This is a genomic window from Roseateles subflavus (assembly GCF_030285365.1).
Lineage (GTDB): Bacteria > Pseudomonadota > Gammaproteobacteria > Burkholderiales > Burkholderiaceae_C > Roseateles_B > Roseateles_B subflavus.
The window spans coordinates 1-113,245 of sequence record NZ_JASVDS010000001.1 but is presented as its reverse complement, the minus strand read 5'-3'; the positions used below and the strand labels follow the sequence as shown (position 1 = coordinate 113,245).

Below are 113,245 nucleotides of genomic sequence, written 5' to 3'. Positions count from 1 at the left end.
CGCTCTGCGTGCCGAAGCGGTAGCCGGAGGCCACGGCCTGGCCGGCGCACAGGGCGAGGCCGGCGAGCGCCAGCAGGCGCAGGGCGTGACGGGGGGAACGATGGGCGTGCGCGTGCGCGCCGGCCTGCGGGAAGCGGTGCATGGATGTCTCCTCTTGTCGTCGTGCGGGCGAGCCTCTTGTCTCTTCCCGGGATCACTTGGGAGACCGATTCTGCGAAGGCTTTGTTGCATCACACCGAGGGAAAGTGCCGGGACTGTCGCCCGGGGCCGACGAATCCATGCCGATTAGAGACTTGTCTCCAGAACGACAATTGTGGTGCGGCGGGGTGCGGCGGCGCGCCGGCGGCCGGGGCCCGGGCTAACCCCGGCGGCGCAGCGTCGGGGGCGCCGCCAGAATGCCGGCCATGCGATCCAATTTCCTGCTGCCCCTGCTCATCCTGGTGTCCGCCGCCATCGCCATCGCCTCGCTCGGCGGGCTGGGTCTGAGCCCGGACCTCGGCTTCGCGGCCAAGCCGCTCACCACGGTCCTCATCCTCCTGTGGGCCTGGCCCCGCGGCGCGGACAGCCCCAAGGCGGCACGCTGGCTGCGCTGGGGGCTGGTGTTCTCGCTGGGGGGGGACGTCGCCCTGCTGTGGCCGGAGGCGGGCTTCCTGCCGGGGCTGGTGAGCTTCCTGATCGCCCACCTCTGCTACATCGTCGGCTACTGCCAGCGCTCGCGCTTCGGCCGGCCCTGGTGGCCCTTCCTGCTCTATGCGCTGGTCGCGGCGGCCGTGCTGCACAAGCTGTGGCCGGGCATTCCGGGCGATCTGCGGATCCCGGTGCTGGTCTACGTGGGCTGCCTGGCCAGCATGGCCTCGCAGGCCTGGGCCTGGTGGCGCAGCAGCCTGGGCGGGCCGGACGAGGCCCTGGCGCGGCGAGCGGCCTGGGGTGGCACGCTGTTCCTCTTCTCGGACGCGATGATCGCGATCAACAAGTTCGCCTTCCTGGGGCAGCTGCCCCACGCGACGCTGCTGATCCTCAGCACCTACTGGCTGGCGCAGTGCTGCTTCGTGGCCAGCCTGCGCCCGGCGGCACCCGAGGGCACCGCCACGGCGCCCTGATCACATGCCCTTGAAGAGGTGGGTGTAGCTGCGGCTCACCTCGAGCTTCTCGGTCAGGCCCTTCACGGCCACCAGCTGGCGGCCGCGGAAGTCCCGGCTGATGCCGGCGATGGCCTTCACGTTGACCAGCGTCGAGCGGTGGATCTGCCAGAACAGCTGGGGGTCCAGCTCATCGACCAGCTCCTTGATGGGCTTGCGGATCAGCGCCTCGATCGTGGCCGTCTGCACCCGCGTGTACTTCTCGTCGGAGATGAAGAAGAGCACGTCCTCGACCGGGATCATCTGGATGCTCTGGCCCACGGTGGCCTGGATCCACTGCAGGTACTTGGGCACGCCGCCGGGGCTCACCTGCGCGGAGAGCTTGTGCAGCAGCTGCTGCATGGACGCACCGGCGGGGGCCTCGACCGCATCGGCCGCCTCCTCGACCGTGCCCTCGCGGCGCTGGGCCAGACGCTTCTTCACGCGCGCCACCGTGATGGCCAGGCGCTCGCGTTCGGCGGGCTTGAGCACGTAGTCGGCCACGCCCTGCTCGAAGGCCTCGACGGCGTACTGGTCGTAGGCCGTGATGAAGACGATCTCGGGCACCAGCCAGCTGTCGTCCTCGGGGAGCTGGACGATCTGGCGGGCCGCGTCCACGCCGGTCAGGCCGGGCATGCGGATGTCCAGGAAGACGAGGTCCGGGCGGTGCTCGCGGCACAGCTCGACGGCCTCGAGGCCGTTCTTGGCCTCGGCCACGATCTCCAGCTCGGGCCAGGCTTCCTGGAGGCGGCTGCGCAGCTGCTCGCGCATCAGGCGTTCGTCGTCGGCCAGCACGGCGCGGATGGGGCCGGGGGCGAGGTCGTGGGTGGTGTCGTTCATGGGCGGCATGCTAAGGGCGGCACGGGGGCGGCCGGACTACGGGTTGACCCGAGGTTCGCAGCGCCCCCCGGGCCTCCAGGGCATCACGGGCGCGGCTGAGGGCGCGGGGCCGGGGCCCGCGCCTTCGGGCGGCGCACCAGCAGCCACAGCACCAGGACCATCAGGAAGACCGGGGACACCGCCATCGCGCCGAGGCCGCAGAACAGCAGCACCAGGAAGCCGATCACGCCGCCCACGATCAGCAGCGGCAGGCCCACGGCGAAGAGCAGCACGAGCGGCAGGACGATGAAGAGCACCACGCCCGTCACCCCCAGGCCGATGATGGCGCCGAGGAAGTCGCCGAGGTCCGGATCGGTCCATTCATCGCCGCTGATGGTGATGTTCACGCCCGGATCGCTGAAGATGTGGTGCGCGAGGCTGACGCCGCCGAGGATGCTGAGCAGCACCGCGCCGAGGGCGAGGATCAGGAAGGCCTTGAAGAGGGTTCTCATGCGGAAGCTCCTTGGTCGTCAGTGCGGCTGCGATAGGGCACGGTGATGGTCACCACGGTGCCGGAAGGCTGGTTGGCGGCGATGGTCACGCTGGCGCGGCCGCCGTAGAGCAGGGAGAGTCGTTCGCGGATGTTGGCCAGGCCCACGCCGGTGCCGGCGGTGGCGGCGCGGCCGAAGCCCAGGCCCGTGTCGGCCACCGTGATGGCCAGCTTGCCGTGCAGGACCTCGGCGCGGACCTTGAGGCTGCCGCCCTCGGCCTTGGGTTCCAGGCCATGCTTGATGGCGTTCTCCACCAGGCTCTGGATCATCATGGGCGGGAACTCGGCGGAGAGCAGGCCGTCCGGCACGTCGATCTCGGTCTGCAGCCGGTCCTCCATGCGCACCTTGAGGATCTCGAGGTAGGGGCGGATCACCGCCAGCTCGCGGCCCAGGTCCCGCACGCCCGCGGCATTGGCCTCGCGCATCGTCGGCATGGAGGCCCGCAGCAGGGCGATGAGGTTGCGCTGCATCTGTGAGGCGCGCGGCGGGTCGGTCTCGATCAGGTGGTCGATGGACGCCAGGGTGTTGAAGAGGAAGTGCGGCTCCACCTGGGCCTGCATGGCGGCCATGCGGGCCTCGACGACCTGGCGCTTCAGCGACTCGGCCTCGGCCGTCTCGGTGGCCTGCGCGGCCTTCACCTCGGCCTGGATGCGGCCCTTGTAGGTGGCCTTGATGAGGGCGGAGGCCATCACGAAGAGCACCGAGAAGTCGATCAGGAACTCGCCCCAGTGGATCACCCGCACGCGGGAGTGCCAGCCGGGGGCCGCCTCCTCCTGGATCTTCTCCAGCTCGGCCTGGGTCCGTTCCAGCTCCGCCTGCACCTGGCGGCGGGCGTCCTCGGCCTCGTCGCGGGCGGCGCGGGCCTCCTCGAGCCGGCTTTGCGCTTCCTCGTGCGACTCGCGCAGGGCCTCCTCGACCTTGCTGCGCAGCTCGTCCTCGCTGATCTCCAGCTTGCCGGCCTTCTCGGCCTTGTCCGACTTGTCAGCCTTGTCCGCGGGGACGCGCACCACCAGGTTGGGCAGGTTGATGTGCACGCCGTCCTCCACGGCCTTGCCGGCGTCGGCCGGCGCACTGGCTCCCGCGGCGGGCTTGGGGCGCTGCTCGATGCGGATGCCGTGCTTGTCGATGGCGACGTCCAGGTGCACGCCGTCCTCGCCCTTGCCGAGCTTCTCGGCGACCTTGCGGGCGGCCTCCTCGATCGAGGCCTCGTCCTTCGACGACTTCGACTCGGCCGCCTTGGGGGCGGGCCGCGACTTGGGCAGGCTCTTGAGCGGCGGCGGGCCCTCGTACTGCTCCGTGATGCGCCAGGTGAAGGGCGGCATGTTGCTGAGGACGTTCGCCCCCACGATCAGCAGCACCGACAGCACGATGAAACGCCGCCAGCTGATGCTCACCAGCCAGCTGGCGTACACATGGAAGCTGCGCACGCTGGCGGCGGAAAAGCGCTGCCAGCGTTCGTACCAGGTGGGAATCGGGTGGGCGTTCATGGAGGACCTGTCTTGCTATGGGTCCGGACTGTACGCAAGCCGCACCGGGGGCCCCAGGGGCAGGCGACAGGCTGCACGGGGCAGGGCCTCATCTGCACGGCATCGGGATGGGCGTGGCGCGTCCGTCGGGCCTGGCGGGCGGCCTCGCGCGCGGGCCGCCCGCCCGTTCGTGATGCTTGTCACGGGCGCCCGGGGCCGCCGGCCGCCCGTCATCGACCCATCACACGGTCTGCCTACCGTGCCGCCACGGATCGCCGCGAGCGCGGTCCTTCACGGACGGGATGGATGCGATGAAGTACTGGCAAAGCCTGAGGACGCGCCTGGCGGTGGCGGCTCTGCTGTGTCTGGCGCTGGGGGCGCTGCCCCTGGTGCGGGGGGAGCGCGACGCGGCTGCCGCGCTGGCGCGAGCGGAGCTGCAGGCGCAGGCCCTGCGGCTCGACAAGGGGTGGTGGGCGGTGATGGAGCTGGCACAGCAGCGGCGCGCGGCCGCCCTGCAGCCGGACGCCACGGACGCCACGGCCGGCGCGGCAACGGACGCGGCGCTGCAGGAGGCCCTGCAGCGCCAGCAGGCGGCGCTCGCGGCCGTGCCGGGTCTCGAGGCGCTGGCGCCGGCGGCGGCGGCACTCGAGCGCCAGTGGGGCGCGCAGGGCCCGGCCGCCTCGTCGCCCACGCCGCAGGCCCGGCTGCAGGCCTTCGATCAATGGCTGCAGGCCCTGCAGCAGGAGGTGGACCGCCTCCATCTGGCCTCCGGTCTCTGGCAGGAGGCGGCGCCTGAGGTCCACTTCGGCGCCCAGGCCGCCATGCGCGAGGCGCCCCGCGCCGCCGAGGCGCTGAGCCAGCTGCGTGACTTCGCCCGTGCGGCCCTGGTGGACGATGTGGCGGCCATGGCGGCCGCGCAGACGCGCTATGGCGAGCACGGCCAGGCCATGGAGTCCCTGTTGCAGCGCCTGCCGCAGGGGGCCGATCTGGCCGAAGCCCTGCACGGGCAGCGGCTTGCCCTGCAGTCCACGCTGCAGCAGGCGGCGGCCGATCCGTCCTTCCCGCTGGATCAGCTCGTGAGCCAGCTGGAGGCCGCGCGTGCCCAGCAGCTGGCGCTCAGCCAGCGCCTGCGGGACCAGGTGCAGGCCTCGCTGCAGGCCCAGGAATCGGCCCGGCGCGTGGCGCGCTGGCAGCAGCTCGCGCTCATGCTGGGCCTGCTCGCCGCTGCAGTGGCCCTGATGGCCTGGACCCTGCGCAGCGTGCTGCAGGGCCTGCGCGAGGCGGAGGCGGTGGCGCGGCGCATTGCCGAGGGCGACCTCTCGGTGCAGGTGCCACTCGACCGCCCGCTGGAGCTGGCGCGCCTGCTCGTTGGCATCGAAGCCATGCGCCAGCGCCTGCAGGGCATGGTCCAGGACATGGGCGAGGTGGCGGCCGGCATCCAGGCCGCCGCCAGCGAGATCGCGCAGGGCAATGAGGACCTGGGGGAGCGCACCGAGCAGGCCTCGTCGAGCCTGCAGCAGACGCGTGCGTCCATGGAGACACTGTCCACGGCGGTGCAGGGCACGGCGGGTCTGGCCGAGCAGGCCTCGCAGGTGGCCCGGGCCGCCAGCGCCGTGGCGGCGCAGGGCGACCAGGCCGTCCAGGAGGTGATCCGCAACATGCAGGCCTTGCACCAGGCCTCCGGGCAGATCGGCAGCATCAGCGAGCTGATCGGCGGCATCGCCTTCCAGACCAATCTGCTGGCGCTGAATGCCGCCGTGGAGGCGGCGCGGGCGGGCGAGCAGGGGCGGGGCTTCTCGGTCGTCGCGGCCGAGGTTCGCGGCCTGGCCCAACGCTGCTCGGGCGCGGCGGCGGAAATTCAGCAGCTCACGCGCAACTCGGTCGAACGCATGGGCCAGGGCGCCGAGCTGGCGCACGGTGCGGGCGGCATGATGCAGCAGATGCTGGCCAGCGCCCGCGAGGTCTGCAGCGTGGTCGCGCAGATCGAGGGACGGTCCGCACACCAGCGGCGGGACATCGGCGAGCTGACGCAGGCGGTGCAGGGCGTGGATCTGCTGACCCAGCAGAACGCGATGCTGGTGGAGCAGTCGCGCGCCGCCGCGACCGGGCTGCGCGAGCAATCCGACAGGCTCGCCGGCCAGATCGCTCGTTTTCTCCTGGCGTGAACCGGCTGCCGTCGTCGATCCTGCAGCGTCCGGTCACCCTCTTCCGATCGACGCGCTCGACGCGCTCGATGGCCTGTCCGGCCGCCAAGCGTGCCGTCTCGAACCTGTTCTCCCTTGGCGGGCCGCCAGGCGCGCCGGACAGCAGCCAGGGAATGACGGGGATTCTCGGCATGCGAAGGCCATCGAGCGGAGGGACGCCGTCGGCATGCCGAGTGGCCAGCCCCCGGCCCGCCGATGCGGCCCCAGGGGCTGGCTGTGGGTGCGGTGAGCGCCCTGGGCTTACTGGCGCACGGCCTCGACCTGGATGATCAGCTTGACTTCCTTGGGGAAGCCCCAGGCCAGGCCGTAGTCGATGCCCCACTGGGTGCGGTCGATGGTGGTCTCGAAGTCGCCGCCGCAGACTTCACGCTTGAGCATCGGGCTCTGGTAGCAGTTGAAGTGCTTGGCGCTCAGGGTGACGGGCGCGGTCTTGTCCTTCAGGGTCAGCTGGCCGGCCACCGCGGTGACCTTGTCGCCGTCGAAGGTGAACTTGTCACCCACGAACTTGGCCTGGGGCCACTTGGCGGCGTTGAAGAAGTCCTCGCCCAGGAGGTGCTTGTTCATGCCGTCCACGCCGGTGTTCACCGAGCCGATGTCGAAGGTGATCTGCACCTTGCCGGACTTGGCGGCACGGTCCAGCTCCACGGTGCCTTCCTTCTTGTCGAAGCGACCACGGTTGGTGGAGGTGCCGAAGTGCTGGATCTCGTAGGTCACGAAGGTGTGCGTGGGCTCGATCTGGTACTTGGCGGTCTCGGCGTGGGCCAGCACGCTGGCGGCCAGCAGGGCGGAGGCGATCAGGGTCTTCTTCATGGCATTCCTGTGGTTGGAGGGGTGAGGGGGTTGAGGGAGAGGACGGGGCGCTCGATCAGAGCGGCGCCACGCCGGAGAACACGAGCTTGAGCTTGACGGTGACTTCGTTGGCGACCATGGAGGTGTCGCTCCACTCGCCGTCGCCGATCTTGAAGTCCAGGCGCTTGAGCACGAAGCTGCCGGAGGCGGTGGTCAGGCCCTTGTCCTGCGCCAGGGTGATGGGCACGGTGATGTCACGCTGCAGGCCCTTGAGCGAGAGCTTGCCGGCCACCTCGAAGCGGTTGCCGCCCAGCGGCTTGATGGCGCTGCTGACGAAGCTGGCCTGGCCGAGCTTCTTGCTGTCGAACCAGGCCGGCTTGGCCAGCTCGGCATCGAGCATGGGGTCGCCCAGCGTCACGCTGGCGAGGTCGATGGTGAACTGCACCTTGCCGGCCTCGGCCTTCTTCGGGTCGAAGCCCAGCTGTGCTTCAAAGCGCTTGAACTTGCCGTCCACCGGCACGCCCATCTGCTTGCTGACGAAGCTCAGGTCGCTCTGGGCGGCCACCAGTGCGGGGGCCGCGGCGGCCGCAGCCGCCGGCGCAGCGGGCGCCGCCTTGGGCTTCTGCGCCAGGGCCGGTGCGGAGATCAGGCCGAGGCTCAGCAGCAGCGCGGCGGTCAGGGAGGTCTTCATGGCGTCGTTCTCCAGGAGGTTTCGGGGTCAGCGGCGGGCCGGCATCATGCGCAGCAGCAGGCCGTCCTTGTCGATCAGGTGATGCTTCAGCGCGGCACCGATGTGGGCCAGCACCAGCAGGGCGAGGCCCCAGGCCAGCATCTCGTGCAGCTCCTTCAGCTGGTGGGCGAGGGGCTTGTCCACCGGCACGAAGTCCGGCAGCGGCAGCACGCCGAACCACACGATGGGGAAGCCGGCCGCCGAGCTGTAGGCCCAGCCGCTCAGCGGCACCGCGAAGAAGGCCACATACAGCAGCAGGTGCACGGCGTGCGCGGCGCGGGCCTGCCAGGCGGGCATGGGCAGGTCGGCCGGCGGGCGGTGGCCCAGGCGCCACAGCAGACGCAGGGCCGACAGCGCGAGGATCGTCACGCCTGCCCACTTGTGCCAGTTGTAGAGCTTCAGCCGCGTGGGCGACAGCGGCAGGTCCGACATGTACAGGCCGACGCCGAAGGCGCCGACGATGGCGACGGCCAGCAGCCAGTGCAAGGCGATGGCGGTGGCGGTGTAGCGCGGTGTCTGGGGGCTCATGGCGGCTCCTGTCTGGTGGCCCGGCGGGACCGGGTCTTGGCGGGGAATTCCCGGGGAATGGACGAGAGTGTGGCGGCCGAGGGGGGCCGCCGGTTTCATCTTGCTTGAGGTCAAGGTTCAGTGCATTTGAATGGAGGCCTCCCCGGCCCTGACGAAGGTCATGGGCCTGACACGTGAACCCCCGAGACTGACGGGCGCCGGGCGAGCTTCGCCTGTCGACCCCACAAGGAGAGCCCAGATGGACCTGATCGCCCGCATCGAGGCCCTGTTCCTGCGCCGTGGCCGGGCCGAGTACGAGAGCGACGTGGCCCAGCCGGTGCCGGTGCTCGCGCATGCCCTGCAGTGCGCGCAGCTGGCGGAATGGGCCCATGCCGACCACGAGCTGGTGGCGGCGTCGCTGCTGCATGACCTCGGCCAGCTGATCGACGCCGAGGCCGGCGCGCCGCTGCGCATCGAGTCCCACGAGACCGCGGCCCTGTCCCTCCTCGCGCAGGGGTTCGGCCCCGGCGTGCTGGAGCCCATCCGGCTGCACGTGCAGGCCAAGCGCTATCTGGTGGCCACGGAGGCAGGCTACGAGGCCGGCCTGAGCCCGTCCTCCCGCCTGAGCCTCGAGCGCCAGGGCGGCCGCATGAACGCCGAGGAGCGCCTCCTCTTCCTCGCCCAGCCCTACGCGCGCGAGGCCCTGCAGCTGCGTCGCTGGGACGATCTGGCCCGCCAACCCGGCAAGCGCACGCCGCCGCTGGCCTATTACCTGGACCTGCTTGCCGATCTGATGCGCGACATGCGCACACCTCCGCGCCTGCTGATCGCCTGAGCGCGGAAATTCCCACTTGAGGGGGATAGGTGCGCACAGGGGCGCCCCAGATACTGCATTCCGGATCACGCGCTGCCTGGACCTCAGCGCCGTGATCGAGGGGAGGAGTGCTATGCCGGCTCACCAAAGCCCATCAGGGCGGCGGTGGTCGGCATAGTCATTTGGGGCGATGGCGTGCTGCCTGGCGCGAGGGGCCGCCGCCGCGCTGCCCGGCCGGACCCGGCGGTCATCGCGTGCGCGCCACGATCGGGCAGCACACCCGGCGGTATAGTCGGCGCACTCCGCGCCCAGGTCCGTCCCATGACATCTCGCTCCCCGTTGTTGCGCTTGCCGGCTGCCGTGGCCGGAGGCTTTGCCGCGGCGCTGCGGATCCTCCGGCGCGAAGGCGACGCAGCCCGGTGCGAGGCTCGCCCATGAGCCTCCTGGCCGGGCTGGCCGTGTGGACGGGCTGGCGACCCTCGCCGCAGCCCGAAGCGCGCGATGAGCCGCGGATCCTCATCCAGCAGGAGCTGCTGCGGCTGCTGGCCGAGCAGAGCCGGCGCATGCCCTATCCCGTCGGGCTCAGTGCCTTCTTCATGGCGCTGATGGCCGCGCTGCCGACCCGTTCGCCCTGGCCCGTGCTGTGGATGGTCGCGGTCCTCTCGACCCTGCTGCTGCGCCGCCACGTGCTGGGCCGCCTGCCGCAGCTGGAGCACTATCCCGTCTCGCAGCGCATGCGCTGGGCGGTGATGCTGAGCCTGCTCAATGGCCTGGTGTTCTCGGTGGCGCTGGTGTTCGCGGCGAATCTCTCGGACTACGAGCGCATGGTGCAGACCATCATGCTGCTGGGGCTGTGCGCCGGCGCCGTCGCGAGCACGGCCGGCCATCTGCCCGTGTTCATGGCCTTCTCGGCCCCGGTGACGCTGGCCAATGGCCTGGCCTGGCTGACCGGCGGTGCGGGCGCCCATGCCACCGTCTGGCAGGACGCCGTGATGGGCGTGCTGATCCTGCTGTTCGGCTTCATGCTGCGCAATCTCGCACGCGACAACTACCGCGTGTTCTGCGACTCCGTCCTCATCCGCCAGCAGCAGGTCAAGAGCAACCAGCAGCTGCGTGCGGCGCTGCACCAGGCCGAGCAGGCGATGCAGGCCAAGACGCGCTTCCTCGCGTCGGCCAGCCACGACCTGCGCCAGCCCATGCACACGCTGACGCTGTTCGGCTCGGCGCTGCTGCGCCGCCGCCTGGACGACGACAGCCTGGGCGTCGTGCGCAACATGAATCTCGCCATCGACGCGCTCTCGGGCCAGATGGACGCGCTGCTGGACATCTCCAAGCTCGATGCCGAGGTGGTGCCGGTGCACGCCAAGGTCTTCAACCTCGGCCACTGGCTGGGCCGGCTGCAGCAGGAGTTCCTGCCCAGCGCGCAGCGCAAGCGCCTGGAGCTGACGCTGATCTGCCCGATGAACGCCTACGTGGACTCGGACCCGCTGCTGCTGGAGCGCGTGGTGCGCAACCTGATCGACAACGCGATCAAGTACACGCAGGCGGGCCAGATCAGCATCGTGGCCGAGCGCCGGGGCGAGCTGTGGCAGGTGTCGGTACGCGACACCGGCTGCGGCATCGCCGAGCAGGAGCAGCAGAAGGTCTTCGACGAGTTCTACCAGATCGGCAACAAGGAGCGCGACCGCGCCAAGGGCCTGGGCCTCGGCCTGTCCATCGTCAGCCGCCTCGTCGACCTGCTGGACCTGCACCTGAAGCTCGAGTCGACGCCGGGCGTCGGGTCCTGCTTCACGCTGAGCATCGAGGCCTCCGATGACGGTCCGGACAGCCAGCTCGACGCCCCGACGGACGCCCGCTCGCTGCGCGGGCTCAAGGTGCTGGTCGTCGATGACGAGGAGCTGGTTCGCAAGGCCATGTGCACGCTGCTGATCGAGATGGGCTGCCTGGCCCGCTGCGCCGCGACGACCCGCGAGGCCGTGCTGCTGTGCATGCAGCAGGCGCCGGATCTCCTGCTCATCGACTACCGTCTGCGCGGCAGCGACGACGGCCTCTCCGCCGTGCGCTCGCTGCGCAACCTCGTGCCGGCCCTGCCGGCCCTGCTGATCAGCGGAGACACCGCCCCGCAGCGCCTGCGCGACGCGCAGGCCGCGGGCCTGGACCTCCTGCACAAGCCCGTGCGCGCCGACCAACTCATGACCGCCATTCAGAGGGTCTTGGCCGACGCACCGCACGCCCCCAGCCCGGCCAGGGAGGCTGAAGATGCAAGAGGGACCCTCGCCTGAGTCACGCCGCCTGCACTGGCTGTCCCGCCCGCTGAGCGACTGGCTGCTGGCGCATCCGCGTGGCCGCGATGCCGGGGCGCAGGCCCTCGATGCCGACGTCCTCATCGTCGGCAGCGGCTATGGCGCGGCGGCGGCGGCGGAGCACTTCTCGCGGTGCGCAGGCGAGGACGGCCGGCCGCTGCGTGTGCTGATGCTGGAGCGCGGCCTCGAGTACCTGCCCGGCCGCTTCCCGGCGCGCATGGCCGAGCTGCCGGGGCATGTGCGCGTCGCCGCGGCCACCGAGGCCGGCACGGCGGGCGCCGGCCGGGTGAAGGGCTACCGCGAGGCGCTCTTCGACCTGCGCCTGGGGCCGGACCTGTGCGTCGTGCTGGCCAACGGCCTGGGCGGCGGCTCGCTGATCAATGCGGGCGTGATGCTGCCGGCCGAGTCCACCGTGTTCCGCGGCCCGCGCTGGCCGGCGCGCCTGCGCTGCGACCCCGGCTGCATGGAGGACTGGTACGCCCGTGCGGCTCGACTGCTGGGGGCCGCGCACGGCGATGAGCCCAACACCATCCGGCACCTCGACGGCCATCCGCCCCGCCGGGCCGACTACCTGCGCGGCCTGGCCACGGCGGAGCTGCCGGCGAGCGAGGTGCCCGTGACCATCGCCCTGCGGCCGCAGCCGCAGTCGGCCGCCGGCCTGCCGCTGGCGCGCTGCGTGGCCTGCGGCGACTGCGCCACCGGCTGCAACCAGGGGGCGAAGGAATCGCTCGACACCAACCTGCTGTGGCTCGCGCGCCGCCGCGGCGTGGAGATGCTGACCGGCGCGACCGTGCTGCATCTCGAGCCCGAGGGCCTGGACGCGAACACCGGCGCCGTCGACGCCTGGCAGGTCGCCGTTCTGCCCACGGACGAGCACCAGGCCCGCCAGGAGGCGCAGCCCTTCGTGCTGCGGGCCCGCCACGTGGTGCTGGCGGCCGGCGCGCTGGGCTCGACCGAGATCCTGCTGCGCTCGCGCCGCCGGGGGCTGGCCCTGTCCGGGCGGCTGGGCGAGGGCGTCAGCGGCAACGGCGACGTGCTGGCCGCCGTGCGCGACACGCCGGTGCTCGACGCCCTGGCCGATGAGGCGCAGGACCCGGCCTCGCGACAGGCCGGCCCGACGATCACCGCCATGCTCGATGCCCGCACGCTGCGCGACCCCGATCCCGAGCGCCCGCCGCTCGGTGCCGGGCAGGCGCAAGGGCTGGGCTGCGTGGTGCAGGACCTCGCCATCCCCGGCCCCATGCGCTGGGCCTTCGAGCAGCTCTTCGCGCTGGGCGAGACGCTGGACGGCCTGTCCCGCCCGGACCGCAGCGTGCACGGCGCGGGCTTCGACAGTCCCGACCCCTACGCCATCACACGCGTCGCCAGCGCCCGCACCTTGGCCGTTGCCGTCATCGGCACGGATGCGGCGCAGGGGCGCCTGCTGCTGGGCGAGCACGAGCCCGATCCCGGCAGCCTGCAGGTCCACTGGCCCGGGCTCAAGAGCGACCCGCAGGTGCAGTCCCGCCACCGCTGGCTGCGCGAGCACCTGCGGGCGCGGGGGCAGCGCCTGATCGCCAATCCGCTGTGGGAGATCCTGCCGGAGGCCATGGGCTTCCTGGTCGAGGATCGCAAGGGCCCGATGCTGACGGTGCACCCGCTGGGCGGTTGCGCGATGGCTGACCGCATCGAGGACGGTGTGGTCAACGAATGGGGTCAGGTCTTGCGCCCCGCGTCGGCGCGGGACGGCGAGGCGTCGGCGTTGCCGGCGGACCGCGTCTACCAGGGGCTGGCGGTGCTCGATGGCGCCATCGTCCCTGCGGCGCTGGGCATCAACCCGGCGCTGAGCATCACCGCGCTCGTGCTGCGGGCGCTGCCGGAGCTCGGCCGCCGGTGGCAGGTCCGGCTCGTCGACACGCCGGCATCCGAGGCCCCGTTCTGGCTGACACGCCCGCTGTACCGCGACCGCCGCGGCCCGCCCCCGCCCGAGCGGCCGACGCTCCTCGAAGTGCGCGAGCAGCTCGTGGGCCTCGTGCGCGTGCCGGGGGCACTGGGGGGGGAGGTCAAGCAGCTGGAGCTGAGCTTCGAGTTCGAGCCGACCCCGGTGCGGCGCCTCGTCGAGCCGGGCGAGGACCGCCTGCTGCAGGGCACGCCGGCCTGCCGGCTGCGCCTCTTCGACACCCGGCGCGACCCGCACCTGCCGTCACAGCGCATGGTCGTCAGTGCGCAGGGGCCGGATGCGGGGCACAAGCTGTGGAAGCACGCCGAGCATCCCGATGCGGCGGCGCGCTGGATCGCGCCCCTGGAAGGCGTGAGCCTGCGCGTGTTCCACCGCGCGCCGAGCCGCTATCGCCAGCGCCTGGCCCGCGGCCTGTGGGCCTGGTGGCGCAACCGCGGTTGGCGCGATGCCACGCAGGCGCTGCAGGAGCGCCTGGCGCAGGCCCAGGCGCCGCGCGTGCGGCCGCAGAGCGCCCTGGGCGCGCTGCGCGAGCGCTGGGCCAACGCCAAGGCCCTCGCCAGCCATGGGGGCCAGGAACGGCTGATGCGCTACGAGCTGCGCATCCCGGCCCAGCTGCCCGACGCGCCCGACTGGGCCCGGCCGCTGCTGGGCCAGACCATCGTGCTGCACAAGCGCCTGCGGTACACGCGCCGCGGCAACCCCTGGACGCAGCTCACCCAGGCCCGCCAGGACGCCGGCCCCTTCCGCGCCCCGGACGGGCCGGGCATGCCGGTGCTCTCGCTCGACCTCTACGAGCTCGCCCGCCAGCGCCAGCCGCTGCTGCGCCTTGTCCAGGCCGAGGATCTCAGCAGCGCGCTGCGCGACGTCGGCAGCCTGCTGGGCTACATGAGCCGCCTGGTGCTGGGCGTGCATGCCTGGACCTTCCGAAAGCCCGACACCGCACCGCCGCGGGAGATCCACCGCCTGCCTGGCGCGGTGCCGGGCCTGCCGCTGCCCGAGATCCAGGAGATCGTCGTGGGCCGCTGCGAGGACGCCGGCCGCTCGCGGGGCCCGTCGCGCCAGGCTCATCACGCCCGCGGGCCCGTGATGATCCGCCTCACCCGCTACCGGCGGGACGGCGGCCGGCCGCTGCTGATGATCCATGGCTACAGCGCCAGCGGCACTACCTTCGCGCACCACTCGGTGCAGCCCGGGCCGGCCCAGCTCATGCACGAGGCCGGCTGGGACGTGTGGATTCTCGACATGCGCACCAGCGCGGGCATGCCCAGCGCCCGCCTGCCGTGGACCTTCGAGGAGTGCGCGCTCAACGACATCCCCGTGGCCATCGACACCGTGCGCCGCGTGACCGGCGTCGAGCAGATCGACGTGCTGGCCCACTGCATGGGCTCGGTGATGCTGCACATGGCCCTGCTGCAGCCGCAGCGCCAGCCCGAGGAGCATTTCTTCCCGCTGCGCCAGGCCCTGATGGAGGGCCACTGGATCCGCCGGCTCGTGATCTCGCAGGTGACCCCGCGCATGGTGTTCTCGCCGGCCAACGCGGCCCGCTCGCTGCTGATGCAGCATCTGCGCCCCTACCTGCCGATGCAGGACTTCAGTTTCCGCCCCGAGCATCCCGGCCTGATGGACGAGCTCATCGACCGCCTGCTGGCCAGCCTGCCCTACCCGGACGAGGAGTTCGACCTCGAGAATCCGCCGTTCCCCAGCCTGCGCCGCACGCCCTGGACCCGCACGCGGCATCGCATGGACCTGCTCTACGGCCGGGACTTCGCCCTCGCCAACGTGGCCCCGGCCGTCTTCGACTTCATCGACGACCACTTCGGCCCGCTCAACATGGACACCGTCGCGCAGGCCATCCACTTCTCGCGCAGCCGGGAGCTGACGGACTGGCGCGGCGCGAGCCTCTACCTCGACGACCTGCGCAAGACCTTCCGGCAGCTCGAGAAGTTCCCCGTGCTGTCGGTGCACGGCGAGCTCAACGGCCTGTGCGAGCCCGAGAGCGGCGAGATGCTGCACGACCTCTACGCCCAGGGCGCGCCGGGGCGCCACGAGTTCCGCATCATCGCCGGCCATGGCCACCAGGACTGCCTGATCGGCCATGACATCGAGGACCGGGTCTTCCGCCACATCATCGAATTCCTGCGCCGGGAGATGGCATGAGCCGACGCACCGATCTTCACCCGCCCGTCGAGCCCCGCTGCGCCTGGCCGCCGCTGCACCGCGTGGAGCGGCGCCAGGAGGGCGACGCGCTGGCCCTGCTGACGGCGCTGCGGCCCGAGCTGGGCTGGCCGCGCGAGTGGGCCTGGCTGCCGGTGCGCGAGACGGCATCGGGCTACGAGGCCCTCGATCCGGCGCTGCCGCTGCACCGGCAGGTCCGCCGCCGGGACTTCGAGCTGGCGGGGCAGGCCCATCCGGGTGAGGCCCTGCGCTGCCGCCTGCCGCTGGACGAGCTGCCCGACGCGCCGGGCACCGGCCTGCTGTGCCTGCTGCTGTATGCGGACGTGCGGGGGCAGTGGGTCGAGTCCGCCCGCCACGCCGCGACGGCGGAGGACGAGCTGGAGGCGGCGCTGCAGGCCGCGCTGGCGATGGGCGCGACGTCGCTGCGCCACGCCTTCGTGACGCGTCCCGAGCCGGACGAGGCGGCGGCGCGCGAGGAGGGGCTGAGCTTCATCCTGGCCGCCTGCCAGTACCCGCCGGGCCTGCTGGATGCACGCCAGGGCGCCGAGCAGGACCCGCGGCGCGCCGGTCCCGTCGATGCCGCGCTGGCCCGCATGGTGGACTTCACACGGCACACCGCGGAGGGCCGCGCCTGCTCGCTGCTGCTGATCGCCGGCGACGAGATCTATGCCGATGCCAGCGGCGGCCTGGCGGACGCGCACAACTCCGTCGAGCGCTACACGCGGGCCTACCAGCAGTTCAAGGCGGGCCTCGTGCGGCACCTGCCGCCCACGCTGGAGCGCATCGTCCATGCGCCGGACGACCACGAGATCGAGGACAACTGGGGGCCGGTGCAGCGCCGTGACGGCCGCGAGGACGGCGGTCCCTGGATTGACGCGGCCCGCGCCGCGGCCTGGGCCGCGCGCTGGGAGCCCGGCGAGCGCGAGGGCCTGCACCGGCACTTCTGGCATCGCTTCGACTGGCGCGGCGTGCGCTTCTTCGTCGCCGATGCGCGCCTGGAGCGCGAGCCCCGGCCGCAGTCGCGCCTGATGTCCGCCCGCATCATGGGGGAGGCGCAGTGGCGCGCGCTGCAGGACTGGCTGGCGCAGCCGGACGAGCGCCCGCGCGTGGTGCTCAGCGGCTCGCTGCTGCTGCCGCGCCGCCGCAGCGTGGCGGAATACCCCGGCGCGGCCGCGGCCAGCGACGCCTTCGACGGCTTCCCCGCCAGCCAGCACGACCTGCTGCGCGCGCTGTGGACGCAGGGGACGAACGACGTCGTGTTCCTGTCCGGCGACGAGCACCGCAGCGGCTACGCCACCGCCTGGGTCGGCGTGGACGATGGCCACGGCGGCCTGCGCACCGACCAGCCCCGCGTGCGCCTGCTGAGCCTGCACAGCTCGGCCCTGCATGCGCCCTGGCCCTTCTCGGTGACGGAGCAGGAGGCCTTCCAGGTGCCCGACTCCTTCGCCCTGATGCCCGAGCGCGGCGATGAGCCCGCGCCGGCGGGACCGCCGCTGCGCTGCCTCGTCACGGACTGGGCGGACCACCCGGGCGACGGCTTCGCGGTGATCCGGATGCGGGCGGGGCGCATCGAGGTGGCCTTCGACCGCACGGACGCGCCCCCTCGCTTCGCGGCGTGGGAGACCGCTTCCCGCTGAGCGCGCCCTGGGCGGACCGCCTGTCTGCCGGACTGCACGGGGCTCGCGGCAGCACCGTTGGATCGCCGCCTCATCTGCACGGGCATGTCCGCGGTCATGGCGCTGGAAAGTCGCTACGCTCGGGCCTCCGCACTTCTAGGACCCGCATGTTCCAACGTTCGATCGCTCTCCTGGCCCTGGCCCTGCCGCTTCACGTCGGTGCCGCTCCCGCGCCCGCTGCAGCGGCCCTGCCCGCCGCCACGCCGGCCTGCGCCACCCCCGCGCAGAAGGTCGATGAGCAGGGCTTCGTGACGATCGGCGGCATCGAGCAGTGGGTCACGGTGAAGGGCGATCGCTGCGGCAATCCCATCGTGCTCTTCGTCCATGGCGGCCCGGGCAATCCCCTGAGCCCCTACGGCGACGCCATGTTCGGCGCCTGGGCGCGGGACTTCACCCTCGTGCACTGGGACCAGCGCGGCGCCGGCAGGACCTTCGGCCGCAATCCGACGGGTGACGACGTGCCGCTGACCGTGTCCCAGCTCGTCAGCGACGGCATTGAAGTGACGGCCTACGTGGCGCAGCGCTTCGGCCAGCAGAAGGTCATCCTGTGGGGCAGCTCCTGGGGCTCGGCGCTGGCCGTCCACATGGTGCAGGCGCGTCCGGCGCTGTTTCACGCCTATCTGGGCACCTCGCAGATCGTCGACGAGGGCGAGAACGGGGTGCAGAGCTATGCCCAGCTGCTTCAGCGGGTGCAGGCGGCGCAGGACAAGGAGGCGCTGACCGTGCTGCAGGCCGTGGGGTCGCCGCCCTGGACGGACCCGCGCAGCTTCGGCAAGGTGCGCCGCGTGATCCGGCGCTATGAAGCCCAGCGCACGGTTCCCGCGCCCAAGGCCTGGTGGCAGCCGCCCGCGCTCTACACCACGCCCCAGGCGCAGGCGGACTACGAAGCGGGCGAGGACTACTCCTTCCTGCAGTTCGTGGGGCTCAAGGGCGATGGCATGGCCTCGACGATCAACCTGCGCAAGCTGGGCACCGAGTTCCAGGTGCCGCTGTTCTTCGTGCAGGGCGCGGAGGACCTGCTCACCACGCCCGACGTGACCCAGCGCTATGTGGACAGCCTGAAGGCGCCGGTGAAGGCGCTGGTCCTGCTGCCGCAGGTCGGGCACGACCCCAACCCGCCCATGCTGGACGCCCAGTACCGGCTGCTGCGCGAGCGCATCGCGCCGCTGATCCGGTAGGGCCTGCGCGGTTCAGCGCAGCTCCAGCCCCTGCGCCCCGAGGCGCATCCGCTCCACGCCCACGCCCAGCGCCGTTTCGAGGTTGGCCTTGGCCGTGTGCCGGAAGTTGACCTCCTCGGCCGGGTTCGGCCGGGTCTTGAGCTGCTCGCGGTAGATGACCATGAAGGTGCCCACCATCGCCAGCTGCTCGTACATCGAGCGGCGCTGGGCCGCGCTGGCCTGCTGGATGCCGGGGTTCTGGCCGAGCAGGCCCTGCATCTGCCGGACCAGCGTCTTGAACTGCTCGTCCGGCACCTCCTGCTGCATGAAGACGGCGTAGTTGCCGGCAATGAAGGCGGCCAGCCCGGCGGCGAGGTCGTCGGGGGCGAGGCCCAGTTGCCCCTCCAGCTTCCGCCAGAAGGCGAAGGACTCCTCGAAGGCCCGCGTCATGGCGCTGCGTTGCGCCGCCGGAAAACGCTGGGCCAGCTCGGTGGCGGACTGACGCAGCTGCGGCGGGCCCTCGGCGACGACGGGTCCCGCGGCGGATGGCAGCGCCGCAGCGGCACGGGCGGGGGCCGCGGTCGCCGGCAGGGCCACCGCGGAGGTCGGTGCGGAGGGCGTGGCCGTGGCGCTTGTGGCCGTGGTGTTCGCGAGGACGGGGCGGCCCAGCATGGCGCGCATCTGCTCGGCCAGGCTGGGGACGGCCTGTGCCTGGGCGTTGCCGGCCGCCGTCAGGGCGAGGGCCGTGGCCAGGAGGGCGGCGAGGACCGCGGCAGGCACCCGGCCGAGTGATGCCGACAGCCGCGAGACCCTCGAGGGCAGGGCGTGGCGCGCGGGGTGCGAGGTCGGGGTGGGGGTCTCGATGCGGGGTCGGGTCATGGGTGTCTCCGGAGGGCGGCGAAGGCCGGGGTGTCGGGGGGCATCACTTGTCGAGCGTGTAGCTGGCGTCGCCGAGGAAGACCGAGCCGTCGCGCACCGGGAAGCTCAGCAGGCGCTCCTCGTGGCCGTCGTCGTAGCGCAGGACGGCCACGTAGCCGCTCAAGGTGTAGCTGCCGCGGCGGCTCGCCCCATCGTCCTTGCGGTGGGGCGCGGTGGTGGTGGTCACGCTGCCGAGGCCGGTGCCCACCGTGCCGCCGGCCACGCTCTGGCTGCCCTTGCCATCCCCCGAGGCTGAACCGTAGATGGCCGTGCCCTGGACGGCGGCGAGGCTGCCGGACCCCGACAGCGAATGGAAGCTGCGCTCGAAGCGGCCGTCTTTCTGGAAGCGGATGCTGCGCGTGGACGAGGTGCCGCCGGTGAACAGGCTGCCGTAGAAGGCACTGCGGCTGAAGTAGCCGTCCAGGCGGCTGCCCGCGGCCCAGGGGCGCATCAGGCGGTGCTGGCCGGCCTCCCACGTGCCCTCCGGCGCGCCCTGGTCGTTCTGCGCCTGGAACTCGTAGCGATCGCCCGCGGCCCGCCAGCGCAGCCAGAGCTGGGGCTCCAGCCGGCGCGAGCGGGCGGCATCGAGCTGGTCCGGGGGCATCTCGGTGCGGCTGTAGGCACTGCCGTCGCGCAGCAGATAGCGCACGTCCTCGCGCCATTGCGAGCCGTTGCTGTAATCCGCATAGCCATGCAGCACCACGCCCGCGAAGTCCTTCTCGGGCAGACCCTGGCCGGGTTTCGCGAGCACGCGCTGCAGCGGCACCCCCTTGCGGCGCAGCGCCTGGGCCGGTTGGGAGGAGGCCTGCAGGCCGGTGGGGTCGCTGACCCACACGGCGTCGTCCAGTTCCAGGACGTAGTCGCGCGGGTCCTTCAGCGTGGCCCGCAGGACGACCTCGCGGCCGAGCAGCGGCTCGGCGTCGAAGCGCAGCTTGAGGGGCCGCTGTGCCTGGAAGGCCCCCTCGTCCTGCACGAGCTGGAAGCTCACGCGGTCGTCCAGCCAGCGCCGCACGCGGCCCTTGACCAGCACCGGGATGCCGGCCCGCGGGGCGCCGGCGCGCTGCAGGGGCTCGATCAGGCCCAGCAGCTGGGCGACGCTCAAGACCTGACCCCCACCGGGCAGCGCCCCGACCGTGGGCACCGGCGAGGGGGCGTGGGCGACCTGGGCCTGGATCAGCGCCCGCGCCGTGGGCTCGGCGGCGGGGTACAGGGCGGTGGCGTCCATGGTGGGGGAGGCCCAGTCCCGCATCAGGGCCTCGCAGGGCGCTTCGGGCCGGGCCTCGCCGAGCACCCGATCGCGCATGGCGGTGCTGACGTCCTTCCAGGGCAGGTCCCGGTGCTGCCGCGCGGCCAGGCTCATCACCACGGAGCGGCTCAGGGCCAGGCGATGGCGGGTGCGCCAATCGGCATAGGCGGTCTCCAGGGCGGCACCGTTCGGCGCGCCCATCTCCAGGCAGGCCCTGGTGGAGGCCTCGGCCATGGCATCGAGGCTGGCGGCCTCGACGAGCTGCCCGATGGCGGCGGCGTCGGGGGCCGGCGCGGGCGCCGGTCCGGCGGTGGCAATGGCCGCCAGCACGTCGCCCAGCACGGCGGCCATCGCGATGGCCCATTTCCTGGCGGGCACGCCCTTCCTCGGCCGCCACGCACCCGCTTTCCCGGCGCTGCGACCCGCACCTGCTTCCATGCAATCCCTCCCTGCGCGGCGCATCGCTGGTGCCGCAGCGCCACGATGCCCGATCCGGTGCCGGCGCGGGACTGCAGATGTATCGGTGCGTTAACGCCGGCCGGGGGCATCCCTAAGCCAAGGGATGCAGGGCCGGGGTCGCTCGCCGATCTCGGCCGCCGTTCAGCCGCGCCGGGCGGCCTCGATCGCGGCGATGTCGATCTTCACCATGTTCATCATGGCCAGGAACACCCGCTTCGCCACGGCCGGGTCCGGGTCGCTGATGCCCTCGCTCAGCACGCGCGGCGTGATCTGCCAGTGCAGGCCCCAGCGGTCCTGGCACCACCCGCAGGCGCTGGGCTGGCCGCCGTTCTCGAGGATGGCGTTCCAGTAGCGGTCGGTCTCGGCCTGGTCCTCGGTGGCGACCTGGAAGGAGAAGGCCTGCGTCGGCGGAAAGCCGGGACCGCCGTTGAGTCCGAGGCAGGGAATGCCCAGGACGCGGAACTGCACGGTCAGCACGTCGCCGGCCCGGCCACTGGGGTAGTCGGCGGGGGCGCGGGTGACCGCGGTGACGCGGCTGTCTGGGAAGACGCGGGCGTAGAACTCGGCGGCCTCGAGGGCATTGCCGTCGAACCACAGGCAAACGGTGTTCTTGTCGGACATGGGGGCTCCAGGCGGGATGGGTCAGGCGGCTGCAGCGCCGCCGGCAGGCGCACAGGCTAGCCGATGAGCGGCCGGCCTGCGTGCCGGCCCTGTCCCGGCAAGGGGGGATCGCGGCCGGCGCCGGGCACGGGACCTGCCGGGCGACGCGCCACAATGCGGGCCGGACCCCCACGCCTCGCCCGCCCATGCCCCGCATCGTCCTGCGCAGCCCGACCCCGGCCGACGCCCCCGCCTTCGTCACGGCCGTGAAGGCCAGCCGCCGCCTGCATGGCCGCTGGGTGGCGCCACCGTCCGAGGCCGAGGCCTTCACGGCCTACCTCGAGCGCATGCGCGCGCCCGGGCACCAGGCCTTCCTCATCGTCCGGGCGGACGACGACAGCCTGGTGGGCGTGGTCAACCTGAGCCACATCGTGATGGGCGCGCTGCGCAGCGCCTATCTCGGCTACTACGCCTTCGCTCCGAACGCCGGCCAGGGGCTGATGACGCTGGGGCTGAAGGCGGTGTGCCGCGAGGCGTTCCAGGGGCTGAGGCTGCACCGGCTCGAGGCCAACATCCAGCCGGGCAATGCCGCCTCGCTGGCCCTGGCGCGCCGCTGCGGCTTCCGGCAGGAGGGCTTCTCGCCCCGCTATCTGAAGATCAACGGCCGCTGGCGCGACCACGAGCGCTGGGCGCTGCTGGCGGATTGAGCGGGGGCGCGGGTGTCGTGCCGGGGGCCCCGGCCTCTCGGGCAGGTCCGCTCACGAGGGCGGTCAGCGCGGGCAGCACGACGGCCTGCACCTGCACGCTGTGCTCGGCGACGGGACGGCGGTCGACGACCGGGCGCGGGTGGAAGAACTGGAACATCGAACGCCAGATGGGTGCGGCGCGCCGCCTTTCAAGCCCGTGCCGGCCCCTTGGGCTCGGACGCCCGGCGGACGCGTCGGTCAGTCCCCGGCCCGGGCCAGCGCTGCAGGACGGGGATCCGGACGCTCCGCGCGCTGCCGGTACAGCGCCAGCAGGGCCTGGACGAAGTCCTCGCCCAGCAGCGCCGCCACCGGCACGGCATAGAGGTTCACGCTGGAGCTGACGCGGTAGTGCGCCTCGATCGAGAGCCGCGTGCGGCCGCCGTCCAGGGGTGTCAGCAGAAAGCGCGTCTCGCCCAGGTCGAAGTAGCGGCCGCCGATGACGACGTGATCGTCCATCGTGCCGGCAGGGAAGGAATCCGGCGCGAACTCGTAGCGCCAGGCGATCTCCCGCTGCTCCGTGCGTGCCGTCACACGGCCGAGAAAGTGCACGCCGCGCTCCCAGCGGGACTCGCGCACCTCGCCATCCGCTCGCTGACGATGGAGGCCTTCCACCGGGCGAGGCACGCCGATCAGGTGGATGAAGGTGTGCGGCATTTCCTCGGGCCGGATGCCACGCGCGTCGAGGATCTCCTGCCAGACACGCGCCGGTGGGGCCTCCACCACCACAGTCTGGCGGATCGACTGCCAGGCATCGGCCTGCGCCATCGGGCCCTCGACCAGCAGGGCCAGCAAGGGCAGCACGGCCACGGCGCCGACGAAGCGGCCGCGCAGGTCCCACAGCGTCTGCAGCAGCTTCATCAGCAGGCCGCCGAGACTGGAGAGCCCAAGGAACAGGGGCGCCATCATCACGACGCAGATGGCGCCTTCGAGCAGCGTCACCATGCTGCCGAGCAGCATCATGAAGGTGGCGATCCAGGGACCGAAGCACGCGAAGAGCCAGCTGCAGCCCTCACGGCGACGCGCATGGATGGTGAGCATGCCCATGACCACCGGCGTCAGCACCAGAAAGCCGCCGCTCATCACGCCCGCCACCTCGTGCGTGTAGCCGTGGCTGCGGAGCCAGGGCCCGAACCAGGCGGCCCCCAGGCGGATCAGCAGCCCGTAGATCGCGCCGAGAGCCGGTGCAATCCACAGCAGGCGCGAATCCATGGGGGTGGCGGCCCGCGGCGCGGGGGCGCCGTCGCCCGCCGTGGCGTCCGTGGGGGGCGCTTCGGCGGACGCTGGGGCGGGGGATGGGGTCAGGTCTTGCGCCATGGCGGGGCTCCTCGTGGGCCGCGATTCTGCCAAAGCAGGCACACGGCTTTCCCCGGGGTCCGTCGGCGCTCAGGCCTTCGCCCGCCCCTTGTCGGCGTTGTGCGCCGCCGCCGCCCGGATCAGCGCCTGCAGGGCCGGCCCGTCGATCGTGGCGCCTTCGGGGAAGTCGATGGCGCGCCGCACGCGGCCCTCGAGGCTGCTGTTGAAGAGCCCGGCGGGATCGGGCAGCGACGCGCCGTGAGGGAAGGTGAGCTTCACGTGGCGCTGGTAGGTCTCGCCGGTGCACAGGAGGCCGGCGTGCGTCCAGCAGGGGCCGCTCCATTTCCAGTCCTCCTCGATGCCGGCCTGGGCGCCGAGGATCAGGGCCCGCAACTCGGCCAGCATCGCGCCGCGCCAGTCCCCGAGGGTGGCGATGCGTTCGTCGATCAGGGCGGAGGGGGGCGGGCCGGCGGGGGTGGGCTTGCGGCTGGGCATGCGGTGTCTCCGGGTGGGGTCAGGCGCGGATCTGGATCAGCTTCCAGCCATTGCCGGACGGGTCGCGGAAGCCGGCGTCCACGCTGCCGAAGCGCTCCACCGGGTCCTGGGTGATCTCCACGCCGGCGGCGCGGAAGGCGGCACAGCTGGCGTGGCAGTCCTTCACCCGCATCACCAGCGGCGGCATGGCGCCCTTGGCGACCAGCGCCTGCAGGGCCTCGGCCGTGGCCGCGTCCTGCATGGGCGGGCCGGGCTTGAAGAGGCCCAGCTGAACGTCCGGCTGCTCGGGGTGCTGCACCGTCAACCAGCGGAAGCTGCCGTTGCGCACATCGGTGCTCACCTGGAAGCCCAGCCGCTCCACGTAGAAGGCCAGGGCTTCGTCCTGGTCGTGCACGTAGAGGCCCATCACGTCGATGCCTGCATTCATGTCAGCTCCTTGTCGCTGTGTGTGTCCGAGGTCGCAGTTGTAGCGGCTGCGGCCTGGCGGCGCTTCTCCGAAACTGCGCTGCGCAGATCGGGGCGATGCGCGGCCATCAGATGGCACAGCGGCATGCCGGCCAGGGCCTGGACGGGGGTCTCCCGGCGCAGCTGCTCGCGCACGGCGGCCGGGTGGCTGCCGGTGATGTCGCGGAAGGTGCGGCCGAAGGTGCCCAGGCTGTCCCAGCCCGTCTGCAGGGCGATCTCGGTGACGCTCAGGTCCGTGTCGCGCAGCAGGGCGCAGGCACGCTCGATGCGGCGGCTCAGCAGGTAGCGGTGGGGTGGCAGGCCGAAGGCCGCCTTGAAGGCCCGGGCGAAATAGGCTTCGGTGAGCCCGCACAGATCGGCCAGGCGCTGCACGGGCCAGGCCTCGTCGGAGGCGGCATCCATGCGGTCCTTGGCGCGCAGCAGGCGGCGCAGGAGGGCCGGGCTGGGGGTGGGCCGGGAGGCCGGGCGGGCAGCGGACATGCCTGGGAAGGGGCGCGTCCGCCCGGTGTTGCCGATGGCGCCGATGATAGGGCGGCTGTCCGGCCCCCGGGCAGGGCAGGGGCTCAGGGACCGGGCGGGCGGCCCCAGCGCGCCAGCAGCCGCTCGCGCCGCGAAGGCTGCAGGTTCGCCAGATGCACGTCGCCGCCGTAGTGCGCCACCACGCGCGGGTCCATCACGCGGAACCACAGCGGCGGCAGGTAGGCCAGCAGCAGCATGCCCGCGTAGCCCGACGGCAGCTGCGGGCTTTCGTCGAAATGGCGCAGCACCTGGTAGCGGCGGCCGGGATGGGCGTGGTGGTCGCTGTGCCGCTGCAGCTGGTAGAGAAAGAGGTTGGAGACACGGTGGTCCGAGTTCCATGAGTGCGTGGGATCGCAGGGCGCGAGCCGGCCCTGGGCATCGCGCGGGCGCAGGAGGCCGTAGTGCTCGAGGTAGTTGACGACCTCCAGCAGGCTGATGCCGTAGGCGGCCTGCGCGGCGAGGAACAGCAGCACCGGCCAGCCCAGCCACAGCGCCAGCGCGCCGTAGAGCAGCGCCGTCATGCTCCAGGCCTGCAGGCATTCGTTGCGCCAGTGCCAGGCGGAGCGCCCCTGGCGGGCCAGGCGGCTGGCCTCGAGCGTCCAGGCGGAGCGCAGGCTGCCCCCCACGGTGCGCGGCAGGAAGGCCCAGTAGCTTTCACCCATGCGGCTGCTGGCCGGGTCTTCCGGCGTGGCGACCCGCAGGTGGTGGCCGCGGTTGTGCTCGACGTAGAAGTGCCCGTAGGCGACGGGCGCCAGTGCGATGCGCGAGAGCCAGCGCTCCCAGCGCGGCCGCTTGTGGCCCAGCTCATGGGCGGTGTTGATGCCCACGCCGTTGATGCCGCCCACGCTCAGCACCAGGCCGATCCAGCCCCAGGCGCTCAGCGGCTGCGTGGCCGCGACCCAGGCGCCGGCCACCGTCAGGACGTACTGGAAGGGCACGAAGAGCACCAGCAGCGCGCGGTACCAGGGGTCGGCCTCCAGGGCCTGGCGCTGTGCCTCGGGCGGGTTGCTGCGGTCCTGGCCGAGCAGGGTGTCCAGCAGCGGAATGCCCAGGTAGACGATGAGGGTGCTGGTCCAGAGCCACAGCTCTGCGCCCGTGTGCAGGTAGCGCAGCACATTGAGGCTGACGAGGACGGGGAAGGCGGGCGACATCAGCCACCACCAGCGCTTGGGATCGCGCCAGCGGGTGGCCGGAGGCAGAGGAGAGCTGACGGTGCTCATGGGCCCTTTCCGCCGCGCCATCGGGCCGCGGCGGGGCCATGCTGCCCCCCCGGGGCCGCGGTCGTCAATCCCGCGGTTCCGGCCGGGCGGCGGTGTCAGCTCACCACTTCATCTCGCCCTTGTTGACCTTGGCGCCGATGTCCAGGGCGATGCCCAGGCCGGCCTGCGGGTAGGCGCTCTTCATCGTGCCGATCAGGGCGGCGGCGTCAGCGGCCCGGGGCAGCTCCTGCTCGAAGCGCAGCAGGTAGTCGCGGGTGCCGGCAATGGCACTGGCGTCCTGCGGCGCACCCGCCAGCATGTGGCCTGGCACCACGAAGGCGGGCTTCAGCGCGGCCATGGCGTCGAGCTTGGCAACCCAGGCGGCGCGTTCGGCCGGGGTCGGGGTGTCGGCCGTCCAGACGTGCAACTGGCCGAAGACGTTGACGCCGCCGACGATGGCGCGGATCGACGGGATCCACACATAGCTGCGGTGCGGCAGGGCGTCCTCCAGGCCGCGAACCTCCAGGCTGCGGCCCTCGAGCTGCAGCGTCGTGCCCTCGAGCACGTCCGGCAGCACCGGCTGGCGCGGCGCGTTGCCGCCCAGGCGCGGGCCCCAGACCTGCAGCTTGGTGGGCAGCAGCGCCTGGATCTTCTTGAGCGTCGGGGCGGCGGCCACGATGCGGGCCTGCGGGAACTCCTGGCGCAGGACCTCGAGGCCGAAGTAGTAGTCCGGATCGGCCGCGCTGACGTAGATGGTGCGGAGCGTGCGGCCGCTGTCGAGCACCGCAGCGGCCACGCGCAGGGCGTCGGCGCGGGTGAAGCCGGCGTCCAGCAGGATCGCGTCCCGGGCGCCCTTCACGAGCACCGAGTTGACGTGGAAGCTGCCGGCGCCGTGGTTGATGACCTGCAGTTCCAGCGGCGCCGGGGGGGCACTCGCGGGGGCCTCGGCGGCGAAGGCGGGGGTGCCGAGGCTCAGGGCCAGCAGCAGCGGCTGCAGCAGGCCTTGCACGGTGCGGGGCAGGGAGGCGGTGTTCATCAGGGGCCTTTCGGGGCGGGGTTGCGATGAACGGAACTTTATTTTTTTCGAATCATTTGATAAACATCGCTCCAATTTACTGTTTGTTGCATGAATCGAGCAAATTGAGGGCCCCCCCATGGATCGACTGACCGCACTGCAGGTCTTCGTGGAAACCGCCGAGCGCGGCAGCCTGACGGCCGCCGCCGCCGCGCTGGACATGTCCCGCGCCATGGCCAGCCGCCATCTGGAGGCCGCCGAGCAGTGGCTGGGCGCCCGGCTCCTGCAGCGCAGCACGCGGCGCCTGAGCCTCACGGAGGCCGGCCAGGAAGCGCTGGCCCGCTGCCGGCAGCTCGTCGATCTGGCCCAGGAGGCGCGGGAGGTCGCCGGCCAGCACACGCTGCAGGTGCGGGGGCGGCTGCGCCTGACGGCGTCCACGTCCTTCGCGCAGCAGCATCTGGCGGCCGCGGTGGCGGACTTCGTGCTCGCCCATCCGCAGGCGCAGATCGAGCTGCTGGCGCAGGAGCACGCGGTGAACCTGGTGGAGGAGCGCGTGGATCTGGCGGTGCGCATCAGCAACGAGCTGGATCCGGCCCTGGTGGCGCGGCGGCTGAGCGTGTGCCGGTCCGTGCTCTGCGCGTCGCCCGCCTACTTGCAGCGGCGGGGCGAGCCCGTGGACGCCGCGGACCTGGCCCGGCATGACGGCCTGGTCCACAGCCGCTTCGGGCGGGATGCCTGGCGGCTGAGCCGGCTGAGCGGGGCCGGTGCGGCCCCTGAGCTGGCCGAGGCCCGCCCCCAGGTGCGTCTGCAGGCCAACGAGACGGTGGTGCTGATGCAGGCGGCGCTGGCCGGTGCCGGCATCGCGCAGCTGCCGACCTACCTCGCCGGGCCGGCCCTGCGCGAGGGGCGGCTGCGGCGTGTGCTGCCCGGCTGGGAGCCGCAGTGCCTGGGCATCCACGCGGTCTACACGAGCCGGCGCTACCAGCCGCTCATCCTGCGCAGCTTTCTCGACTTCCTCGCCGCGCGCTTCGACCCGCAGCAGCCTTACTGGGACGTGGCGGCCGAGGCCGGCAGCGTGTAGACCAGCTCGTAGTGGTGCGTGCCCGCCTCGATGCGCAGCCTCAGTTCGCCTGAGATGCCCTGCAGCGCACCCGTGCCGGAGCCGGGGACGATCACGATGCGCAGGTCCTGCGTGCCGGCGTGCATGATGCCCAGGTGGGCCAGCGCGAAGCCGCCGGCGCGGCCCTGCAGCGTGCCGCTGAAAGACTCGAGCGCCACATAGGCCGCCTCGCCCTGCTGCGGCTGGCCGGCGGCCAGCATGTCGCCCAGCGAGCGGCCCTGCAGATCGCCCTCGAACTGCTTTTCCAGCGCTCGCCGGGCCTGGGCCGGGCCGCCTTCGGGGCTGCTCATCGCTTGTGGCGCCTGGATCTGGACCTTGAAGGTGCCCGCGGCGCGCAGCGGCGTGGCCGGCGCGGGGATCTTGGGGGAGGCAGGCGTCGGGCTGTGTGCCATGGCGAGGGGGCTCCAGAACAGGGCGGCCGCGGCGACAGCGGCCAGGCCGCGGCGGCGCGCGGACATGAAAAAGGGGGCAGTCATGCCCCCGATCTTCGCAGGCCGTCGCGGGCCTGTGGGCCTGGCGGGATCCGGCCCGTGCAAGGGCCGGATCCGCACCGGCGCGCTTACTTGAAGTCGCCCGCGAACACGAGCTGGAAGGCCTCCAGCTTGAAGTGCTTGCGCAGGGCCTCGTTGACCTGCTCCAGGCTCTGCTTCTGGAGGGCGTCGTTCAGCTGCTGCTCGCGCGCGAAGGTGCGGCCCAGGCGCTGCTGGCCGCTGAGCATGCCCGCCACCGCGCCGTCCTGGGCGAGGCTCAGGCGGCGCTGGTTCAGCAGGGCCTGCTTGGCCTCGTCCAGCTCCTTGGCGCTGAAGCCGTCCTTCAGGGCGCGGGCGACTTCCTCGCGCAGGGCGGTCTCGACCTTCTCGCGGTTCTGCGGCGCGAAGATGGCATAGACGAACCAGGCGCCCGACGGATCCTCGGAGCCCAGGTTCACGCCGGTGCCGGTGCCGTAGGAGAGGCCTTCCTTCTCGCGGATGCGCGTCCAGAGGCGGGAATTGCCGCCGCCGCCGAGGATGTGGTTGGCCAGCTGCAGGGCGGCGAAGTCCGGCGTGCTGTCATTCAGCGGCAGGGACTGGATGCCCAGCATCATGGCGTTCTGCTTGTCCGGCGTGCGCAGCAGCTGCACCTGGCCGGGCTTGTCCACATGCAGGCGCGGGATGCGCTGGTAGGCCGTCTTCGCGGACCAGCCGCCGAGATCCGCCGTGATCGCGGCCTTGGCGGCGGCGGCGTCGAAGTCACCGACCAGGGCCAGCTGCGCCTGGCTCGCGCCGTAGAAGGCGGCATGGAAGGCCTTGACCTGCTCCAGCGTCACGGCCTTCACGTCGGCCTCCTCCTCGTCGAAGCTGCGCACATGGCGCACGTCGCCGCGGGGCTCGGTGTTCAGTGCGATGCCGGCGGCCTTCTGGGCGATGCCTTCCGGGTTGTCCTTCTGGGCCTGGATGCCGGTCAGCGCCTGGGCGCGCAGCTCCTCGAGCGCGGGGGCGTCGAGGCGCGGGCTCTTGAGCATCTCGGCGACCAGCGCCAGCGCCTGCGTGGCGAACTCCTTCTTGGTGCTCCAGCTCACCGTCAGGCGGTCGGCCGAGGGATTGCCGATCTGCAGCTCCACCTTGGCGGCGTCCAGCGCGTCGCGCAGCTGCTCGCGGGTCTTGCTGACGGTGCCCATCTTGAGCATGGCGGCGGTGAGGTCCGCAACGCTCTGCTGGCCGAAGAGGCTTTTCGCATCGCCCAGCTGCAGGCTCAGCGTGCCGCGCACGGCCTCGCCGCGCGTGGGCTTGGGCAGCAGGGCCAGCTTCAGGCCGTTGGGCAGCTGGCTGCGCTGCGCGCTGCGGTCCAGGTTGGCGGGGCTTGCGTCGAAGGCCGCCACCACGCCGGCGGCGGCCTGCGGCTTGAAGGTCTTGAGCTCGGCCGCGACGTCCGCGAAGACCGGGGCCGGTGCGCGCACCGGCTTGTCCGTGGGCAGGTACTGCGACAGCGTGCGGTTGGCCGGCAGGAAGCGCTCGGTGGCCACGCGCTGCACGTCCGCCACGGTCAGCGCCTTGATGCGGTCGCGCAGCAGGAAGAACAGGCGCCAGTCACCCTGGGCGATCGTCTCGGACAGCGTGATGCCGACCTGCTCGGGGCTCGTGAAGAGCTTCTCCCAGCGGTTCAGCCAGCGGGTCTGGGCGCGCTTGAGCTCCTCCTCGGTCACGGGGCGCTCGGCGAAGCCCTCCGTCACGGCGATCAGCTCGCGGTTGAGCTCGTCCTGCGAGGCCTTGGGCGCCAGCTCCGCAATCATCATCGTGAAGCCCGGCTCGGCCAGGGCGAGGCCGAAGTTGCCCACGCTGGCGGCCAGCTTGGTCTCCTCGACCAGGCGCTTGTGCAGGCGGCCACCCGGGGCCTCGGTCAGGATGAGGTTGAGCACCTCGATGGCGGCGTAGTCGGGGTGGGCGCCGGGGGTGACGTGGTAGGCCGCGAGGCTCATCGGCGTGCCGCCCTGGCGGCGCACGGTGACGGCGTGCTCGCCGTCCTGCACCGGGTCGATCGTGTAGAGCTTGGTCAGCTGGCGCTTGGGGCGGGGCAGCTTGCCGAAGCTCTGCTCGACCCAGTCCAGCACCTGGTTGGCGTCGAACTTGCCGGCCACGATCAGCGTGGCGTTGTCCGGCTGGTAGTAGTTCCGGTAGAAGGCCTGCAGACGGCCGATGTCCACGTTCTCGACGTCCGCGCGCGCGCCGATGGTGTCCTTGCCGTAGTTGTGCCACTGGTACATCGAGGCCAGGGTGCGCTGCGTGGTGACGCCGCCCGGGTCGTTCTCGCCCATCTCCATCTCGTTGCGCACGACGGTCATCTCGGTGTCGAGGTGGCGGCGGGCGATGTAGCTGTTGACCATCGCGTCGGCCTGCCACTCGAGGTACCACTTCAGGTTGGCGTCATTGGCGGCGAAGGCGGCGAAGTAGTTGGTGCGGTCGAACCACGTCGAGCCGTTGGCGGCGAAGCCCCGCTTGGTGAAGTCGGACCACGGGTCCTGGTGCTTGGGGCTGCCCTTGAAGATCAGGTGCTCCAGCAGGTGGGCCATGCCCGTCTCGCCGTAGTTCTCGTGCTTGGAACCCACGCGGTAGGTCACGTTGACCGTGGTCGTGGGCTTGGAGGCGTCGGGCGCCAGCAGCACCTGCAGGCCGTTGGGCAGGCGGTACTCCGTGATGCCCTCCACGCTGTTGACGGGCTTGAGGGAGTGCGCCTGCGCGCCGAAGGCAAAGGCCAGGCCGACGGCCAGACTCAGGGGATGGAGCTTGCGGATCATGGTGTGGGAGAGGTGATCAATGGCGGCGAGTGTGCATCCGCGCGGGTGGAATGATGAAAGTCAGCCAAGGCCGTGCACGCGGGTGCTCTGCTGCAGCATCTCGTGGACGTCATGGCTCATGAGCGCCAGGAAGGCGGCCAGCACGACGTAGTACGTGCCGTACTCCCACTTCACGGCCGCCGGCACGGCGTAGTAGGTCTGGCCCTCGGGGCTGTCGCTGCGGTACTTCCAGGCCTTCCACAGCTGCGGCCAGGCCAGCACGGCGATCAGCAGCAGCATGGGGCTCGGGCGCCACAGGAACAGGCCGACGAGCAGCGGCACCCCCAGCAGCCAGATGCGCGGCGAGAGCACCGCCGTGATGCGGCCGCCGTCCAGGGGCGAGATGGGGATGAGGTTGAAGAGGTTCAGGAAGAAGCCGCTGTAGGCCACGGCCAGCAGCCAGTCCGCATTCCAGCTGCGGGCGAGCAGGTAGCAGACCGTGGCGCCCACCGTCCCCAGCAGCGGGCCGCCGAGGCCCACGAAGGCCTCGGTCTGGGCGTCGTGGGGCAGGTCCTTGAGCTCGATCCAGGCGCCCACGAAGGGGATGAAGGTGGGCAGCCCCACGTTCAGGCCCTTGTGGCGGGCGGCCAGGTAGTGGCCCATCTCGTGCACGAAGAGCAGGGCGATGAAGCCGGCGGCATAGCGCCAGCCGTACAGCATCGCGTACACGCCGAGCGCCAGCAGCATGCTGCCGGCGGACAGCAGGATCTTCCCCAGCTTGAGGCCGGAGAAGAGCAGCAGCAGGAGCTTGATCATTCGCGCGGGGCGTCGGCGGCCGGGGCGGCGGCCGGGGTCGTGGCCTCGGCCTTGGGCTTGCGCCTGAAGAAGTTCAGCACCGCGCCGCCGAAGGCCAGCACGCCGATGATCGCCAGCTTCGCGAACTTGGCCAGGAAGGCGAAGATCACCGCGAAGAAGCCCAGCTTCTTGGCGCCCACGCCCAGCACCAGCGCGGCGAGGCCGTACTCGGCGACCTTGTCGGTGCTGCTGTTGAAGTCGGCGTAGCGCTTGCCGTCATTGAACTGCAGGGCGCCGAGCAGCGCCTGGGCATCGACCTTGTGGGCCGCCAGGTCCTTCAGGTCCGTGACCAGGTTGAGGCTCAGGTAGCCCTCGCGGCCGAGGGCATAGGTGTTGTAGTTGACGCCCTGCGGCTCGTCGGCCGGCGCCCCCTTGCCTCGCGAGCTCATCGCCCAGACCAGGCGGTGGGTGTCCGCGGCATAGGCGGGCTTCTCGGCCCAGCCCACGATCTCCAGCTCGGGCACGCCGATCTTGGCGCGCTCCTTGTTGCTGGCCTCGGTGCCCTCGCGGTAGGACTTCAGCAGCTCGTCGGCGTTCCACTCCTTGGCGTCGTCGTCCTTGATGTAGCCGGCGCCCTCGAAGCGCAGCACGGCAAACCAGCCCTCGCCGCCCGCGGGGAAGACCAGGCCCAGCAGGTCGCTGTAGTCGCCCGGATTGCCCATGGCGCGCATCACCTTGGCGGCGTGGGGTTGCGGGATGAAGACCTTGCCCTCCGGCAGGTGCAGCACGGCCTGGCCGGCCAGGGTCACGTCGTTCGGGCCGGCGGTGGCGGCCTGGCGCGCCTCGGCGAAGACCTGCGCGGCGGCAGCGGCGGCTGGATCGGCGGCGGCATCGGGGGTGTCGGCCGCGTGCGCGGGCAGGCTGCCCAGGGCCAGCAGGCCGCTCAGGCAGAGGGCCGCCAGGCGGCGCCAGATCGGGGTGTGCATGAAGGTCCTCCCTGCAGCTGAGGGCCGCAGTCTGTTCTTGGTGGTTGGGAAAGAAAGTCTAGCAAGCGCCCCACTGCGCGTCGGGCGGCCTGCGGGCGTCAGGGCGGCACGCGCTCGTAGCGGTAGGGGAGGCTGGTGTAGGCCTGGTCCGGCGTGGCCATGGAATAGCCGCCCTCGACCACCATGGCACCGGATTTGTCGCTGCCCAGGCCCCACCACTGCAGGGTGAAGTCGCTGGCCTCGTTGCCCAGGCGCACGCGCACGCTGCCGTCGGCGTCCAGCGTCCAGCTGCCCTGGTAGCGGTCGTGGTGGGCCAGCAGGCTGGCGCTGCCGTCGGCGCGCAGCTGCAGCGTGCGCACGAGCCGGTCGATGCGCCAGTCCCCGATGAGGTCGCTGCGCTGCCAGCTGAGCGCCGGGTCCTGCATGTAGGCCTCGCCCAGGCTCGCGCCCTGTCCCTGCGGTCCGTCATACAGCACGTGCATCACGAACTGCCGTGCGGCGCTGCGCTGCATCAGCTGCAGGCGCCAGCGCTGGACGCTGCCGTTCTCCACGACGAGCTCGCCGCCGTCCAGCCTCCAGCGCCAGCTGCGGCCGGCGATGCGGCCGTCGGCCTGCAGATCCAGCGGTGTGCGCAGCAGCGGACCCGCGGCCTGGTGGCTGCGCAGCTCCTGCGTCTCGCCGATGGGCAGGAACCAGCGGCCGGGCACTTCCGCGGCCTGCAGCGCCAGTGGCGCGTCCGTGAGGCCAAGGCTCAGCGGCGTGGAGACCGTGGCGCTGCCGTCGTCCGGGCCGCAATCGAACTGGCTGACGCAGCTGCCGAGCTGCAGCACGTCCCCGAAGGCGAAGCGGCTGAGGCGCCGCACGGTCTGGACGTACTCGTGATACGGGAAGTCGAAGATGTCGGTGCCGGAGGCCACCTCCGTGCCGCTGCCGCTCAGGAGCAGGATGCCCTTGCCGCTGAGGTCCCATTCCAGCGCCGCATGCGCCGCCGGGAAGCTCTGGCGGGGCCGCAGCGTGCCCTTGCCGTCGGCCGCGAGCGTCAGCGTGCTGCTGGTCTTGGCGGTGCCGAAGACGGGCGCCTGTTCCAGGGCCGAGACCGGCCCGAGGATGTAGCGCGCCGGCACGGTGTCGGCGGTGAAGGGGCTGCGGATGTGCAGCGCGGCGAGCACGTCCTGCTGCATCTGCGTCAGGGCGTCACCGAGGGCGGCCTGCGCGGCGGCGCGGAACTGCCGCAGGCCGGAGTCGTCCGCCAGCATCTGGGCCACCGTGCCGAAGCCGGCGGGGAGGGCGACCTGCTTCAGGCGGGCGGCTTTCACGAGGGCGGCGCGATCGGCCAGGGCCTCCAGCGCGTAGCCCGACAGCGCGCGGCGCAGGCCGGCCTCGTCAGGGATCGCCGTCTGCTGGGTGAGGCTGCGGTACTGGCCCAGCAGCAGCGCCGACTCGCCGATGGCCGTGTCGTCGATCTGCAGGGCCGAGAGGCGGGTGGCGTCCAGGCGGCGCGCGCTGCCTGCGATCGCCAGGAGCGTGCCGCCGCCCGCGAGGTAGAGCTCGGCGCGGTCATGCGGCCGGGTGCCGTCCTCCTTCAGGCGCAGTCGCAGCAGCTGGTCAACCTGGCGGGCGTCCGTGAACCACAGCTGGACGCGGTAGGCGCCCTGCGCATCGGTCTGGGCGCTGCCGAGGGGCTGCTCGTCGGCCAGCACGTCGACGCTGCGCCGGGCCTGCGCCTGTCCATCCAGCAAGACCTGACCCTCCAGCGTCAGCCCGCGGCGCAGCGTCAGCGAGAGGGTGGCCTGCTGGGTGACGCCCTGGGCGTCGCGCACCTGGTAGGTGAAGCGGTCCTGCCCGAGCGCGCCGGCCCGCGGTGTGTAGCGGATGCGGCCGTTCTCGATGGCTGCGCTGCCGAGGCCGGGCGTCTGCACGCCCGTGAGCACCAGGCCCTCGCCCAGGTCGTTGGCCAGCACGTCCAGGAGCAGCGCCGCGCCGTCGTCCACCGTGGCGCTGTCGTCGCGGGCCTGCAGGGCGGGGCCGAACGAGGCGTCACCCGAGCCGCAGCCGGCGAGCGACAGCAGGCTGGCCAGGGCCAGGGAAACGGGCAGCGTCGGCCATCGGCCGGTCAGCAGATTCATCGAAGCATCTCCTCCGTGGGGCCCTGATACGGGCCGGGCGGGCGCCCTCCCCAGGGGCCCGGTCCTGCGCCGCCTAGCTCCGGGCCGGGCGTCGTCTGGGCGCAGATCGCGCAAGTGCCAGGGAGCGTAGCGCCAGAGATCCCCGGCATTTGTTGCTGCAGATTGCTGATCAGGGGCATCCCCCTTAGCGGAAACCCGTGGCTTTCACGCACGCGCCGGCATCCCGTGGCGTCCGGCGGTGTTCCCGTCGCGCAAAATGGCGGCCGGCGCCAGGGGGGCGGCCGTCTCGTCTGCGTGCGGCCTGGCCGGCGCCAGGCGGTGGACGCCGCGACCCCGGCGGAACGAATCGGGGGCCTGGCGAACGCCCCGCCCACAGCAGGAGGATGGATGAATAGAACAGGATGGACAGGGACCGCGCTGGTCGCGGCGTTGAGCCTCGGCGGCTTGCTGAGCGGCTGCGGCGGCGGTGCTGCCAATTCGGGCACGCCCGTGTTCGGCCAGCTGCCGGCGGACCCCACGCCGGTCCCGCCCGCGGACACCGGCCCGCTGCAGCCCAGCGCGAGCTACGCGCAGCAGTGCGCCCCCGAGAACGCGCTGGCGTCGCCGGGCAGCCGCACCGGCAGCCTCACCACCGAGAAGCGCTGGATGCGCTCCTACTTCGACGAGGCCTACCTGTGGCGCGAGGCCGTGCCGAACGTCAACGCGAACGAGGCGATGTTCAGCAACGTCGGGGACGTTCAGGGCTCGCTGGAGGCCTACTTCGACGCCCTGCGCAGCCCGGTGCGGACGGCCAGCGGCGCGCGCCAGGACCGCTTCAGCTTCATGATCTCGACCGCCAAGTGGCAGCAGATGACGCAGGCCGGCGTGGACGCGGGCTTCGGCATCGAATGGACCTTCGGCTCGCCCACGCCGCCGCGCGGCATCCGCGTCGCCTACGTGATGCCGGGCAGCCCGGCGCAATCGGCGGGCCTGAAGCGCGGGGACACGCTCGTCACGGTCAACGGCGTGTCGGCCGACACCAATGACAGCGCCGGCATCGATGCGCTCAACGACATGCTGAGCCCTGACCGGCTCGGCAAGCGCTACGACTTCGTCTTCAGCCGCGCCGGCGCCCCGAACGTGCAGGTCAGCCTGGCCAGCGCCGAGGTCGAGAACCAGCCGGTCACGCTGGACGAGATCATCACCGCCAGCGACGGCCGCAAGGTCGGCCACATGGTCTTCAACACGCACATCGCCAAGGGGGAGATCCAGCTCATCCAGGCCATGACGCGCTTCCAGCAGGCCCGCGTCTCGGACCTGGTGGTGGACCTGCGCTACAACGGCGGCGGCCTGCTCTTCATGGCCTCGCAGCTGGCCTACATGGTGGCCGGCGCGCAGCAGACGAACGGCAAGGACTTCGAGCGCAGCCGCTACAACAGCCTGCGCCAGGCCACGGAGGGCGACGCCACGCCCTTCTACAACACGTCCTGCATCCTCGACGCCAACTTCCGCTGCACCAACGAGCAGCCGCTGCCGGCGCTGAACCTCAAGCGCGTCTACGTGCTGGCGCAGAGCGGCACCTGCTCCGCGAGCGAGGCCTTCATCAACGGCCTGCGCGGCGTGGATGTCGAGGTGGTGCTGATCGGCGGCAAGACCTGCGGCAAGCCCTATGGTTTCACGGCCAAGGACAACTGCGGCAATTCGTACTTCCCGATCGAGTTCGGTGGCGTCAACCACAAGGGCTTCGGTGACTACGCCGACGGTTTCGTGCCGGCGGGCCAGGGCCCGACGGGCGTGGCCGGCTGCGTGGTGAACGACGACCTCTCCCGCGAGCTCGCCAACCCCGGCGAGGCCATGCTGGCGGCGGCCCTGCAGCACCGCATCACCGGCACCTGCCCGGCACAGCCCGTTGGCATGCGCCCGGCGAGCGTGAAGCCCCGTCCGGGCGACAAGGCGCTGGAGTTCAAGCGCTCGCCGCTGCGCAGCAACGCCTTCCGACTGCCGCGCTGAGTCCTCGGCGCACGGGCCGGCCGCCCGCACGGCGCCGGTCCCGCCAAAGACAAAGCCCGCAGGCCTTTCGGCTTGCGGGCTTTTTTCATGGTGCCGGATCAGGGACGGGTCAGGCCGCCTGCCACTGCTTCATCAGGCCGTCCCACTTGGCGCGGGCCGCGTGGACGTGGCGCTCCTTCACGTGGCCATAGCCGCGGATCTCCTCGGGGATGCGCGCGATGTCGGTCGCCAGGGCCAGGCGCTCGGCGGTCAGGCCCTTGGCCAGCAGCTGCTCGATGCTGGCGCGGTAGTCCTGGATCAGCTGGCGTTCCATCTTGCGCTCGGCGGTGTAGCCGAAGAGGTCCAGCGCCGTGCCGCGCAGGCCCTTGAGCTTGGCGAGGATGCCGAAGGCCGGACGGATCCAGCCGCCCATCTGCTGCTTCACCAGCTCGCCCTTCTCGTTCTTCTTGGCGAACAGCGGCGGGGCCAGGTGATGGACGATCTTGTAGTCGCCCTCGAACTGCGACGCGATCTTCTCGGCGAACTTCTTGTCGCTGTGCAGGCGGGCGACTTCGTACTCGTCCTTGTAGGCCATCACCTTGAACAGGTAGCGGGCCACGGCCTCGGCGAGGCGCGTGCTGTTCAGCGGCTGCTCGGCGGCCCGGACCTTCTCGACAAAGGCCTGGTACTGCGCGGCATAGGCGGCGTTCTGGTAGTCCGTCAGGAAGGCGACGCGCTTGGTGATCATCTCGTCCAGGCTGTCGCGCTTGACGATGTTGATGACCTGCTGCGCGGCGAACAGCGATTGCACGCCGGCCAGGTCGTTGGCGCAGCGGCGGCCCCATTCGAAGGCGGCCTTGTTGTTGTCGATCTGCACGCCGTTGAGCTCGATGGCGCGCATCAGCGCGGCGTAGCTCAGGGGCACGCGACCCTGCTGCCAGGCGTAGCCCAGCATCAGCGGGTTGGTGTAGAGCGAGTCGCCCAGCAGCTTGACGGCCACGTCTTCCGCGTCGAAGGCGCGGAAGTGATCGGCGCCCACGGCCTTGGCCACGGCCGCCTCGCAGGAGGCGCCGGGGAAGGACCAGTCGGCGTTGTTCACCAGCGTCGCGGTGGGCGAGCCGTGCGTGTTCAGCGCGACGAAGGTGCGGCCCTCGCGCATGACGGCCAGCGTGGTCTTGTTGGCGGCCACGATGGAATCGCAGGCGATCACCAGCTGCGCCTCGGCCGTGCCGACCTTGGTGCAGTGGATGTCTTCCGCCTTGTTGGCGATCTGGATGTGGCTCCAGGTCGCGCCGCCCTTCTGGGCCAGGCCCGCGGCGTCCTGCGTGATGACGCCCTTGCCTTCCAGGTGGGCGGCCATGCCCAGCAGCTGGCCGATGGTGATCACGCCCGTGCCGCCGACGCCGGCCACGACGATGCCCCAGGCCTCGGTGGCGTTGGGGATGACGGGGTCGGGCAGGGCGCCGAGCTTGGCGTCAAACGGCGAGATGCGCTTGTCCTTCTTCGGCTTCTTCAGCTCGCCGCCTTCGATGGTGACGAAGCTCGGGCAGAAGCCCTTCACGCAGCTGAAGTCCTTGTTGCAGGTGTTCTGGTTGATCTGGCGCTTGCGGCCGAAGTCGGTTTCCAGCGGTTCGATGGAGAGGCAGTTGGACTGGATCGAGCAGTCGCCGCAGCCCTCGCAGACCAGCTCGTTGATGACGGTGCGCTTGGCCGGGTCGACCAGCTTGCCCCGCTTGCGGCGGCGGCGCTTCTCGGTGGCGCAGGTCTGGTCGTAGATGATGGCCGTGGTGCCGGCGATCTCGCGGAACTGACGCTGGAGGGCGTCCAGCTCGTCGCGGTGGTGCACGGTGACGCCAGCGATCAGCGCCACGCCGTTGTACTTCTCCGGCTCGTCCGTGACGATCACCAGCTTCTTCACGCCTTCGGAGATCAGGCTCTGCATGATCTGCAGCACCGTGTGGCCTTCGGCGCGCTCGCCGACCTGCTGGCCGCCCGTCATGGCGACGGCGTCGTTGTAGAGGATCTTGTAGGTGATGTTCACGCCCGAGGCGATGCTCTGGCGGATGGCCAGGATGCCCGAGTGGAAGTAGGTGCCGTCACCGAGGTTCGAGAAGATGTGCTTCTCGTTCGTGAACCACTGCTGGCCGGTCCAGGGCACGCCCTCGCCGCCCATCTGCGTGAAGGTCGCGGTGTTGCGGCCCGGCATCCAGGTGACCATGTAGTGGCAGCCGATGCCGCCCACGGCGCGCGAGCCTTCGGGCACGCGGGTGGAGGTGTTGTGCGGGCAGCCGGAGCAGAACCAGGGCGTGCGGTCGGCGCCGCCGGCGGCCTTCTCCTCGGCCTTCAGCGCGCTCTCCTTGGCGTCGATCACGGCCACGCGCGCATCCAGGCGGGCGGCGATGTCGGCATCCACGCCCAGCTTCTTCAGACGCTTGGCGATGGCGCGGGCGATGATGGCCGGGGTCAGGTCGGCCTGCGGGCGCAGCAGCCAGTTGCCGCTCGGGTTGGGCAGGCCCCACTCGCCACCGGACTGGCCGTCGTCGTCGAACTTGCCCAGCACGTGCGGGCGCACGTCCGAGCGCCAGTTGTAGAGCTGCTCCTTGATCTGGTATTCGATGACCTGGCGCTTCTCCTCGATCACGAGGATCTCCTGCAGGCCGGTCGCGAAGTCGCGGGTGATGTTGGCCTCCAGCGGCCACACCACATTGACCTTGTGCAGGCGGATGCCCAGACGGCGGCAGGTGTCGTCATCGAGGCCCAGGTCGTGCAGCGCCTGGCGGGTGTCGTTCCAGGCCTTGCCCGAGGCGATCAGGCCCAGGCGGTCGTTCGGCGTGGCGATGACGTTGTAGTTGAGCTTGTTGGCGCGCACATAGGCCAGGGCGGCGTACCACTTGTGGTCCATCATCCGCGCTTCCTGGTCCAGGGGCGGATCCGGCCAGCGGATGTGCAGGCCGCCGGCCGGCATGGGGAAGTCGTCCGGCGTGATGATGTTGACGCGGTCCGGGTCCACGCTGACGCTGGCGCCCGACTCCACGATCTCCTGGATGGTCTTCATGCCGGACCACAGGCCCGAGAAGCGGCTCATGGCGATCGCATGCAGGCCCATGTCCAGGATGTCCTGCACGCTGGACGGGAAGAACACCGGGAAGCCCGCGGCCTTGAAGACGTGGTCGCTCTGGTGGGCGGCGGTGGAGCTCTTGGAAATGTGGTCGTCACCCGCGATGGCGATCACGCCGCCGTGCTTGGACGTGCCGGCCATGTTGGCGTGCTTGAAGACGTCGATGCAGCGGTCCACGCCCGGGCCCTTGCCGTACCAGAGGCCGAAGACGCCGTCGAACTTCGCCTTCTCCTTGAACAGGTCCAGCTGCTGCGTGCCCCACACGGCGGTGGCGCCCAGCTCCTCGTTGACGCCCGGCTGGAACACGATGTTCTGCTTGGCCAGGTGCTTCTTGGCGGCCATCAGGGCCTGGTCGTAGCCGCCCAGCGGCGAACCGCGGTAGCCCGAGACGAAGCCGGCGGTGTTCAGGCCGTTCATCGCGTCGCGCGTGCGCTGCAGCATGGGCAGGCGCACCAGGGCCTGGACCCCGCTCATGAAGGCGCGACCGCGGTCGAGCGCGTACTTGTCGTCGAGGGTGACCTTTTCCAGCGCGCGCAGGATGTGTTCGGGCAGCGGTGCGTTCATGCGAGGGGGACTCCGAGAGGGGGTGCCGAAGAGGGGACGGACCAGATCCGGCAGCACCTCGCATCAGGAGGCGCTTGCGCGTGCGGCTTGTGGCCGCCGGACCTTCCGGGGGATGGCTGCAGTATGGGCCGGGGAGGGAGTGTAGGGAAAGAGGGGGTGTCTGTCTTTTCTAACTTTGCGCTGATGGCGTTATGCACGGAACGTTCATTTCCAAAATTGCCACTTTCGCGAATTGTTGTGATCGGCAACTTGCGTTGATGGGGAAATCCCGTGTCTCGTGGCCGGCAGACACCCGCGGCCAGGCGGCCCCCCGGGGAGCGGTGCGCGGTGTCTTGGGCTAGCATCCGGCGCCACATCCATGACGTCCTGGATCAGTGGAGGAGCTGGCGATGACGCAAGAGACAACGAGGGTGCAGGCGCTGGAGAGCCAGAACCGCCTGCTCAAGCTGGGGCTGCTGCTGGCGACGGCCCTGCTGGCCCTGGCGGCCGCCCCGGCCAAGGTGCACTTCCAGGAGATCGACGTGGAGCGCATCAACCTGGTGACGGCCGACGGGCAGCGGGAGCTGGTCATCGCCAACAGGCATCGGTTGCCGGGTGTCGTGGCGGAAGGGCAGGAGGCGCCGGACCACCGCCACACGGCGGGGATCATCTTCTACAACAGCGTGGGCGACGAAAGCGGCGGCATGCTCTGGTCGGGGCGCCCGGGCGTCCAGGGGGCGTCGGGCGTCCAGGGTCCGCCCGAGCAGGGCATGCATTTCTCCATGGACCGCTTTGGAGGCGACCAGCAGATGGCGCTGGGCTACTACGAGCGGGAAGGCCATCTCTACACCGGCCTGCGGGTGTTTGACCGCGGTCTCGCCAAGGACTATGAGCCGCACTGGAAGGCCATGCAGGCCACGCCGCCCGGCCCGGCCCGGGACGCCCTCAAGCAGCAGTGGGAGGCCGCTGGCGGTGCCCAGACGGACCGGCTCTTCCTGGGCAAGACGGCGGGCAGGTCGTCGGCGCTCATCCTGTCGGATGGCAAGGGGCGCCCGCGGCTCATGATCTACGTGACGGAAGCCGGCAAGACGGTCTTCGACTTCCTCGACGAGCGCGGCGAGGTCATCAAGAGCCTGGCTCCGGCCGAAGCGACGGCACCCGCCCAATCGCAGGGCAGCCACGGCTAATTCAAGGGCCAAACCTTTGGCAACCTGCAAGATCTGTCAGGTGTCTGTCCCGGGAAGATGGGATAACGTGCCGGGACTCGAACAAGAGGGACCGCCCGACACAGGGAGGCCCTCACGGCTGAAGAGAAAGCAACGAGGATCGCGCGGTGCGTCTGGCACTGCTCGGGGAGAAGTGAAGAAGGCCCGGCCCATGATGGGCCGGGTCTTTTTTTTCGTCGGTGGCATAGTGCGGGCCGTCTGCCCGCGACCTGCGAGGCCGGCGCGATATCCACAAGAACGATCCAGAGGAGGAAAGCCATGATTGGTGCCATCAGACACATGACCGTCGTGCAGGTGCTCGGCCTGCTGGCGGTGCTCGCCGCCGGCAAGTTCGCCTGGGACCGCTTCCAGCCGGGCGGGCCGGCGGTCATCAAGGACCCGGTCTACGCCGAAATGCACGTCGACATGGTGATCCAGGGCCGCACCCTCGAGCAGGTGGTCTTCGTCAAGACGGCCAGCTACGGGGAATGCGAGAAGGACCGGAACCAGCTGCAGCAGCTCTTCGGCAAGGTCTCCGTGCCGATGACCGTCAAGTCCGCCGACTGCACCCGCCAGCTCACGCCCCGTCAGCTGGCGCTGTTCGATGACCTGCCGACGAACGTCACCTACCTCAGCATGAGCCGCGGCGCGCGCGTCGAGCGCGAGATCCGGATGATCGTCTGGGGCGTCTCCGTGGCGGAAAGCAACCTGCTGTGCGACGGCATGGTGCGCTCCTACGAGGGCAAGCACCAGGGCAAGGTGGCCTGCATCCGGGCGCTGGAGAGCTGAGGGCTCATGAGCTTCGCCGCGACCGGCCGCGCAGGGCCCCGGGTATTCCGGATGCCCCACCGCGCCTTTGGGCCAGACAATCTCAGCGCCCGCGCGTGGCCAAGGCCGGCTCCCGGCCCCTGGCACGCGCGGTCCTCCACAGCAAGGCCATCGCACCGTGCGTGACACCCTATTCCGACCCGAAGTGATGCAGGCCCGGTCCGTCCAGTGGCTGGGCGGCATCCGCATCGGACGTCCTCCCAGCTTCGCCTGGATGACCGGCATTGCCCTCGTCCTGCTGGCCGGGCTGGTGGCCTTCGCCCTGCTCGGCCAGGTGAGCCGCAAGGCCCGCGTGTCGGGCGTGCTGCTGCCCACGGGCGGGCTGATCGGCATCACCGCGCCGCAGGCCGGCTCCGTGGCCGAGCTGCTGGTGAAGGAGGGCGAGGAGGTCCGCGCCGGCCAGCCGCTGCTGAAGATCCGCACCGAGCGCCGCCTGGCCCAGGGGGACGTCGCCCTGCTCAATGCCCAGGCCCTGGCGCAGCGCCGCCAGAGCCTCGACACCGAACGCCTCCTGCAGCAGCAGCAGGCCCGCCAGCGCACCGATGCCCTGAACGACCGCCTGCGCAGCCTGCAGGCCGAGGAGCGTCAGGCGCAGGGCGAGCTCGACTCCAGCCACCAGCGCGCCCAGCTCGCGCAGAAGAGTCTCGACCGCTTCAACGAGCTCGCGCGCAGCGGCTATGTCTCCACGGCCCAGGTCCAGCAGAAGCAGGAAGAGCTGCTGGACCTGCAGATGCGCGAGCGCAGCGCCGAGCGCAATCTCCAGGCCCTGCAGCGCGATGCCCAGGCGGTGCGCGCCGACCTCGCCGCGAACGAGACCAGTCTGCGCACGGCGCTGGCGCTGCTTGATCGCAATGTCGCGAGCCTGGCCCAGGAATCCAACGAGAACGAGGCGCGCGGGGCCGTGCTGGTGCAGGCGCCCCAGGATGGGCGCGTGGCCACGCTGTCCCTGCATGCGGGGCAGTCGGTGCTGGAGGGGCAGGCGCTGCTGAGCCTCGTACCCCGGTCCGCCGCCGGCGCGCCGGACGACGCTCTGGAGGCGCAGCTCTTCGCGCCCAGCCGCACCAGCGGCTTCGTGCAACCCGGCCAGCAGGTGTGGCTGCGCTATGCCGCCTACCCCTACCAGAAGTTCGGCATGGCGCGCGGCCGCGTCGTGGCCGTCAGCCAGGCGCCGCTGTCCGCCCAGGAGCTGCCCACCGGGCAGAGCCAGTCCCTGCAGGCCGCGGCGCAGGCCAGCGAGCCGCTGTATCGGATCCGCGTCGCGCTGGACCGCCAGGACATGCAGGCCTACGGGGCCAGCCTGCCGCTCAAGCCCGGCATGAGCCTGGACGCTGACGTCCTCCAGCAGCGCCAGAAGGTCTGGGAGTGGGTGATGGAGCCCATCCTGGCCGTGTCCGGCCTCGCTCCCCTTGTGAACACGCCGGATGACGGCAGCTCCCCGCCTGCGAAAGCCGGGGCCGCGCGATGAAACTCTTCCTGCAATCCGAAGCGGCCGAATGCGGCCTCGCCTGCCTGGCCATGGTGGCCAGCCATCACGGCCAGGGCCAGGACCTCGGGGACCTGCGCCGCCGCTTCCCCGTCTCGCTCAAGGGCGCCAAGCTGGCTAGCATGATCAGCCACGCCGGCTCGATGGGCTTCTCCGCCCGGCCGCTGAAGCTGGAGCTGGACCACCTCGGGCAGCTCACCCTCCCGGCCATCCTGCATTGGGACCTCAACCATTTCGTGGTGCTCAAGAAGGTCGGCGCCCGGCATTTCACCGTGCTGGACCCGGCCATCGGCGAGCGCCGCCTGAGCCTGGCCGAGATGTCGGCGCACTTCACCGGCGTGGCCCTGGAGCTGACGCCCAACGCCGACTTCAAGCCCGAGCAGCAGGCGCCGCGGCTGTCGCTCGGCTCCCTGACGGGCAAGGTCACCGGCCTCAAGCGCTCGCTGCTGCAGATCCTGGCCGTGGCCGTCGTGCTGGAGGTGTTCGCCGTCATCGCGCCACTGTTCAACCAGCTCGTGGTGGACGAGGTGCTCAGCAGCGGCGACGCCGAGCTGCTGGGCGTGCTGGTGCTCGGCTTCGGGCTGCTGCTGCTGATCCAGTCCGCCCTGTCCCTCGGCCGCTCCTGGATGGTGGTGCTGCTGAGCCAGACGCTGGCGCTGCAGTGGCAGTCCAACGTCTTCGCGCACCTGGTCCGCCTGCCGACCAGCTTCTTCGAGAAGCGGCACCTGGGGGACATCACCTCCCGCTTCAGCGCGGTCAACGCCATCCAGCGCAGCCTCACCACCGCCGCGATTGAGGCGGTGCTCGACGGCCTCATGGCGCTCATCGCGCTGGTCATGATGCTGCTCTATTCCGTGCCGCTGGCGGCGGTGGTGGTGGTCGCCGTGCTGGCCTATGGTGCCCTGCGCTGGGTGTCCTACCGCCCATTTCGGGACGCGGCGGCCGAGCGCCTCGTGATCGCGGCCAAGGAGAGCACGCACTTCCTCGAGACGCTGCGCGCCATCACGCCGCTGAAGCTCTATGCCCGTGAGGACGAGCGCCGCTCCCGCTGGCAGAACCTGATCGTGGACGTGCAGAACCGCGACGTGCGCACCGCCAAGATGAGCATGGCCTTCCAGACGGCCAACACGCTGATCTTCGGCCTGGAGAACCTGGCCGTGCTGTGGCTGGGGGCCCGCACCATCCTGCAGGGCCAGCAGAGCCACGCCGTCTCGCTGACCGTGGGCATGCTGTTCGCCTTCGTCAGCTACAAGACGCAGTTCACGGGCCGGGTGGCCAAGCTGATCGACTATGCCGTCGAGCTGAAGATGCTCTCGCTGCACGGCGAGCGCCTGGCCGACATCGTCCTCGAACCTCCCGAGCAGGACGACGTGCCGCACAGCGAGCTGGACCACCTGCCGCCGTCGCTGGAGTTGCGCAACGTCTCCTTCCGCTATGCCGAGGGCGAGCCCTGGATCCTCCGGGGCGCCAGCTTCCGGATCGAGGCGGGCGAGAACGTGGCCGTCACCGGGCCGAGCGGCGCGGGCAAGACCACCCTGCTCAAGATCATGCTGGGCCTGCTGCCCCCGACGGAGGGTGAGGTGCTCTACGGCGGCGTGCCGGTGCGCCACCTGGGCGTGCGGAACTACCGCCGCCAGATCGGCACGGTGATGCAGGAGGACGCCCTGCTGACCGGCAGCCTGGCCGACAACATCAGCTTCTTCGACAGCCATCCGGACATGGAGCGCATCCAGCAGTGCGCGGCCCTGGCCCAGCTGCACGACGACATCTGCCGCATGCCCATGGGCTACCAGACCCTGGTGGGGGACCTCGGTTCGGGTCTGTCCGGCGGGCAGAAGCAGCGCCTGCTGCTGGCCCGCGCGATCTACAAGCAGCCCCGCGTGCTGGCCCTGGACGAGGCCACGAGCCACCTGGACCTGGCCAACGAGCGAGCCGTCACGGCGGCGCTGAGCCAGATGAAGCTCACCCGCCTGGTCATTGCCCACCGCCCCGAGACCATCGCCGGCGCCCAGCGGGTGGTCCAGGTGCGCGACGGCCAGGTGCTGGAGCTCGCCCGCCAGGTGCCCAGCGGCATCCCGGACGGCACCGCCGCGCTCTGAGGGAGGCGCCGGCTCCAGTAGGATGGGGCATCCGTCGTCAGCCCCTGTCCGCGCCATGACCAAGACCAACGCCTCCCTCGCCGCCCGTGGCCGCCTGCCTGCGCAGGAGCTCGAGGATCCGCAGGGCGACCGCCTGGACCGCTGGCATGTGGCCATCCTGGCGGAGCTGCAGCGGGACGCCCGCCTGTCCAATGCCGAGTTGGCCAGCCGGATCGGGCTGTCCACCGCGCCCACCTGGCGCCGGGTGAAGTGGCTGGAGGAACAGGGCTACATCACCGGCTATCGCGCCGAGCTCGACCGCCGCCGCCTGGGCCTGGGCGTGCTGGCCTTCGTGCGCCTGGACGCCGACCGCAACAACGCCTCCGCGACCAAGGTGCTGGAGGAGGCCATCCGGCAACTGCCCGAGGTCACCTCGTGCCACTACATCTCGGGCGCGGGCACCTTCGAGCTGCAGGTCCTCGCGACGGACCTCGACGCCTTCAGCCGCTTCACCATCGACACCCTGCTCAACCTGCCCAACGTCAAGGATGTGCACACCAGCTTCTCGCTGGGCGAGGTGAAGGCCGGCGGCGGGGTGCCGCTGGGGCATCTGAAGCCCTGAGACAGGGATCCCGCCCTGTGCCGCGCGGCGGCACACCATGACCTTCCGCATGCGGTGAAACGCCAACTGGCGCTCGGGAAGGCGATGTGCAGAATGGTCGTCGCACCAGCTACCCGGTTAGGTGTGTAGTTCGACGGGCAGTCGATTTCTGCCAACTTCTGGAGAACTCAATGACCATCAAGAACGAGATGAAGCAAGAGGAGTCCACCCGCATCCTGGCCTATGTGGCCTCGCGTGTGCTGACCGAGACGGAGATGGAGCAAGTGGCGGGCGGCCTGCGCAAGGCCCCGGGCGTGACCTACCCGGGCGTCTACGGCCAGGGTGGTGGTGACGGCACCGACTACGACGATTGATCCGGTGGCCTGATCCGCAGACAGGGCCCGGCCAGGCGCCGGGCCCTGCCGCTTCTGAACTTCGCATCCGAACTGCTCCTGTCAGGACACACCATGTCATTGCTGATTCTGGGTTCCCGTGGCGATGTGCACGTCCAGGCCGTCCAGTGGGCCCTGCAGGGCCAGGGCGCCACGGTGCAGGTGTTCGATCCGGCCGGCTTCCCCTCGCGGCGCGCCTTGACGCTGGCGCTGGGCGGGGCCGGGGAGTCCCTGCTGGACGAACTCCTGCCGGGCGAAGGCCTGGACCTGCGCTCGGTGCGCGCCGTCTGGGCGCGCCGGCCCTTCCCGGCGGCGGATCTCTCCGCCGTCCACCCCGAGGACGCGAGCATCGTGCGGCATGAGGCCGACGAGGTGCTCACCGGCCTCTACAACCTGCTGGACGTCGCGCTGCCGGAGTCGGCCGTCTGGATGAATCCGCTCCCGAGCCGCCTGCGCGCCCGCTCCAAGCCGGCCCAGCTCCTCCTGGCGCAGCGCTGCGGCCTGACCGTGCCAGGCACGCTCATCAGCAACGACCCCGAGCGCATCCGCCGCTTTGCACAGGCGCAGGCCGGCGGGCTCATCTTCAAGGCCTTCCGACCGCTGGACTGGGCGGTGGACGCCGGCCGCCGCAGCCTGCCGACCACGGTGCTGACGCCCGAGCTGCTGGCCCAGACGCAGGCCATGTCGCTGTGCCCGGCGATCTACCAGCCGGCGTTGCGCAAGCAGTTCGAGCTGCGCGTGCTCGTCGCGGGCGATCACGTGCGCTGCGTGCGGATCGACTCCCAGGCGGACCGGCTGACCGCCACGGACTGGCGCCTGTACGCACTCGGCGCCTCGGTGCCGGCCCAGGCCCATGCGCTCGCCCCCGAGGACCTGGCCCGCATCCGCCGCTTCATGCAGGCGCTCGGGCTGCGCTTCGGCTGCCTGGACTTCATCGTCGATGCGCAGGGACAGCTGGTCTTCCTCGAGGTCAACCAGCAGGGCCAGTTCCTGTTCATGGACTATCTGTGCCCGGGCATCGGCGCACTGGAGGCGGTCTGCCAGGCCTTCGCGCAGCTGCTGGGCGTGACGCCGCCGCCGCACTGGCCCGGCATCCAGGACTACCTCGACGCGGTCGGGGATCGCTCGGCCGTGGCCGCCGCCGAACCGGCCTGAGGTCGCGGTCTCAGGCGCCCCTCAGGGCTGCGCGGCACCGGCGGCCGACTGCGGCGTGCGCTGGAAGGCGCTGCGGTCGAAACCGAGCGCCGCGGCGCGGTCCAGCAGGGCGTTGAGCCGGGCCTCCGGCAACTGGGGCTCGCGCGCCAGGACCCAGGCGTAGCGCCGGTTGGGGGCGCCCACCAGCACCTCGGTGTAGCCCTCATCGAGCGCGAGGATCCAGTAGTCGCCGTAGAAGGGCCAGAAGAACGTGACGCGCAGCCGGGCGTTGCCCGAGTCCGGGACCACCTTGGCATGGCCGCGGATGTCGTCCATGCGCCCATCTGCCATGCGGCAGCGATTGATGACCTCGATGCGCTCGCCCGTTAGGCGGTAGTTCGCCTGCGTGTCCGCCACGCACTGGCGCTGGAAGCGGTTGGGCAGCAGCGCGATCTCGTACCAGCGCCCGGTGTAGCGCGTCAGGTCCACCTGCGCCACGGTGGGCAGCGGCGCATCCTCGGCGTGGGCGACGGACGTCGGCCCCAGGCCCAGGACCGGCAGGAACAACAGAGCGGCGATCAGCGAACGCATGAGGACCTCCATCAGCACAGGGTGCGGATGCTAGGGCAGGTCGGATGCCCGTGCCGGCACTCGGGCATCCGCCGCTCAGGAATGGGTCTCCCACGACCCCGCGAGCCCCTGGAGATGGTGCAGGAAGGCCTGGGCCAGGGGGCTCAGCCGCTGGCCCGGCAGCCACATCACGGACCAGGCCGAACGGACCGGGAAGTGGTCGGCTCGCAGCACGGCCAGGCCCTCGCTGGCCGGGTCCGCCGCGAGGGCATGGCGCGAGACCAGGCCCAACCCCATGCCCGCCGCCACAGACTGCTTCACGGCCTCGTTGCTGCCGAGCTCCAGCCGCACGCGCGGGTTCAGGCCCAGCTGCTCGAAGTGCGCGTCCCCGGCGAGCCGCGTGCCCGAACCCGCCTCGCGCAGGATGAAGGGCTCGTCCTGCAGCCGCGGGGGCCGGATGCGCGCGCGGCCGGCCAGCGGGTGCTGCAGCGGGGCGATCAACACCAGCGGGTTGTCCAGCAGGTGGGCCCGCTCATGGGGCACGCCCCGGGGCGGGATGGACAGGACGTACAGATCGTCCTGGTGCGCGCGCATGCGCTGCAGCACGCCGTCGCGGTTGAGCACCTGCAGGGCGATGTCCACCTGCGGGTGCTGTGCGCAGAAGGTGCCGAGCATGCGCGGCACGAAATACTTGGCGGTGCTTGCCAGCGCGATGCGCAGTCGCCCGTGCTGCAGGCCGCGCAGTCCGGCCAGGCGCTGCTCCAGGGCCTCCCACTCGGCCTGCAGCGCGCGGGCGGTGACGAGCACCGCCTCGCCCGCCTCCGTCAGCTGGAGGCGCTTGCCGAACTGCTCGTAGAGCGGCATCCCGGCGGCGTCGGCCAGTTCCTTGAGCTGCATGGAGACCGTGGGCTGCGTCACGTGGCAGGCGCGCGCCGCACCGGTGATGGAGCCGGTCTCGGCCAGGGCCAGCAGCAGCTTCAGCTGGCGAAAGGTGGCATGCATCGACATACCTCGATGGAAATCATCAGGACAATTGATTTTCCATGATTGACCGGAATCTCTAGCATTCCGGACTCATGAATGCCCTGCTTGATCCCGCCCTGCTGTTCTTCGTCCTCGGCCTGCTCGCCGGGGTGCTGCGATCCAACCTGGAGGTGCCGGCGCCGCTGTCGCGCTTCCTCTCGCTCTACCTGCTGATGGCCCTCGGGCTCAAGGGAGGCTTCGCCCTGCACCAGACGGGCCTGAGCACCACCGTGGTGGCCGGTCTCGGCTGCGCCATGCTGCTGGCGGTGCTGGTGCCGCTGCTGGACCTGCCTCTGCTGCGGCGCTGGCTGCCGCCCTTCGATGCCCTGGCCGTGGCCGCCACCTACGGCAGCGTCAGCGCCGTCACCTTCGTCACGGCCAACCACCTGCTCGAGGTGCAGGGCACGCCCGCCGGCGGGCACATGGCGGCGGCCATGGCGCTGATGGAATCGCCGGCCATCATCCTGGCGCTGATGCTGAGCCAGCGGGCCCGCGGCGCCACCGCGGGCGGGGCGGTGAGCGTCGGTGGCGGCACGCTGGCCCTGGGCGGCCAGGCGCCGTCGGCCCCGGGCGGCGGGCACTGGCGCGAGGCACTGACCGAGGGCGGCACGCTGCTGCTGCTCGGCGCCCTGGCCATCGGCTGGATCACGGGGCCCGCCGGCGCTGCCGCCATGAAGCCCTTCACCGGCGAGATCTTCAAGGGCCTGCTCGCCTTCTTCCTGCTGGACATGGGCCTGCTGACGGCCCGGCAGCTGCCCGCCCTGCGTGGCCTGCCGGCCTCGCTGTTCGCCTATGCCCTGGGCATGCCGCTGCTGCACGCGGCCCTGGCGCTGCTGCTGGCGAGCCTCACCGAGCTGCCCGTCGCCGACGCCACGCTGCTGGCCGTGCTGGCGGCGAGCGCGTCCTACATCGCCGTGCCGGCCGTGCTGCGCCATGCGGTGCCGGAAGCGCGTCCGGCCGTCTACATCGGCCTCTCGCTGGGCGTGACATTCCCGTTCAATCTGCTGCTGGGCATTCCGCTGTACCAGGCGGCCGCGAAGGCCTGGCTGGGCTGAGGCGGCGGGCGGCCGGCGGCCGGGCCGCGGGTCATGGCCGCGTCACGGGGCGCTGCTAGCCTGCCCGCATGCCCGATCCTGCCGCCGCCCATCCATCCCCCATGCCGTCGCCGCCGGAACCGGGGCCGGGCGCTCCCTACGGCGCCAATGCCCATGGTGTGATCTGCGCCTACCGCTTCGATGCGACGGGCGTGGCGCAGGCCCTGGGGGACGAGCGCCTGCCACCGGTGCCGGGCGAGGGGGCCGGCTTCGTCTGGCTGCACATCAACCTGAGCCATGCCGGTTCGCTCGAGACGCTGCGCCGGGCCGGCGCCCTCGACGAGGACCTGCTCGGCGCTATGCAGCAGGGCTCGCGCGCCACCCGCATCGAGCGACTGGGCGAGTCCCTGTTCGCGGTGGTCAACGACGTCACCTTCGACTTCAGCTTCGACCCCGACGACATCGCCACCTTGTGGGTCCATGTGCGCCCGGGCTGCGTGCTGACGGCCCGCCGGCAGCCGCTGCGTTCCATCGACCGCCTGCGCATGGCCGTGAAGCGCGGGGAGCGCCTCGGCTCGCCCGTGGCGCTGCTGGACCACCTGCTGCAGGACCAGGCCGACGAGCTGCAGGTCATCGTGCGTCGCACGGCCGACCGCATCGACGACATCGAGGACGAGCTGCTCAAGGGCCGCCATGCGCGCCATGCGGCCGAGGTCGCGCACCTGCGCCGGGTGCTGGTGCGCCTGCAGCGCCTGCTCGCGCCCGAGCCCGGCGCGCTGGCTCGCATGCTGAGCCACCCGCCGGGCTGGGTGACCGACGACGACCGCGCCCAGCTGCAGCGCGCCAGCGAGGAGTTCTCCCTCGTGCTGCGCGACGCCGCCGCGCTGCAGGAGCGCATCAAGCTCATGCAGGACGAGACCGCTGCGCGCCAGGCGGAGGAGAACAACCGCAGCCTCTTCACGCTGACGGTCGTCACGGTGCTGGCCCTGCCCATCAACCTCGTCTCGGGTCTGCTGGGCATGAACGTGGGCGGCATCCCGCTGGCGGACCATGGCCACGGCTTCTGGATCATGCTGGCGCTGATCACCGTGCTGACCCTGCTGGCGGCGATGCTGGTGCTGCGGCAGGTGCGCGGGCCTCGGGACTGAACGGCGCACGCCCCCCTGTGACGCCCGCGTGACGGGCGCCATGCCCCGGGCGGCGCTGCCAGCTCTTGCAGGTCCCGGCCGGTGGTCAAGGCATCGTCACATGCAATGGCGAGCATGCGGGCTTTCCACTTCCGCCTCCCCATGCCCATGAAAGCCACCCTGATCCTCGTCGGTGCCCTGACCCTGGCCAGCGGCGCCCAGGCCTTCAACCAGGAGACGCACAAGCGCATCGCCATCGATGCGGTGCGCTACATGCAGCGCCATGCCGGCACCACCAACTTTGCGAAGCTGCAGGCCGGGCTGGCCCGCGCAGGCTACACGCTGGAGCAGTTCGCCGAGCAGCTGGGCCAGGGCGCCTATGACGTCGACGACTTCGCCGACACCTACCTCTGCGGCGCCATCACCGGCGACTGCCAGCTGGCGCCCGTGTGGGGCCTGGGCAAGGGCCTCGTCAACTACACGTCGTACTGGCACTTCCAGAACCACACGCAGGGTCCGGACGTGCACGGCAACCCCTATGGCGGCTACAACTACAGCAAGCTCACTGTGTCCGGCGACATCGACAAGCTCGCCGCGGCCTGGCTCGTCGGCGACCACCTGGACGACGGCAAGGGCGGCATGAAGGGCCTGTTCAGCGACGGCAGCAAGTACGACAGCTACGGCCTCACCGAGCGCAACTACCGCCAGGGCGGCAGCTCCAGCCCCTCGCAGTACGCCGACTTCGAGAAGATCCCCTTCCAGCCCATCGACAACCTCGGCCAGTACTGGTGGAGCCAGTTCCTGGCGCGTCCGAGCGTGCAGACGCTGGGCTTCGTGATGCACACGACGGACCTGCTGCAGCCGCATCACACCTGGACCACCTCGGCGCTCAACCACACCGGCTGGGAGACCTGGGTGAAGGACTACTACGACCGCGAGGCGCTCAACGACGACGCGCTCGTGGGCGCCGCGCTGGCCAGCTTCACGCCGCTCGCGCCGACCGCCACCGACATCCGCCCCCTGCTGCGCCAGGGCGGCGCGCTTTCGTATGCCCGCGGCGGCGTGGTGCTGTCCAGCACGGACCACAACGACCGGCGCACGGTCGGCCGCATCGTGGTGCCGCATGCCATCGCGATGGTCGTGCACCTGCTCAACCGGGCGGCGGAGCGGCTGTGATCGAGAAGTGCGTCGAGAAGTGCCTCGTGAAGTCCTGGCGGGCACTCCTGCTGGCCGGCGCGGCGCTGCTGGCGTCGCTGTCCGGCGGGGCGCTCGCCTCGACAGCGACCACCGCGGCCTTGCGGGTCGATGGCCAGCCCATTCCCCGCCGACTGGCCGAGGACCTGCTGCTGCTCGCCCGCCGTGAACGGCCGGACGTGGCGCTGCCGGACCTGCTGCAGCGCCTGGCGCTGGAGTGGCTGCTGGGCGAGGACGCGCGCCGGCGCGTGGGCGACGAGCGACTCTTCGCGTCCCGCCGCGTCGCCTTCGACCCCGCGGCGATGGTGGAGCGCCAGTGGCAGTCGATGGCCTGGCAGCGCTGGCCGGAGGCCTTGGCGCAGGACTGGGCGCGCTGGCAGCAGCAGGCCCGCGTGACGGCGCCCGCGTCGGCCACCGCCTGGCAGCGCGTCCTGCCGCGGGCGGCGGGCGCCCGGCTGCTGCCGGCTCCGCAGGCCTTGGCGGGGCCGCCGGGCGCCGCACAGGTCGTGCTCCTGCGCTGGTGCGACACCGCGGCGTGCCGCACGCCGGCCGAGGTGACGCTGGCCCAGGTCTGGCCGTCCCTCAATGTCCAGGGGCGCACGCAGATCCTCGGGGGCGATCGCGACTTCGCCCGGCTGCAGGCGCGTCGCTGGCTGCAGGACCGCTTCACACGGGCCTGGGCGGCCCAGCCCGGCCGCTGGGAGGCGGACGGCGTCCAGGCGCTGCAGGAGCTCCTGTGGGCCCGCGTGCGCTGGCAGGCACTGCTGCGGTGGGAGGGGCTGGACGGGGACGCCCACGGGGCGGCGGCAGGCGCGGAGGCCGATGCGGCCAGCCGCCTGAGCATCCCGGCCCTCACCGAGGCGGACCTGGAGCGCTACTGGCGCGAGCACCCTGAGGAGTTCCGGCGCCTCAGCCACCTCCAGGGCTGGCGGGCGCGTTGTGCCGACGCCGCCTGCCGGGACGCCGTCGAGCCGCTGCTGCGGCAGCGGGCCGAGCTCGCGCCCCTGCAGGCCTTGCGCGTGCCCGGGCTGAGCGTGCGCGCGGTGCAGTGGTCCGACGAGGAAGCGCCGGTGGCCACGCCTGAATCAGGCGATCGGGCACTCGACGACTGGTCCCTGGCGCTGATGGCCGCGACGCCGGTCGGCGCGCCGAGCCCGGCCCTGCGTCATCCGGGCGTGCAGGCCCAGGGCTGGGAGTGGGTGCAGGTGCAGCGCCGCGAGGAGCGCCTGCAGCCGCTCGCCAGCGAGACGGTGCGCTACGGCGCGACGCAGGCCCTGATGCAGCAGCGCCGACAGGCCGCCTGGCGCGAGCGTCAGGAGCGGCTGCTGGCCGGCGCGCAGCTGCAGTGGGCGCCGGATCTGGCGGCGCCTTCGCTGAGCCCGCTGCTGGGGCTGGAGGCCGCCGGGGGAGGGCACACCCATGACTGAGACCGTCACCGCCCGCCGGCTCTGGGTCTGGCCGCTGCTGTCCCTTCTGGCGGTGCTGTTGCTGGGCCTGGGCGCGGCCTGGCTGGCCGGCTGGCCCTCGCCGGACCCGGCGGTCGCGCGTCCGCTGGCCCAGGAAACGCCCGCGCGGGCTGCGCCGAGCCCGTCCGCGTCGGCCCGCGAGCCGCAAGCCCTGGCCGCGGCACCTGCCGCGGACCTCGGGCCTGCCGTCGGAGCCGCCTCGGCGCCGGTCCCGGAGCCGGCGCACTGGCATCTGGCGGACACCCGCGTGATGGGCGACGAGCGGGCGCCGCCTCTCGTGCGCGCGCCCCAGGCACCGATCGTCCCGCGCTGGCAGCTGGATGACCCCACGGCCTACCTGGCGCGGGAGGCGCAGGAGCACCGGGCCGTGCAACAGGCCTTCGTCGAGGCCGCCGACCGCGAGCTGCCCGCGCTGCGCCGCCTGCTGGACCAGGCGCGCGAGCAAGGGCTGTCACCCGACGGCATCGCCAAGGGCGAGGAGAAGCTGCGTCGCATCGCCGAGCAGCGCGACGCCATGCGGGCCGCGCTCGCCGCCGACCCGCCGCCCTGAGGCCATGGGGCCATGGGGCCGGGAGGCCTTGAGCCCCGCCCGGGACCTCAGCCGCCCGGCACCAGCATCCCGCGCTCCTCGATGAAGCGCACGATGTCCGCCACGCCCGCCAGCGTCTTGAGGTTGCTCATCACGAAGGGGCGGGTGGGGCGCATGCGGCGGGTGTCCGCTTCCATCACGGCGAGGTCGGCGCCCACGTGCGGCGCGAGGTCGGTCTTGTTGATCACGAAGAGGTCGCTCTTGGTGATGCCCGGGCCGCCCTTGCGCGGGATCTTCTCGCCGGCCGCCACGTCGATCACGTAGATGGTGAGGTCCGAGAGCTCGGGGCTGAAGGTGGCGGCCAGGTTGTCGCCGCCGGACTCGATGAACACGACGTCCGCCTCCGGGAACTGCGCGAGCATGCGGTCGATGGCCTCGAGGTTGATCGACGCGTCCTCGCGGATCGCCGTGTGCGGGCAGCCGCCGGTCTCGACGCCGAGGATGCGCTCGGGCGGCAGCGCGCCGCTGAGCGTCAGCAGGCGCTGGTCTTCCTTGGTGTAGATGTCGTTGGTGATGGCGATGAGGTCCCAGCGCTCGCGCATGGCCTTGCACAGCATTTCCAGCAGGGTCGTCTTGCCGGAACCGACAGGGCCGCCGATGCCCACGCGCAGCGGGGGCAGGGACTTGCGACGACCGGGGATGTGGTGGAGGGCTCGGCTCATGATCGGAAGAGGCGGGAGTATTGGTGTTCGTGGCGGGCCGACAGCACGGCCAGCATCGGGGTGAAGACGGTCGGTGGCGTCGGGGCGTCGGCGCGGGCGAGCAGTTCGTCGATGGTGTCCGCGAGGGCGTCGCACAGGGCCTGAAGCAGTCGCTGGCCGGCCCGCTGGCCGAGCGGCACGGCCTTCATCGCGGCCTGCACCTGGTTCTCGGTCCAGGCCATCGCGACGGCGAGGATGCCCGCGCGCTCGTCGGCCCCGCTGTCATGCAGCGCGAGCCCCCAGACGAGCGGGAGCTGCGGCACGGCATCGCCGAGCAGGGCCGGCAGGGCGGGGTCCCGCAGCGGCGCATCGCGCAGCCACAGCAGCAGCGAATGGGCCATCTGCTCGCCCTGGAGCCGGAACTCGGCGCTCTCGCGGGTCAGGCTCGCGTGGGTGTTCAGGGCTTGCAGAGCGCCGGCGTCCTGCCGTGCCCAGGCGCGCCAGGCCTGCAGCGTGAGCGGCAGTTCCGCACGGCAGGGGCCCAGGCGGCACTGCGCCAGCAGCCAGTCGCGTGCGCTTGCCTCGTCGCGCACCTCGCCTGCCTCCACCGCAGCCTCCAGGCCCTCGGAGTAGGAGAAGCCGCCCACCGGCAGGGCCGGCGAGGCGAGGCACAGCAGGCGCAGCAGGGCACGGTCGCCGGCGCCGGTCCCGCTCATGCCGCGGCTCCGGGGGAATGGCCGTGAGGCCCGTGCGCCGGGTCGTGGTGATCGTGGCCATGGCCGTGCGAATGGCCGTGTGAATGTCCGTGCGAGTGCCCGTGCGAGTGCCCGTGCCCACCGCCATGGCCGCTGCCGTAGGCGCCGCCCTCGGGCTCGAAGCCGGCCTCCACGGCGGTGACGTGCAGGCCCATCGCCACCAGCATCTCGGCCAGCACATGGTCCGGCTCGATCTGCAGCAGGGTCTCCTGCAGCTCCATCGGCACATGGCGGTTGCCCAGGTGGTAGGCCGCCCGCAGCAGGTCGAAGGGGCGGCCGCCGTCCGGGCGCACGGTGATGCGCAGCAGCGACTCCGGGGCCGCCTCCACGACGATCAGGCTGCCGTCCTGCGCCACCAGCACATCACCGCCGCGCACGACCTGACCCCGGGGCAGGAAGACGGCGAGCGCGCGCCCAAGGTGGTCGCGGGCCTGGAAGCGGCTGCGCTGGCGGGTGTCCCAGTCGAGGGAGACCCGCGCGGCGCGGCGCAGCAGCGGGGCGGCCAGGCCCTCGCCGCGCGTCAGGACGCGGTCCACGGTGATCGGGGCGGTCGGAAGGACGGCTGGGGCGCTCATCGGTTCAGAACAGGAAGTAGCGCTGCGCCAGCGGCAGCGAGGTGGCGGGCTCGCAGCTCAGCAGCTCGCCGTTGGCCCGCACGATGTAGGTCTGCGGATCGACCTCCATGTGCGGCGCGAAGTCGTTGTGGACCATGTCCGCCTTGCCGCGCCCCCGGATGGCGCGCACGGCCACGGGCGTCTTGGCCAGGCCGTAGCGCCGGCCCACGTCGCTCGCCAGCGCGGCCTGCGAGACGAAGCTCAGCGAGGCCCGCGAGAGCGCGCCGCCGAAGCTGCCGAACATCGGCCGGGCGTGCACCGGCTGCGGCGTGGGGATCGAGGCATTGGCGTCGCCCATCTGCGCCAGGGCGATGAGGCCGCCCTTGAGCACGGCGCTGGGTTTCACGCCGAAGAAGGCGGGCTTCCACAGCACGAGGTCCGCCCACTTGCCCACCTCGACCGATCCCACCTCGTGGCTGATGCCGTGCGCGATGGCCGGGTTGATCGCCAGCTTGGCGACGTAGCGCTTCACGCGGGCGTTGTCGTGGCGCTCGCTGTCACCGCTCAGCGGGCCGCGCTGCAGCTTCATCTTGTGCGCGGTCTGCCAGCAGCGCAGGATCACCTCGCCCACGCGGCCCATGGCCTGCGAGTCCGAGCTGAACATGCTGATCGCGCCGAGGTCGTGCAGGATGTCCTCCGCCGCGATGGTCTCGCGCCGGATGCGGCTCTCCGCGAAGGCCAGGTCCTCGGCGATGGACGGGTCCAGGTGGTGGCACACCATCAGCATGTCCACGTGCTCGTCCAGCGTGTTGATCGTGTAGGGGCGCGTCGGGTTGGTCGAGGAGGGCAGCACATAGGACTCGCCCACCACGCGCAGGATGTCCGGCGCATGCCCGCCGCCGGCGCCCTCGGTATGGAAGGTGTGGATCGTGCGGCCCTTGAAGGCGGCGATGGTGTCCTCGACGAAGCCGCTCTCGTTGAGCGTGTCCGTGTGGATGGCCACCTGCGTGTCCGTGGCCTCGGCGACATTCAGGCAGTTGTCGATGGCGGCGGGCGTCGTGCCCCAGTCCTCGTGCAGCTTCAGGCCGATGGCGCCGGCTTCGATCTGCTCCATCAGCGCGCCGGGCTGGCTGGCATTGCCCTTGCCGAGGAAGCCCAGGTTCATGGGGAAGGCGTCGGCGGCCTGCAGCATGCGCTCGAGGTGCCAGGGGCCCGGCGTGCAGGTGGTCGCGAAGGTGCCCGTGGCCGGGCCGGTGCCGCCGCCGAGCATCGTCGTGATGCCACTGGCGAGCGCCTCCTCGATCTGCTGCGGGCAGATGAAGTGGATGTGCGAGTCCACGCCGCCGGCGGTGACGATCATGCCCTCGCAGGCGATGACCTCCGTGCCGGGGCCGATGATGATGTCCACGCCGGGCTGCGTGTCGGGGTTGCCGGCCTTGCCGATGGCGGCGATGCGGTGGCCCACGAGGCCGATGTCGGCCTTCACGATGCCCCAGTGGTCGAGGATCAGCGCATTGGTGAGCACCGTGTCCACGGCGCCCTCGGCGCGCGAGCGCTGCGACTGCGCCATGCCGTCGCGGATGGTCTTTCCGCCGCCGAACTTGACCTCCTCGCCATAGCCGCCGGCACGCAGGGTCAGGTCTTGCTCCACCTCGATGACCAGGGCCGTGTCGGCCAGGCGCAGGCGGTCGCCCACGGTGGGGCCGTACATCTCGGCATAGGCCTGACGGCTGATGCGGGCGCTCACAGCGCGCCTCCCACGAGGCCGCGGAAGCCGTGCACCACGCGGGCGCCGGCGTAGTCCACCAGCTCCACCGTGCGCTGCTGGCCGGGCTCGAAGCGGATGGCCAGGCCCGAGGCGATGTTCAGGCGCATGCCGCGTGCGGCCGCGCGGTCGAAGTCCAGCGCGGCGTTGGTCTCGGCGAAGTGGTAGTGCGAGCCGACCTGGATGGGCCGGTCGCCGCGGTTGTGCACGACGAGCGCCAGCGTGCGACGGCCGGGGTTCAGCGCATGCTCGCCGGGCTCGGCCAGCAGCTCGCCGGGGATGAGGGCGCCCGCGCTCATGCGAGCGTCCCGACGGTCAGCGCGAGGCCGGTCAGGGCGATGCTGCCGCCCAGCACGCGCGGGGCCCAGCGGTGACGCGCCCGCAGCCAGGCGCCCAGGATGAGACCGGCGCCGTGCAGCAGGGCGGTCCCGGCGGCCATGCCCAGCAGGGCCAACGGGGCGCCGCCCAGCTCCTGGCCGTGCGCGAGGCCGTGGCTCCAGGCAAAGAGGCCGACCAGGGCCGCCACCGCTGCGGGCGGCCACGACCAGCGCAGCGCCACCAGCAGGCCCAGCGCCAGCACGCTCGCGGCGATCAGGGGCTCCTGGAGGCCGAGGAGCAGGGAGGACGACGAGGCGGTCAGCGCGCCCAGCACCAGCAGTGCCACGAACACGAGCGGGGCCAGCCAGCGCCGGGCGAGGCACAGGCCGCTCCACAGGCCCACGCTGAACATGGCCAGCAGGTGGTCGGCGCCGGTGAAGGGGTGGACGATCCCGGCGACGAGGCTCTGCATCCCGCCATGGGCATGCGCGGCATCCGTGCCGTGCGCCTGCACGAGCAAGGGCAGGGCGGCGGTCAGGGCGACGGCGGATCTGATCAGGAAGGGGCGCAGGCGGTGGGTCATGGGAGTCCTCGGCGAAGGGTCGGACGGGGCCATCAGGCAATGGGCTGGTGGACGGTCACGAGCTTGGTGCCGTCCGGGAAGGTGGCTTCGACCTGGATGTCGGGAATCATCTCGGGCACGCCCTCCATGACGTCCTCGCGGCGCAGCCAGGTCTGGCCCTCGGCCATCAGCTCGGCGACGGTGCGGCCGTCGCGGGCGCCCTCCATCACGGCGGCGCTGAGGAAGGCCACGGCCTCGGGGTAGTTGAGCTTGAGGCCACGCGCACGGCGCCGCTCGGCCAGGAGTGCGGCGGTGAAGATCAGGAGCTTGTCCTTGTCGCGGGGCGAGAGTTCCATGGCAGCGGGCAGGTGGCGCGTCGATGAGGGGACCATCGCAAGGGCCGTGCCATGTCGCCGGGTACGGAACCTGCATTCCCTCGGGCCATGAGCGCCCCGCCGGAGTCCCTGCCCGCCGCCGCCTCGCCGCCGCCGGCGAGCGCGCGGCTGCGGGTCATCAAGATCCGCCGGGACTACAACGCCTGGGTCGCCAGCGAGACGCTGGAGGACTACGCCCTGCGCTACACCCCCCTGCGCGCACGGCGCTGGAGCCTGGGCCGCGTGGCGCAGACGGCCTTCGGCGCGGCCTCCTTCCTGATCCTGGAGGCGGTGGGCGCGACGCTGCTGCTGCAGTACGGCTGGACGAATGCCTGGACCGCGATCCTCGCCGCCGGGCTCATCATCTTCCTGGCCGGCCTGCCCATCAGCTACCACGCGGCGCGCCATGGCGTGGACATGGACCTGCTCACGCGCGGGGCCGGCTTCGGCTACCTGGGCTCGACGCTGACCTCGCTCATCTACGCCTGCTTCACCTTCATCTTCTTCGCGCTCGAGGCCGCGGTGATGGCCTACGCGCTGGACCTCGCCTTCGACCTCCCGCCGCGCTGGGGCTATCTGATCTGCGCGCTGGTGGTGCTGCCGCTCGTCACCCACGGCTTTGCTGCGATCAGCCGGCTGCAGGTCTGGACGCAGGCGCTGTGGCTGCTGCTCCTGCTCGGGCCCTTCCTGTGGGTGCTGGGGCACCAGCACGGACTCTTTGCGGGCGTCGTGCACCACGCCGGCGCGCGCACGCACAGCGCCGGGTGGGACCCGCTCGGCTTTGGTGCGGCACTGACGGTGGGGGTGGCCCTCATCACGCAGATGGGCGAGCAGGCCGACTACCTGCGCTTCATGCCCGCGGCCGATCGCAGTGGCGGGCGCGGCTGGCGCTGGTGGGGCGCGCTGCTGCTCGGCGGCCCGGGCTGGGTGCTGCTGGGCATGGCCAAGATGCTGGCCGGCGCGCTGCTCGCCTGGCTGGCCGTCTCGCGCATGGTGCCGCCCGATCGCGCGGTGGACCCGAACCAGATGTACCTCGGCCTGTGGGAGACCTTCAGCCCGAGCTATGGCTGGGCGGTGGCGGCCACGGCGCTGTTCGTGGTGCTCAGCCAGGTCAAGATCAACGTCACCAATGCCTATGCGGGCTCGCTCGCCTGGAGCAACTTCTTCTCGCGCCTCACGCACAGCCATCCCGGTCGCGTGGTGTGGGTGGTGTTCAACACGGGCATCGCCTTCCTGCTGATGGAGATGAACCTGTTCGAGGCGCTGGGCGCGGTGCTGGGTCTCTATGCCAACGTGGCCATCGCCTGGATGATGGCGGTGGTGGCGGACCTCGTCATCAACAAGCCCCTGGGCCTGTCGCCGCCGGGGATCGAGTTCAAGCGCGCCTACCTCTGGGACATCAACCCGGTCGGCGTGGGCGCGATGGGCCTGGCCTCGCTGCTGTCGGTGGCGGCGCACCTGGGCCTGTTCGGGCCGCTCGCGCAGGCGTGGTCGGCCGTGATCGCCATGCTGACCGCGCTGGTGAGCGCGCCGCTGATCGCGTGGTGGACGGGCGGGCGCTTCCAGCTGGCCCGGACGCCGGTGGCGGGCGAGGGTGACTACGCGCGCCTGCGGCCGGGCGTGTGCGTCATCTGCGCGCAGCGCTATGAGGCGCCGGACCTGGCGCAGTGCCCCGCCTACCAGGGGCAGATCTGCAGCCTGTGCTGCACCCTGGACGCGCGCTGCGGGGACCTGTGCAAGCCGCAGGCCCGGCTCAGTGCGCAGTGGCACGCCTTCTGGCAGGCGCTGCTGCCCCGCGCCGCCTGGCCCTGGCTGCAGCACGGCGCCGCGCAGGCGCTGCTGGCCATGAGCCTGCTGCTGCCGCTGGCGATCGGCCTGCTGCTGATGGTCTACCAGCACGAGTGGGCCGCCTGGGTCGCCACGGCGGACGCGGACCGTGCCGGGACGCTGGAGGCCCTGCTGCGCTCGACGCTGAGCAAGGCGGGGCTGCTGCTGGTCCTGGTGCTGGGCATCGCGGTGTGGTGGGGCGTGCTGGCCCTGCAGAGCCGCACGGTGGCGCGCGAGGAGTCGCAGCGCCAGACCGAGGCCCTGATGCAGGAGATCGCCTCGCACCAGCGCACCGACGCCGCGCTGCAGCAGGCGCGCCAGGAGGCCGAGGAGGCGCGCGCCGCGGCGGAGGCCGCCAACCAGGCCAAGAGCCGCTACGTGAGCAGCCTGAGCCACGAGCTGCGCACCCCGCTCAACAGCCTGCTGGGCTATGCGCAGCTGATGGGTGAGGATGCGGAGCTGCCGCCACGCCGACGGCAGGCCGTGCAGGTCATCCGGCGCAGCGGCGAGCACCTGCTCACGCTGATCGACGCCAGCCTGGACCTCGCCCGCATCGAGGCCGGGCGCCTCGTGCTGGCCCGCGAGCCCTTCCGCCTGGACCTGCTGCTGGACGAGGTGGCCGACATGGTGCGGCTGCAGGCGGCTTCGCGCGGGCTGGCCTTCCACTACCGCCCGCCGGTCCTGCCCGAGTGGGTGCGCGGGGATGCGCGCCGCTTGCGGCAGGTGCTGCTGAACCTGCTCGGCAATGCCGTGAAGTTCACGGCGCAGGGCGAGGTCACCCTGCAGGTGCAGCACAGCCGCGACCTGGCCACCCTGTGCGTGCTGGACAGCGGCCCGGGGCTGCCGGCCGATGCGCTGGAACACGTCTTCGAGCCCTTCGATCGTGGCGCCGGCAGCGAGGCGCCGGGCGCGGGCCTGGGGCTCACGATCTCGCGCATGCTGGCGCAGCTGATGGGCGGTGATCTGCGGGCCTCCAACCGGCCCGAGGGCGGCGCGGCCTTCACGCTGCGCCTGCATCTGCCGGCGCTGAGCCCGCAGGCCGGGGCGGCCCTGGACGGGGCCACGGATCCGGGCGCCTGGACCCTGCCGCCCGCGGTCTCGGGGGCCGGGCAGCTCGTGCTGCTCGTGGACAACGAGGCGGCCGACCGCCAGCTGCTGCGCGACCTGCTGGAACCCATGGGCTTCGACGTGCGCGAGGCGGCCAACGGCCACGACGCGCTGGATCTGCTCGCCACCGGCCTGCGCCCCGCGGTGCTGCTGGTGGACCTGGCCATGCCGGGCATCGACGGCTGGGAGACCCTGCGCCGCGCCCAGGCGCTGTGGGGCGAGGCGCCGCTGCCGCCCCACGCCATCGTGTCGGCCAACGCCTTCGAGAAGGACCAGCCGCGTCCGCCTGGCGTGCCTGCCGGGGCCTTCTTCACCAAGCCCGTGCGCCACCCTGAGCTGCTCGCCTGGCTCGGCGGGCAGCTGCAGGCCCGCCCGCTGACCGGCGACGGGCCGCGGCCCGCCGACGACGCCCCCGCCGCCGCGGCGCCCGATGCGATCCGCCATGCCGAGGCGCTGGCCTCGCTGCAGCAGGCCCTGGACCTGGGCTATGTGCGCGGCGTGCAGGAGGCCCTGGCCGCGCTGCGGCAGGCGTCCTGCTGGCCGGCCGACGCACTGGTCCGGCTGCAGTCGCTGGCGAGCGGCCTGCAGCTGACCGCGCTGCGTGCGCAGCTCCAGACGCTGCAGGAGGCGCCCATGCCGCAAGACCTGACCCCCACCGGCCACGCCGCGACATGAGCAGCCACTCACCCCCCGCGCTCCCGGCGCCGCTGGCCGTCGTCGAGTCGGCGCGTCGCCGCGGTGAGCTGGTCCTCATCGTGGACGACGTGCCCGACAACCTCGCCCTGCTGCACGAGGCGCTGGAGGAGTGGGGCTACACGGTGCTGGTCGCGCTCGACGGCGCGCAGGCCCTGCGCAGCGCCGAGGCCGGGCAGCCGGACATCATCCTGCTGGACGCCGTGATGCCCGGCATGGACGGCTTCGAGGTGGCGCGTCGGCTGAAGGCGCAGGTGACCACGCAGGACATCCCGCTCATCTTCATGACGGGCCTCACCGAGACGGAGCATCTGGAGGCCGCGCTGGCGTGCGGCGCCTGCGACTACGTCACCAAGCCCCTCAAGCCCCGCGAAGTGCTCGCGCGCATGCAGGCGCAGCTGCGGGGCGCACAGGCCAGCCGCGGTGCGGGCCATGCCCGCCGCGCGCTCGATGCCTTCGGCTATGCCAGCGCCACCGTGCGTCTGCCCGACGGCCGCCTGCTGTGGGCCACGCCGCTGGCGCGGGCGCTGATGGCCCGCTACGACGCCCTCGGCGCGGACCACGTGGCGCCGGGCCTGCGCCAGTGGCTGCTGCTGCAGGCCCAGGCCGCCGTCCAGGGCCAGGACGTGCACCCCCTGCACCTCGACACGGACGGGCAACGCCTGACCCTGCGTGTCCACCAGTGCGTCAGCGACGAACCGGCGGCCGGCGCGGAGGGCACCAGCGAATGGCTGCTCGTGATGCAGGAACGCTCCGACGCCGCGCTGATCCAGACGCTCGTCAGCAGCTTCCGCCTGACGCAGCGCGAGGCCGAGGTGCTCTTCTGGGTCGCCCAGGGCAAGATCAACCGCGACATTGCGGACATCCTCGGTGCGAGCCCGGCCACGGTGAAGAAGCACCTGGAGCGTATCCACGCCAAGCTGGGCGTCGAGACGCGCACCGCGGCCGCCGCGCTGGCACTCGGCCGCTTGCGCCAGCAGCATCCGCAGGCCGCGCTCTGAGCGGCGCCCGGGGCCCGATGTACGCCATCCGCCGTATGGGCGGAACGGGGGGCGCTCCCTAGCATGGGCTTCAGCCGGTGCCACTGAGGCGCCGGACCTCCATCCACCCAAGGAGCCCCGCATGTCCCTCGACCGCCCCCTGCCCATCGTGTCCTCGCGCCGCCACGCGCTGCGCACCCTCGCCGCGGCCAGCGCCCTGGCCTTCGGCGTCAGCGTGCCCGCCTGGGCGGCCGACACCATCAAGGTCGGCGTGCTGCACAGCCTCTCGGGCACCATGGCCATCTCCGAGACGGTGCTCAAGGACACCGTGCTGATGGCCATCGACGAGATCAACGCCAAGGGCGGCGTGCTGGGCAAGAAGCTCGAGCCCGTCGTCGTGGACCCGGCCTCCAACTGGCCGCTCTTCGCCGAGAAGACCAAGCAGCTGCTCACGCAGGACAAGGTCGCCGTGATCTTTGGCTGCTGGACCTCGGTGTCGCGCAAGTCCGTGCTGCCGGTGGTCGAGGAACTCAACGGCCTGCTCTTCTACCCCGTGCAGTACGAGGGCGAGGAGCTGTCCAAGAATGTGTTCTACACGGGCGCCGCGCCCAACCAGCAGGCCATCCCGGCGGTCGACTACCTAATGAGCAAGGACGGCGGCGGGGCCAAGCGCTGGGTGCTGCTGGGCACCGACTACGTCTACCCGCGCACCACCAACAAGATCCTGCGCGCCTACCTCAAGAGCAAGGGCGTGAAGGACAGCGACATCGACGAGAAGTACACCCCCTTCGGCCACAGCGACTACCAGACCCTCGTCGCGGACATCAAGAAGTTCTCGGCCGGCGGCAAGACGGCGGTGGTGTCCACCATCAACGGCGATTCCAACGTGCCCTTCTACAAGGAGCTGGGCAATGCCGGCCTGAAGGCCAAGGACGTGCCGGTGGTGGCCTTCTCGGTCGGCGAGGAGGAGCTGCGCGGCGTGGACACCAAGCCGCTGGTCGGCCACCTGGCGGCCTGGAACTACTTCATGTCCATCAAGAACCCGGCCAACACCGAGTTCATCAAGAAGTGGAGCGACTACGCCAAGGCCAAGGGCCTGGCCGGCCACAAGGACAAGCCGCTGACCAATGACCCGATGGAGGCCACCTACATCGGCATCCACCTGTGGAAGCAGGCGGTCGAGAAGGCCAAGACGACCGACGTGGACAAGGTCATCGCCGCGATGGCGGGCCAGACCTTCACGGCGCCCTCGGGCATCGTCTCCAAGATGGACGAGAAGAACCACCACCTGCACAAGTCGGTGTTCATCGGCGAGATCAAGGCCGACGGCCAATTCAGCGTGGTCTGGAAGACGCCCGCCCCGGTCAAGGCCAAGCCCTGGAGCCCCTACATCGAGGGCAACGACAAGAAGCCCGACGAGCCCGCCAAGAAGTGAGCCTGAGCCTGTGAAGCGCTGAACGGACGCCACCATGCCCCTGCCGATCCTGTCGATGCTCCGGACGCTGCGCTGGCACCGCCTGCCTCTGCTGGTGCTGGCCCTGCTGCTCAGCCTGCCCGCGGCGGCCCAGCCGGACGCGGGCGCCGACGCCCAGACCCTGCTGGACGAGGACCCGGAGCCGCGCCTCGCGCTCATCGAGCGCCTGGCCCGCGACCCGGGGCCGGCCAGCCTGGCGCTGCTGGAGGCCTGGGGCGCCGAGCAGCTGCGCGTGGGCGCGGACGGTCGGCTGTGGCAGGCGCGGTCCCCCACGCAATGCCAGCCGCTGCCCGGTCCGGCGGCCGCCGGTGCCTGTCCGGCGGATCTGCAGGAGCCGCCGCTCAACAACCGCCTGCGGGCCCGGCTGGAGCGCGCGCTGGCGCTGCGGCGGCTGCCGTCGTCCGACCCGGCCCAGCGCCTGCAGGCCGCGCGCGTGCTCAGCGAGGCGCCGGATCTGGCCTGGGTCGCCCCGATGGAGGCGGCCTGGGCGCAGGAGCCGGTGCCGGCCGTGCGTGCACTGCTGCAGCGCACGCTGGCCGCCGCCCGCCTGGCGAGCCCCGAGGCCGCCGAGCGCCTGCGGGCGGCCCGCGCGCTCGGGCAGGCCGATGACCCCGCCCTGGAGCCCGTGCTGCGCGAGCAGCTCGCGACCGAGACCGACCCCGCGGTGCGCGGCGCGCTGCAGGGGTCGCTCAAGGCCCTGCAGGACCGCCTGGCCTGGGGCGAGCGCGCGGCCCAGCTCTTCACCGGCCTCAGCCTCGGCTCGGTGCTGCTGCTGGTGGCCCTGGGTCTGGCCATCACCTACGGGCTGATGGGCGTGATCAACATGGCGCACGGCGAGCTGATGATGATCGGCGCCTACGCCACCTGGGGCGTGCAGGGGGCCTTCCGTCAGTGGCTGCCCGTGGGCGCCTTCGACTACTACCTGCTGGCCGCGCTGCCCGTGGCCTTCCTGGCCGCCGCGGCCGTCGGCGCGCTGATGGAGCGCCTCGTGCTGCGCTGGCTCTACGGCCGGCCGCTCGAGACGCTGCTGGCGACCTGGGGCCTGAGCCTCGTGCTGATGCAGACGGTGCGCAGCCTCTTTGGCGCGCAGAACGTGAGCGTCGAGAACCCGGCCTGGATGAGCGGGGGATGGCAGCTGATGCCCTCGCTGAGCCTGCCCTTCAATCGCCTGCTGATCGTCGGCTTCGCGGCCGTCGTGCTGCTGGGCATGGCCTTCCTGCTGCAGCGCACGCGCCTCGGGCTCTTCGTGCGCGCCGTCACGCAGAACCGCCGCATGGCGAGCTGCGTGGGCGTGGCCACCGCGCGGGTCGACACCTACGCCTTCGCGCTGGGGTCGGGCCTCGCCGGCCTCGCCGGCTGCGCGCTGAGCCAGATCGGCAATGTGGGGCCCGACCTCGGCCAGTCCTACATCGTCGATGCCTTCATGGTCGTCGTGCTCGGCGGGGTGGGGCAGCTGGCCGGCACCGTGTATGCGGCCCTGGGGCTGGGCCTGGCGGCCAAGGCGCTGGAAGCCGGCCTCGGCGCCGTGCTCGCCAAGATCGCCCTGCTCGTGATCCTCATCGCCGTGATCCAGAAGCGGCCGCAGGGCCTGTTCGCCATGAAAGGACGTGCTGAATGAAGGCCGCCACGCCTGCTGATTCCCTGTCGCCCCTGCCGGCCCCGCCGGCGCTGCTGTCCCGGCCGGCCTGGGCGCTGTGGGCTGCGCTGTTCCTGCTGGCGGTCATCGGCGTGCCCGTGCTGCACGGCCTGGTGCCGCCGACGCACGCGCTGCATCTCGGCGCGTATGGCGTCTCGCTCGTCGGCAAGTTCTGCTGCTACGCCCTGTGCGCCCTGGCCATGGACCTGATCTGGGGCTTCGCGGGCATCCTCTCGCTCGGCCACGGTCTGTTCTTCGCGCTGGGCGGCTACGTGATGGGCATGCACCTGATGCGGCAGATCGGCCGTGACGGGCAGTACCAGAGCGAGCTGCCCGACTTCATGGTCTTCCTGGACTGGAAGACGCTGCCCTGGCACTGGCAGCTCAGCGACAGCTTCCTCGCCACGCTGCTGCTGGTGCCGCTGGTGCCCGGCGTGCTGGCGCTGGTCTTCGGCTTCTTCGCCTTCCGCTCGCGCATCCAGGGCGTGTACTTCTCGATCATCACGCAGGCGCTGACCTACGCGGCCATGCTGCTCTTCTTCCGCAATGAGACCGGCTTCGGCGGCAACAACGGCTTCACGGACTTCAAGCGTCTGCTGGGCCTGCCGCTGGCCACCCCGGGCATGCGTGCCGTGCTCTGCGGGCTGAGCGCCGGGGCGCTGCTGCTGGCCTTTCTTGGCGCACGCTGGCTGACGCGGGGCCGCTTCGGCCGGGTGCTGCTCGCGCTGCGCGATGCCGAGCCGCGTCTGCGCTTCATGGGCTACCAGCCCCTGTCCTACAAGCTCTTCCTGTGGACGCTCTCGGCCATGCTGTGCGGCGTGGCCGGCGCGCTGTACGTGCCGCAGGTGGGCATCATCAACCCGAGCGAGATGAGCGTGGCCAACAGCATCGAGATCGCCGTGTGGGCCGCCGTGGGCGGGCGCGGCAGCCTGTGGGGGCCGATGCTCGGCGCCTTCGCGGTGAATGGCACGAAGAGCTGGCTGACGGTGCTCGCGCCTGACATGTGGCTGTACCTGCTGGGGGCGCTCTTCGTGGCGGTGACGCTGTTCCTGCCCCAGGGGCTGGCCGGCCTGCTGGGCCGCGCGATGGCCGGGCGGCGGCGCCCGGCCCGCACGCCTCCCGGTCCCGGCGACGAAGGGGGCACGCCATGAATCCCGAGCTGCTGGAAGCGGGCGCCGCGCGCCTGGCCGGTGCGCGGGCGGCCCGGCCGGGCGCCGTGCTGTCGCCCGGCGCGGTGGACCTGCGGCACGGCCGCATCCTGTACCTCGACGAGGTCAGCGTGAGCTTCGACGGCTTCCAGGCGCTGGACCGGCTCAGCCTGGACATCGCGCCTGGCGAGCTGCGCTGCATCATCGGCCCCAATGGCGCGGGCAAGACGACGATGATGGACGTCATCACCGGCAAGACCCGCCCGGACAGCGGCCAGGTCTGGTTCGGCGCGACGCTGGACCTGCTGCAGTACCAGGAGTCCGAGATCGCGAGCCTGGGCCTGGGGCGCAAGTTCCAGAAGCCCAGTGTGTTCGAGGCGCTCAGCGTCTGGGACAACCTCAGCCTCGCGGTGCGGGGCTCGCGGCGGGTGGGCGCGGCGCTGTGGCGGCCCCTGAGCGGCGAGCAGCGCGACCGCATCGACGAGCTGCTGCAGCTCGTGCGCCTGCGCGACTGCCCGGAGCGCCTCGCCGGGCTGCTGAGCCACGGGCAGAAGCAGTGGCTGGAGATCGGCATGCTGCTCGCGCAGGACCCGCAGCTGCTGCTGCTCGATGAACCCGTGGCCGGCATGACGGACCAGGAGACCGAGCGCACCGCGGAGCTCTTCCTGAGCCTGCGGGGCCGGCACTCGCTGGTCGTCGTCGAGCATGACATGAGCTTCATCGCCCGCATCGCCGAGAAGGTGACGGTGCTCTGCGAAGGGCGCGTGCTGGCCGAAGGCACGCTCCCGCAGGTGCAGGCCGACGAGCGGGTGATCGAGGTCTATCTGGGCCGCTGAGCCCGCCACCGAGGCTGCGAAGGACGCACGCATGACCCCCCTGCTCGAGGCCTCCGGCCTGCACCAGTTCTACGGCGGCTCGCACATCCTGCGCGAGGTCTCCCTGCGCTGCGAGGTCGGCCGCATCACCACGCTGCTCGGCCGCAACGGCGTCGGCAAGACGACGCTGCTCAAGGTGCTGATGGGCCTGCTGCCGGTGCGTGCCGGCACGCTGCGCTACGCCGGCGAGGACATCACCAAGCTGCCCACCCACCAGCGGGTGCGGCGCGGCATCGGCTACGTGCCGCAGGGGCGGGAGATCTTCTCGCGGCTGACGGTGGAGGAGAACCTGCGCATGGGCCTCGCGAGCCGTCCCGGCCGCACGCCCGTGCCCGAGGCGCTGTACGAGCTCTTCCCGGTGCTGGCGCAGATGCGCGGGCGTCGCGGCGGCGATCTCTCGGGCGGGCAGCAGCAGCAGCTCGCCATCGCCCGGGCGCTGGCGCCGGGGCCCCGGCTGCTGGTGCTGGACGAGCCCACCGAGGGCATCCAGCCCAACATCATCCAGGACATCGGCCGCGTGCTGAGGCGCCTGGCCGGCGAGGGCCTGGACGGCCAGCCCATGGCCGTGCTGCTGTGCGAGCAGTACTACGACTTCGCGGCCGCCCTGGCCGACGACTACCTGCTGCTGGAGCGGGGTCAGGTCTTGTCCTGCGGACCCGCCCATCTGCTCGCCGAGCGCGGCGTGCGCGAGATGATGGCGCTGTAGCCGCCAGAGCCGGCCGGGGCGGGGCTCAGAAGGACCAGGTCCGCGGCGGCAAAGGCGTGAGGCCCCAGGCCCGCGCGCGCCACAGGGCCCACGTGGCCCGCAGCAGCGCCTGGACGGGCTCGGCCTGCTGCGCCAGCACGCGCAGGAGCAGCACCTGCGGGCCGGGCGCGGTGACACCCGCGCGCAGGCCCAGGGCGGGCGACACGCGGGCCTCATGCGTCTCGATCAGCGCATGGCTGGCCTCGCACCAGTCCGTGAGGTCCGTGCGCTGCCAGGGCTCGGCCCGCACCATCAGCAGCGTGCCCAGGCAGCGTCGGCCGGCCAGGCCCGGGCCGCTGTCCAGCAGCAGCGCGTCGGTGCCGTCCAGCAGGGCGCGCTCGCGCCACTGCCCCACGATGTCGAGGGACTGCTCGAAGCAGCCGTGGTCGAAGGCCAGCCGGCTGGCCGGCAGGCCCAGGCACAGCACCTCCGACCAGAACAGCTCGGCGCCCGGCGCCATCTCGACCCGGACCTCGTTGCGGGCGCGGCAGCCGGGGTGGGCGATGGTCTCCAGCGGCAGCCATTCCAGGCGCGCGCCCTCGCCGAGCCGGGCCTCGACGCGCTGCGCGGCCCAGGGGCCGTTGCTGCGGTAGAAGCGGGTGCTGCCGGGCGTGCTCATCAGCACATGGCTGCCGGCGTCGAGGTCCAGCCCGATCTCGAGCCGGTCGCCGCCCACCAGGCCGCTGGGCGGGTGGACCAGCACCTCGTGGGCGATGCGCGGGCCTTCGGGATAGAGGTGGCGGAGCACGCGCAGCGGGCCGTGATGGCGGCTGCGGGTGACGGTGCGTTCGCCCTCGCGTTGCGCCTGCAGCTGCAGTCGGGCCAGCCAGCCGGCGCCGGGGGCCGGGCCGCCGGGCGCCACGGAAACGTCGGGATCAGGGCAGGCAGAGGAGGGCATGCGCGGCAGGTTTGCAAGAAGCCTGCCAGCGGCCGGCGCCCTCCGCCGGGCCGGGATCAGCGGCTGGCCAGCACCTGCGGGCAGGCGGCCGGCTGCTTGCCGGGCGGCACGACGGTGAAGGGCATGCCGGCCCAGGGCGTGCCCTTGCCGCAGTCCGGGCCGGACTTGCAGTCGCAGCTCTTGGCCTTGACGAGCTGGTCCATGACCTGGGCATCGCGGCTGCCGGGCTTGACGGTGCGGTTCGCGAAGCTCAGCTGCAGCGCGTCTTCCGGCACGATGCTGTCCTTGGCCAGGGGCTGGCCGAGCACGGTGCGGGCGTTCAGCGCCTCACCGGCGGCAGCGGCGCGCGAGGCCGTGCGCTGCTTCTTGAGGTAGGCCAGCGCCACCTCCATGGCGGCGTGACCGCGCGCGGCGGAGACGCTGAAGGGCTTGCGGAAGGCCGCCTCGTAGGCGGCGGCCACCTCGCTCCAGCGGGACTTGTCCACCGGCAGCGTGGGGCACAGGCCGGCGTCGTACTTGTCGGAGACGGGGGTCTCGAAGTCGATCCAGCAGGCGCTGGAGGCGGTGACGCGCAGGCCGGTCTGGGAGCGCAGCTTGGCCGCAATCTCCTCGGCGGCGCCGGCACCGACGCGGCCCAGCTGGATCAGGCCGTCATGGCTCTTGAGGCGCTCGGCGTTGGCCGAGACCATGGGGATGTTGGCCGCCTTGAGCGTGGCGGGCACCTCGCCCAGCACGCAGAAGCCGCCGATGACGAGGTCCACCTTGGCGGCCACATAGCCCTGCGCCGCGGCTTGCGCCTTCTTGGCGTCGCAGCCGCTGTCCTTGATGACGAGCTTCGGTGCGGGCTGCAGGGAGCTGGTCTTGAGGGCCAGGGTCATGCCGTCGCGCATGTCCTCGGCCTGCGCGGCGCTGGGCCAGGATTCCGGGAGGATGGCGCCCACGCTGAGGCCCTGCGCCTGTGCGAGGCCGGATGCGGCCAGGGCCAGACCCAGCAGTGCGGCGACGAGCGGGCGTGCCGGATGAGCGGGTGTGTGGTTCAGCATGGATTCCCTTCGACGTTCTGTGAATCGCGGGCTTTGACGTTCTCGGTGTTACGGAACGACACGGCCTCTGGCGTTCCCGCATGCTATGCAAGCCGGCGCCCGGCGCGTCTCGGGGAAAGCGCGCAGAAGTGATGGGCTGCGCGCCCTAATTTCGCGCAAGGCGACGTATTCCACAGAGTTTCACGCGCGTTTCATGAAGCGAGGTGGTGCGGCGCCGCACCAGCAGGTGGCGTCATGCACGGGCTTCAGGGTTTTCACGCACCCGACTCGTGCACCGGACGGCCTGGCGCCAGTCAAGGTCTGGGCATGCACCTTGCAAGGTCTGTGAGCAGAGGCTTCTGGAGTCCCCATGCATGCGCTGACCCTGCCCCCGCCGGGCCACTACGACGAGATGCTGCTCGAGAGCGGCGCCATCCGGCCGCACTACCAGGCCTTCGCCCACTGGCTGCAGGCCCGCACGCCGCAGGACCTGGCCCACAAGCGGGCCGAGGCGGACCTGCTGTTCCACAAGGTGGGCATCACCTTCGCGGTCTACGGCGACGAGGCGGGGGCCGAGCGGCTCATCCCCTTCGACACCGTGCCCCGCATCGTGCCGGCCGCGGACTGGCAGCTGCTGGAGCGCGGCCTGCGCCAGCGCGTGACGGCGCTGAACCGCTTTCTCTGGGACATCTACCACGACCATGAGATCGTCAAGGCCGGGCTGATCCCGGCCGAGCAGGTCTTCGCGAATGCGCAGTACCAGAGCGCCATGCAGGGCCTGGACCTGCCGCACGGGATCTACGCCCACATCACCGGCGTCGATCTCATCCGCCATGCGGACGGCGGCTACTACGTGCTGGAGGACAACCTGCGCGTGCCCAGCGGCGTGAGCTACATGCTGGAGAACCGCAAGATGATGATGCGGCTCTTCCCGGAGCTCTTCGCGCGCTACCCCATCGCGCCGGTCGCCCACTACCCGACGCTGCTGCTCAACACGCTGCGCCACGCGAGCCTCGCGGAGAACCCGACGGTGGTGGTGCTCACGCCGGGGCCCTTCAACAGCGCCTATTTCGAGCATGCCTTCCTCGCGCAGCAGATGGGGGTGGAGCTGGTCGAGGGGCAGGACCTCTTCGTGAAGGACGAGTTCCTCTACATGCGCACGACCGTCGGGCCCAAGCGCGTGGACGTGATCTACCGCCGGATCGACGACGCCTTCCTCGACCCGCTGGCCTTCCGCGCCGATTCCATGCTCGGCGTGCCCGGGCTGCTGTCCGTCTACAAGCAGGGGCATGTGATCCTCGCCAATGCCATCGGCACCGGCGTGGCGGACGACAAGTCCATCTACCCCTACGTGCCGGACATGATCCGCTTCTACCTCGGCGAGGAGCCCATCCTGCACAACGTGCCGACCTGGCAGTGCCGCAAGCCGCAGGACCTGGATCACGTGCTGAGCCACATGCAGGACCTGGTGGTGAAGGAGGTCCACGGCGCGGGCGGCTACGGCATGCTGGTGGGGCCGGCCTCCACCGCGGCGGAGGTGGACGACTTCCGCGCGCGGGTGAAGGCCAACCCGGCGAACTACATCGCGCAGCCCACGCTGTGCCTCTCGAGCTGCCCCACCTTCGTCGAGGCCGGCATCGCGCCGCGCCACATCGACCTGCGGCCCTTCGTGCTGAGCGGCCGCGAGATCAGCCTCGTGGCGGGCGGGCTCACGCGCGTGGCGCTCAAGCAGGGCTCGCTGGTGGTGAACAGCAGCCAGGGTGGTGGCACCAAGGACACCTGGATTCTCGAAAACTGACCGGAGCCCCCCATGCTGTCTCGCACCGCCTCGCAGCTCTACTGGATGAGTCGCTACCTGGAACGCGCGGAGAACCTCGTGCGCATGCTGGACGTGACGCACTCGCTGTCGCTGCTGCCGCAGTCGCGCGGCGGCATGACCGAGCTGGCCGCACCGCTGGCCGTGACCGGCACGCTGGAGCTCTACGGCCAGCGCTATGGCGAGCTGCAGGCCGACCGGCTCTTCCGCTTCATGGCCCTGGACCTCGAGAACCCGGCCTCGGTGCTGTCCTGCCTGCGCGAGGCGCGCGAGAACGCGCATGCCGTGCGCGGGCAGATCACCGCGGAGATGTGGGAGGCCATCAACAGCACCTGGCTGGAGGCCCGCAAGCTGCCCCCGACGGGGCTGCCCAGCGTCTCGGCCTTCTTCGACTGGGTGAAGGAGCGCTCGCACCTGTTCCGCGGGGCGACCTACGGCACGCTGCAGCGCAACGACGCCTACTGCTTCATCCGCCTGGGCACCTTCATCGAGCGGGCGGACAACACGGCGCGGCTGCTGGACGTCAAGAGCCAGCTGATCGAGCCCGCCGTGGCCAGCCTCTCGCCCGTCGATGCGCCGAGTGACAGCGCGCCGGACTTCTACGCCTGGAGCGCGCTGCTGCGCTCGCTCTCCGCGTTCGAGGCCTACCATGCGGCCTACCGCGATGCGCTCGACGCGCGCCGCGTGACGGAGCTGCTGATCCTGCGCCCGGACGTGCCGCGTTCGCTGCGGGCCTGCTGCGACGAGGTCTGTGCGCTGCTGCCCCTGATCGAATCGCTGGACGGCGCCGGCGACGCCGGTCGCGAGGTCAAGCAGTGGGCCGGGCAGCTGGCGCTGCAGCTGCAGTACGGCGCCGTCGACGAGATCCTCTCCGAGGGGCTGCACCGCTGGCTGACGGGTTTCCTGGCGGAGTCGGCCCGCCTGGGGGATGCCATCCGGCGCGCCTACTTCGAGGCCCACTGACCGGGCCGGAGCCAGCCATGCACCTGCACATCGCCCATGAGACGGTCTACCAGTACGAGCGGCCGCTTGCCCGCTCCACGCAGTACCTGCGCCTGACGCCCCGTCCCGGCATGGGCCTGCAGGTGCGGCGCTGGCAGCTGCGCCTGCCGGCCCCGGCGAGCGTCACGCGCGACGCCTACGGCAACGTGCTGCATGTGCTGACGCTGGACGGCCCGCGGCATGAGATCCATCTCGTGGCCGAGGGCGAGGTCGAGACGCTGGACGAGGCGCCCCGGCCGGACCTCAGCGACGATGCGCTGCCGCCGCCCGTCTTCCTGCGCGAGAGCGCGCTGACCCGCGCGGACGAGGCCATGCGGGATTTCGCCGCCGCGCATGCCGCCGCCGTGCAGGCCGATGCCGTGGAGGGCCTGGCGCAGCTCATGGGGGCCTTGGCGGGCCGCATGCCCTACACGCCGGGCGCCACCGATGTCGCCACCGCCGCGACGGAGGCCTTCGCCAGCGGCCATGGCGTGTGCCAGGACCATGCGCAGGTCTTCGTCTCGCTCGCCCGTCTGCTCGGGCTGCCGGCGCGCTACGTCAGTGGCTACCTCGCCACCGACGCCGCCCACGTGGCCAGCCATGCCTGGGCCGAGGTGCGCCTGCAGCGCGGGGCGGAGGTCGGCTGGCTGGGTTTCGATGTGTCCAACCAGTGTCTGGCCAATGGCCGCCATGTCCGGCTGGCCGTGGGCCTGGACTACCTCGATGCCTGCCCCGTGCGCGGGATGCGTCTGGGCGGCGGCGCGGAGGCGCTGCGCACCCAGGTGGCGGTGCAGCAGGCGGCGGCCCAGCAATGAGCGGGCCCCGATCCCTGTTCCCCGTGGCCCGGCCGCCAGGGGGCGCTGCACTTCGCGCTAAGCTGCTGCCATGACCTACTGTGTTGCCATGCGCCTGCGGGCCGGCCTGCTCTTCGCATCGGACTCCCGCACCAATGCCGGGGTGGACCACATCGCCACCTTCCGCAAGATGAGCATCTTCGAGACGCCGGGCGAACGGCTCATCACCCTGCTCAATGCCGGCAACCTGGCCACCACGCAGAGCGTGCTGAGCCTGCTGCGCCAGCGCCTGCACCAGGACGGGCCGCACCTGCTGAACGTGCCCTCGATGTACCAGGCGGCCGAGCTGCTGGGGCGCACGCTGCGCGAGGTGGTCGAGCGCGACGCCGGCAGCGGCACGCTCAGCCAGGGCGTGGACTTCGGGGCGAACTTTCTCGTGGGCGGGCAGATCCGCGGCGAGCCGCCGCGCCTCTTCCACGTCTATCCGCAAGGCAACTTCATCGAGGCGACCGAGGACACACCGTATTTCCAGATCGGCGAGTCCAAGTACGGCAAGCCCATCATCGACCGCGTGATCGACTTCGACTCCAGCCTCACCGAGGCCACGAAGTGCACGCTGATCTCCTTCGACTCGACGATCCGCTCCAACCTCTCGGTGGGCCTGCCGCTGGACCTGCTGCTGTATCGCACGGACAGTCTGGCGCCGGCCCAACCGCACCGCGTGGACGGGGACGACCCCTACTTCAACCGGCTGCGTCGCGGCTGGGGGGAGGGGCTGCGGCGGGTGTTCGCCCGCCTGCCCGACGAGGACTGGTTCCGCTGAGCACCACCGGGGCAGGCCTCCGCCGCAGCGTCCGGGCGCTCAGCCCGGCACCTGGAACATCAGCCGCTCGGCCAGCTCGCGCTGGGGGGTGCGCAAGGCACCGCTCTGGCGCAGCAACTGCAGGACCTGGTCGCAGCGCGGGGCGGCCGCGGCGCCGGGCTGCGGGCCCCACCAGTGCGCCAGCATGCCGGGCGCCAGGCCGCCCAGGCTGCGTCGCACGACCTCCAGCTCGACGGCCGTGGGCTGATTGCTGGCACGGCGCTCCTTGGGCGCGTTGACGGCCTCCTGCAGCCAGCTGCTGCTGCCCACCTGCAGCTCCAGCGGCAGGAGCCGGCGCAGGATCAGCTGGCCGGCGAGCAGGCCCTGGCAGGCCTCGGGGCTCTGGGCCTTGGCGGCCTTCAGCTCGGCCTCGACCTGCTGCACCAGCTTGTGCCGCTGCACGGGCCGCAGCTCGTGGATCATCGTCGCCATCTGCTCGGCGACCACCATGTAGCCGGCCGTCTGGACGGCGTCGTCGGGCAGGCCGGCCTGGCGGGCCGCCTGCATGCGCTGGGCCGCCTGCTCGATGCTGCCGGTCGTGCGGCCCTCGAGGGCATACCAGGCCGGGTTCGCGTTCAGGGCCTCGACATAGGCCCGCACCGGGCTGTCGGTGCCCATGGGCAGGAAGATGTCGAGGGTCTTGGGCGGCTCGGGGATCAGCGCGTGGCTGATCAGCTCGTCCATCGTCGGGTACCACATGCTGCGGGACGGCGTCTTCAGCGTGCGGGTGATGAAGTGCTCCGGCAGGTTCAGGTTGCGGTAGGTCTTCTCGAGCTCCTTGTTGGCCAGCTCCTCGAAGACGGGGTTGTAGGTGCCGGTGGAGGCGCGGTGGAAGCCGAGCCGGGCATCGGGCATCAGCTGGCGCTTGGGCGCCGCCAGGAAGAGGATCGTGCAGGCGCTCTCGCAATGCTCGACCACCGTGGTGCTGGCGCCGGAGCGGCCGGCGATCATCTCCGCCATGCGCTCGGCCTCGTAGACCCGCCCGCCGGGCGACTGCAGCTCGAAGCGCTGCAGCTGCGGCTGCGCCTTCAGGATGGCGTCCAGGCGCGTGGCGTCGCCCATGCCGATGGGCCCTTCCAGGCGCACGGTGCTGCCGTCCTCGGCCACGTGGAACTCGGTGCGGCCGATCGGGTCGATGCCGCGGGCCATCTGCCAGTACTCGCCCAGCTGCGGCAGGAAGCCCACGAGCAGCGACGCCGCGATCTGCAGCATGCCCAGGCCCATCAGCAGGCGGGCGCCGTAGCCCCACAGCGCGGAGCCGTTGCGGTCCAGGTAGCGGCCCGCGGAGCGCCAGGCGCCCACCACGCACCAGGTGTGCAGGGCCAGCATCAGGGGCCAGCCGAGCATCACGGCGATGGCGCCGGCCTGCAGGTGCTCGCCCTTGGCGCCGATCCAGCTCATCAGCCCGGTGATGAGCATGGCCATGGGCGTGGACAGCAGCAGGTTGTTGATCCAGAAGCTCTGCACCAGGCTCTGCTCGCCCAGCCAGTGGCGCTGGAGGTAGCCCATCTCCTCGGGTTCACCTTCGACCCGCGCGCGGCGCCACACGACCTGGGTGCCGGCCAGGCGGTCATGCCAGCTCTGGCCGCGCGCATCCGCCGCGGCCCACCACAGGCCGAGCCCCAGCGGCAGCAGGGACACCACGGCCCCGATCCAGCGCAGCGCGGTCTGCTTCAGCGTCGGCTTCTCGCCGGTGTAGAAGTCCACCACCCGGATGCCGCTGAACAGCATGCCGAAGCTGGCGCCCTGCCAGGTCCAGAAACCGATGAAGTACAGCGCCGGCAGCAGCCAGTTGACGAAGAGGCTGACCGGGCTGAAGTCGTCCAGCCGGCTGACCAGCCGATGCTGGCTCACCCACAGCAGGGGGGCGCCGAGCATGACCAGCAGGGCGGCGTCGATGCAGAAGGCCTGCACCCGCACCGGCAGCGTGGCGGGCCAGAGCTTGGGCCTGGGTTTGAAGCGTGGATCCATGTCACTCCCTCAGCGCCGGAGCCTCATGCCCCGGCCGCGCAGCCCCGGGAGTGTACGCAGGCGGGGCGGGTGTCAGCCCTGTCTGTCGGCCGGACCTTCGACGCGCATGGAGTAGTCCACGGCCTTCACGTCCTTCGTGAGCCGGCCGATGGAGATGCGGTCCACGCCGGTGGCCGCGATCCAGCGCAGCTGGTCCAGGGCCACGCCGCCGGACACTTCGAGCAGCGCCCGCCCGGCGTTCAGCGCCACGGCCTCGCGCATCATGGCTTCGGTGAAGTTGTCCAGGAGCACGCTTTGCGCGCCGGCCTCCAGGGCCTCGCGCAGCTCGGCGATGGATTCGACCTCGATCTGGATGTCCACGCCCGCGTCCAGGGCCTGTGCGGCCCGGAGCGCCGCGCCCACCCCGCCGGCCGCGGCGATGTGGTTCTCCTTGATCAGGATGCCGTGGTAGAGCGCCAGGCGCTGGTTGGCGCCGCCGCCCACGCGCACGGCGTACTTCTGCGCCAGACGCAGGCCGGGCACCGTCTTGCGGGTGTCCAGTACGGCGCAGCCGCGCGGGTTCGGGCTGGCGCCGGCGATGGCATCGACGTGCTGGCGCGTGAGCGTGGCCGTGGCCGACAGCAGCTGCAGGAAGTTCAGGGCCGGCCGCTCGGCGCTCAGCAGCGCGCGGCCGTCCGCCACGAGGTGGCACACGAGCGTGTCCGCCTGCATGCGGGCGCCTTCCTCATAGCACCAGTCGATGCGGCTCGACGGGTCCAGCGCCCGGAAGACGCCCTCGAACCAGTCCCGGCCGCACAGCACGGCGTCCTCGCGGACGCGCACATGCGCCTTCACGGCACGCCCGGCGGGCACCAGCTGCGCCGTCCAGTCGCAGCGGCCGATGTCCTCGAACAGGGCATCGCGGATGTTGCGCTCGCGCGCCTCTTGCAGGGATTCGTCGTGGTCGAACATGGCAGGATCAGGAACAGCGGTGCAGGGCGCCGCCACGGCGCCCGGAAGTCATTCGGCAGGCCCGATTGTCAGGGCGATGGCGCCCAGGCCGGCGATCTCGCCCTCGAGGCGGTCGCCCGGCAGCACCGGGCCCACGCCATCGGGCGTGCCGGTGTAGATCAGGTCGCCCGGCTTGAGGTGATAGAACTGGGAGAGGTTGGCGACGATCTCCGCCACGTTCCAGATCATGTCCGCCAGGTCGCCGCGCTGCTTCTGGACGCCGTTGACGGCCAGGGTGATGGCGCCGGCGTCCATGGGGCCGCACTCGGCCACGCGCACCAGCTCGCCCAGCACGGCGGACTGCTCGAACCCCTTGGCGACGTCCCAGGGCCGGCCGGCCTTCTTGGCCTCGGCCTGCAGGTCGCGGCGGGTCATGTCCAGGCCGGGCGCGAAGCCCCAGATGGCGGCGCGCGCGACCTCGGGGCTCACCTTGAACACCGGCGCGCCCAGGGCGATCACCAGCTCCATCTCGTAGTGGTAGTCCCGCGTGCCGGGCGGGTAGGGCACGGTGGCGCCGCTGTGCACGAGGGCGGAGGGCGGCTTGGTGAAGTAGAAGGGCGGCTCGCGGCTGGGGTCTCCGCCCATTTCGCGGGCGTGGGCGGCGTAGTTGCGGCCGACGCAGAAGATGCGGGAGACGGCGTAGCGGCGCTCGGTGCCGCGCACGGCGGCGCTGGGCTGCTCGGGGGGCGTGAAGATGTAGTCGCTGTTCATGGCGCAGGGCGGCTTCGGCGAAGCCCGCAGCATACAAGCCCACCGTCCCCGGCGCGAAGCCCTTGGCGTGACCGCCGGCATGGTTTAGGGTTGCGCCCATGTCACGACCGCCCCTTTTCCGGACGGCCGCCCGGGTCTGCCTGGCCGCTGGGCCCGCGTCCCTGCCTGCCTCGTTCTCGCTGCCGTTCCCTCCGCCGTCCGGGCAGGGCCGGCGGCACCCGCTTACGCCGCTCGCCAGCGCCGGGCTGCTCGTGCTGGCCCTGCTGGGCGGCTGCGCGAGCCGCGCGCCGCTGCCCTCGCCTGGGCCGGGCGTCCCGCGCGCGCCAGCGCCGGGCGCGGACCGCGACGGTCCGCAGGCGCAGGTGCCGCCCAACCTCGGCCAGGTCCCGGATGCCGAACCGCGCCTGGAGCCGATCCGCAAGGGCGGCCCCAACAAGCCCTACGAGGTGGCCGGCCAGCGCTACGAGCCCCTGACGGACGACAGCCCGCTGACCGAGCGCGGCCTCGCGTCCTGGTACGGCCGCAAGTTCCACGGCCGGCCGACCTCCAGCGGCGAGCTCTACAACATGTACGCCATGACGGCAGCCCACGCCACCATGCCCATCCCCAGCTACGCGCGGGTGCGCAACCCGGCCAACGGGCGGGAGGTCATCGTGCGCATCAACGACCGGGGGCCCTTCCACCCCGGCCGCATCGTCGATCTCAGCTACACCGCCGCGCTCAAGCTGGACGTGCTGCGCGGCGTGACGCCGGTGGAGGTCGAGCGCATCACCTACGACGACATCCGCACCGGTGCCTGGCAGCGTCGGGACGACGCCACGCGGCTGGCGCAGGCGCGCGACGGCCGCGCGGCCGCGCCCGCTGCGCCCGTCGCGCCTGTCGCGCCGGCCCCCGCGGCGGCGGCGCTCCCGCCGGTCGTCCAGGGCGGCGCGGGCCTGCCGCAAGACCTGACCCCGCCTCCGGCCCCCCGCGCCGCCATCGATCCGCCCTTGGCCCAGACCGGCGCCGCGCCCGGCATCCCCGACGGCGGTGCCGCCCCGAAGGCGGCCAGCAAGGGCTTCTGGGTGCAGCTGGGGGCCTTCTCCCGCATGGACGGCGCCGAGGCCTTCCGCCAGAAGCTCAGCCAGGAGCTGGACTGGATGGCGCCGCTGCTGGCGATCTTCAAGGAGGCCCAGATCCACCGCCTCCAGGCCGGGCCCTACGCCAGCCGGGAGGACGCCCGCAGCGCCGCCGAACGCATGCGCCAGGCGCTGGCGCTCACGCCTGTGATCGTGGAACGACGCTGAAGCACATGGCGTGACGCAAACCCTGTTCCCCGTAGGGTCGCAGCGCTACAGTTGGCTCACAAGGCATCGCCCCGGGAGCTTTCCTATGCGGTTCGGAAGCATCAAGAGTCGTCTGGTCCTGTTCTCGGGCCTGCTGATCGTCCTCCTGGGCATCAGTGGTGGCTGGAGCCTTCATGCCCTTGGGCGCGTGAACGCGGCCATGGAGACGGTCTACAACGACCGCGTGGTGCCGCTCAAGCAGCTGAAGCAGATCTCCGACGCCTACGCCGTCAACATCGTGGACACCACCCACAAGGTCCGCGCCGGCACGCTGGACACGGCCGCGGGCCTGCGCCTGCTGGATGAGGCCGAGCGCAGCATCGCCACGTACTGGAAGGCCTACAACGAGACCCTGATCGAGGGGCACGAGGCCGAGCTGCTGGCGAAGGCCAAGCCGCTGAAGGGGGCGGCCGAGGCCGCGGCGAGACGGCTGCGGGACATCCTGACCCGCCAGGACCGCGAGGCGCTCGACGCCTTCGCCGCCAAGGAGCTCTACCCCGCGATCGACCCGTTCACCGGCGCCGTCTCGGAGCTCGTGGACGAGCAGCTCGCCGTGGCCGAGACGGAGTACGCGACGAGTCAGGCCACCTACCGGCGCTCGGTGCAGATCGTGCTGCTGGTCTTCGCCGTCGCCGTGCTGGCGGCGGTGACACTGGCCTGGCGCACGGTCATGGCCATCATGCGTCCGCTGCGGGAAGCGCTGCGCCTGGCCAACGCCATTCGCGAGCGCGACCTCAGCCAGCGCTCGGCGCTGCAGGAGCACAACGAGATCGGGCAGCTGCTGGAGGCCATGCGCGAGATGCAGGAGGGCCTGGCGCAGACGGTGCGCGAGATCCACCGCAGCGCGGGCACGGTCTCGGACGCCTCCGGCGAGATCTCGCAGGCCAGCCACGACCTCAGCGCCCGCACCGAGATCCAGGCCTCGGCCCTGGAGCAGACGGCCGCGTCGATGGACGAGATGGCTGCCGCCGTGAAGAACAACGCCGCATCCGCCGAGCAGGCCAATGTGCTGGCGCATGAGGCCTCGGGAACGGCCGAGCGCAGCGGCGAGGCCGTCGGCCGGGTGGTCAGCACCATGGACCAGATCAACAGCAGCTCCAAGAAGATCGCGGACATCATCGGCGTGATCGACGGCATTGCCTTCCAGACCAACATCCTCGCCCTCAATGCTGCGGTCGAGGCCGCGCGGGCTGGTGAACAGGGCCGCGGTTTCGCGGTGGTGGCCGGCGAGGTGCGGGTGCTGGCCCAGCGCAGCGCGCAGGCCGCCCGCGAGATCAAGACCCTCATCGGGGACAGCGTCGCGCATGTCGAGAGCGGGGCGGTCGTGGCCGCCGAGGCCGGCCGCACCATGGCCGAGCTGGTCACGCAGGTGCAGCAGGTGACGGCGATGCTGGGCAACATCTCCACCGCGACGCGCGAGCAGAGTGCCGGCATCGCGCAGGTCAACACGGCCATCACGCAGCTGGACACCAACACCCAGCAGAACGCGGCCATGGTGGAGGAGTCCTCCGCCGCCGCGACGAGCCTGGCTCAGCAGGCCCAGGCGCTGGCCGGCATCGTGAACTCCTTCCGCCTGGGGTGATGCCGTCTCAGCGGCCGCCGGTGACGTCCAGCAGGGCGCCCGTGGTGTAGCTGGCGGCGTCGGAGAGCAGCCAGACGATGGCCTCGGCCACCTCCTCGGCGCGACCCAGGCGCTGCATGGGAATGCCGGCCGCGGCGGCGGCGAGCTCGTCGCCCATGCCGCTGTCGGCGTGGATGTCGGTCTCGATGATGCCCGGGCGCACGCCGTTCACCCGGACGCCCTCGGTCGCGATCTCGCGTGCCAGGCCGACGGTGAAGGTCTCGACCGCCGCCTTGCTCGCGGCGTAGTCCACATAGAGCCCCGGCGAGCCCAGCAGCGCGGCGCGCGAGGACAGGTTGACGATGGCGCCCCCCGAGCCGCCGTGCGCGCGGCTCATGCGGCGCACGGCCTCACGGGCGCACAGCATCGTGCCCATCACGTTGACCGCGAAGACGCGTTGCCAGCGCTCCGGGCTCATCTCCTCGACGCGGGCCCGCGGCGCGACGATGCCGGCGTTGTTGACCAGCCCCGTGAGGCGGGCCTGCGGGCCGAGCTGGGCGTCCAGCCGTTCGAACAGGCCGAGCACCTGTGCGGTATCGGCCACATCGGCCTGCAGCAGCGTCGCCTGGGCGCCCAGCGCCCGCACCTGTGCCGCCACCTGCGCCGCCGCGGCGGCATCCCGGTGGTAGTTGAGCGCCACGTCGTAGCCCTCGCGGGCGCAGCGCACGGCAGTGGCGGCGCCGATGCCGCGGCTGGCGCCGGTGATCAGGACGATCTTCTTCATGGCACTCATTGTGGGGTCAAAGTCGATGCCAACGGACTGGGTCCGTGGGGCGAATCTCTGGGAAGATGGGCACGCATCAAGCCAATGCCAGCCCGGCCTTTCACTTGCCGCCCATGATCGAACTGGACTCCAGCACCCTGCTCCTGGTCAACGCCCTGTTTGGCGTGTTGGCCGTGGGGGTCTGGTTGGTGCTGGCCTTCCCCTTCCGCATTGCCCGGCGGGCCTGCCTCCTGCTGGCGATGGCGCAGACGGTGATGCTGCCCACGCTGGTGGCTGGCCCGGGGCCGTTCCGCGAGCTGTCCGGGATCTGTCTGCTGGTGGCGCTGGGGCTGCTCAGCCTGAGCCTGCGGCAGCTGCTGCGCCTGCGCCAGCAGCGGCTGGACCTCCTGGGTCTGCTGGCGCTCGGCCTGCTGGCCGACCTGGCCCGGCTGTCCGGCCTGCCGGCCCCGATCTCGATGGCGCTGACCGCCCTGTGCATGGCCGCGCTGGCCCTGCTGGCCGGGCGGGACCTCCTGCTGGGCAGCCTCGGCCTCGACGGCTGGCTGCGGGGGGGCCTCGTCGCCCCGTATGCGGCCATGACGACCTACCTGATGCTGCGCGCCATCGCGCTGATGGAGCCTGAGCAGGCGCCGCAGTGGCTGTTGCAGGATCCACGCCAGCATGCGGGCCTGGCGGCGGCCTGGCTGGTGCTGGCGATGGCGATCTCCGGCGGGCTGGTCGCGCTCGTGCTGAGCCGGCTCATCCAGCGCATCGAGGCCCTCACCAGGCACGACCCGCTGACGGGGCTCTTCAACCGGCGCGAGCTGCGCGAGCAGCTCGCCCGCCAGCAGGCGCGGGCGCAGCGGGGGCATGTCCATGCGCTGCTGATGCTGGACCTCGACCACTTCAAGCGGATCAACGACGAGCTGGGCCATGCCGCGGGCGATGCCGCGCTGTGCCATGTGGCGCGTCTGCTGCGCGCCGCCGTGCGCGAGCAGGACTGCCCGGCGCGCTATGGCGGCGAGGAGTTTGCGCTGCTGCTGCCCGACACCACGCTGGCGGGGGCGATGGTTCTCGCGGAGCGCCTGCGCGAGGCGCTGGCCACCAGCGTGTGGAGCTGGCACGGCCGCCACTGGTCGCTGACGGCGAGCTTCGGGCTGGCGCTCTCCAGTGCGGCGCCGCCGTCCCGGGGGCGGGTGCCGCCCGCCAGCGCCAGTGAGCTGCTCGTGGGCGAGGCCCTGGTCGATGCCGCCGATCGCGCGATGTACATGGCCAAGAGCAAGGGGCGCAACCAGGTGTGTCTGGCCCCGCTGCCGGGGAGTGCGCCATGCTGACCGTCAGCGCCCAGACCCTGCTGGCCGCCACGGTCCTGATCCTGCTGATCGCCAGTCTGCTGTGGGGCGTCTTCGCCTATGGCCTGAAGCTGCAGCCGCAGGCTTCGCGGGCGATGGCGGGAGCCAATGTCTTCCTCGCGATCGCCCTGCTGCTCAGCGGCCTGCGGAGCGAGCTCCAGCAGCCCTGGCTGACCGTCTATGCGGCCGACCTCGCCGGCACGGCTTCCTTTGCCCTGCTCTGCCTGGTCCCGGCCTGGATGGATGCGGGCCGTCCGCCGTGGCGCACCCCGGCCGCCCTGATGGCCCTGGCCATCGTCCTGCTGCCCGGCTTTCCCCTGGGCTGGCCGCTCCGCCTGCACACCACGGTGCTCTATGGCGTGCAGGCGCCGCTGCTGGGGCTCGCGACCTGGCATGCCTACCGGCTGGTGCGCCGCCACACGCGCCGGGCCTTCGCGCTGGCGCTGAGCCTGCCGCTGGGGGCGCTGACGCTGCTGCTGGTGGTGCGCGCCGTCGAGCCGCTGCTGTGGCCCGGCAACACGCCGGACCTGCGCGCCGGCAGCGGCTTCAACGTCGCCTGGCTGTGGGCCGGCCTGCTGCTGGGCATGGTGGTCAACGCGGTCGTGGCCTTCCTGGTCCTGGCGAAGCTGATCCTGCACATCCGCAGCCTCACGCTGTGCGACCCGCTGACCGAGGCCCTGAATCGCCGCGCCATGGGTCAGGCGATGGAGCAGGCCCACGCCCGCTGGCGGCGGGGGGAGTCCTACGCCCTGGTGCTGCTGGACCTGGACCACTTCAAGGCGCTCAACGATGTGATGGGCCACGGCGCGGGCGACCAGGCGCTCAAGGACCTGGTCTCCGCCCTGCGGCCCTGCGTGCGGGATGTCGATGCCCTGGGGCGCTGGGGCGGCGAGGAGTTCGTGATCCTGCTCTGCGACACGGACCTCGCGGGCGCCGCACTGGTGGCGGAGCGCATGCGGGCAAACCTGGAGGCCCTGCCCTTGCGCTGGGGGCCGGACCAGCGCCCGCTCACGGCCAGCTTCGGCGTCGCGGCCGTGGAAGGGCAGGATGCGAGCCCGGAGACCGTGCTGCTGCGCGCCGACGAGGGCCTCTACCGGGCCAAGCAGCAGGGGCGCAACCTCGTCCAGGCGCCACGCTGAGCCGGGCCGCCGTGCGGCTCAGGCCTGACCGTGACGCCTGCTCGGCCGCGTCGCCGTGGCGCTCGATCAGGCCAGGGCGACGCGATTGCGGCCGAGGTGCTTGGCGCGGTACATGGCCGCATCGGCACGGCTGATGAGCAGGTCGGTGGAGTAGGGCGGGGCGCTGGCCAGGCCGATGCTCAGCGTCACCACGAGGCCGGGGGCCAGGTCTTGCCAGGGGTGGGTCTCCACGCTCTGGCGCAGGCGCTCGCAGACCTCGAAGGCGCGATCGGCGACGGTGTCGGGCAGCACCGCCAGGAACTCCTCGCCACCGTAGCGCAGCAGCAGGTCGCTGCCCCGCGTGTTCTCGCGCAGGAGCTGGGCCAGCTGCTGCAGCACGGCATCGCCGATGGCGTGGCCGTGCTGGTCGTTGATCTGCTTGAAGTGGTCGGCGTCGATCAGCGCCAGCGTGAGCGCCCGCTGCTGCTGCTCGCAGTCGACGATCAGCGCCGGCATGCGGGCCTCGAGGAATCGGCGGTTGCCCAGGCCGGTCAGCGGGTCGCGCTGGACATGGGCCTCGAGCTCCTGGGTGCGGGCGGTGAGCACGCTGACCTTCTGGTGGGCCTGGTCCGCGGCGGCACGGGCCTGCTCGGCCTCCAGGCGGCTGACGAAGAAGCGCGACTGCGCCATCAGCTGCGCCACGCTGCGGCGGCGCTCCAGGCGCTGGAAGGCCTCGAGGTGGTGGAGGGCCTCGTCGAGGTTGCCCTCGGCCTTGGCGCAGCGGTAGGCCACGCGGTGCAGGCGCAGGGCCTGGTAGCTGTTGAACAGCACGGTGGTTTCGTCCTGCACGGCCAGCACATGGGTCCAGGCCCGCGCAAGGTCGTCCTGGGCCAGCGCCAGTTCGGCGAGGTTGCAATGCACACGCCCGGCCAGGGCATCGAACTGGCGCGCCTGGGCCTGGGCCAGCGCCGCACGCAGATAAGGCTCGGCCTCGCCCAGCTCGCCCATCAGCAGGAGCACCTCGCCGAGGTTGCTGTCCGTCAGGGCCAGGGCATAGAGCTCGCCCAGCTGGCGCGCATGCGGGCGGACCTCGCGCCCATAGTGCAGCGCCCGTTGCAGGGCCTCCTGGCAGGCGCTTTCGTGGCCGCTGTCGCGCATGAGGTGGTACTCGCCCAGCGCCGTCGTGCAGAGGTTGTTCAGGGTGATGACGCGTTCGTAGGCCGTGGCCTCGTCCCGGGCCAGGGCGGCGGCCTCGTTCATCAGTCGCTCGGCCTGCCAGGGGTCGCCCATGCGCTCGAAGCAGGCACCCAGCGCATTGAGGGCGGCGGCGAGCACGCGCTTGTCCCCCAGGGCCCGGGCCAGCTCGTGGCCTTCGTTGGCGCAGTTGAGCCCGGTCTCGAAATCCCCCAGCTCGGAGGCCGCCAGGCTGGTCCAGCGCAGCAGTTCACACAGCTGGGCGCTGGGCCCCAGGGGCCGCATGAGCGCCTGGACCTCCTGCGAGAGCTCCAGCATCTCCTGCAGCTCGCCGCGCCGGTAATGGAAGTAGACACGCAGCCGCCCCGCCTCGATCTGCTCGGCCAGGAATCCCAGCTGCCGGGCGTGGGACCAGGCTTCCGACGCCCGGGCAAGACCCAGCTCCAGCGTGGCCTCATGCTGGGCATCGCGCGCCTCGGCCAGGCACTGGGTCAGCTGTTCGGTGAGACGTTCGGTGAGTACGGTGGGCATCGGCGGCGTCGGCTTCAACTGCAATGAAGCGAAGCCGGCAAGGGTAGCCGAAAGTTCGGGACCGACCGCGTGCTGAGATCACGTTTGCGGGCCCGTCTGCCCGTCCCGCGCACCGCGGGGCGCCACCACCGCCATTCCGTCACTGCAGGCGGCGGCGGGACCGCAAGCGCCCCCGGCGGCGCGAGTGTCACGCAGAAGACAAAGCTCGCTGCGCGGAACCGGACCCGGACCCGGACCCTGCGCCTGAAGCCGCTTCCCGGCCGCACGAAACCCGCAGGCGACCCCGACACGTGACCCGGGCGTGTGACCCCGACACGCGACCCGGACACGTGACCCGGCCATGCCGGATCTCGATCACCCACGCGGCGCCGCTCGAGGCCCGCCAACGCCCCGGTCGCGTGGCGGACGGCGTGCTCAGCGGTGCGTGGGCATCATGAACTCCGCGCCCTTGGCCATGCTGGCCGGCCAGCGCTGCATGACGCTCTTCTGCTTGGTGTAGAAGCGCACGCCCTCCTCGCCGTAGGCGTGCATGTCGCCGAACAGGCTCTTCTTCCAGCCCCCGAAGCCGTGCCAGGCCATGGGCACGGGGATCGGCACGTTGATGCCCACCATGCCCACCTGGATGCGGCGTGCGAATTCGCGGGCCACGTTGCCGTCGCTGGTGAAGCAGGCCACGCCGTTGCCGAACTCGTGGGCGTTGACGAGGTCCACGGCCGTGGCGAAGTCGGGGACGCGCACGCAGGCGAGCACGGGGCCGAAAATCTCTTCGCGGTAGATGCGCATGCCCGGGGTGACGCGGTCGAACAGCGTGCCGCCCGTGAAGAAGCCGCCCTCATGTCCGGCGACCTGATGGCCACGGCCATCGACCACCAGCTCGGCGCCCTCGGCCACGCCCAAGGCGATGTAGTTCTCGATGCGCTCGCGGGCCTCGCGGGTCACGACGGGGCCCATCTCGGCGGCCGGGTCCATGCCATTGCGGATCACCAGGCTGCGGGCGCGCTCGGCCAGCTTGGGCATCAGGCGGTCCGCCGCCTCGCCGACCAGCACGGCGACCGAGATGGCCATGCAACGCTCGCCGGCCGAGCCGTAGGCGGCGCCGATGAGGGCGTCCACGGCCTGATCGATGTCGGCGTCGGGCATCACCACCATGTGGTTCTTGGCGCCGCCCAGGGCCTGGACGCGCTTGCCCTGCGACGCGCCGGTCTGGTAGATGTACTGCGCGATGGGCGTGGAGCCGACGAAGCTGAGCGCCTTGACGTCCGGGTGGTGAAGCAGGGCGTCGACCACGGTCTTGTCGCCCTGCACCACGTTGAAGACGCCGTCCGGGAGGCCGGCCTCCTTCAGCAGCTCGGCGACGAGCAGGCTCGGCGAGGGGTCGCGTTCGCTCGGCTTGAGGATGAAGGTGTTGCCGCAGGCGAGGGCCACCGGCGCCATCCACATCGGGACCATGAAGGGGAAGTTGAAGGGCGTGATGCCCGCGACCACGCCGAGGGGCTGGCGCAGGGTCCAGTTGTCGATGCCGTTCGAGACCTGCTCGGTGTAGTCGCCCTTGAGCAGCTGCGGAATCCCGCAGGCGAACTCGACCACGTCGATGCCCCGCGCGACCTCGCCCTGGGCGTCGCTGAAGACCTTGCCGTGCTCGGCGGTGATCATGGCGGCCAGGGTGTCGCGGTGCGCATGCAGCAGCTCGAGGAACTTGAACATCACACGGGCGCGGCGCAGGGGCGGGGTGTCCGCCCAGGCGGGGAAGGCGGCCTGGGCCGCGGCGACGGCCGCCTGGACATCCTCCACGGTGCCCAGCTGCAGCTGACGCGCCACGGCGCCGGTCGCCGGGTTGAAGACGGGCTGGCGGCGCTCGCCGCTGGCGGCCACGCGCTGGCCGGCGATGTAGTGGCCCAGGTCGCGGGCATCGGTATAGGCAAGGGTGCTCATGGGAACTCGATTCGGGAAGGCTGGGGAATGAGGGCAGTCTAGGGAGCGCCGCCCGCCCTGCCTAGCCCGGGAGGCTGACATCATTGTTCAGATTGATGAACAATCGAGAGGCCTGACTCCCGCCGATCGGACCCGCCATGACCGCTTCTGCCCCTGCGCCTGCCGCGCCGCCAGCGCCCCGTCCCGCCGTCCGCGAGGAACAGCTCTGGGTGCAGCTCCAGGCCCTCGTGGCCGTGGCGCGCCTGGGCAGCTTCACGCAGGCGGCGCAGCGGCTCGGGCTCTCCAAGGCCGCCATCAGCCAGCGGATTGCCGAGCTGGAGCGGCACCTCGGGCAGCAGCTGGTCCAGCGCAGCACCCGCTCGGTGCGGCTCAGCGACGCCGGCCGGCGTCTCGTCGAGCAGGCGGAGCCGGGGCTTCAGCTGCTCAGCCGCAGCCTGAGCGAGGCGCTGGAGGCGGCCGGCACGCCGCGCGGCCTGCTGCGCGTCACCGCGCCGGTGGCGCTCGGGCGCCAGCACATCGCCCCGGCGCTGCCGGCCTTCTTCGAGCGCTACCCGGAGATCCGCATCGAGCTGGACCTGTCCGATCGCCTCGTCGCGCTGGCGCAGGAGGGCTTCGACCTGGCCATCCGCCACACCAGCCGGCCGCCGGACACCCATGTGGCCTTCAAGCTCTGCGCGTCCCAGGCCCTGCTGGTGGGGAGCCCGGCCTACCTCGCACGCGCGGGGCGGCCGCAGCATCCGGCCGAGCTGGCCGGGCATGCCTGCCTGCCGTACCTGCGCTCGGGGCCGGCGCAGTGGTTCTTCGCCCGCGGGCGGGGCGAGGCCGTCGAGCGCGTGCGGGTGCCGGTGCAGGGCCCGCTGCGGGCCGGGAACAGCGAGGTGCTGCGCGAGGCGGCGCTGGCGGGCCTCGGCCTGGCGCTGCTGCCCGACTTCAGCGCGAGGGAGGCCCTTCGCCAAGGGCTGCTGGAGCCGGTGCTGCCGGCATGGCGGCCCGTCGACTTCTTTGGCGAGGCCATCTACGCCATCCACCCCTGGAGCGGCCACACGCCGCAGCCCGTGCGTCTGCTGGTGGATCACCTGCGGCAGGGCCTGCGCGCCGGCTTCGACTGAGCGCGCGGGTCGCCCGACGCCGCGCGGACGGACCTTCCGCACCCGCCAAAAAAAACGCCCAAGCACTTGCGTGCTCGGGCGGATAAGTCCTTGGGTAAGGACGTCGTTGGGATCCGTGCTGGCCTCTCGGCCGGCATGGGTGCAACTCTAGGGTTGGCCCGGGGGGCTCGCTATCCCTACTTGGTGGGATGACCCGCGTCTTTGGCAAGCAGATGTTTCAAACCCCCTCAAACCAGCGGGTGGCCTCGGTCAGGGCCGTCTCGTCCGCGCGGATCGCCTCGGGCGCGCCGCCCTTGCCCCACAGGGCGCCCTGCCACTGCATGCCCAGGAATTCGGCGCACAGGCGCGTGCTGTCGATCATGGGCTGAGCCTTGGCGCGGTCGCCGCTGGTCGTGACCAGCCACAGCCGCCGGCCGGCCATGCGGGCCTTGAAGTCCAGGCCGGGCACGCGCATCCAGGCGCTGAAGTGGTCCAGGTAGAGCTTCACGGAGGCCGGCAGGCTGTACCAGTAGACGGGGGCGACCAGCACGAGATCCGTGGCCGCGAGCGTGGCGTCGAGCAGCAGCCGCCCAGCGCCTTCCGGCAGGGGATAGGTGCCGATGTCGTGCCGGTGATCGACGAAGGGCGGCAGCGGATGGTCGGCCAGGCGCAGCCATTGCTGCTCGATGCCTGACGGCAGCGCGGCGGCCGCGGTCCGGGCCAGGGCCTCGGTATTGCCCATCACGCCGGGCACGCGGGTGCTGGCGTTGAGGAACAGGAATCGGCGGGCGGTCGTCGGGGTGTCGCTCATGGCAGGGGGGAGGCAGAAGGCGGGGCGGTGCCGATTGTGCGGTGCCTTCGCCGGCGGGAGGGGCCGCCCCGTCAAAAGCCCTGCGCGAGGAGCTGGGGCCGGATAATGCGGGCATGAGTACCTCCAAGCCGCGCAAGCCCTCGTCGTCCCACCCGTCCGCGTCCGGAGGAGGCCAGCGGAGCCGTCGGCCCACCGAAGGCGGCCCCCAGTCGCCGGCCGCTCCGCGCGGCGGCGCCCGCCAGCCCGGACCGGCCGCCCGACCCGCGCCAGCCGCGGCCCGGCGCCCGGCACCGGCCGCGGCCCCTGTCTCGCAGGCACGGTCCGACGAGCCGTTGTCTGAGCAGGACATGGAGCGCCTGCAGTCGCTGCTCGATGCCGTCCCCGGCCCGCTGGAGCCCCTGGACATCAGCATGCTGGACGGCTACCTCGTGGGCGTGCTGCTGCAGCCCCGGCCCGTGCCCTTCGCGGACTGGGCGCCCTTCGTGCTCGACCCCGACGGCCGCCAGCCGCCGCGCGGCTACGACGGCGAGGCGCTCTTCGCCCTGGTGCGCCGCCGCTACCGCGAGCTGAACACCGCCATCGCCGAGCGCCAGTGGTTCGACCCCTGGGTCTTCGAGCTCGACGAGGACGCCGAGCCCGCGGAGGTCGTGTATGCCTGGGTGGCGGGCTTCGCGCTCGCCTCCGAGCATTTCCCGGACCTGATGGCGGAAGAGGCCTCCGAGCTGCTGGAGCCGCTCGCGCAGCTGTACATGCACCTGGACCCGGACGACCTCGAGGACGCCGACGAGCTGCTCGAGGAGATCGAGTCCCTGGAGCCGCCGACGGACGTGGCCGAGGCTGTCGAGTGCCTCGTGCGTGCCAGCCTGCTGCTGGCCGACGTGACGCGGCCGCTCAAGAGCACGCAGCCTGCCGGTCGGCCCGGTGGCCCGCGTCGACCCGGGCCGGGCGGGCGAGGCGGCCCGCCGCGGCGGCACTGAGCCGGCGCGTCGGCACCGCTGCCGGCATCGCCATCTCGTGGCACGGGGCGCCCAGAGCGCCCCGTGATCGTTTCAGGCCACCGCTCAGTTCAGCGGCTTGCCCTCACCGACCTGGCGCTGCATCCACTGGCGCATCTCCCACAGCGTGTGGCCGATGGATTCACGCGCCGTGTAGCCGTGACCCTCGTAGGGCAGGGAGACATAGCGCACGTGGCCGCCCGTGCCGGACAGCGCCTGGTAGAAGCGCTGGCTCTGGATGGGGAAGGTGCCCGGGTTGTCGTCGCTGTCGCCGTGGATCAGCAGCAGCGGCTCCTTGAGCTTGTCGGCGTAGTTGAAGGGCGAGAGGCGCTGGTAGACGTCCTGCGCCTCCCAGTAGGTACGCTGCTCGCTCTGGAAGCCGAAGGGCGTCAGCGAGCGGTTGTAGGCGCCGCTGCGGGCGATGCCGGCCTTGAACAGATCGGTGTGCGCGAGCAGGTTGGCCGTCATGAAGGCGCCGTAGCTGTGACCGCCCACCACCATGGTCTCGCGTGAGCTGACGCTCAGCTCCACGGCCTTGTCGATGATGGCCTGCGCGTTGCTCGTGATCTGCGCGATGAAGCTGTCGTTGACCGTCTTGGGGTCGCCCACCACGGGCATCGTGGCGTCCATCAGCACGACGTAGCCGTCCAGCAGCAGCATCAGCGGGCTCGTGCCGCCGAAGCTGGTGAAGCGGTTGCCGGAGCCGCTGACCTGGCCGGCGACCGAGGCGTCGGTGAACTCCAGCGGGTAGGCCCACACAAAGGTCGGGCGACGCTCGCCGGCCTGGTAGCCGGGCGGCTTGTACAGCCAGAACGACAGCTCCACGCCATCCGCCCGCTTGAACTTGACCAGCTCGCGCTGCACGTCGCGCAGCTGCGGGGCGGGGTCGGTGTAGCGGGTCAGGGCCTGGACCTGCGAGAGCTCCGCACCGCTGCGCAGCACGAGCTGCGGCACCTCGCTCGCGCTCTCGCGGCTCAGGAGGACCTGGCTGCCCTGGGCGTCCAGCACGGCCAGCGGGCGCTCGTAGTGGCTGCTGCCGGCGCGGAACAGGCGGCGGATGCTGCCATCCGAGAGCTGCAGGCGGTCGAGGAAAGGACGCTCGCCCTCGGGGCTGGCGCCGGCACCGACGAGCCACAGGGCGCCGTCATCCACCCGCATGGCCTGGCGGCCGTTCGGCTGCATGCGGCGCAGGGGCTGGCCGATGTCCTTGTAGCGGTCGCGCGTCGAGCGCTCGCTGATCACGCGGGCCGGGGCCGGGCGGGCGCCGAGGTCCAGCAGGCTCAGGCGCATCCACTGGCGTTCGCGGTCCACATCGGCCTGCACGGCCTGCTGGCCGCCCTCCAGGAACTCGGTCATGGTCGCGCGGCCGATGCTGCGGTGCACTTCCTGCGGCTCGCCGGTGTAGGGCGCGGCCAGGCGCATGAGGCGGTCGCGGTGCTCGACCTTGCGGCGCGGATCGCCGCCGTCGAGGGCCTCGAGCCAGTACACGGCCGCGTCCGCGCCCGGCGAGCTGGTGTAGTGGCGGGGGCCGGTGATGACACCATCCACCGGCACATCCTTCTTCAGCGCGACGGGGGCGAGGGCGCGCAGCACACGGCCCTGGGCGTCGCGCAGGTCGACGTCGCGGGCGAAGTCCTGCCAGGTGACCTGGTAGCTGAAGGGCGGGCGCAGGCGTTCGGTCAAGACCTGACCCTGCGTGCCCGCGGCCTGGAGGCTCGAGAAGAGGCCGGGCTCGCCCAGGGCCTGCAGCGCGCCGGTGCGCAGGTTCACGCGGGTGAGCTGCGAGCGCACGTAATGCGCGAACACGGCCTCGTCCTGCGCGTTCTTCAGCAGGTCCTGCAGGGTGCGTTCCGGGGACTGGCGGCCCAGGGACTCCTGCACCGTCGGGCCGTCCGGGGCCTCGAAACGCGGTGCCGGCCCGGTCTTGGCGGGCACCGCCAGCACCACCATCACGTCGGGGCCTTGCCAGACCGCGTCCGCTTCCAGGAGGGTGTTGAGCTTCAGGCCCTGGACCTTCTTGAGCGCCCCGGTGCCGGGGTCGCCGACCCACAGCTCCACGCCCGTGGGCGTGCGGCGGTTGAGCAGGACATGGCGGCTGTCGGGCGACCAGCGCAGGTGATGGAAGCCGCCACCGGCGGGCAGCGCCACGGTGCGCTCGGCGCCGCCGGCCACCGGGCGCAGCACGAGGCTCTCCAGCGACGGTGTGCTCAGCAGGGGCGCGTGGGCGGCGGGGTCGATGCGCATGCCGGCCAGCTTCAGGGCCGGCCGCGCCAGGTCCGCCACCTGCCGGTAGCGCTGGCTGCGCATCACGGCCAGGGTCTTCTGGTCGGGCGAAAGGCTGTGCGTGGGCAGGGCCGGCGCGTCCAGCACGGCCCGCATGGCCTCGCTGGGCTGCTGGTAGCGGGTCACCGCAGAGGCCGCGTCCGCGGGGGCCTGGGCCGTGGCGGCCAGCGGTGCCAGCGCGCCGAAGGCCAGGCTGAGGGCGATGCAGAGCGCGCGCGGGGTGCGGGCGGGGGACAGGCGGCTGGGCATGGGGACAAGCTCCGGAAGGTCCGCGGTCCGGTCGATCGTGCCGACGATCCGGGCCGCGCGGGAATGGCGTCAGGGGGCTGCCTCGGGAGGCGAAGCCCCGGAATCTAGCAGGGCCGGCCCCCCGTGCCTTTCGTCAGGCCTGGGCGCGGAACAGGCGGGCGGCGTGCAGGCCGAGGCCGGTTGCCACCGACGCGAAGGCGTCGCCCTGGACCCGGCGCGCCGTCGGGTAGTCCGCTGCGATGCGCTCGGCCAGCGGGACGAGGCCGGTGGAGCCGCCGGTGAAGTAGAGGGCGTCGATGCGATCTGGAGTCAGGCCGGCCAGCGCCACGGTCTCGCGCCCGGCCTGGGCAATGCGCTCGATGTCGCGGCCCAGGGCCTGGTGGGCGCCGTCGGCGTCGAAGCGGACCGACAGTCCGGACTCGATCAGGCCCAGGTCCACCTCCACCTGGCCGCCCGCCGCCACGGCGATCTTGGCGTCCTCCGCGCGGCTGGCCAGCTCGTGCCCGAGGCGGTCCTCCACCACCGTCATCAGGCGGTCGTGGTGGCGCGTGTCGCCGTAGAAGCTGCGCATGCTGCGCAGCTCGGCCATGCGCTGCGGGCTGTAGACGGTGTTGATCAGGTGCCAGGTCGCGAGGTCGAAGTAGACGCCGCTGGGCACCTCGCGCGGCACCTGGCCGGGCTTGGCCGGACCGAGGCTGCGGTAGCCGAATTCCGGCAGGATGGCGGCCAGCTCGACGTGGCGGTCGAAGTCCGTGCCGGCGATGTGCACGCCGTGGTTGGCGAGGATGTCCTCGCGGCGGTCCAGCCGCGCCATGCGCTCGGGGCCGACGCGCACGATGGAGAAGTCGGACGTGCCGCCGCCGATGTCGGCGACCAGCACGAGCTGCTCGGCCGGGGCCTGGCGCTCGTAGTCGAAGGCCGCGGCGATGGGTTCGAACTGGAAATGGATGTCGGTGAAGCCCACGGCGTGGGCGGCGGACGCCAGCGAGGCCTGCGCGGCGGCGTCGCGCACCGGGTCCTCGTCGACGAAGAAGACGGGGCGGCCCAGCACCACGCGGTCGATCGCATGGCCCGCGGCGGCCTCGGCCTGGCCCTTCAGACGCTTGAGGTAGCCGGCCAGCATGTCGAAGTACTTCACGCCCCGGCCGCCGCCGGCGTCGGTGGTCTGGTCGATGAGGCTGGAGCCGAGGATGCTCTTCATCGAGCGCATCAGGCGGCCATCGGTGCCTTCCACATAGGCGGCCAGCGCGGCACGGCCGAAGGCGCGGGGCGGGCCGTCGGCGTCATGGCGGCCTTCCGTGAAGTAGAAGACCGCCGTGGGCATGGTGACCCGGCTGCCCTCGAGCGCCACCAGGCGCATGCCGCCCGCGGGGTCGGGAATGGCGACGGCCGAGTTGGACGTGCCGAAGTCGATGGCACAGAAATTGGCGGCGCTGGGGGAATTGGCGCTGGAAAGGGAAGACATGGCGGCGCCCTGAAATGCGGGGAAGGGCGCGGATTGTAGTCATCCCGGCCGACAGGCGCCGGTGGAGCCCGGCCCCGGGCGGCGCCTGGCAGCGGGGCGATCAGGCCGCGGCCAGGCGGCGTGCCGGCGTGGCGGGCAGGGCGTCGCCGTAGAAGCCGAAGCCTTCCAGCGCGGGGCGCTTGCCGCTCAGCAGCTCGGCCACCGCACGGCCCGAGCCGGCGCCATGCGTCCAGCCCAGCGTGCCATGGCCGGCATTGAGCCAGAGGTTGGACGCCTTCTTCGAGCGGCCGATGTAGGGGATGTTCGTCGGCGTGCTGGGACGCAGGCCGGTCCAGTAGTTGCGCTCGCCGAGGTCGGCCACGCCGGGGAAGAGCTCCTCGTAGCGCTTGACCAGGGCGTCGCAGCGCACGCGCGAGGTGGGCGTGTCGAGGCTCGTGTCCATGCCCACCAGCTCGGCCGTGCCGGCGATGCGCACGTAGTCGCCCAGGCGGGAGATGGCGATCTTGCGGGTGTCGTCCAGCAGGCTCACGACGCTGGCCTGCTCGGGCTTCTTCAGGCGCAGGGTGGCCGAGTAGCCCTTGGCGGGGTAGATGTTGAGGAACTCGCCCAGCGGCTTGAGCAGCTGCGGCGTGTAGGAGGCCATGGCGGCGACGAAGGCATCGCCCTTGAGCACGGCCTTCTGGCCGGTGCGCACGTTGGCGATCTGCGCGCCGCTGATGGCCTGGCCCTCGCGCTGCAGCGCCAGGATGTCATGGCCGTACAGGAAGGTCGCGCCGCGTGCGATGCAGGCCTGTGCCAGCTTCTGCGTGAAGACGCGGGCGTCGCCCGATTCGTCGCTGGGCGTGAAGGTGCCGCCGAAGATGTTGTTGCCGAAGGCGCGCAGCGCCGGCTCGACCTTGAGCACCTCGTCGCGGTTCAGGACGCGGCGGTCCACGCCGTGGGCGCGCATGACCTCGGCCCCGGCGGCGCCGGCGTCGAAGTCGGCCTGGCTGGAGAAGAAGTGCAGGATGCCGCGCTCGAGGCGCTCGTACTCGATGCCCGTCTGCGTCACCAGCGACTTCAGCGATTCATGGCTGTAGCGGCCCAGGCGCACCAGCTGCTCCACGTTGCGCTCGAAGGCGGCGTTGGTGCACTGGGTGAGGAAGCTCAGGCCCCAGCGCCACTGCGCCACTTCCAGGCGCGGGCGGAACAGCAGAGGGGAGTCGTCGCGCAGCAGCCACTTGGCGACCTTGAACGGCGCGCCGGCATTGGCCCAGGGCTCGCAGAAGCTGACGGAGATCTGCGCGCCGTTGGCGAAGCTGGTCTCCATGGCGGCGTCTTCCTGGCGGTCGACCACCACCACGTCATGGCCCTCCTCCAGCAGATACCAGGCGGTGGCGACGCCGATGATGCCTGCACCCAGAACGACGACTTTCATCTGTACTGCTCCTGCGAAGGAAGCCCGTGGGCGGGATTCCGGAATGATCGGCGCTTGCTTGGCCGGATTGAAGGGGGAAGAGGGCGGGAAATCGCCGCAGGCGTGAGACGCGACACGGCTGGCGCATTGTCCGGAGCCTGATGCAAATCAAGAAGCGCCATTCATATTTCTCGCGATACATTAATTGTTCTTATGAAAGACCTCGACTCCGCCGGCCTCGACTGCCTGGCCGCCCTGGCCGATGAGCGCAGCTTCGAGCGCGCCGCCCAGCGCCTGAGCGTCACACAGAGCGCCGTCTCGCAGCGCCTGCGCAGTCTGGAGGCTCAGGTCGGTCAACTGCTGGTCGTGCGTTCCCGCCCCTTGCGGCTGACGGAACCCGGCAAGGTCCTGCTGCGCTTTGCGCGCCAGCTGCAGGCGCTGCGCACCGACGTCGCGCGGGAGCTGGGCAGCCAGGTGACGCCCCACGAGCGCCTGCCCATCGCCGTCAACGCCGACAGCCTCGCCACCTGGGTCTTGCCAGCCCTGGACGGCCTGGTGCAGCAGGGCCTGCGCGAGGGCTTCGGGCTCGAGTTGATCGTCGATGACCAGGACTTCACCCACGACTGGCTCCGACAGGGCGAGGTGCTGGGCTGCGTCAGCACGGTGAAGCAGGCGCTGCGAGGCTGCGTGGTGCAGCCGCTCGGGGTGATGTCCTATGTGGCCGTCGCCAGCCCGGATTTCGTGGCCCGACACCTGCCGGGCGGGCTCAACGAGGCCAACTTCCCGCAGCTACCTTTCCTGGTCTTCAACCGCAAGGACGACAACCAGGTGCAGTGGATCAGCCAGGCCTTCGGCGTGCGGCATCCGCGGCTGAAGGAGCGCTATGTGCCGTCCAGCGACGCCATCGTGCGGGCGGCCTGCATGGGCTGGGGCATCGCGGTGGTGCCGGAGCTGCAGGTGCGCGAGCTGGTGCGCAAGCGCCAGCTGCTGCCCGTGCGTGCGGACGTCAGCGTGGATCTGACGCTGTACTGGCACCAGTGGAAGCTGGTGAGCGAGGCCGCGCCGGCGCCGGGCCGGGTGGCCCTGCTGGATCAGGTGGGGCAGGCGCTCAGCACAGGCGCCCGGGGCGCGCTCAAGGCCTTGCCCGGGCGACGCAAGGCGGCGGGCCCCGCAACGGCGGCGAAGGGCTGAGTGCCGCCGGGCCGGCGCGCCTGGAAGCTCAGAGGCCCTGCGTGGCCAGGGCCACGCGTCGCGCGGGTGCGGAGGCGGGGGCCATGGGCTGAGGCGCACGACCGGACAGCGTGGGCAGCGCGCCTGTGACGAGTGCAGGGCGCTGGGCCAGCGGGCCGGGATGGCGCCGGGTGTCCCCCGACAGGGCGGCATGCCAGCAGACGGCCAGCACTGCCAGCGCAATGGTGCACAGCATGCCGCGGCTCAGCACGAGGAAGGTGCGAACAGTCATGCCGGAACCATAGCATTTCGCACAGGGATTGCACCGATGGCATCGGCAACAAAGACTTGGCTTTGCATCACTTTGCAAGCGCGTGAGTTTTTGCCAACTGCCTGTCGTTTTCCACCCAATTTAGGGATATCTGCGGGCGCTCAGACGAGCACACTGGAACCCTGCGTGATCCAGCGCAATACGCGAGGGATACGCGATGGAATCGGCCCTTCGGGCCGTTTCATGTCCAGCTGCCAGATGAGGTCCACCATGCGATTTGCCCCTGCCGCCGCACTGCGATTCTTCCGCCGTCAGCCCAGCAATCGCCCGGTGCAGGACCCGGCGGACATGGGCACGGCCTTCGGCCTCGAGGTCACGCTCGAGGACGAGGCTGATTCATTTCGACGCACCAGCGACTACCAGCGCCTCGAGTCCACCGAAAGCCCGCCACCCAGCGCGGGCGAGTCGCCGCTCGCCTGGCTGCACCGCCGGGTCTAGCGAGGGCGCCGGCGCCGGCTTCGGGCGCCTCGGCTGAGGCGCCGTCCGGCGTTCAACGCACCAGCAGGACGGGCACGTCGGTCTGGCTCATGACCTTGGTCGCCACCGAGCCCAGCACCAGGTTGCCCAGCGTGCCATGGCCGTGCGAGCCCATCAGCAGCAGGTCGAACTTGCCCTTGTTGGCCGCCGCCGCGACGACGTCGGCCGCCGGGCCGACCTTGCTCACGAACTCGGCGCGGACCTTCTGCTTCTCGAAGAACGTGCGGACGGTCTTGAGCACCTTCTCGGCCTCATCGTCGTAGTAGGACTTCAGCACGGCCTTGTCCAGCACGGCGGCAGCGCGCGGCGGCACGGCCGGCACGGCGTGCAGGATGGTGTACTGGTGCGCATTGCCCAGCCATTCGTCGTGTGCGACCAGGTAGGCCAGCATGCGCTTGGTATAGGAGCTGCCATCGACGGCGACCAGAATCTTCATGCCATTTCTCCCCGCCATCAGGTGGCGTCATGTCCGTTGGGTGCGCATGAAGTCTGGCACAAGCCGCGCCTGCCGGATTGACGAATCTCAAGCGGCGCCGGCCCGACCGGCATTGCCGGCGCGAGCCGGGCGATCCTCGATCAGACCTCGACGACCCGCTGCGCCTGGTAACCCAGCGCCTCGCCCTTGCGGCCATGGCCGCGGGCGTTGCACAGGACGCGGGTGCTGCCGCCGGCCGCATGGCTGATGCGGTAGTCGTGGCGGCAGTGCAGATGGCCGTGGATCCAGAGGTCCACGCCGGGCATCAGTGCTTCGTCGTCGTTGCAGAAGCTGGCCGTGCCCGGCTGCTTGCCGTAGCGCGGGTCGGCGCTCTTCAGGCTGGGCGCGAAGTGGGTGATGACGACGGTGGCATCCACCGGCTCGGCCGGCGCCTGGGCCAGGGCCTGCGCGAGCCAGGCCCGGTTCTCGAGGCCAAGGCGGCGGACGGCGTCGGCATCGAAGGGCTGGCCCTCAAGACGGGCATTCATGACGCGCTGGAAGTAGCCGGCCGCCCGCATCGCCCGCTCACGCTGATCCGCGCCGAAGACGTCGAAGTCGCTCCAGCGCGTGGAGCCCAGGAAGCGGATGCGGCGGCCGTCGACGCCCGTGCGCAGGCGCTCCTCGTCGTCCAGCATGTCCAGACCCAGCCGCTCGCACTCGCGGCGCAGGTGGGCGCCGGTCTCGCGGATCTCGCGGTGGTCGTACTCGTGATTGCCCGGCACGAAGAGCACGGGCACGGGCCAGCCTACGAACGCGGCGAGGCCGCGCCAGGTGCTGTCGACGTCGCCCGCGAGCACCAGCAGCTCGGCCTCGGGCGCGGGCTGGGGCTCGAAGGCCTCCGTCTCCATGTGGAGGTCCGAGAGGATCTGCAGCTTCATGGGCGCGAGGCAGCCCCGTGCCGGGGCCGCCGGGGGACGCTCAGTTGGCGCCGTGGCACTGCTTGTACTTGCGACCCGAACCGCAGGGGCAGGGGTCGTTGCGGCCGACCTTGGGCGTCTCGCGGCGCACGGCCTCGACCTTGTAGCGCAGGTCGGTGGTGAGGTCGTAGAGGTCCGCCACGTTGACGACCAGGTCCTCGATGGCGTCGTCGATGTCCTTGAGCGGGTGCTCGCGGTCCAGCGTGGCGACGACTTCCTTCTCCTCCGTCGTCTCGGCGGGCAGGTGGCGGTACAGGCGCGCCATGGCGTTCATCACGCCCTCGTCATCCAGCTCGCCCAGCTCGGGGAAGCACAGGGCGGCATGCTGGAAACCGGCCACCCACGGCAGCAGGGTGCGGGCGATGGGCGAGAGCTGCTCGTCGTCGGCCGCATCGGCCTCGGGCGTCTCGCCGGCTTCGGCGGCGGCGGCGGCTTCGGCGTCCAGGTCCAGCACGACCGGGTCGAACCAGCCGTGCTCCGCCAGGCTGCGGTTCAGGGCGCCATGACGGCGCAGCACCAGCTCCTGGATGCGTGCAAGCCAGGCGGGGTCGGCATCGGCCGGCAGCTCACCGCCGTCGTAGTCGAAGATGGGCGGCAGCCATTCCTCGATCTCGATCAGGCGGGGTTGGACCAGCACGCCGCAGAGGTAGCCGTCCAGCATGGAGGCGTCCAGGGCTTGCAGGGGAGCGGGCGTTTGGGCCAGCAGTTCGTCGAGTTCGGCGAACTCGGCGTCATTCAGGTCGGCGATCTTGCTCATGGGGCGATTGTCGCCGATCGCCATCCGCCCAGGTCAGGCGGCCGCCAACGCAGCGGCCAGGAGCAGCCGCTCGCGCATCCAGCGCAGCGAGGGCCGGTCCTCGTCGCGCATGTGCCAGAGCATGTCAACGTGAACGGGCGCCAGTGCCAGGGGCAGCGGTCGCTCGACGAGGCCGCTGCGGTAGCCCGTGGCGCTCACGAAGCGGGCTGGGAGCACCGTCAGCAGGTCCGATTGCGCGACCACCCGCCCCGCCGTGAAGAACTGGTTCACCGTGAGCACGATGCGGCGGCTGCGGCCCAGCGCCGCCAGGGACTCGTCGACGAAGCCGTGCGGCCGGCCCGAGAAACTGACCAGCAGGTGGTGGGCGGCGCAGTAGGTGTCGAGGTCCAGCGGCGCCTGCGCGAGCGGGTGGTCGCGGCGCATCACACAGACGTACTGGCTTTCGTACAGGCGGTGATGGCGGATGGCGGCCAGCTGGCCCTGCCCCTGGAGCGCCGCGACAGCCTGCGGGAAGTAGCCCAGCGCGAAGTCGGCCTCGCCCTGTTCGAGCAGGCTGCGCGGGTCGCGCGTGGTGAGGGGCAGCACGTGCACACGGGCGCGGGCCTGCAGCGATTCGAGGTCGGCCACGAGCGGCGGCAGCACCAGCGCAGCGGTGGCGTCGGCCATGGCAATCTGGAAGGTGGCGTCCTCCGTCGCGGGCTGGTAGTCGCCCGGGTCCAGCACGGCGCGCAGCCGGTCGAGCGCCTGGCGGATCTCCGGCCACAGCCCCTCGGCCCGGGACGTGGGCTTCATGCCGAAGGCCTGGCGGACGAACAGTTCCTCGCCCAGCGCCTCGCGCAGACGCTTCAAGGCATGGCTGACCGCGGGCTGCGTCATGGCCAGGCGCTCGGCGGCCCGGGTGAGGTTGCGCTCCGCCATGACGGCATCGAAGACGCGCAGCAGGTTGAGGTCCAGGTTGCGGAAGCTCATATGAACGCTGTTTATAGAGCAAATGCAAACAATTCATTTGGAGAATGTCTAGGGTTTACCCGAGAATTCATCCCATCGCACCACACCCTGGTGCCCGCAACACCCACAAGGAAGTCACATCATGAGCGTCGCCACCCAAACCTTCGGTCTGCCCCTGCACCGCACCGTTCGTCATGGGGGTTCCTTCGCTGCCATCGGCGCCCGCCTGTGGCTGAGCCTGATCGCCAAGGTCCAGGCTCACCTGGCCGCCGCGAAGAAGGCCCGCGAAGAGCGCGAACTGCTGGCCCTGGCCGCCCAGTACGAAGACAGCATGCCCAGCTTTGCTGCCGAACTGCGCGCCGCCCACGCCCGCAAGGACTGAGTCTCCTGCAACGGCCTTCGGGCCGTCTTGCTCTGTTGAGCCTGCCCGCTGATGAAGCCGGCAGGTTTTTTTTCGTCTGCAGCGCCCTGGCGCCGACCTCGCCGGAGTGCCGTCATCGGCCTTGAGCGGGGCGCGGGGCCATGAAAAAAGCCCGCGCGAGGCGGGCTTGGCTGCGGATGCAGTCGGGGATCACTCGGCGGCCAGGCGCTGCTCGATCTTGGCCTTGGTGGCCGGCAGCTCGGCCGGCAGGTGATAGGCCAGCTGTGCGAAGAGCTCGTCGTGCAGCTTCAGCTCGGCGGCCCAGTCGGCCTTGTCGATGCGGGTGGCCACCTCGAACTGCTCCTTGGTGAAGTTCAGGCCGTCCCAGTTCAGGTCTTCGTAGCGCGGGGTCACGCCGAACACGTGCTCCTCGCCCGCCTGGCTGCCCGTCACGCGGTCCAGCATCCACTTCAGCACGCGCATGTTCTCGCCGTAGCCAGGCCACACGAACTTGCCGTCGGCGCCCTTGCGGAACCAGTTCACGCAGAAGATCTTGGGCAGCGTGGCGCCGCTGTCGGCCAGCTTCTTGCCGAGGTCCAGCCAGTGCTGGAAGTAGTCGGCCATGTTGTAGCCCATGAAGGGCAGCATGGCGAAGGGGTCGCGGCGCACCACGCCCTGCTGGCCGGCGGCCGCAGCGGTGGTCTCGGAGCCCATGGTCGCGGCCATGTAGACGCCTTCCACCCAGTCGCGGGCCTCGGTCACCAGGGGCACGGTCGTCGAGCGGCGGCCGCCGAAGATGAAGCCGTCGATGGGCACGCCAGCCGGGTTGTTCCAGTCGGGGTCCAGGGCCGGGTTGTTGGTCGCGGCCACGGTGAAGCGGGCATTCGGATGGGCGGCCTTGGCGCCGGTCTCCTTGGCGATGGCGGGCGTCCAGTCCTTGCCCTGCCAGTCGATCAGGTGGGCCGGCGGGGTGTCCGTCATGGACTCCCACCAGACGTCGCCATCGTCGGTCAGCGCGACGTTGGTGAAGATGACGTCCCGGTTCAGGCTGGCCATGCAGTTGAAGTTGGTCAGCGTGTTCGTGCCGGGAGCGACGCCGAAGTAGCCGGCTTCCGGGTTGATCGCGTACAGGCGGCCGTCGGCACCGGGCTTGATCCAGGCGATGTCGTCACCCACCGTGGTCACCTTCCAGCCGTCGAAGGCCTTGGGCGGGATCAGCATGGAGAAGTTGGTCTTGCCGCAGGCGCTGGGGAAGGCGGCGGCGAAGTGGTACTTCTTGCCCTCGGGCGAGGTCAGGCCGAGGATGAGCATGTGCTCGGCCAGCCAGCCCTGGTCACGGCCCATGGTCGAGGCGATGCGCAGCGCGAAGCACTTCTTGCCCAGCAGGGCATTGCCGCCGTAGCCCGAGCCGTAGGACCAGATCTCACGGGTCTCGGGGTAGTGGACGATGTACTTGGTCTTGTTGCAGGGCCACTTGACGTCGGCCTGGCCGGCTTCCAGCGGGGCGCCCACGGTGTGCACGCAGGGCACGAAGGCGCCGTTGTCACCCAGCACGTCGAGGACGGCACGGCCCATGCGGGTCATGATGCGCATGTTGACGGCCACGTAGGGGCTGTCGGAGAGCTCGACGCCGATGTGGGCGATGGGCGAGCCGATCGGACCCATGCTGAAGGGCACCACGTACAGGGTGCGGCCCTTCATGGCGCCCTTGAACAGCGCGGTCTCGCCGGTCTGCAGCAGGACGCGCATCTCGGCCGGGGCCATCCAGTTGTTGGTGGGGCCGGCGTCTTCCTTGTTCTGCGAGCAGATGAAGGTGCGGTCTTCCACGCGGGCGACGTCGCTGGGGTCGCTGCAGGCGAGGTAGCTGTTGGCGCGCTTGGCGGGATTGAGTTTCTTGAAGGTACCGGCGTCGACCAGCTGCTGGCAGAGGCGGTCGTACTCTTCCTGGCTGCCGTCGCACCAGTAGACGTCGCGGGCCTGGGTCAGGGCGGCGATCTCGGCCACCCAGGCGATCAGGCGCTGGTGCTTGACGTAGGCGGGCACGTTCAGGCGCAGCCCTTCCATCACGGGTTGGTTCATGGCAAGTCCTTCGATGTTGAAAAGCAGAATTGGGTCAGGCTCGGGCGGCGGCCCCTGGCGGAAGGCGAGGGGAAGCGCGGGCCGGGCCTGGCCCAATGCCGCTCTGGAACACAGCCGGATCGCCGGTCTGCATCGCAATGTCAGGCACTTGCCGAGCCTCATGTTCTGAGCCCGGCGGGGTCGCCACCGCCGGGTCGCGGCAGGTGGGGAAATGATTGTCACCGCAATGTAATCACGCCGTAACTCCCAGTCCGGCACCATCTATGCGTTTCCGGAATAGATACCGCAGCTTCTGGCATTGCCGCGTCCGGGAGCTTCGCCTGGGCGACATTTCTCACGCCCAGCCTGCTGTCGAAGTTCATTGAGTTCTGCAATTTGTTCACTCAGTTTTCAACTTCTCGGGCATAGCGCAGCCCCGAGCTAGGCGAACTGGCGAGAGGGACGACCTAGCCAAGACATGTAACGCCGGCGGTCTTGCGGGTGATGAGGATCTGCACAGGCTTCCGTGATTGGGGCGTGGCAGATTTGTCTGGCATGCATTGGAGGCGCGGCTGAGTGTTCTGCAGCGATTGCTGCAATTCGCTTTGCTCGCCCGAACGGCAGGACTCCGCTATTTGCCGGTGTACGTGATCAGTCCCTATCGGGTAGTCCCGGAGGGCAGGTTAGTCGGGGACGATCTTGCGCGCTGACAATCGCCTTCCAGAAGGATTGCATTGACGATCTGTTGCCAGGGCTGGTTAGTCGTCAACGGGTGCTGTGCGTGAGCAAGGGGGTGAACTGTGGCAGCAGACTTTCCGATCGTGGACCGGAATAGGCGGATCAGCATGGCCTCAAAAGTCCTGCTGGGCGCTTTTAGTCCAGGCAGCTGGGTCATCGACGACATCGGCGGCCAGAACGACTTCGGCTTCGATTTCCAGGTGTATGTGGACGTCGACGGTGGCGTTCAGCACACCTTCTTCATCCAGCTCAAAGGGACCGAGAAGCTCGATCTGGTGAACGACGGCAACGAGATTGCGTTCCGGATGAAACGCCGGACCTTAAATTTGTATGCCAACACACTGGAAGACGTCATGCTGGCCGTCGCTGAGGTCAAGCTCAGCTCATCGGGAAAGGCCGTTCCGGCGGAGAGTGCGATTCATTGGGCATGGATCTCGGATCAGCTTCGGGTGAAGCGCGGAGGCCCCCACGAGCTTGACCTCTCCGACACCGAGACGCAGACAGTACATCTGACCGTCGGCCAGCTCCTCCATGAGGACGTGCGCATCGAGCCTCACTTGCAAGCACGGCTACAACTGGTAAAAACGGCCGCGAGCTTGGAAGAGATCCTGCGGCAGAACAAGCGCATCGGCGGTTCGAGCCGACATCTAGCTCTAGGTCGGTTGCTTAGTGCAGCCCAAGCTCGCCCCGACGAACTCGCCACGTTCGTTCTCGGTGCTGAATTGGGCGGTACTGCGGCCTGGCCGTCAGAAGCACTCGAGATCCGGGTGATGCTGCGCGCAGGTTGCACAGCTCAAGCAGAACAAGCCCTGTCCAAACTTGGTGAGGCAGGATTTGGCTCAACACCGTTTCTTCGAGCGTTGTTCATCAGCCAGCGAGCCAAGACATTGGTGCAACGAGGCCGGCGAGACGAGGCGATCGCTCAGTTCGAAGAGGCCTACGCCGTTGATGAGACCGAGGAAAACCTTCTCCCGCTGGCCGAGTTGAGGATCCTGCATGCCGTGGATAGGAACGACACGGCCGCCGTTCGGGACACCTTGGCGATGCTATCGGGTGCTGATTCTGACGAGGGCTTGTCGCTCCGCGTCCGTGGTTATGTCTCGATCCAGGAGCTCGACGAAGCGGAACGCTGCCTGCAGCGCATCACTGACCGCAAGCAGACGCTGGCCAGGGTGGTTGTGCTGGCTGGGCAGCGCAAGTTCGAAGAGTTGATTGAATTTGCCATGGCCGCCGAACTCGACACCGAATTGTCTCGGGCTGACTTGACCAGCGTGCAACTGGTTGCTGCCCGGGCGGCGTGGAGTGGAGCGACGGAAAACGTCACCCCGCTCAACGAGCTGAGCGAGCTACCCTTGTCTGGCGCGATCGGGACCGATCTAGATCTCGCTGAGAAGGCATGGTCCATGGCGGAAAAGTGCCTGAGTGGGCTCCGTGAAGCCGGATGGCCACCGAATACCGATGTGCTAGCGCCGGTCTTGTGTGGGGTAGCGGGTCTGCTGGGCAAGGAAGCCGAAGCGATACGTCTGCTCGGGGACGCACCAGCGGCTCGGCCTGAGTACGTCGATCTCCAGCGCGACTTTGAGTTGCTGGCCATCGGTGCTAATGAGATGGAGCTCGCGCTTGTCGCAAATCGCAGACAGCCGGAGCAACTGGACGTCCTTATCCGCCGGACGAACCTTCTGTTCGAACTTCGTCGCTTCGATGAGTGCCACGCCGTGGCGCTCAAGGTTGCCCGCTGGGATGGTGAACAGCACAAGAGCAGCCCTCTCGCACTAAGCATTGGCTTCGCCGCTGCACACAAAGCTGGGCGACACGCCGAAGCCCGGGAGATCCATGAAGTACTGGCAGCGCAGCCTGAGTGGGCGTCCTTCGTCCCGTTCGCGGAGTTCGTGCGCAGGGGAACCTTGGGGATCACCGAGCCCTCACCTACGGACGCACTGCGTGAGGGGCTTCAAACCCACCCTGATGCCTGGTTGCTTGTCGCTAACCTGTTTCTGAACCTTAACGTCAATGAACCTGAGCCGGCGCGGGAGGCAGTAGAGCTCGCGAAGAAGCTCAAAGGCCGCGCGCTGCTTTCGTTAGGTGACACGCAGAGACTGGTGGCCGCCCATTCAACGCTCAGCCAATGGCAAGAGGCAGCCGGTGTGGCGGCGGATGGCCTCGCGCGTTTCAAAGGTGACGAGCGACTGCTTGCTACCGCTGCCGTGGCCGAAGAAATGATGGGGCACACGGGAAAGGCCATACAGATGCTCGAAATGGTGGTCGAAGCGGGGACTAGCCGCATCCCGAATGTTCACAATTTCATGGGCCTGGCGTTGCGATTGGGGCGTACGGATTCTGTTCGTAAGGCCATCGACCGCTTACTTGAACTCGAGTCAGGCCCCAAGGAGCGGCTGGAGCTCCTACGGCTCAGCGCGCTGGTCTACTTCAAGCAAAGCGAGCATGCCAAGGCCCACGAAACAGCTAAGGGCCTCGGCGAACTGGTGAATCAAGACAACGAGGAAGAAGAAGGCATCCTCATCAACCTGGTGATGGCAGTCACGCTCACTGGGCCTCAGCCCGATGGCCAGTTCGTCGAATGGGCGAAGGCGCGAATCGACAGATTCTGCTCTCGGTGGCCCGAGTCCCGCTTCTTCAGGCGAGTGTCATTGCCTGAAAACGGCCTCGAAGACATCGACGACCTGCACGATGTCTTCGATTCGATTGGCGGCAATTCGAGAGAGCGGCTGGAGGGCTTTGAAGTCAGGGAGCGGCGGGTCAAGTCGGGCGAGCTACCAGTTCCGTTCATCGTGCGCCCGGGCTTTGTCTTTCACTACATCGGCGACCCGTTCACGCTCTGGGAGGCCGCCAAAGCCTCGCGCTACAGCGACCGTCAATTCCATCTGGTCATCCTGTCGCAGGCTAAAGAGGAAAAGAGCCCGGACGCAACGCGCGACATCCCCTTGCTAGACCTGACCGCGCTGCTGGTCGTCGACTCGCTGGGCTTGTTCAATGAACTGTTCTCGGCTTTCAGAAGAATCGCCATCTCAAAGGCAACCGTCGGCTACATCAGCCAGCATGCAAATGGGGTCCTCGCCAGTGGCGTCGGTGCTGAGACGGCAGCACGCATCCTCAAGGAAGTGAATCGTTGGGTGGCCAAGATTGATCAGCCTGGTACCTCGAGCGCGCCGAAGAGTGGGGAGCTCACGCCCTTACATGTGATGCGCGAGTACGTTGAGCTTGCTAAGGAGAAGAAATACCTGGTGTATTGCGATGACGCAATCCTCAGGGCCATGATCTATTCGGACGATGCAGCTGTATGGTTCTGCACTTCGCTACAGACGATGGAGATCCTAGACAACCGAAGCGAACTGGAGCCTTCCGAGGTAAGCCTCAAGTTGGCGGCCCTTGTCGACTGGAACGTCGGGATCTCCGTCACCGATCGCTACCTGATTGCATCGTTGGAAGGTGCGACGCCCGCTGGATTTTCTGGCGGCGCCGCCCAGCTATACGAGCGCTTCATGGGCCACAGACCCTTCATTACCTTGGTTCGAGCCATTTGGGACAGCGCTAAGTCCACGAACGACCTGATCGCGCACATGGGCAACCTCTTGCGCTCGATGATGCTCGGTGAAGAGACCAAGCCGGATGCAGTAGCCGCCGTCCTGGCGTGCTGGTTCGGTCGGGTCCGGTTTCTCCAGCAGAACGATGGCCTGGGCTGGACGCTGATTTGCTATCCGGTATTGCTCGCGCTTCAGGGGCTGCCGCGGGACGCCGGCAACAGGCTCGTTTCGATCCTCCAGCAGGCGGTGCAGATCTGCGTAGGAGAGCGCGCGATGAGTCAGGACATCGAGAAACAAGTTGTTCGGGAACTCGGAACCCTCGCTGGCCGGATCGCGCACAACATCCCACGAGTTGGCAGCGAATTCCTGGCGACCCTCCAGACAGCCCTTCCAACGCAAACCGTCGCGGGCGACATCTTTGCTGCCGCATACACGGCGGGGTACGTACAGGCATCCGCTTCGGACAAGAAATGACTTAGCTCTGCCATTGAATGTCGGGTAACGGACTCTGCGGTCTCTCGAATCGTTTACCACGAATGCCTCTGACCAGCCTGGTGCCGCCCTCCACATGGACAGGCAGGTTAGCAGCGGTTGCAGACAGTGGCTTGACGTGAGCGAATTCACGCTGGCTGACCTCAAGCAGTCTTCCGTGCCAGGGAGCTAGTAGCTGCCAAGGAACACAACTACGACCTCCCGTGACCGCCTTTGATTTGCAATGTTTGTGGATATTTTTGTGGGCAAGCTCCTGTTTTTACTAAACAGTGTGTGTTGCGGACATCTTTTGCAAAGGTTCTGACTTTGGCTGGTGGGGATTCGGTCCCCCAATGTGGACTGTGGGCAGTCTGAAATCCCTGAAGAGTCCCGCTAGGCGGCAGGCACGTCGCTCAGGCAGGTTATGCAGGACGAGCGTCCTGGCTGCTGCTTCGCGACTGGCCTGCGCGGCTAGTGCATTGCGCTGAAAAATGCCCGTGAGCGCCAGAATGTCCTGATGCATGTCCTGATACGCCTCGGCCAGCAAATGCTTGAGCTTTGGCTTTCGCGGCTTCAAGCCCACACAACCACCGCTGTGGCGCCGCCCGCATGGCCCAATGTCCGGCATTTAACTGCAGAACAGGCTTGCGAGCGGTCGCGCTTCAGCGGCCAAGACAATGTCAGGCAGTCACAGCGGACACTCCAAGGATTGGCATCTGATGCTGCGAGGGCAACTCGCCTGGGCCAGCCTGAACAGCACTCACGGAGAATCCGGCCATTGCGGACACCAACGACTGCACTTGCCGGTTTGTCAGCCCATCGTCGTTTGCGAAGCGGAACTTCTCGACCTGCTGGGCATCGCCCAAGTACCGGCCCACAACGGCGAGACTGTCTGACGTGCTGCTGCTGTTTGCAATCAAGTTGTTGCCGCTGCAAACAATCGTGAGGTCCGACTGAGCGAGGCCTGCATTCAACAAGTTGCGATTCACAGGACCCTGTGTTTCGTCCGGCTCGATGATGAAGTCCATCCCATAGCCCTTGCCAAAAACGTAGGCGTCGCTACCGGCACCCCCAGCCCGCGCATCAGCACCAGCCCCCCCGTCCAGAACGTTGCTGGCAGCGTTGCCGTTCAACGTGTCGTTGCCATTGAGCCCGAGCAGTTGACTGCGTGTTCCAGGAATCGCAGCAAGCGCTTCACCCCTAGGCGCTCCAACGACATGCGAGACCGCACGCTGGACGATATCAGTCTGAGTCCAGGTCGCATCAGTAAACTGGATCTGATTGATCTTGTACTCGGGGAAATTGTCGGCGTAGAAGTACTTTGCCAGCGTCAGGCTGTCACCGGACTTGAACGTCAGCACCAGATCCGATCCGCGTCGCTCAAACGACTCGACGTCGGTGCTGGCCAGGTCCGTGAACTTCACCACGTCCACTCGGCCGCCGCCCCAGTCGTTCTCGTTCAGCACGTCCTGGCCGAAGCCTGATGCGAACACGAAGGTGTCGCTGCCGAAACCGCCGTCCAGCGTGTCGTTGCCGACACCACCGATCAGCGTGTCGTCACCTTCGCCACCCAGCAGCTGATCAGCGCCTTCGCCCCCCTTGAGC

93 protein-coding genes (1 of these 93 cut by a window edge) are annotated in these 113,245 nt (G+C 70.9%); 43 read left to right on the top strand and 50 right to left on the bottom strand.

Annotation, left to right across the window (positions count from 1 at the left end; all coding sequences use genetic code 11):
* Window positions 1-142: the start of an OmpP1/FadL family transporter gene (locus QRD43_RS00465; protein WP_285980500.1), read on the bottom strand. It extends 1,364 nt beyond the left edge of the window; 142 of the gene's 1,506 nt are visible here — the first part of the coding sequence; its start codon is at window positions 140-142; its stop codon lies off the left edge, out of view.
* Window positions 143-404: 262 nt separating this feature from the next.
* Here QRD43_RS00465 and QRD43_RS00460 point away from each other — a divergent pair, with 262 nt between their 5' ends.
* A complete protein-coding gene (locus QRD43_RS00460; protein ID WP_285980499.1) occupies window positions 405-1,100 on the top strand; it encodes a lysoplasmalogenase in 696 nt (231 codons plus the stop codon).
* Here QRD43_RS00460 and QRD43_RS00455 read toward each other — a convergent pair whose 3' ends face one another.
* The 3 genes from QRD43_RS00455 to QRD43_RS00445 form a co-directional block, all read right to left on the bottom strand.
* Window positions 1,101-1,958: a LytR/AlgR family response regulator transcription factor gene (locus QRD43_RS00455; protein ID WP_285980498.1), complete on the bottom strand. Its 858-nt coding sequence runs from the start codon at window positions 1,956-1,958 to the stop codon at window positions 1,101-1,103. It abuts the gene before it with no gap.
* Window positions 1,959-2,041: 83 nt separating this feature from the next.
* Window positions 2,042-2,449: a hypothetical protein gene (locus tag QRD43_RS00450; RefSeq protein ID WP_285980497.1), complete on the bottom strand. Its 408-nt coding sequence runs from the start codon at window positions 2,447-2,449 to the stop codon at window positions 2,042-2,044.
* Window positions 2,446-3,975 (bottom strand): sensor histidine kinase, encoded by a 1,530-nt coding sequence (locus QRD43_RS00445; protein ID WP_285980496.1) that lies wholly within the window; start codon window positions 3,973-3,975, stop codon window positions 2,446-2,448. Before QRD43_RS00445 ends, QRD43_RS00450 begins: the two co-directional genes overlap by 4 nt.
* Window positions 3,976-4,265: 290 nt before the next feature.
* Here QRD43_RS00445 and QRD43_RS00440 point away from each other — a divergent pair, with 290 nt between their 5' ends.
* On the top strand, window positions 4,266-6,119 hold the full coding sequence (locus QRD43_RS00440; RefSeq protein ID WP_285980495.1) for a methyl-accepting chemotaxis protein: 1,854 nt from the start codon (window positions 4,266-4,268) through the stop codon (window positions 6,117-6,119).
* Between the two features lie 279 nt (window positions 6,120-6,398).
* Here QRD43_RS00440 and QRD43_RS00435 read toward each other — a convergent pair whose 3' ends face one another.
* From QRD43_RS00435 to QRD43_RS00425, 3 genes are read right to left on the bottom strand one after another with little or no spacing between them, the layout of a single operon-like run.
* Window positions 6,399-6,968: a YceI family protein gene (locus QRD43_RS00435; RefSeq protein WP_285980494.1), complete on the bottom strand. Its 570-nt coding sequence runs from the start codon at window positions 6,966-6,968 to the stop codon at window positions 6,399-6,401.
* Window positions 6,969-7,023: 55 nt separating this feature from the next.
* Window positions 7,024-7,638, bottom strand: a complete 615-nt coding sequence (locus QRD43_RS00430) for a YceI family protein (protein ID WP_285980493.1) — start codon at window positions 7,636-7,638, stop codon at window positions 7,024-7,026.
* Window positions 7,639-7,665: 27 nt separating this feature from the next.
* Complete coding sequence (locus tag QRD43_RS00425; protein ID WP_285980492.1) at window positions 7,666-8,205, bottom strand: cytochrome b; 540 nt, start codon at window positions 8,203-8,205, stop codon at window positions 7,666-7,668.
* A gap of 238 nt (window positions 8,206-8,443) precedes the next feature.
* Here QRD43_RS00425 and QRD43_RS00420 point away from each other — a divergent pair, with 238 nt between their 5' ends.
* The 5 genes from QRD43_RS00420 to QRD43_RS00400 all read left to right on the top strand — a co-directional run bounded on the left by QRD43_RS00420 (window position 8,444) and on the right by QRD43_RS00400 (window position 18,269).
* Window positions 8,444-9,019, top strand: coding sequence for an HD domain-containing protein (locus tag QRD43_RS00420; RefSeq protein WP_285980491.1), 576 nt, complete (start codon window positions 8,444-8,446; stop codon window positions 9,017-9,019).
* A 413-nt stretch (window positions 9,020-9,432) separates the two neighbouring features.
* Entirely contained in the window at window positions 9,433-11,280 is a 1,848-nt protein-coding gene (locus tag QRD43_RS00415) for an ATP-binding response regulator (protein WP_285980490.1), read from the top strand.
* Window positions 11,258-15,397 (top strand): alpha/beta fold hydrolase, encoded by a 4,140-nt coding sequence (locus tag QRD43_RS00410; protein WP_285980489.1) that lies wholly within the window; start codon window positions 11,258-11,260, stop codon window positions 15,395-15,397. The genes QRD43_RS00415 and QRD43_RS00410 overlap by 23 nt, the downstream gene beginning before the upstream one ends.
* Entirely contained in the window at window positions 15,394-17,052 is a 1,659-nt protein-coding gene (locus QRD43_RS00405) for an alkaline phosphatase D family protein (protein WP_285980488.1), read from the top strand. Before QRD43_RS00410 ends, QRD43_RS00405 begins: the two co-directional genes overlap by 4 nt.
* A 146-nt stretch (window positions 17,053-17,198) precedes the next feature.
* On the top strand, window positions 17,199-18,269 hold the full coding sequence (locus tag QRD43_RS00400; RefSeq protein WP_285980487.1) for an alpha/beta hydrolase: 1,071 nt from the start codon (window positions 17,199-17,201) through the stop codon (window positions 18,267-18,269).
* Between the two features lie 12 nt (window positions 18,270-18,281).
* On the opposite strand, the gene QRD43_RS00395 is transcribed toward QRD43_RS00400, so the two are convergent.
* The 3 genes from QRD43_RS00395 to QRD43_RS00385 form a co-directional block, all read right to left on the bottom strand.
* Entirely contained in the window at window positions 18,282-19,127 is an 846-nt protein-coding gene (locus QRD43_RS00395; protein WP_285980486.1) for a DUF6683 family protein, read from the bottom strand.
* Between the two features lie 43 nt (window positions 19,128-19,170).
* Window positions 19,171-20,790 (bottom strand): hypothetical protein, encoded by a 1,620-nt coding sequence (locus QRD43_RS00390; protein ID WP_285980485.1) that lies wholly within the window; start codon window positions 20,788-20,790, stop codon window positions 19,171-19,173.
* 222 nt (window positions 20,791-21,012) lie between these two features.
* Window positions 21,013-21,492 (bottom strand): VOC family protein, encoded by a 480-nt coding sequence (locus tag QRD43_RS00385; RefSeq protein ID WP_285980484.1) that lies wholly within the window; start codon window positions 21,490-21,492, stop codon window positions 21,013-21,015.
* A 185-nt stretch (window positions 21,493-21,677) separates the two neighbouring features.
* Between QRD43_RS00385 and QRD43_RS00380 the strand changes: the two genes are divergently transcribed.
* The gene (locus QRD43_RS00380) at window positions 21,678-22,178 is read left to right on the top strand and encodes a GNAT family N-acetyltransferase (RefSeq protein WP_285980483.1); all 501 of its coding nucleotides are present in this window, start codon (window positions 21,678-21,680) and stop codon (window positions 22,176-22,178) included.
* Between the two features lie 237 nt (window positions 22,179-22,415).
* On the opposite strand, the gene QRD43_RS00375 is transcribed toward QRD43_RS00380, so the two are convergent.
* The 6 genes from QRD43_RS00375 to QRD43_RS00350 all read right to left on the bottom strand — a co-directional run bounded on the left by QRD43_RS00375 (window position 22,416) and on the right by QRD43_RS00350 (window position 27,224).
* Window positions 22,416-23,531: an SRPBCC family protein gene (locus QRD43_RS00375; RefSeq protein WP_285980482.1), complete on the bottom strand. Its 1,116-nt coding sequence runs from the start codon at window positions 23,529-23,531 to the stop codon at window positions 22,416-22,418.
* 69 nt (window positions 23,532-23,600) lie between these two features.
* Window positions 23,601-24,005, bottom strand: a complete 405-nt coding sequence (locus QRD43_RS00370) for a DUF1801 domain-containing protein (RefSeq protein ID WP_285980481.1) — start codon at window positions 24,003-24,005, stop codon at window positions 23,601-23,603.
* Window positions 24,006-24,024: 19 nt separating this feature from the next.
* Window positions 24,025-24,432, bottom strand: a complete 408-nt coding sequence (locus QRD43_RS00365) for a VOC family protein (protein ID WP_285980480.1) — start codon at window positions 24,430-24,432, stop codon at window positions 24,025-24,027.
* Complete coding sequence (locus QRD43_RS00360) at window positions 24,429-24,950, bottom strand: helix-turn-helix transcriptional regulator (protein ID WP_285980479.1); 522 nt, start codon at window positions 24,948-24,950, stop codon at window positions 24,429-24,431. The genes QRD43_RS00365 and QRD43_RS00360 overlap by 4 nt, the downstream gene beginning before the upstream one ends.
* 83 nt (window positions 24,951-25,033) lie before the next feature.
* Window positions 25,034-26,209: an alkane 1-monooxygenase gene (locus QRD43_RS00355; protein WP_285980478.1), complete on the bottom strand. Its 1,176-nt coding sequence runs from the start codon at window positions 26,207-26,209 to the stop codon at window positions 25,034-25,036.
* A gap of 100 nt (window positions 26,210-26,309) precedes the next feature.
* Window positions 26,310-27,224 carry an MBL fold metallo-hydrolase gene (locus QRD43_RS00350; protein ID WP_285980477.1) on the bottom strand — a complete coding sequence of 305 codons (915 nt, stop codon included), beginning with the start codon at window positions 27,222-27,224 and terminating at the stop codon, window positions 26,310-26,312.
* Window positions 27,225-27,342: 118 nt separating this feature from the next.
* On the opposite strand from QRD43_RS00350, the gene QRD43_RS00345 reads away from it, so the two are divergent.
* Window positions 27,343-28,284, top strand: a complete 942-nt coding sequence (locus QRD43_RS00345) for a LysR family transcriptional regulator (RefSeq protein ID WP_285980476.1) — start codon at window positions 27,343-27,345, stop codon at window positions 28,282-28,284.
* On the opposite strand, the gene QRD43_RS00340 is transcribed toward QRD43_RS00345, so the two are convergent.
* From QRD43_RS00340 to QRD43_RS00320, 5 genes are all read right to left on the bottom strand, one after another.
* Entirely contained in the window at window positions 28,248-28,799 is a 552-nt protein-coding gene (locus tag QRD43_RS00340; RefSeq protein WP_285980475.1) for a DUF3224 domain-containing protein, read from the bottom strand. The two genes, QRD43_RS00345 and QRD43_RS00340, sit on opposite strands and share 37 nt — an antisense overlap.
* 83 nt (window positions 28,800-28,882) lie before the next feature.
* Window positions 28,883-31,594 (bottom strand): M16 family metallopeptidase, encoded by a 2,712-nt coding sequence (locus QRD43_RS00335; protein ID WP_285980474.1) that lies wholly within the window; start codon window positions 31,592-31,594, stop codon window positions 28,883-28,885.
* 60 nt (window positions 31,595-31,654) lie between these two features.
* Window positions 31,655-32,389 (bottom strand): site-2 protease family protein, encoded by a 735-nt coding sequence (locus QRD43_RS00330; RefSeq protein ID WP_285980473.1) that lies wholly within the window; start codon window positions 32,387-32,389, stop codon window positions 31,655-31,657.
* A complete protein-coding gene (locus QRD43_RS00325; protein WP_285980472.1) occupies window positions 32,386-33,354 on the bottom strand; it encodes a DUF2167 domain-containing protein in 969 nt (322 codons plus the stop codon). Before QRD43_RS00325 ends, QRD43_RS00330 begins: the two co-directional genes overlap by 4 nt.
* A 98-nt stretch (window positions 33,355-33,452) precedes the next feature.
* Complete coding sequence (locus tag QRD43_RS00320) at window positions 33,453-35,480, bottom strand: Ig-like domain-containing protein (RefSeq protein WP_285980471.1); 2,028 nt, start codon at window positions 35,478-35,480, stop codon at window positions 33,453-33,455.
* A 387-nt stretch (window positions 35,481-35,867) separates the two neighbouring features.
* On the opposite strand from QRD43_RS00320, the gene QRD43_RS00315 reads away from it, so the two are divergent.
* Window positions 35,868-37,469 (top strand): S41 family peptidase, encoded by a 1,602-nt coding sequence (locus tag QRD43_RS00315; RefSeq protein WP_285980470.1) that lies wholly within the window; start codon window positions 35,868-35,870, stop codon window positions 37,467-37,469.
* 109 nt (window positions 37,470-37,578) lie between these two features.
* Here QRD43_RS00315 and QRD43_RS00310 read toward each other — a convergent pair whose 3' ends face one another.
* On the bottom strand, window positions 37,579-41,130 hold the full coding sequence (locus QRD43_RS00310) for an indolepyruvate ferredoxin oxidoreductase family protein (protein WP_285980469.1): 3,552 nt from the start codon (window positions 41,128-41,130) through the stop codon (window positions 37,579-37,581).
* Between the two features lie 389 nt (window positions 41,131-41,519).
* On the opposite strand from QRD43_RS00310, the gene QRD43_RS00305 reads away from it, so the two are divergent.
* The 7 genes from QRD43_RS00305 to QRD43_RS00275 all read left to right on the top strand — a co-directional run bounded on the left by QRD43_RS00305 (window position 41,520) and on the right by QRD43_RS00275 (window position 48,851).
* Entirely contained in the window at window positions 41,520-42,296 is a 777-nt protein-coding gene (locus QRD43_RS00305; protein ID WP_285980468.1) for a hypothetical protein, read from the top strand.
* Window positions 42,297-42,593: 297 nt separating this feature from the next.
* Window positions 42,594-43,103, top strand: coding sequence for a hypothetical protein (locus QRD43_RS00300; protein ID WP_285980467.1), 510 nt, complete (start codon window positions 42,594-42,596; stop codon window positions 43,101-43,103).
* A gap of 157 nt (window positions 43,104-43,260) precedes the next feature.
* Window positions 43,261-44,607 (top strand): HlyD family secretion protein, encoded by a 1,347-nt coding sequence (locus QRD43_RS00295; protein ID WP_285980466.1) that lies wholly within the window; start codon window positions 43,261-43,263, stop codon window positions 44,605-44,607.
* Window positions 44,604-46,724 (top strand): peptidase domain-containing ABC transporter, encoded by a 2,121-nt coding sequence (locus QRD43_RS00290; protein WP_285980465.1) that lies wholly within the window; start codon window positions 44,604-44,606, stop codon window positions 46,722-46,724. Before QRD43_RS00295 ends, QRD43_RS00290 begins: the two co-directional genes overlap by 4 nt.
* 55 nt (window positions 46,725-46,779) lie before the next feature.
* Window positions 46,780-47,325 (top strand): Lrp/AsnC family transcriptional regulator, encoded by a 546-nt coding sequence (locus tag QRD43_RS00285; RefSeq protein WP_285980464.1) that lies wholly within the window; start codon window positions 46,780-46,782, stop codon window positions 47,323-47,325.
* Between the two features lie 170 nt (window positions 47,326-47,495).
* Entirely contained in the window at window positions 47,496-47,678 is a 183-nt protein-coding gene (locus tag QRD43_RS00280) for a hypothetical protein (RefSeq protein ID WP_285980463.1), read from the top strand.
* 93 nt (window positions 47,679-47,771) lie between these two features.
* Window positions 47,772-48,851, top strand: coding sequence for an MvdC/MvdD family ATP grasp protein (locus QRD43_RS00275; protein WP_285980462.1), 1,080 nt, complete (start codon window positions 47,772-47,774; stop codon window positions 48,849-48,851).
* 21 nt (window positions 48,852-48,872) lie between these two features.
* Here QRD43_RS00275 and QRD43_RS00270 read toward each other — a convergent pair whose 3' ends face one another.
* Complete coding sequence (locus QRD43_RS00270; protein ID WP_285980461.1) at window positions 48,873-49,421, bottom strand: lipocalin family protein; 549 nt, start codon at window positions 49,419-49,421, stop codon at window positions 48,873-48,875.
* Between the two features lie 75 nt (window positions 49,422-49,496).
* Window positions 49,497-50,402: a LysR family transcriptional regulator gene (locus QRD43_RS00265; protein WP_285980460.1), complete on the bottom strand. Its 906-nt coding sequence runs from the start codon at window positions 50,400-50,402 to the stop codon at window positions 49,497-49,499.
* Between the two features lie 74 nt (window positions 50,403-50,476).
* Here QRD43_RS00265 and QRD43_RS00260 point away from each other — a divergent pair, with 74 nt between their 5' ends.
* From QRD43_RS00260 to QRD43_RS00240, 5 genes are all read left to right on the top strand, one after another.
* Complete coding sequence (locus tag QRD43_RS00260; protein WP_285980459.1) at window positions 50,477-51,478, top strand: sodium-dependent bicarbonate transport family permease; 1,002 nt, start codon at window positions 50,477-50,479, stop codon at window positions 51,476-51,478.
* Between the two features lie 68 nt (window positions 51,479-51,546).
* A complete protein-coding gene (locus tag QRD43_RS00255; RefSeq protein WP_285980458.1) occupies window positions 51,547-52,605 on the top strand; it encodes a transporter in 1,059 nt (352 codons plus the stop codon).
* 147 nt (window positions 52,606-52,752) lie between these two features.
* Entirely contained in the window at window positions 52,753-53,760 is a 1,008-nt protein-coding gene (locus tag QRD43_RS00250; RefSeq protein WP_285980457.1) for a phospholipase C/P1 nuclease family protein, read from the top strand.
* Complete coding sequence (locus QRD43_RS00245; protein WP_285980456.1) at window positions 53,757-55,205, top strand: hypothetical protein; 1,449 nt, start codon at window positions 53,757-53,759, stop codon at window positions 55,203-55,205. Before QRD43_RS00250 ends, QRD43_RS00245 begins: the two co-directional genes overlap by 4 nt.
* Entirely contained in the window at window positions 55,198-55,794 is a 597-nt protein-coding gene (locus QRD43_RS00240; protein ID WP_285980455.1) for a hypothetical protein, read from the top strand. Before QRD43_RS00245 ends, QRD43_RS00240 begins: the two co-directional genes overlap by 8 nt.
* Before the next feature lie 47 nt (window positions 55,795-55,841).
* On the opposite strand, the gene ureG is transcribed toward QRD43_RS00240, so the two are convergent.
* Genes ureG through QRD43_RS00205 form a run of 7 tightly spaced genes read right to left on the bottom strand, consistent with a single transcriptional unit; the run spans window position 55,842 to window position 60,784 of the window.
* Window positions 55,842-56,495, bottom strand: coding sequence for an urease accessory protein UreG (ureG, locus tag QRD43_RS00235; protein ID WP_285980454.1), 654 nt, complete (start codon window positions 56,493-56,495; stop codon window positions 55,842-55,844).
* A complete protein-coding gene (locus QRD43_RS00230) occupies window positions 56,492-57,190 on the bottom strand; it encodes an urease accessory protein UreF (protein WP_285980453.1) in 699 nt (232 codons plus the stop codon). The genes ureG and QRD43_RS00230 overlap by 4 nt, the downstream gene beginning before the upstream one ends.
* Window positions 57,187-57,804 (bottom strand): urease accessory protein UreE, encoded by a 618-nt coding sequence (gene ureE, locus QRD43_RS00225; protein WP_285980452.1) that lies wholly within the window; start codon window positions 57,802-57,804, stop codon window positions 57,187-57,189. The genes QRD43_RS00230 and ureE overlap by 4 nt, the downstream gene beginning before the upstream one ends.
* Before the next feature lie 4 nt (window positions 57,805-57,808).
* Window positions 57,809-59,530, bottom strand: coding sequence for an urease subunit alpha (gene ureC, locus QRD43_RS00220; RefSeq protein ID WP_285980451.1), 1,722 nt, complete (start codon window positions 59,528-59,530; stop codon window positions 57,809-57,811).
* On the bottom strand, window positions 59,527-59,847 hold the full coding sequence (locus QRD43_RS00215) for an urease subunit beta (protein WP_285980450.1): 321 nt from the start codon (window positions 59,845-59,847) through the stop codon (window positions 59,527-59,529). The genes ureC and QRD43_RS00215 overlap by 4 nt, the downstream gene beginning before the upstream one ends.
* Window positions 59,844-60,449, bottom strand: a complete 606-nt coding sequence (locus QRD43_RS00210; protein WP_285980449.1) for a HupE/UreJ family protein — start codon at window positions 60,447-60,449, stop codon at window positions 59,844-59,846. Before QRD43_RS00210 ends, QRD43_RS00215 begins: the two co-directional genes overlap by 4 nt.
* 32 nt (window positions 60,450-60,481) lie before the next feature.
* Complete coding sequence (locus QRD43_RS00205) at window positions 60,482-60,784, bottom strand: urease subunit gamma (protein ID WP_285980448.1); 303 nt, start codon at window positions 60,782-60,784, stop codon at window positions 60,482-60,484.
* An 87-nt stretch (window positions 60,785-60,871) separates the two neighbouring features.
* Here QRD43_RS00205 and QRD43_RS00200 point away from each other — a divergent pair, with 87 nt between their 5' ends.
* The 7 genes from QRD43_RS00200 (at window position 60,872) to urtE (ending at window position 71,248) form a co-directional block, all read left to right on the top strand.
* A complete protein-coding gene (locus QRD43_RS00200) occupies window positions 60,872-64,411 on the top strand; it encodes a hybrid sensor histidine kinase/response regulator (protein ID WP_285980447.1) in 3,540 nt (1,179 codons plus the stop codon).
* Window positions 64,408-65,430 carry a response regulator gene (locus tag QRD43_RS00195; RefSeq protein WP_285980446.1) on the top strand — a complete coding sequence of 341 codons (1,023 nt, stop codon included), beginning with the start codon at window positions 64,408-64,410 and terminating at the stop codon, window positions 65,428-65,430. The genes QRD43_RS00200 and QRD43_RS00195 overlap by 4 nt, the downstream gene beginning before the upstream one ends.
* Window positions 65,431-65,551: 121 nt before the next feature.
* Complete coding sequence (urtA, locus tag QRD43_RS00190) at window positions 65,552-66,844, top strand: urea ABC transporter substrate-binding protein (RefSeq protein WP_285980445.1); 1,293 nt, start codon at window positions 65,552-65,554, stop codon at window positions 66,842-66,844.
* A gap of 34 nt (window positions 66,845-66,878) precedes the next feature.
* Window positions 66,879-68,501, top strand: a complete 1,623-nt coding sequence (gene urtB / locus QRD43_RS00185) for an urea ABC transporter permease subunit UrtB (RefSeq protein ID WP_285980444.1) — start codon at window positions 66,879-66,881, stop codon at window positions 68,499-68,501.
* Complete coding sequence (urtC, locus tag QRD43_RS00180; protein ID WP_285980443.1) at window positions 68,498-69,670, top strand: urea ABC transporter permease subunit UrtC; 1,173 nt, start codon at window positions 68,498-68,500, stop codon at window positions 69,668-69,670. The genes urtB and urtC overlap by 4 nt, the downstream gene beginning before the upstream one ends.
* Window positions 69,667-70,503, top strand: a complete 837-nt coding sequence (gene urtD, locus QRD43_RS00175; RefSeq protein WP_285980442.1) for an urea ABC transporter ATP-binding protein UrtD — start codon at window positions 69,667-69,669, stop codon at window positions 70,501-70,503. Before urtC ends, urtD begins: the two co-directional genes overlap by 4 nt.
* 40 nt (window positions 70,504-70,543) lie before the next feature.
* Entirely contained in the window at window positions 70,544-71,248 is a 705-nt protein-coding gene (gene urtE, locus QRD43_RS00170; protein ID WP_434063822.1) for an urea ABC transporter ATP-binding subunit UrtE, read from the top strand.
* A gap of 25 nt (window positions 71,249-71,273) precedes the next feature.
* Here urtE and QRD43_RS00165 read toward each other — a convergent pair whose 3' ends face one another.
* Together QRD43_RS00165 and QRD43_RS00160 are read right to left on the bottom strand one after the other, a co-directional pair.
* Window positions 71,274-72,185, bottom strand: coding sequence for an urease accessory protein UreD (locus tag QRD43_RS00165; protein ID WP_285980440.1), 912 nt, complete (start codon window positions 72,183-72,185; stop codon window positions 71,274-71,276).
* 56 nt (window positions 72,186-72,241) lie between these two features.
* Window positions 72,242-73,228 (bottom strand): type 1 periplasmic-binding domain-containing protein, encoded by a 987-nt coding sequence (locus tag QRD43_RS00160; protein ID WP_285980439.1) that lies wholly within the window; start codon window positions 73,226-73,228, stop codon window positions 72,242-72,244.
* A gap of 349 nt (window positions 73,229-73,577) precedes the next feature.
* Between QRD43_RS00160 and QRD43_RS00155 the strand changes: the two genes are divergently transcribed.
* The 4 genes from QRD43_RS00155 to QRD43_RS00140 all read left to right on the top strand — a co-directional run bounded on the left by QRD43_RS00155 (window position 73,578) and on the right by QRD43_RS00140 (window position 77,621).
* Window positions 73,578-75,005 carry a circularly permuted type 2 ATP-grasp protein gene (locus QRD43_RS00155; protein WP_350339826.1) on the top strand — a complete coding sequence of 476 codons (1,428 nt, stop codon included), beginning with the start codon at window positions 73,578-73,580 and terminating at the stop codon, window positions 75,003-75,005.
* Window positions 75,006-75,017: 12 nt separating this feature from the next.
* Window positions 75,018-75,986, top strand: a complete 969-nt coding sequence (locus tag QRD43_RS00150; protein WP_285980438.1) for an alpha-E domain-containing protein — start codon at window positions 75,018-75,020, stop codon at window positions 75,984-75,986.
* 17 nt (window positions 75,987-76,003) lie between these two features.
* Window positions 76,004-76,819 carry a transglutaminase family protein gene (locus QRD43_RS00145; protein ID WP_285980437.1) on the top strand — a complete coding sequence of 272 codons (816 nt, stop codon included), beginning with the start codon at window positions 76,004-76,006 and terminating at the stop codon, window positions 76,817-76,819.
* Between the two features lie 70 nt (window positions 76,820-76,889).
* Window positions 76,890-77,621 (top strand): proteasome-type protease, encoded by a 732-nt coding sequence (locus QRD43_RS00140; RefSeq protein WP_285980436.1) that lies wholly within the window; start codon window positions 76,890-76,892, stop codon window positions 77,619-77,621.
* A 39-nt stretch (window positions 77,622-77,660) separates the two neighbouring features.
* On the opposite strand, the gene QRD43_RS00135 is transcribed toward QRD43_RS00140, so the two are convergent.
* The 3 genes from QRD43_RS00135 to QRD43_RS00125 all read right to left on the bottom strand — a co-directional run bounded on the left by QRD43_RS00135 (window position 77,661) and on the right by QRD43_RS00125 (window position 81,332).
* The gene (locus tag QRD43_RS00135) at window positions 77,661-79,631 is read right to left on the bottom strand and encodes an RDD family protein (protein ID WP_285980435.1); all 1,971 of its coding nucleotides are present in this window, start codon (window positions 79,629-79,631) and stop codon (window positions 77,661-77,663) included.
* Between the two features lie 72 nt (window positions 79,632-79,703).
* On the bottom strand, window positions 79,704-80,582 hold the full coding sequence (nadC, locus tag QRD43_RS00130; RefSeq protein ID WP_285980434.1) for a carboxylating nicotinate-nucleotide diphosphorylase: 879 nt from the start codon (window positions 80,580-80,582) through the stop codon (window positions 79,704-79,706).
* A gap of 48 nt (window positions 80,583-80,630) precedes the next feature.
* Window positions 80,631-81,332 (bottom strand): fumarylacetoacetate hydrolase family protein, encoded by a 702-nt coding sequence (locus QRD43_RS00125; protein WP_285980433.1) that lies wholly within the window; start codon window positions 81,330-81,332, stop codon window positions 80,631-80,633.
* 98 nt (window positions 81,333-81,430) lie between these two features.
* On the opposite strand from QRD43_RS00125, the gene QRD43_RS00120 reads away from it, so the two are divergent.
* Entirely contained in the window at window positions 81,431-82,618 is a 1,188-nt protein-coding gene (locus QRD43_RS00120; RefSeq protein ID WP_342399028.1) for a septal ring lytic transglycosylase RlpA family protein, read from the top strand.
* An 85-nt stretch (window positions 82,619-82,703) separates the two neighbouring features.
* Window positions 82,704-84,239 carry a methyl-accepting chemotaxis protein gene (locus QRD43_RS00115; protein WP_285980432.1) on the top strand — a complete coding sequence of 512 codons (1,536 nt, stop codon included), beginning with the start codon at window positions 82,704-82,706 and terminating at the stop codon, window positions 84,237-84,239.
* Window positions 84,240-84,246: 7 nt separating this feature from the next.
* On the opposite strand, the gene QRD43_RS00110 is transcribed toward QRD43_RS00115, so the two are convergent.
* A complete protein-coding gene (locus QRD43_RS00110) occupies window positions 84,247-85,002 on the bottom strand; it encodes an SDR family oxidoreductase (RefSeq protein WP_285980431.1) in 756 nt (251 codons plus the stop codon).
* Between the two features lie 65 nt (window positions 85,003-85,067).
* On the opposite strand from QRD43_RS00110, the gene QRD43_RS00105 reads away from it, so the two are divergent.
* A complete protein-coding gene (locus QRD43_RS00105; RefSeq protein ID WP_285980430.1) occupies window positions 85,068-86,315 on the top strand; it encodes a GGDEF domain-containing protein in 1,248 nt (415 codons plus the stop codon).
* On the top strand, window positions 86,309-87,472 hold the full coding sequence (locus tag QRD43_RS00100; RefSeq protein WP_285980429.1) for a GGDEF domain-containing protein: 1,164 nt from the start codon (window positions 86,309-86,311) through the stop codon (window positions 87,470-87,472). Before QRD43_RS00105 ends, QRD43_RS00100 begins: the two co-directional genes overlap by 7 nt.
* Before the next feature lie 66 nt (window positions 87,473-87,538).
* On the opposite strand, the gene QRD43_RS00095 is transcribed toward QRD43_RS00100, so the two are convergent.
* Window positions 87,539-89,176, bottom strand: coding sequence for a GGDEF domain-containing protein (locus QRD43_RS00095; protein WP_285980428.1), 1,638 nt, complete (start codon window positions 89,174-89,176; stop codon window positions 87,539-87,541).
* 414 nt (window positions 89,177-89,590) lie between these two features.
* Window positions 89,591-91,108: a CoA-acylating methylmalonate-semialdehyde dehydrogenase gene (locus QRD43_RS00090; RefSeq protein WP_285980427.1), complete on the bottom strand. Its 1,518-nt coding sequence runs from the start codon at window positions 91,106-91,108 to the stop codon at window positions 89,591-89,593.
* A gap of 137 nt (window positions 91,109-91,245) precedes the next feature.
* Between QRD43_RS00090 and QRD43_RS00085 the strand changes: the two genes are divergently transcribed.
* The gene (locus tag QRD43_RS00085) at window positions 91,246-92,217 is read left to right on the top strand and encodes a LysR family transcriptional regulator (protein WP_285980426.1); all 972 of its coding nucleotides are present in this window, start codon (window positions 91,246-91,248) and stop codon (window positions 92,215-92,217) included.
* A gap of 217 nt (window positions 92,218-92,434) precedes the next feature.
* On the opposite strand, the gene QRD43_RS00080 is transcribed toward QRD43_RS00085, so the two are convergent.
* Window positions 92,435-93,007, bottom strand: coding sequence for a flavodoxin family protein (locus tag QRD43_RS00080; RefSeq protein ID WP_285980425.1), 573 nt, complete (start codon window positions 93,005-93,007; stop codon window positions 92,435-92,437).
* A 347-nt stretch (window positions 93,008-93,354) separates the two neighbouring features.
* Between QRD43_RS00080 and QRD43_RS00075 the strand changes: the two genes are divergently transcribed.
* Window positions 93,355-93,984, top strand: coding sequence for a YecA/YgfB family protein (locus QRD43_RS00075; protein WP_285980424.1), 630 nt, complete (start codon window positions 93,355-93,357; stop codon window positions 93,982-93,984).
* An 84-nt stretch (window positions 93,985-94,068) separates the two neighbouring features.
* Here QRD43_RS00075 and QRD43_RS00070 read toward each other — a convergent pair whose 3' ends face one another.
* The 3 genes from QRD43_RS00070 to QRD43_RS00060 all read right to left on the bottom strand — a co-directional run bounded on the left by QRD43_RS00070 (window position 94,069) and on the right by QRD43_RS00060 (window position 99,416).
* Window positions 94,069-96,534 (bottom strand): alpha/beta hydrolase family protein, encoded by a 2,466-nt coding sequence (locus QRD43_RS00070; RefSeq protein WP_285980423.1) that lies wholly within the window; start codon window positions 96,532-96,534, stop codon window positions 94,069-94,071.
* Between the two features lie 133 nt (window positions 96,535-96,667).
* Complete coding sequence (locus QRD43_RS00065) at window positions 96,668-97,999, bottom strand: Hsp70 family protein (protein ID WP_285980422.1); 1,332 nt, start codon at window positions 97,997-97,999, stop codon at window positions 96,668-96,670.
* A gap of 100 nt (window positions 98,000-98,099) precedes the next feature.
* Window positions 98,100-99,416, bottom strand: a complete 1,317-nt coding sequence (locus tag QRD43_RS00060) for a D-amino acid dehydrogenase (RefSeq protein WP_285980421.1) — start codon at window positions 99,414-99,416, stop codon at window positions 98,100-98,102.
* A gap of 192 nt (window positions 99,417-99,608) precedes the next feature.
* Here QRD43_RS00060 and QRD43_RS00055 point away from each other — a divergent pair, with 192 nt between their 5' ends.
* Window positions 99,609-100,586: a LysR family transcriptional regulator ArgP gene (locus QRD43_RS00055; RefSeq protein WP_285980420.1), complete on the top strand. Its 978-nt coding sequence runs from the start codon at window positions 99,609-99,611 to the stop codon at window positions 100,584-100,586.
* A gap of 28 nt (window positions 100,587-100,614) precedes the next feature.
* On the opposite strand, the gene QRD43_RS00050 is transcribed toward QRD43_RS00055, so the two are convergent.
* A complete protein-coding gene (locus QRD43_RS00050; protein ID WP_285980419.1) occupies window positions 100,615-100,857 on the bottom strand; it encodes a hypothetical protein in 243 nt (80 codons plus the stop codon).
* 249 nt (window positions 100,858-101,106) lie between these two features.
* Here QRD43_RS00050 and QRD43_RS00045 point away from each other — a divergent pair, with 249 nt between their 5' ends.
* Window positions 101,107-101,334, top strand: a complete 228-nt coding sequence (locus tag QRD43_RS00045; RefSeq protein ID WP_285980418.1) for a hypothetical protein — start codon at window positions 101,107-101,109, stop codon at window positions 101,332-101,334.
* 52 nt (window positions 101,335-101,386) lie between these two features.
* Here the strand turns inward: QRD43_RS00045 and QRD43_RS00040 are convergent, their stop codons facing one another.
* From QRD43_RS00040 to QRD43_RS00025, 4 genes are all read right to left on the bottom strand, one after another.
* Window positions 101,387-101,809 carry a universal stress protein gene (locus QRD43_RS00040; protein WP_285980417.1) on the bottom strand — a complete coding sequence of 141 codons (423 nt, stop codon included), beginning with the start codon at window positions 101,807-101,809 and terminating at the stop codon, window positions 101,387-101,389.
* Window positions 101,810-101,949: 140 nt separating this feature from the next.
* Window positions 101,950-102,726 (bottom strand): metallophosphoesterase, encoded by a 777-nt coding sequence (locus tag QRD43_RS00035; protein WP_285980416.1) that lies wholly within the window; start codon window positions 102,724-102,726, stop codon window positions 101,950-101,952.
* A 40-nt stretch (window positions 102,727-102,766) separates the two neighbouring features.
* Entirely contained in the window at window positions 102,767-103,522 is a 756-nt protein-coding gene (locus tag QRD43_RS00030; RefSeq protein ID WP_285980415.1) for a UPF0149 family protein, read from the bottom strand.
* A gap of 33 nt (window positions 103,523-103,555) precedes the next feature.
* Complete coding sequence (locus QRD43_RS00025; protein ID WP_285980414.1) at window positions 103,556-104,491, bottom strand: LysR family transcriptional regulator; 936 nt, start codon at window positions 104,489-104,491, stop codon at window positions 103,556-103,558.
* A gap of 121 nt (window positions 104,492-104,612) precedes the next feature.
* Here QRD43_RS00025 and QRD43_RS00020 point away from each other — a divergent pair, with 121 nt between their 5' ends.
* Window positions 104,613-104,852 (top strand): hypothetical protein, encoded by a 240-nt coding sequence (locus QRD43_RS00020; protein ID WP_285980413.1) that lies wholly within the window; start codon window positions 104,613-104,615, stop codon window positions 104,850-104,852.
* 189 nt (window positions 104,853-105,041) lie between these two features.
* Here QRD43_RS00020 and QRD43_RS00015 read toward each other — a convergent pair whose 3' ends face one another.
* Window positions 105,042-106,910, bottom strand: a complete 1,869-nt coding sequence (locus QRD43_RS00015) for a phosphoenolpyruvate carboxykinase (GTP) (protein WP_285980412.1) — start codon at window positions 106,908-106,910, stop codon at window positions 105,042-105,044.
* 824 nt (window positions 106,911-107,734) lie between these two features.
* Between QRD43_RS00015 and QRD43_RS00010 the strand changes: the two genes are divergently transcribed.
* The gene (locus tag QRD43_RS00010) at window positions 107,735-111,643 is read left to right on the top strand and encodes a PIN domain-containing protein (RefSeq protein WP_285980411.1); all 3,909 of its coding nucleotides are present in this window, start codon (window positions 107,735-107,737) and stop codon (window positions 111,641-111,643) included.
* 677 nt (window positions 111,644-112,320) lie between these two features.
* On the opposite strand, the gene QRD43_RS00005 is transcribed toward QRD43_RS00010, so the two are convergent.
* On the bottom strand, window positions 112,321-113,245 hold a 925-nt coding region (locus QRD43_RS00005; RefSeq protein WP_285980410.1), incomplete at its 5' end, for a calcium-binding protein.

Coding starts and splice junctions, on each gene's coding strand:
- QRD43_RS00460 (WP_285980499.1), top strand. CDS start 405: ATGCGATCCAATTTCCTGCTGCCCCTGCTCATCCTGGTGTCCGCCGCC.
- QRD43_RS00455 (WP_285980498.1), bottom strand. CDS start 1,958: ATGAACGACACCACCCACGACCTCGCCCCCGGCCCCATCCGCGCCGTG.
- QRD43_RS00450 (WP_285980497.1), bottom strand. CDS start 2,449: ATGAGAACCCTCTTCAAGGCCTTCCTGATCCTCGCCCTCGGCGCGGTG.
- QRD43_RS00445 (WP_285980496.1), bottom strand. CDS start 3,975: ATGAACGCCCACCCGATTCCCACCTGGTACGAACGCTGGCAGCGCTTT.
- QRD43_RS00440 (WP_285980495.1), top strand. CDS start 4,266: ATGAAGTACTGGCAAAGCCTGAGGACGCGCCTGGCGGTGGCGGCTCTG.
- QRD43_RS00435 (WP_285980494.1), bottom strand. CDS start 6,968: ATGAAGAAGACCCTGATCGCCTCCGCCCTGCTGGCCGCCAGCGTGCTG.
- QRD43_RS00430 (WP_285980493.1), bottom strand. CDS start 7,638: ATGAAGACCTCCCTGACCGCCGCGCTGCTGCTGAGCCTCGGCCTGATC.
- QRD43_RS00425 (WP_285980492.1), bottom strand. CDS start 8,205: ATGAGCCCCCAGACACCGCGCTACACCGCCACCGCCATCGCCTTGCAC.
- QRD43_RS00420 (WP_285980491.1), top strand. CDS start 8,444: ATGGACCTGATCGCCCGCATCGAGGCCCTGTTCCTGCGCCGTGGCCGG.
- QRD43_RS00415 (WP_285980490.1), top strand. CDS start 9,433: ATGAGCCTCCTGGCCGGGCTGGCCGTGTGGACGGGCTGGCGACCCTCG.
- QRD43_RS00410 (WP_285980489.1), top strand. CDS start 11,258: ATGCAAGAGGGACCCTCGCCTGAGTCACGCCGCCTGCACTGGCTGTCC.
- QRD43_RS00405 (WP_285980488.1), top strand. CDS start 15,394: ATGAGCCGACGCACCGATCTTCACCCGCCCGTCGAGCCCCGCTGCGCC.
- QRD43_RS00400 (WP_285980487.1), top strand. CDS start 17,199: ATGTTCCAACGTTCGATCGCTCTCCTGGCCCTGGCCCTGCCGCTTCAC.
- QRD43_RS00395 (WP_285980486.1), bottom strand. CDS start 19,127: ATGACCCGACCCCGCATCGAGACCCCCACCCCGACCTCGCACCCCGCG.
- QRD43_RS00385 (WP_285980484.1), bottom strand. CDS start 21,492: ATGTCCGACAAGAACACCGTTTGCCTGTGGTTCGACGGCAATGCCCTC.
- QRD43_RS00380 (WP_285980483.1), top strand. CDS start 21,678: ATGCCCCGCATCGTCCTGCGCAGCCCGACCCCGGCCGACGCCCCCGCC.
- QRD43_RS00375 (WP_285980482.1), bottom strand. CDS start 23,531: ATGGCGCAAGACCTGACCCCATCCCCCGCCCCAGCGTCCGCCGAAGCG.
- QRD43_RS00370 (WP_285980481.1), bottom strand. CDS start 24,005: ATGCCCAGCCGCAAGCCCACCCCCGCCGGCCCGCCCCCCTCCGCCCTG.
- QRD43_RS00365 (WP_285980480.1), bottom strand. CDS start 24,432: ATGAATGCAGGCATCGACGTGATGGGCCTCTACGTGCACGACCAGGAC.
- QRD43_RS00360 (WP_285980479.1), bottom strand. CDS start 24,950: ATGTCCGCTGCCCGCCCGGCCTCCCGGCCCACCCCCAGCCCGGCCCTC.
- QRD43_RS00355 (WP_285980478.1), bottom strand. CDS start 26,209: ATGAGCACCGTCAGCTCTCCTCTGCCTCCGGCCACCCGCTGGCGCGAT.
- QRD43_RS00350 (WP_285980477.1), bottom strand. CDS start 27,224: ATGAACACCGCCTCCCTGCCCCGCACCGTGCAAGGCCTGCTGCAGCCG.
- QRD43_RS00345 (WP_285980476.1), top strand. CDS start 27,343: ATGGATCGACTGACCGCACTGCAGGTCTTCGTGGAAACCGCCGAGCGC.
- QRD43_RS00340 (WP_285980475.1), bottom strand. CDS start 28,799: ATGACTGCCCCCTTTTTCATGTCCGCGCGCCGCCGCGGCCTGGCCGCT.
- QRD43_RS00335 (WP_285980474.1), bottom strand. CDS start 31,594: ATGATCCGCAAGCTCCATCCCCTGAGTCTGGCCGTCGGCCTGGCCTTT.
- QRD43_RS00330 (WP_285980473.1), bottom strand. CDS start 32,389: ATGATCAAGCTCCTGCTGCTGCTCTTCTCCGGCCTCAAGCTGGGGAAG.
- QRD43_RS00325 (WP_285980472.1), bottom strand. CDS start 33,354: ATGCACACCCCGATCTGGCGCCGCCTGGCGGCCCTCTGCCTGAGCGGC.
- QRD43_RS00320 (WP_285980471.1), bottom strand. CDS start 35,480: ATGAATCTGCTGACCGGCCGATGGCCGACGCTGCCCGTTTCCCTGGCC.
- QRD43_RS00315 (WP_285980470.1), top strand. CDS start 35,868: ATGAATAGAACAGGATGGACAGGGACCGCGCTGGTCGCGGCGTTGAGC.
- QRD43_RS00310 (WP_285980469.1), bottom strand. CDS start 41,130: ATGAACGCACCGCTGCCCGAACACATCCTGCGCGCGCTGGAAAAGGTC.
- QRD43_RS00305 (WP_285980468.1), top strand. CDS start 41,520: ATGACGCAAGAGACAACGAGGGTGCAGGCGCTGGAGAGCCAGAACCGC.
- QRD43_RS00300 (WP_285980467.1), top strand. CDS start 42,594: ATGATTGGTGCCATCAGACACATGACCGTCGTGCAGGTGCTCGGCCTG.
- QRD43_RS00290 (WP_285980465.1), top strand. CDS start 44,604: ATGAAACTCTTCCTGCAATCCGAAGCGGCCGAATGCGGCCTCGCCTGC.
- QRD43_RS00285 (WP_285980464.1), top strand. CDS start 46,780: ATGACCAAGACCAACGCCTCCCTCGCCGCCCGTGGCCGCCTGCCTGCG.
- QRD43_RS00280 (WP_285980463.1), top strand. CDS start 47,496: ATGACCATCAAGAACGAGATGAAGCAAGAGGAGTCCACCCGCATCCTG.
- QRD43_RS00275 (WP_285980462.1), top strand. CDS start 47,772: ATGTCATTGCTGATTCTGGGTTCCCGTGGCGATGTGCACGTCCAGGCC.
- QRD43_RS00270 (WP_285980461.1), bottom strand. CDS start 49,421: ATGCGTTCGCTGATCGCCGCTCTGTTGTTCCTGCCGGTCCTGGGCCTG.
- QRD43_RS00265 (WP_285980460.1), bottom strand. CDS start 50,402: ATGCATGCCACCTTTCGCCAGCTGAAGCTGCTGCTGGCCCTGGCCGAG.
- QRD43_RS00260 (WP_285980459.1), top strand. CDS start 50,477: ATGAATGCCCTGCTTGATCCCGCCCTGCTGTTCTTCGTCCTCGGCCTG.
- QRD43_RS00255 (WP_285980458.1), top strand. CDS start 51,547: ATGCCCGATCCTGCCGCCGCCCATCCATCCCCCATGCCGTCGCCGCCG.
- QRD43_RS00250 (WP_285980457.1), top strand. CDS start 52,753: ATGAAAGCCACCCTGATCCTCGTCGGTGCCCTGACCCTGGCCAGCGGC.
- QRD43_RS00240 (WP_285980455.1), top strand. CDS start 55,198: ATGACTGAGACCGTCACCGCCCGCCGGCTCTGGGTCTGGCCGCTGCTG.
- ureG (WP_285980454.1), bottom strand. CDS start 56,495: ATGAGCCGAGCCCTCCACCACATCCCCGGTCGTCGCAAGTCCCTGCCC.
- QRD43_RS00230 (WP_285980453.1), bottom strand. CDS start 57,190: ATGAGCGGGACCGGCGCCGGCGACCGTGCCCTGCTGCGCCTGCTGTGC.
- ureE (WP_285980452.1), bottom strand. CDS start 57,804: ATGAGCGCCCCAGCCGTCCTTCCGACCGCCCCGATCACCGTGGACCGC.
- QRD43_RS00215 (WP_285980450.1), bottom strand. CDS start 59,847: ATGAGCGCGGGCGCCCTCATCCCCGGCGAGCTGCTGGCCGAGCCCGGC.
- QRD43_RS00210 (WP_285980449.1), bottom strand. CDS start 60,449: ATGACCCACCGCCTGCGCCCCTTCCTGATCAGATCCGCCGTCGCCCTG.
- QRD43_RS00205 (WP_285980448.1), bottom strand. CDS start 60,784: ATGGAACTCTCGCCCCGCGACAAGGACAAGCTCCTGATCTTCACCGCC.
- QRD43_RS00200 (WP_285980447.1), top strand. CDS start 60,872: ATGAGCGCCCCGCCGGAGTCCCTGCCCGCCGCCGCCTCGCCGCCGCCG.
- QRD43_RS00195 (WP_285980446.1), top strand. CDS start 64,408: ATGAGCAGCCACTCACCCCCCGCGCTCCCGGCGCCGCTGGCCGTCGTC.
- urtA (WP_285980445.1), top strand. CDS start 65,552: ATGTCCCTCGACCGCCCCCTGCCCATCGTGTCCTCGCGCCGCCACGCG.
- urtB (WP_285980444.1), top strand. CDS start 66,879: ATGCCCCTGCCGATCCTGTCGATGCTCCGGACGCTGCGCTGGCACCGC.
- urtC (WP_285980443.1), top strand. CDS start 68,498: ATGAAGGCCGCCACGCCTGCTGATTCCCTGTCGCCCCTGCCGGCCCCG.
- urtD (WP_285980442.1), top strand. CDS start 69,667: ATGAATCCCGAGCTGCTGGAAGCGGGCGCCGCGCGCCTGGCCGGTGCG.
- QRD43_RS00165 (WP_285980440.1), bottom strand. CDS start 72,185: ATGCCCTCCTCTGCCTGCCCTGATCCCGACGTTTCCGTGGCGCCCGGC.
- QRD43_RS00160 (WP_285980439.1), bottom strand. CDS start 73,228: ATGCTGAACCACACACCCGCTCATCCGGCACGCCCGCTCGTCGCCGCA.
- QRD43_RS00155 (WP_350339826.1), top strand. CDS start 73,578: ATGCATGCGCTGACCCTGCCCCCGCCGGGCCACTACGACGAGATGCTG.
- QRD43_RS00150 (WP_285980438.1), top strand. CDS start 75,018: ATGCTGTCTCGCACCGCCTCGCAGCTCTACTGGATGAGTCGCTACCTG.
- QRD43_RS00145 (WP_285980437.1), top strand. CDS start 76,004: ATGCACCTGCACATCGCCCATGAGACGGTCTACCAGTACGAGCGGCCG.
- QRD43_RS00140 (WP_285980436.1), top strand. CDS start 76,890: ATGACCTACTGTGTTGCCATGCGCCTGCGGGCCGGCCTGCTCTTCGCA.
- QRD43_RS00135 (WP_285980435.1), bottom strand. CDS start 79,631: ATGGATCCACGCTTCAAACCCAGGCCCAAGCTCTGGCCCGCCACGCTG.
- nadC (WP_285980434.1), bottom strand. CDS start 80,582: ATGTTCGACCACGACGAATCCCTGCAAGAGGCGCGCGAGCGCAACATC.
- QRD43_RS00125 (WP_285980433.1), bottom strand. CDS start 81,332: ATGAACAGCGACTACATCTTCACGCCCCCCGAGCAGCCCAGCGCCGCC.
- QRD43_RS00120 (WP_342399028.1), top strand. CDS start 81,431: ATGTCACGACCGCCCCTTTTCCGGACGGCCGCCCGGGTCTGCCTGGCC.
- QRD43_RS00115 (WP_285980432.1), top strand. CDS start 82,704: ATGCGGTTCGGAAGCATCAAGAGTCGTCTGGTCCTGTTCTCGGGCCTG.
- QRD43_RS00110 (WP_285980431.1), bottom strand. CDS start 85,002: ATGAAGAAGATCGTCCTGATCACCGGCGCCAGCCGCGGCATCGGCGCC.
- QRD43_RS00105 (WP_285980430.1), top strand. CDS start 85,068: ATGGGCACGCATCAAGCCAATGCCAGCCCGGCCTTTCACTTGCCGCCC.
- QRD43_RS00100 (WP_285980429.1), top strand. CDS start 86,309: ATGCTGACCGTCAGCGCCCAGACCCTGCTGGCCGCCACGGTCCTGATC.
- QRD43_RS00095 (WP_285980428.1), bottom strand. CDS start 89,176: ATGCCCACCGTACTCACCGAACGTCTCACCGAACAGCTGACCCAGTGC.
- QRD43_RS00090 (WP_285980427.1), bottom strand. CDS start 91,108: ATGAGCACCCTTGCCTATACCGATGCCCGCGACCTGGGCCACTACATC.
- QRD43_RS00085 (WP_285980426.1), top strand. CDS start 91,246: ATGACCGCTTCTGCCCCTGCGCCTGCCGCGCCGCCAGCGCCCCGTCCC.
- QRD43_RS00080 (WP_285980425.1), bottom strand. CDS start 93,007: ATGAGCGACACCCCGACGACCGCCCGCCGATTCCTGTTCCTCAACGCC.
- QRD43_RS00075 (WP_285980424.1), top strand. CDS start 93,355: ATGGAGCGCCTGCAGTCGCTGCTCGATGCCGTCCCCGGCCCGCTGGAG.
- QRD43_RS00070 (WP_285980423.1), bottom strand. CDS start 96,534: ATGCCCAGCCGCCTGTCCCCCGCCCGCACCCCGCGCGCGCTCTGCATC.
- QRD43_RS00065 (WP_285980422.1), bottom strand. CDS start 97,999: ATGTCTTCCCTTTCCAGCGCCAATTCCCCCAGCGCCGCCAATTTCTGT.
- QRD43_RS00060 (WP_285980421.1), bottom strand. CDS start 99,416: ATGAAAGTCGTCGTTCTGGGTGCAGGCATCATCGGCGTCGCCACCGCC.
- QRD43_RS00055 (WP_285980420.1), top strand. CDS start 99,609: ATGAAAGACCTCGACTCCGCCGGCCTCGACTGCCTGGCCGCCCTGGCC.
- QRD43_RS00050 (WP_285980419.1), bottom strand. CDS start 100,857: ATGACTGTTCGCACCTTCCTCGTGCTGAGCCGCGGCATGCTGTGCACC.
- QRD43_RS00045 (WP_285980418.1), top strand. CDS start 101,107: ATGCGATTTGCCCCTGCCGCCGCACTGCGATTCTTCCGCCGTCAGCCC.
- QRD43_RS00040 (WP_285980417.1), bottom strand. CDS start 101,809: ATGAAGATTCTGGTCGCCGTCGATGGCAGCTCCTATACCAAGCGCATG.
- QRD43_RS00035 (WP_285980416.1), bottom strand. CDS start 102,726: ATGAAGCTGCAGATCCTCTCGGACCTCCACATGGAGACGGAGGCCTTC.
- QRD43_RS00030 (WP_285980415.1), bottom strand. CDS start 103,522: ATGAGCAAGATCGCCGACCTGAATGACGCCGAGTTCGCCGAACTCGAC.
- QRD43_RS00025 (WP_285980414.1), bottom strand. CDS start 104,491: ATGAGCTTCCGCAACCTGGACCTCAACCTGCTGCGCGTCTTCGATGCC.
- QRD43_RS00020 (WP_285980413.1), top strand. CDS start 104,613: ATGAGCGTCGCCACCCAAACCTTCGGTCTGCCCCTGCACCGCACCGTT.
- QRD43_RS00015 (WP_285980412.1), bottom strand. CDS start 106,910: ATGAACCAACCCGTGATGGAAGGGCTGCGCCTGAACGTGCCCGCCTAC.
- QRD43_RS00010 (WP_285980411.1), top strand. CDS start 107,735: ATGGCCTCAAAAGTCCTGCTGGGCGCTTTTAGTCCAGGCAGCTGGGTC.